The organism is Yersinia sp. J1 (assembly GCF_050586585.1).
Taxonomy (GTDB): Bacteria; Pseudomonadota; Gammaproteobacteria; order Enterobacterales; family Enterobacteriaceae; genus Yersinia; species Yersinia entomophaga.
On record NZ_JBOBDP010000008.1, the window covers coordinates 57,672 to 139,472 of the forward strand.

Below are 81,801 nucleotides of genomic sequence, written 5' to 3' on the forward strand. Positions count from 1 at the left end.
CTGGAACTGACGTGCCAGTTTACCGATAGTGGTTGTTTTACCTACGCCGTTCACCCCAACCATCAGAATTACGTACGGGTTCTTACCGCTGACATCCAAAGGTTTGTCGACTTTAGCCAGAATTTCGGACATTTCCTCCTTCATCTTGCCGTAGAGTGCTTCGGCGTCTTTCAACTGCTTACGACTGGCGTGAGCGGTTAAGGATTCGATGATTTTACGCGTAGTTTCGACGCCAACGTCGGCGATCAGGAGCTGTTCTTCCAATTCTTCAAACAGATCGTCGTCGATTTTCTTACCGCTGAATAACCCCATAAAACCAGAACCCAGGTTTTGTTTGGTTTTCAGCAAGCTACGTTTTAAGCGAGCAAAGAAGCCTTCTTTCGTTGGCCTTTCCTGTTCTTGAGCCACAGGTGCCACTACAGGTTCAAGCTCGATTTCGTCCACCAATTCAGACTCAGCAAGCGCAGTAGTCACTTCTGGCTCTGGCTCTGGCTCTGGCTCTGGCTCTGGCTCTGGCTCTGGCTCTGGCTCTGGCTCTGGCTCTGGCTCTGGCAGAATAACTTCAATATCTTCCACCGTTTCGACAGAAATATCAGCCTCTGCTTCAACCAGAGCAGACTCAGGCTCGAATACCTGCGGTTGATGCTGCTCCGTCAAGAACTGAGCCACAGCTTCAGCAACCAGCGGCTCTGCTGCCGGTATCACTTCTTCTGCCAATATCTCTAAGGATTCCGGTTGTTCGGTCACCGCAGCGCTAACCGGTTCGATAACCGCCGTCGTCTCGATCTCGTTGAATTCAGCCGGCTCTACGTATTGAGTGGGAACAATCTCAGGCTCAATTGGCGTTTCTTCCACCAACGGCACTACATCGATAGCCGGGGCTATTTCTGCCGCCGCTTCCGCGTTGATTTCGCTGTCCCATTCCCCCACCTCCGTTGGAACAACGGATTCCGCTGCCGGAGTAGGTTCGTCAGCCGTTACAAGCTCATGCTCAGAAGCCGCGGGCAGGCTTTCATCAACCACTGGCTCAGCGACTGGCTGCTCAATTTTTTGTTCTTCTTTCTGTTCTTCACTCTGACGGCCAAGACCCAGCCAGGAAAAAAACCCACGTTTTTTTTCTTTTGCCATTTGCGACTACACTCCTCGCGGTTAAATCATGGCTTACATAAATAAGATAATAGCTCGCCAGTCTATCACTTTCCCCCGAGCAGCAACACGCGCACGATGCTGCTTTCCGTTGTGAATTCAATCAACAAAGCATTAACGTTTCCCCTCACTGCGCACATCGGTAGAATAGCGGCTATATCTTCTATTCAGCGCCGTCAAAATGGCCACATTTCAAGCAGCGAGCTATGGCAAAAAAACCACAACAACAATCCTTCGGGCAGATTCGTATTATTGGCGGAAAGTGGCGTGGCCGGAAGTTACCGGTTCCCGATAGCCCAGGCTTACGACCAACGACCGATCGAGTGCGGGAAACCCTGTTTAACTGGCTGGCACCGATGATTCAGGGCGCTCGCTGCCTAGATTGTTTTGCCGGCAGCGGCGCTCTTGGTCTGGAAGCGCTGTCTCGCTATGCTGGAGAAACCGTGTTGCTGGAATACGAGCGCAATGTGGCACGCCAGCTCACTAGTAATCTGGCTTTGCTAAACGCAGAAAATGGGCAAGTGGTGAATACCAACGCCCTGCAATGGTTGGCGCAACCGGGTAAACCTTTCGATTTAGTGTTTCTCGATCCGCCGTTCCGTAAAGGTTTGCTGGCAGAAACCGTCAACCTGCTGGAGCAGCAAGGCTGGCTAACCGATGAAGCCTGGATTTACGTAGAGGCCGAAGCGGAAAGCGCGGCCGCAGACGTACCGGCCAATTGGCAATTACACCGTGAAAAGGTCGCGGGGCAAGTCGCCTATCGCCTGTATATTCGTCACCATGCTGCGTCTGACGCAGCGCAGGAGCCAGAGAATGTTGATTAATTTCGGTCGTTTACTGATGCTGGGCGTATGGGCTTTTCTGATCCTGAACCTGATCCAGCCATTCCCTAGTCCGTTGAAATATTTTGTGAATGTCGCGATGATTTTTATGGTGCTGATGCATGGTTTACAGCTCACGCTGCTGAAATCAACTCAGCCTAAGGATCAACCGATTAGCGGCTGGCAGCAGGTCAAAATCTTTATCTTTGGTGTTTTTGAACTGTTGGCGTGGCAGAAAAAACAGCCGCCAATGCCGAAAAAGTAATTTCCATCCCTACGTACTTTTCCAAGCCAAAGCTATTTGGCTGGCTGAACGGCGGTAAAATCAATATAGCGGGTGCCTTGTAAACGCAGGGTGCCCTGCATACCGATATTAATTTGTTGATATTCCTGACGAGGCAAAACAATATTAATTTCACTGCCGCTCAGGAGCGGGCGAAAAGTCACTTCATAGCGTTTATCTTCCGCCACAATTTCTTCCCGCTGACGTGAACGACGATTCGGCGCTAAAACCTCACGTTTATTACTAACCTCAACCTGCAGGCTGCGCATTGGAGCTTTATCATTCTCTGCATCCAGCCGGCGTTTTTGCCAATACTGGCGCGTGGCTAAAATAACAATCAGTGCCACAACCACAATAAAAATCAGCGGTGGTTTGCTCATGAATTACACCTAATAAATAAAGCTGTCGCCGTTATCAGATTCAGGGCTTATTGCCCGGTAAATAAGGGAAGTTCATCACGTTGGCTCCCAAATCAGAGATACGCGCGCTACCTTTTTCGGTCACGACATCAATACGGATGACGGAATGAAGTGGAATATAGCTACGGTTGACGCCAGAAAATTCGGTTTTCAGTTTTTCTGTCGACGGATCAACCAATAACGCCGATTGGCTATCAAATACAAAATCAGCAATCTCGATAAACCCGAACAAAGAGCTGGGCGTTATTTCACGGACATAGAGTTGATAATTCTTACCATTGTTCATGAACTGAATGCGGTAAAGAGTTTGATCGTTCGCCATGGTGTTACCTATCGCTATCCTTCGATAATCAAGCTTTCAGGGGAAGAGAACCGGTTATTAACATACCATGAAGGGCTTAAAGACGCATCCGTGCGGTTAGCGGGTTTATTCTGTCGTTCGACTGTAAATCAGGCTTGCCAGCGATTGCTTAGCCCTCCACCGGTTTACACCATTCACCGTGATCCATCCAATCTTCATCAGAGTCCCCTTTAATCCACACTTCATTGCCATACTGATGAATTAATAACGCCGGCTTATTTTGATCGATATTCTTCAGGTATTTATTATAGACGGGATGGCGGTTATTTAAGATATCGGCTTTGCCGTAATGTATCTTGCCGGGATATTTTCGATTATCGACAAAAGTGACATAGAAATTATCATTGCGCAGCTCAATTATGGCCCGCCCATTCTTGACCAACTTGCAATTATAAGTAAAACCGGGAAATTCCGCACTATAGGCAGCAGAACAGACTGAAAGAGTCATTACCATGATAAGTAACAATTTTTCTTTTTTCATTTTTAATTTCTGGCAAATAGCGTTCATATTAAAGTGGCAGAAATAAACTGACAGCTATGGCAGAGTATTATTATTCTCTACCGCTTATATAAGCTCATAAGCCTGCGCCAATTCTCGTATATTACCGGGTTCAATACTGTTACCCATTAAACACGGGGAATATTAATAGCATCTGCTCAGGCTATTTTCTATACTTTTATTAACGAAAGGTTACTTTGATGTAACAATAAATGCTTTAATTAAGTTAATATATTTATTTAAAATAATTATCACGCTTACTTTAGCGTCTGTTTTTCACACACTCAAGTACGAATTTTGACCTACGAATTCACGCCGTTGCATCACATATAAAATCGCATGCAAAAATCATTAGTAATCGAATAGCCCCTGTTGTTCATCCTGACGATCCCCTACACTGAAAAGAGACATTGGCTGATAATTATCGTTACCGAGCGGCTATTTTTTGCAGAAACTTTAGAGAAGAAGGATAAAAAATGAGTTGGCCATTCCTCGCTGTATTTTTTTCTGGTTGGTTGTTTGTTGATGCCAGCTACCGTGGGCCACGCTGGCAACGGTGGGTCTTCAAACCCGTAACCCTGTTACTGCTGGTTCTACTCGCCTGGCAAGCTCCGGTACTTGGGCCAGCCGGTTATCTGATCGTTCTCGGGCTGCTAGCCACCATGGCTGCCGACGCTTTGCTATTGCTACCCAGTGAGCGCTTACTTTATGCCATTGGCGCATTCTTCCTTTCTCACCTGCTGTATACCATCAGTTTCGCGACACAGATGACAGTCAGTATTTTCTGGCCGCTGCCGTTGGTGCTGATCATCATAGGTGCACTGTTACTGGCAACAATCTGGACCCGGTTGGAAGAAATGCGCTGGCCGATCGCAACCTATGTCGCCATGACGCTATTGATGGTGTGGGTTGCCGGTGAACAATACTTCTTACGGAGCACCGATTTTGGCTTTTCGCTGCTGATCGGCACTTCTTTGCTGCTGTTAGCCAATATTATCTGGCTGATCAATCGCTACCGTTTTTCTTTCAAAGCCGCTGATGCACTGGTCGCAGGCTGCTATTTTGTTGGTCACTTCCTGATTGTCCGCTCGCTCTATCTGTAAATATCTACGCCCCACGGACGGGGCGTACTGGTTTCTTCTTTCTCCTTTCTGCACAAATTCACCCGCGCAGCAAGTCCCAGTGGTTAATAAATCGAACTCTATTTAGCAATAATTCTCATCCTTCTATTGACTCTGGAGTTAGCTCCAAGGTGTAGAGTCCTCTCATCAACGGGGAATTAACTGTTCCGGGGGCACTATGCATTCACATCGCGACCACCAACATTCAGATGAAGTTCATGACCACAACAACGAAGGTCACGCACATATTCATACAGCCGATACACATTGCTGTAGTGCAACAAATACAGCGGTCGAAGAGGTATCTCAAGCTAGTAAACACTCACATTCTTCCAACTGTTGCAGCAGTGCCAAGCCTGATACGTCAGGGAATGATAGCGAATTAGAAGGGCTACCCAGCACGGGCGGTCAGCGTTATAGCTGGCATATAAAGGGGATGGATTGCCCAAGTTGCGCGCGTAAGATTGAAAATGCCGTAGGCGGTATCTCCGGCGTGGAACAAGCCAAGGTGCTGTTTGCTACGGAAAAGCTGGTGGTAGATGCCAAAACTGACGTCAGCCAACAGGTACAAAACGCCGTCGCCAAAGCGGGATTTAGCCTGCTGGACAGCCCCAAATCAGGGCAAAAAATGGCGGCCAATGAAAATAAGTTTCGCGAATATTTACCAATAATCGTACTGACGCTTTTGATGTTAGCCAGTTGGGGAATTTCATTAGTTAGCGAAGAAAGTGGCCGCATCGCCTTTATCGTCACAACCGTGGTGGGATTAATTCCTATCGCCGGTAAGGCACTGAAACTGATTCGTTCCGGCACGCCTTTTGCCATTGAAACCTTGATGAGCGTGGCAGCCATTGGCGCGTTATTTATCGGCGCAACGGCAGAGGCCGCCATGGTATTGCTGTTGTTTATGTTAGGCGAACTATTAGAGTCTTACGCCGCCAATCGTGCACGACGAGGCGTTTCAGCCCTGATGGCGCTAGTACCGGAAGACGCTTTGCTACTCAAAAATGGGCAACGGAGTCTGGTTCCTGTCAGCAGTTTACGGCCAGGAGACGTAATTGAAATCGCGCCAGGAGCGCGTCTGCCAGCCGATGCAGAGCTGGTTACACCTTTTGCCAGCTTTGATGAGAGTGCTTTAACCGGCGAGTCGATTCCGGTTGAACGACAACAAGGTGAAAAAGTGGCGGCAGGCAGCCTTTCCATCGACAGATCCGCCGAAATGCGCGTAATTTCCGAGCCGGGTAATAACGCCATTGACCGCATTTTACAGTTAATTGAAGAAGCGGAAGAACGCCGCGCGCCGATTGAACGCTTTATCGATCGCTTTAGCCGCATTTACACTCCATTAATTATGCTGCTGTCCGTTTTGGTGATTTTGATTCCACCTATGTTCTACGGCCAGCCTTGGGAACCTTGGATTTATCGAGGTCTAACCCTGCTATTAATCGGCTGCCCTTGTGCTTTGGTTATCTCCACGCCTGCGGCCATTACTTCCGCACTGGCGGCGGCAACTCGTCGCGGCGCGTTGATTAAAGGCGGAGCAGCATTGGAGCAACTTGGCATCATTCAAACCGTTGCCTTCGATAAAACCGGCACGCTGACCGAAGGTAAGCCTCAGGTGACCGACGTACTGCCGGTCAATGGCGTGACTGAAAATCGCCTGTTAACGCTAACCGCCGCCGTAGAAGCCGGTTCCCACCATCCTTTAGCTACGGCAATTTTACAGCGCGCCGCGCAGGAATCGACTTCGCTACCTCCCGCAGAGGAACGTCGGGCGTTGGCAGGTATTGGCGTCGAAGGGGTCGTTAACGGCATAAAAATATTGGTGAGTTCTCCGGGCAAACTGGCTCCACAATCGCTAGATAACCACTGGCAAACACAATTGGATCAGTTGGAAAGCAGCGGCAAAACCGCAGTTGCGGTGCTGGAAGAGGGGCGCTTTATTGGTCTGCTGGCGCTGCGGGATACTCTGCGCACAGATGCAAAACAGGCGATTAATGCGTTGAAAAATCTGGGTATTCAGGGCGTGATGCTGACCGGTGACAATCCGAGAGCCGCAGCGGCAATTGCCAATGAACTAGGCATCGACTATCGAGCTGGATTATTACCCGCGGATAAAGTAGAGGCGATCACCGCGCTGAATAAGGCTAAACCCACGGTCATGGTCGGTGATGGCATAAACGACGCGCCCGCGATGAAGGCCGCCAGTATTGGCGTCGCTATGGGGAGCGGAACCGATGTGGCGCTGGAAACCGCCGATGCAGCGTTGACCCACAACCGGCTGACCGGATTAGCGGAAATCATCGTGCTATCACGTGCCGCTCGCGCCAATATTCGGCAAAACATCGCTATTGCGCTGGGATTAAAGGGAATTTTCCTGATTACTACTTTGCTGGGATTAACCGGTCTGTGGCTGGCAGTGTTGGCCGATTCGGGCGCAACGGCTCTCGTTACCGCCAACGCCTTGAGATTACTGAGAAAACGCGAAATTTAACCGGGTAGAATTTTATCCGAATATTGTTCACTCCCAAGGCTCTGCACGAGCCTTGGTTTTTTTCCTGACTAAGCCTTAATGCCCTTACGCACCAGATAACGATAAGGGGCAGTCTCCACTTCCTGTGCCACCAGTTCATGATCCATAAAGCGGCAAAATCCGGGAATATCGCGGGTTGTGGCAGGATCGTCGGCGATAATCAACAAAGTCTGTCCTTCTTCCATATGGCGAACCGTTTTCCGCACCATCATTACCGGTTCCGGGCAACGTAGGCCCAGCGTATCAAGGGTTTTATCCGGATGGGCAAAAAGATCTGTCATTGGTTTTCTCTTATCAGCGATTGAGCAAATTTTAATCTCGGCGGGAAGTGCCCGATGAAGGGCAGCTAGTTTACTCCGCCCATTTTGCGGTGCAAGCTACGCTAACGTTTGCGCTAAAATTAACCATTGCATTCGTTGCGCAAACAAGTATTATGCCGCCGCGCCGTAGAAACTGCGGGCACATTTTGTTTGGGTTCCCTCACCCCAATAACCAAAAAGGTCACATCTATGTTTTCGTTTACGCCCCAACAGCGGATGACCGCTTTGGTATGGCTTTCGCTATTCCATATTGTCATCATCACATCCAGTAACTATCTGGTGCAATTACCGATCGCTATCTTCGGTTTTCACACCACATGGGGAGCTTTTACCTTTCCCTTTATCTTTTTAGCTACCGATCTGACCGTGAGGATTTTTGGTGCGCCTTTAGCTCGCCGCATTATTCTCTCAGTGATGTTACCTGCATTGGTAATTTCCTATCTGGTTTCAGCCCTGTTCTTTCAGGGAAGCTGGCAGGGATTCCCCGCGCTCACTAGCTTTAACGTGATGGTAGCCCGTATCGCCGTAGCCAGCTTTATGGCCTACGTATTAGGGCAGATTCTGGATGTACAGGTATTTAACCGCCTGCGTCAGCGCAGCGCCTGGTGGGTTGCACCTACGGCAGCGATGTTCTTCGGCAATATCAGCGATACGCTGGCCTTCTTCTTTATTGCCTTCTATAAGAGCAGCGATCCCTTTATGGCGGCCAATTGGGTCGAAATCGCCTTGGTAGATTATACCTTTAAGCTACTGATCTGCCTCCTATTCTTTCTTCCTGCCTATGGTGTAATGCTGAATATGCTGCTGAAATATTTCGCCAGTAGAACGGCGTCGCAGCCAGCGGTACAAATCGGCTAATCTACCACCTGCCGGTTAATGGCGGCCCGCCTACGGCCGCCAGATTCTTCTGGAATTCCGTGTAATACCTGCCTACTCACAATTCTTTACCGAGGAGCCTGTTGCTTTTATCCGCTGAATAAGGTGCGATACGGGTCATTCAGTCAAGGTTAAAGACTCTCATCCAGAAGGAATTCCCATGAATAAGATGACCAAACTTTTCGCCGTTGGTTTATTGGTTACCGGGCTAAGCGCCTGCGATGTCAAAAACGACAACAACGTTGGCCAGCCGGTGAGTTTATTGGAGGGTAATATCGCCCTGGTTCTGCCCACCGAATTTACCGATCAAAGCGATAAAATCAGCAGCCCTTCCAGTAATAAACGCGTTTATGCGACCAAAAACGGTGAAAAAGCCGTAGTGATCATTTTGAATGAAAAAGACACCGCCGGTTTGGATGTATTGGCTCAGCGTTTGATCGAACAGCAAAAAGGTCGCGATGCCAATCTGCAAATCGTCACCAATAAAACCATTCAGGTTGACGGCAAGCCGTTGCAGCAACTGGATAGCATTATCACCAGCGGCGGCCAGAAGGCTTATTCATCGGTCGTTATGGGTAACGTCGATAACAACAGCATGACGCTGCAAATTACCGTTCCAGCCGAAAATCAACAGCAGGCGCAGACCGAAACTGAATCCATTATCAGCACCCTGAAGCTGAAATGAATGCAGATAATCCCGCAGCGGAGTTGTAACGCTCCCTGCGGGGTTTTCTCACCAAATTTGAGCGCCACTGCGGCGCTCTGATTGTTTACGCTAACGCGCGAGCCAGTAGCGTAATCGGATGCTCACATTTCTTGCTGGTCGACATTTCAATCTGCCATTTACAGGTTTCACAATCCGTAATCACCAAATCTACCCCGCTCTCCTCAATCTGACGAAATAACGAAGCGCCAATGCCTTGCGAAGTGGCGTAATTCTCAGATTTAAACCCATAAGTACCGGCAATTCCACAGCATTGAGAATCCAGCGTAATCAGTTCGACGCCGGGAATTCGACGCAGCAACGCCAGTGTATAAGCAGTCCAGCCCATTTTCTCCATATGACACGGCGTATGGTAAGCAATGCGCAGCGGCAGGCGTTTCAGCGGTAATTCCCGCCCCTGATCCAGTAAACGGTAAAGATAACGAGTTGCCAGTTCAACGCGATCGCGCACCGGCGTGGTATCCACATCCAATAAATGAGGATATTCATCTCGTAGAGTAAAAGTACAGCTGGAAGAAGTGGCAACCACCGGAATATCCCGCGTGATGACCGCATCTGTCAGCGATTCCAGATTAACTTTAGCCTGCTTTTTAGCCTGATCGATAAAGCCGTTGGCAATCAAAGGGACGCCGCAGCACTTTTCTCGTTTGAGCAACTGCACGCCGATATTCATTGCATTGAAAACGCTGATTAAATCTTTCCCCAGCTGCGGATGATTGTAATTAACAAAGCAGCCGTGGAAAAACGCCACCTGTTCGGCATATTGTTGCTGTTTAGCCGCCTGCTGACGATACCAGCGGCGGAAAGTACCAAAAGAGTATTTAGGCAATTCACGGCGATGATCGATTTTCAGGGCTTTATCCAGCAAGTGACGCACTGGTTTTAATCCAGTGATAGCATTCACTACCGGTGCAAATGGCGTCGACAAAGAGCCCATTAAATCGGTATGGCTTAAAATAGCGTCACGCAGTTTTGGTTTATTACTGCTGTAACTGGCTTTAGCACGTTGAATAATGTCGCCGATTTTAACGTCGGAAGGACAAGCCACTTCACAACGTTTACAGTTGGTACAATATTTCAGCGCTTCGTCATACAGCATCGGATCTTTTAATCGCAGACGTTCGCCATCAGGCCCTGCCTGCTTTGGCCCCGGATAAAGCGGATTGACCTTGGCTACCGGGCAATAAGTGGTGCATACCGTACATTTAATGCAGCTTTCGAAGCTGTTATCCCGCGGCAAACTCATAGTTTAACCTCCGTGGCATCGGTAATCTGCTGAGCAGCGAACAAAGCACTGGTTAATGACACACCGGCACCGCAGCCTTGCTGTAGGGGGTCATAGCCGCCCAACACCGCTCCAATCGCATAAAGATTTTCCAAAGGCTCGCCGCCGCGCATAGCGCGTAACTGCTTATCGGTCTGCACGCCGAACTGTAGGTAAGGCTGAGCATCAAACATGTCGCTGCGACTCCAGTCCGCCCGATTACTCAGAGAAAGCATATCCAGCCCTAAAATGGGTTCGTAAACCCGATCGAATCCGGCAATCAATCCGTTGCTAAAGAAACTGCCGCTCGCCAGTACGACATGAGGCGCTCGTAGCGGAATATCTCCGTGGTTACGGCTATACAAGCCGGTGACACGATTACCCTCGAGTTCAGCTCGTAGTACCGAATCTCCCGGCATGACTAACCCACCAAGATGTTGAAAACGTTGGCGTAATTCCTGGTGCAGACGCATACCCAATAACGATGGAGGCAGAGTCGGCAATAGCATAATCGGCTTGCCGACCGCCAGTCGCAGGGCTTCCAACTGTACCGGATTATCCAGACCGATACAGGCGGGCAATAAAATCGCCTGAGCGTGCGTAGACAAGCGGCTCAATTCTTCAGCCAAGGGAGGCAGGCTTTCCGCCAAATCCAAAACGCGGGCGATATTCACCGCGCGAAATTCACTAGGATTATCACGCAGCCGATCTAATGCCGGCAAATGCATATAGCTGGACGTCGCCGCGACGCCCTGCGCCTGTAAGGAATCCGCCACCATCTGCGGCTGAAAATCGAGGAATCCTTCAATACCGATAACGGCAATTCGCTCCCAAGGTAAAGTTCCGTTCAACGGTGTAGTGGGAATTTCTGCAGGACTGAGCCACGTTGGGCGTTGACTGCCCAGCGGCGTAATGCGCATGTGGTTTTCCGCCGCACTACCGACAAAAGAAAGGTGGCAACGCTCCAGTAATTTCTGCGCTTCATCCACCAGTTCGATGACCACCGCCCCCATTTTGCTGTAAGGATGCTCAGGTGCCTGTGCCGCCAAGGCTTCTAATGCCGTAAGAGGCTGGCGCACTTCGCTGCCATCAGGCAACTGAGCCAAAAGATCGAGAGAACCGGATGAAAAATGCAGCGCACTTTGCCCGGCGCTGACGATGGCGCAAGACTTTCCCTGCTCCGCCAGACGAATACCGCAGGTTAGCCCCGCCAGCCCGCCGCCAATGATAATGGCATCAAATTTCATCGCTTTTCTCCTGCGCCGATGGAATCGCGGCAGTCTGGTGACCCAGCCCGCACAGTCCTTGATATACCCAACTGGTAAATTCACTTTCCCGCAGCGCATCGCCCCAGGCAATTGGACGGACGCCTTTCCAGCGCTCGTTGAGGAATTGGGTCAGTTGCTCGCGAGATTGCTGTGGCGTGGTGACATTAAAACGATTTAGTAAGCCAGCGGCACGACAGGCGCAGAGTTCACCCTGACAGGTTCCCATCCCGACGCGAGTGCGTCTTCGTAAATCCAATAAATTGTTTACCGTGAGCGATTCGACGGCATAACGCACTTCACCTGCGGTCACAGCTTCGCATTCGCATACCAGGCTATTATCCAGCCGATTACCGTCCAATAATTGAGTGGCTCTATCTCCGTGACGATAAACCGCAGAGCCGCGAATACTGGCTGGCAGAGAAACAACCTTACGTAAAGTCTGTTCTGCGGACTGGCGAGAACCGGGCAGCGGCTCTTGTGCCGTGGTGCAACTGGCCTGATGCCCCAGTTTTTCACACACTTTATCCGTCGCCCATTCTGCCATTAACCGGTAAGTCATTAATTTGCCACCAGTAATGGTGATAAAACCCTCCAGCCCATCGCGGCTGGCGTGATCCAGCAAAACAATACCGCGGCTAACGTTACGGCCGCTCGGATCGTCGTCGCTGGCGACCAGAGGACGAACGCCAGCATAGGCGCGTAAAATGCGGGTTGCCGCCAGTTTCGGCGACAGTTTCGATCCTTCCCGAATCAAAATATCCACTTCCTGTGGCGTGACGATCATGTTGTCTATCTGGTCATAATCGATATGCGTTGAGGTCGTACCGATCAGTGAAATAGTGTCTCCCGGCACTAAAATATCGGCGTCGGCCGGTTTGCGGCAACGGTTAATCACCATGTTATTAATGCGGTGCCCCAAAATCAGTAACGCGCCTTTCGCAGGGAACATTCGCACTCGCAGATCGGCATACTCGGCAATGTGTTGCCCCCAAATGCCTGCGGCGTTAACCACGATTCGGGCATGAATTTTATACTGGCGCTGGTTTTTGTGATCGAAAACGCTCACGCCGGTCACTCGGTCACCCTGACGGATAAGACCAATAACTTCATGATATGTCAGTACATTAGCGCCATGTTCGCGAGCGTCCAGCATATTGGCGGCGGTGAGACGGAAAGGGTCAACGGTGCCGTCAGGTACTTTAACTGCACCAATCATGGCCGGATTGGCCGCCGGTTCCATTCGCAGCGCCAACGCCGGATCGATCGCTTCCGCGTCAATACCCGCCAACTGGCAGCGGGTGATAAATTGCTGCTGATATTCGAGAGAATCTTCTGGCAGCGTGATAAACAAGCCATTGGTTGGTTCAATACAGTGGCGGGCAATACGTTTGAGGATACGATTCTCTTCAATACATTCTTTGGCTGATTCGCCGTCGGTTACCGCATAGCGCGCGCCGCTGTGCAGCAAGCCGTGATTCCTGCCAGTCGCACCGGTAGCGATGTCGTGTCGCTCCAGTAAAATACAGCCTAACCCACGGCGGGCGCAGTCTCTAGCTATGCCCGCACCGGTGGCGCCGCCGCCAATGATGATGACATCCGTTTCGCTGTAAGGAGAACTGTTCGTCATGAAAGACCCCACTCTATAGACAACCGCCTGGCGGTCAATTTTACATCTATTGAGACACAATAATTAGGGTCATTGTTTGATAAGGAACAAAAACGAACCAAAAACGAAAACCAAATGATGGATAAAAACCATGATTGTGATCAAAGTCACACAGGAGCACCCACTTTTTATTTCAAATCGTTAACCAATCGCTCAAAATCGCACCCGCTTACATAAAACTGTAACAATTGCGCCATCCCTCACAGATAAACAACGCGTTTTTATCTAGCATTGCGCTCGTTATAGAACATAAACGATAACCAGGTTGGCAGTTCAACCACCCGCTAGACACCAGGCTATGCTGGGATCAAAAAGTACGTATAACGCCATTGGAGGCACTCATGTTGAGTATATTTAAGCCTGCGGCTCACCAAGCCCGGCTGTCAGAAGATCGGATTGATCCGACTTATCGCCGATTACGCTGGCAAATATTTATGGGCATCTTCTTCGGTTACGCTGCCTATTATTTGGTTCGCAAAAACTTTACATTGGCCATGCCGTATTTGATCGAGCAGGGCTTCTCCCGTGGGGATTTGGGTTTTGCCTTATCCGGTATTTCCATTGCTTACGGTTTCTCTAAATTTATCATGGGTTCGGTTTCCGACCGCTCAAACCCACGCGTGTTTCTCTCCGCCGGTTTGATTCTGGCCGCCGCCGTGATGCTGTTTATGGGCTTTGTCCCTTGGGCTACCTCCAGCATTGCCGTGATGTTCGTTCTACTCTTCCTGTGCGGTTGGTTCCAGGGAATGGGCTGGCCTCCGTGCGGTCGAACCATGGTTCACTGGTGGTCGAAGAAAGAGCGTGGCAGCATCGTATCCGTTTGGAACTGCGCCCATAACGTCGGTGGTGGTCTGCCGCCATTGCTGTTCCTGCTGGGAATGGCCTGGTTTAACGACTGGAAAGCCGCGTTATATATGCCTGCTTTCGGTGCCATTTTAGTGGCGTTGATCGTTTTCGGTCTGATGCGCGATACCCCTCAATCCTGCGGTTTACCACCGATTGAAGAGTACAAAAACGACTATCCAGACGATTACTCGAAAGAAGCAGAAGAAGAACTGACGGCTAAACAGATCTTCATGCAATACATTCTGCCGAATAAATTGCTGTGGTATATCGCCATTGCCAACGTATTCGTATACCTGCTGCGTTACGGCATTCTGGACTGGTCACCAACCTACCTGAAAGAAGTGAAACACTTCGCTCTGGATAAATCCTCATGGGCCTATTTCTTGTATGAATATGCCGGGATTCCAGGAACGCTGCTGTGCGGCTGGATGTCCGATAAAGTGTTTAAAGGTAACCGCGGTGCAACCGGCGTGTTCTTTATGATACTGGTCACTATTGCCACCATCATTTACTGGCTGAACCCGGTCGGCAACCCAGGCATTGATATGGCCTGTATGATCACCATCGGCTTCCTGATTTATGGCCCAGTAATGCTGATTGGTCTGCATGCGCTGGAACTGGCACCGAAGAAAGCGGCAGGCACTGCGGCGGGCTTCACCGGTCTGTTCGGTTATCTGGGCGGATCGGTTGCAGCTAGCGCCATCGTTGGTTATACCGTTGACTTCTTCGGTTGGGACGGCGGCTTTATGGTGATGATTGGCGGCAGCATTCTGGCGGTTCTATTACTGATCGTCGTTATGTTCAGCGAGAAAAAACATCACGAAGAGATGGCAAAAAACCGCGCTAACTAAGGCTCGGTAGTCAATCTCAGCGTTTCAGGCCGTGCCGTTATCTTTGGCGACACGGCCTTTTTTGTACCCTAAAACCAAAAGTGGAGTAGGTAAACCATGCAAACTCACGTTAAAGCCTTGGTAGCTGGCATTATTCTGGCCTCATCAATGGCCGGAGTAGCTCAGGCCGCAGAGAAAATTGTCATCGCACATCGCGGTGCCAGCGGCTATTTGCCAGAACATACCTTACCGTCGAAAGCGATGGCTTATGCTCAGGGAGCCGATTACTTAGAACAAGATTTAGTGATGACTAAAGATAATGAGTTGGTGGTTTTACACGACCATTATCTGGATCGAGTTACCGATGTTGCGGAGCGCTTCCCAGATCGGGCGCGTAAAGATGGACGTTACTACGCCATTGATTTTACTCTGCCAGAAATCAAATCCCTGAAATTCACCGAAGGTTTTGATATCAAAGACGGCAAAAAGGTACAAAGCTACCCGGGCCGGTTCCCAATGGGTAAATCCGATTTCCGTGTGCATACCTTCCAGGAAGAGATCGAGTTCATTCAAGGATTGAATCACTCAACCGGTAAGAATATCGGTATCTATCCAGAAATTAAGGCGCCGTGGTTCCACCGTCAGGAAGGAAAAGATATCTCTGCCAAGGTGCTGGACGTGCTAAAAGAGTACGGTTACACCACCAAAGGAGACAAAGTTTATCTGCAATGCTTTGATGCCAATGAACTAAAGCGAATTAAGAACGAGCTGGAACCGCAAAAAGGCATGGATTTGAAACTGATTCAGTTGGTGGCCTATACGGATTGGAATGAAACCTATGAACAACAGCCAAACGGTAAGTGGGTAAATTATAGCTATGATTGGATGTTCAAACCGGGCGCGATGAAGCAGGTCGCACAGTACGCTGACGGTATTGGGCCGGATTATCATATGCTAGTGGCAGCCGAATCTACGCCGGGCAAGATTGTGCTAACTGAGATGGTTAAGGATGCCCACGCCAGCAATATGATGGTGCATCCATACACGATTCGCGCCGATGCGTTGCCGAAATATGCCACCGACGTCAATCAGCTGTACGACATTATCTACAATCAGGCGCAGGTTGACGGTGTGTTTACTGATTTCCCAGATAAAGGCGTTCAGTTCCTGCAAAAGCAGGGGCAGCATAAGTAACCAAAATATCAGGGCGCATTTTTATGCGCCCTGTCCATCAAAAATAAGCCACTTGCTCTTTTGCTTGAAAGATCTGAGCTAAATAGCCCTTAAACTGTTCGGTAATCTGTTCTGCCGCATCATTCATATCTATATAGGTGGTTGCCAGCACTAGCCCATCAGCGACAGAAAATATCACTTTATTGCCGTAGTTATAGGACAAAAGTTGTAGCAAACAATCGTATTGCTGAGGCACTGGAGCAAACGGGCAAATCAATTCTGCGTTATCATCCTCAGTATCAATATAAACAATAAATTCGTCATTTATATTAATATAATTATCTTCTCCATGAGGAGTGGTGGCAAAATATTGAAGTAGTAATTGCGAGCTTTCATCCATGACTGTACCTATTTATTATAAGGAGCTAATCCACGAAGTTGCTTAACCAGGTCTGTATCATCGACCCGTTTTACGGCAACATTTTTGATTTTATCAAAAGCTTTACTCCCTTCGGTATGCATATTAGCGGCTTGAATTTGAAGGTTACTGCTATTTAATGCGACCATTTTATAAAGTGCTTTCCCATCAACCGATAATTCCCTACTAGGAGAGAGCGAATGGTTAAAATGTAATGATGCCAACTCACGCTTAACTTCTATATCAAGTAAAGCCGTGCGATCTTTACCACTTTTACAATTCCAACAAGGCGTCACACCAATAGCATTGGAAAGTAACACTATTCGCCTGACAAATTTATAGGGATCAATTTTATTAGAGTAAGATTTATCATGCCACATTTCCATTAACTGCCTCGACAGTTCTCTAACCAATTTTATATTATTATCATCCGGTTTATTTTTCGTATTAATAAGATAATCGCCCACCCAGCCGCCTGGTTTAGAGATGTCCAGCTCATCACCTAGCATTAATTTTATAGAGGGTTCATTGTATTGATTTGAAACCTCCCAAGACTTATTCTTTGGAATACCAAATCCATTAGGGAATATAGGTAGAAAGGCCATTGAATTAACGCCAAAGTTAAATGCGGCCAACTGTAAATTCATTTTAATTTCTTGTTGCTTCCCACTCGCGTCGCGTATATATAAAACTAATGGCTTGGATTCTGACAATGTTTTCCAAGCGCCCATCTGTATCGTTAACTGAGTCCCTTCCGTGTCCTTCAAAAAATCCTGCGCCGTCAGTAAGCTAGTAGAAGTTAACCGCAAATCAATCGTCTCTCCATTCAGAGCCTTTTGCAGCTTTTCTGGATGCTGGAACAATGCGGCAAGAACGACTTCGCGTCCGCGTTCAAGCGCTATCGATTGACTGTCTTCCTTGCTAATTTTCACGCTATGCGGACCAAGAGAGGCATGTCGAATCCCCTCGAGCAAAATCTCTGGCCGCCCGTTCTTCTGTAACGAAAACTTAGACACCCACAAATTAACTGCGTGCTGAGAATTACCGCTATCAGCAGAACAAACGCCACCATTTTTATAACTAGTGGGGAATATGTCATCCTCTCCCTGCTCAAGTTTCAATTGACCGGCAGGTATTGACTCACTAATAAATTTGCATCCCAAATAGTCAAACTGAGACTTTTGTATATTCCACTCTGCCGTATTCAATAATCTGATACTGGCTTGTTTAAATTCCCGCTTAGCATTCTCTTTGGCTAACTTAGCGTTCATTCCTTGTTCTTTATAAAATTGAGTGAGAACATCCATAACTTCTTTCTTACAGTGTTTAATACTGTCGTATTCAGCATTGCTAATGGGCTGGTTTTCTAATGACGTAGGATTTTTTAAATTATTCTTTTTAAATTCCAAATCCATTGTGGCTTCTAACTTTCCATAAAAACCATTGGAATCATCATCTTTCAAAACATCCAGAGCCACTTTGATATAATCTAATTTTAATTGGCGAGTGTCTTTAGCATAATTCAATATATGATCTGAAAATGAACTTTCTTTTGATTTATCTCTGGCATGTTTTTTTATCGTCATGCTTTTTTGTTCAAATTTATCTATCGCTTTATCTTTCGCCTGTAGGTCACCCTCACCGTTTCTTATATAATGTTGACAAAGAATATCCACAATTTCATTCTCGTGCTGTGTAACACTAATATCATTAGTAATATCAGTCGATAGTTCGAACGATGGTTCTATATCTCCTAATTCTTTTGAAATGGTATTTATCTTTTTGATAAAAGGCATTTTTTCGAGAGAATAGCCAGTGGCGGATTTATCATTATCCGGGATCAACACCTCAAGAGCTATATCCGCATATCTCAACTTTAGCTGTCTGATTGAACTCCTTATTGTATCAACCGACTCTGATTTCTTCTGATGGATATAGCTAACACCAGCAATATTTTCTGGCTTACGCGGAGGTGAAGAACCAAACCCTAATATTTTCTTGTTCTCACTCTTTTCAACTTTATCATATGAATGATTAGATTTAGTTACATTATTATTTATCGCAAAGTCGTTTGACATAGGACCTCCACACATCAATAAATGCAAAACAAACTATATTGCAGTTAATAATGTTTTTTTGGTTCGAGTGGAGGATATAACAAAACAATTTTATAAGTACTGAGAAGGGAAAGAAATTCAGGGCGATAGAACATCGCCCCGTTTGAGCGTTAGGCTAAAAACATTTTACGCAGATAGTGCGGTACTGCGTCGTCAGCGTTTGAACCTATCACTTCCAGATCCGGTAAAATATCTTTCAGACGTTGGTGAGCATCACGCATGATGCAACCCTTACCGGCCATCGACAGCATTTCCAAATCATTCATTCCATCACCAAAAGCGATGCATTCTTTCAGTGAATAACCGATAATTTTGGATACCTGCTCCAATGCATGGCCTTTAGACACACCGCCGCCCATCACTTCCAGACAGGTTGGGAAGGAAAAACTGACGTTCACGCGATCGCCCCAACGAGCATTGATGGCTTCCTCCAAAATCAGCAGCTTATCGTGATCTTCGCAGGTGAAATACACCTTGCACACGCCTTCGGTCGGCAGTAATGCAGGTTCGAATAGCTGATAGGTGAACACCGATTCACGGAAAAACTCTTCCTGCTCCGGACTTTCGCGATTCATATACCAATCGTCGTTTAAATAAACGTTGGTCAGAATATCCGGATTATCGTGCTCCATGCTGTATAGATCGCGGGCGATATCACCATCCAGATTATGGCTAAAAATCAGCTCTCCGGCGGTGTTATGTACGCGCGCACCGTTAGAGGTAATCATAAAGGCACTGATCTCCAGACTATCGCGAATCTGTGACACATCAATATGATGGCGACCTGTAGCAAACACGAAATGCACGTCACGTTCGGTCAGTAGCTTCAATGTCTCTTTAGCGTAAGGAGTCAAAATGTGGTCAGGGGACAGCAGGGTGCCGTCTAAATCGGAAGCGACAACATGATACATAGCGGTATGTTCTAACCTCTGGTGGAGTTGGCGTCAGCGTCGACGCTCAGTTGATGATGTTGCGCAAAAAAACGCAATATGGCGCTTAACGCCTCTACACGCAGCTTGTCCCGCTCGAACAGGATCTCATGGCGTGCTCCTTTGATGACTCTGGGAGCGTCCCCGTCACAGGGATGCCCAGCCTGAGCCATTACTTGACAAAAAGCGTCCTGAGCCGGGTTTGATACCACCCGATCTTCACTGGCCTGCAACAATAATATTGGCGTGGTGATTTTATCTGCCTCGGCGATTATCTGCTCGCTGGCACGCAGGCTTTCCCTCACCCAGTGATAGGTAGGGCCGCCAACGCGTATTTCTGGCGTATCCGCGTAGTGACGTAGGCAGCGGCGATAGCGCTCGCGACTGTGGGTCAGCATATTCACTACATAAGGCAATGGCCGCCACTGACCGGTGCCAATCGCGTAGTAATCCCGCATGTTCTGGCGCTTTTCGGCCCAATCGACAATGCGGTGCGCCAGCCATTTCGGCATAGGTAGATGAATACCCAACATCGGTGCACAAAGCGCCGCAGCATCAAACGCCGTCGGTTCCCGGGCCAGATAGCGTAGCAGAATCGCACTGCCCATCGAGTGAGCCAGCGCAAAACGTTCCAGATAATGGCTATTACTGATTTCCCGCTCGACCCACTGAGCAAAATCTTCCACATAGTCATCAAAATTAACGACGTGGCCACGATTAGGATCTTCTAGCATTCGGCCAGAACGCCCTTGACCACGATGATCCAGCACCATGACGTCATAACCTTGCTGAAACAGATCGTAGGCAACTTCCGGATATTTTACGTAGCTTTCAATGCGACCCGGAACCAACATCACCACTTTGTTGTGGTGAGGGGAACGGAAGCGAACATAGCGGATAGGTACATTATCGACGCCAGAAAACTCGTCTTCTTCCCGCTGCTGCCAGAAATCCAGCAAAGGCCCGTTAGCAAAGGCGGCAAATCGCGCTTCACGGGTTAACCAGTTTTCAGTTTTTTTCTCTAACGGCATAGGGTTGTTAATTGCATCCTTAAACCGGCGTCCTGTGGTTTTTCCGAGCTATAGCAGATCTAAAAACAATAGCGTATTGTGGCATAAATTTACTCATTCAGGGAATTTTGCCGATGACCTTCGACTGGTGGCTAACCTATCTGGTGACAACCTTTATCCTCAGCCTGTCGCCGGGTTCTGGTGCCATTAACACCATGAGCACCACCATCAGCCACGGTAAACGCGGTGTTGTCGCATCCATTGCCGGCTTGCAGCTTGGCCTGGCGCTGCATATCGTTTTGGTCGGCATTGGTCTGGGCGCTCTCATTTCCCAATCCCTGCTGGCTTTCGAAATACTGAAATGGCTGGGAGCGGCCTATCTGATTTGGCTGGGTATTGTACAGTGGCGAGCGGCTGGCGCTGTGGATCTTCATGCGCTTGCCACTAGTCTGCCTCGGAGAAAACTGTTCAAAAGAGCGATTTTCGTCAATCTGACCAACCCGAAGAGCATTGTTTTTCTGGCCGCGCTGTTTCCACAGTTTGTATTGCCTCATCAGCCGCAGGCGGCACAATATCTGATTCTGGGCGCGACTACGTTGATAGTGGATATCATCGTGATGATTGGGTACGCCGCGCTGGCTACGCGAATTGCTGGTTGGATTAAGGCCCCGCACCAGATGAAGTTGCTTAACCGTATTTTCGGCGGTTTATTTATGCTGATAGGCGCATTGTTGGCGACAGCCAAAAAAGTGTAGCCGAGAAGTGAATATCTGGCCGGAATACTAGTGATCCGGCCAGTAAGGGTTATTTCGAAAATATCAGATGCAATCCGAAACCAACAAATAATACGCCCGCCAAACCATCAATCCATTTCGACAAACGCTGGTAACCGCGGCGCATCACCGGCAGGGCAAATACACAGGCAACAACGCTGAACCAGATAAAGGTTTCTGCAACGATCAGGATAAACAATCCCCAACGCGCGCCAGCGCTGACGTCATCTCCGACAAACAGCGAGAATACGCTGCCAAAATAGATCACCGCTTTCGGGTTAGATAAGTTGGTCAGAAAGCCGCGCAGGAAAGTACGGCCGCGGACTGGCAGCGTCATTTCTACCTCGCCTTCCCCCAGCTCGCCTTTGGCCCTGGCTGATTTCAGCAATTGCCAGCCCATCCAGCACAGATAAAGCCCACCGCCGACCATAATAACCTGATGCAGCCACGCCATTTTTTGCAGAATTAAATGCAGCCCCATCAAGGCCACGCCTGCCCAAACCACAATTCCCAGAGATATTCCTACCACGCCCATCATTGCTTCGCGACGGGAACGGCTGGCGGCAGTTTGAGAAACGAAAAAGAAGTCAGGGCCGGGGCTCATCAAGGCAATAAGGTGAACCAACGCCACGGTAAGAAAAAGCATCAACATGAAGATAATCCGACAGGAAATGAGAGAAGAAAAACCACTGTATCACGAGGACGGCAGCCCAACCAGACTGCCGTTTATGCTTTATATTCAACGCTGGCAGGCGCTATTCATCGTTATCCACATGATCGCGAATCATCGCCATAAATGGCGCGCCGAAACGTTCCAGTTTACGCTGCCCTACGCCGTTGACGCTGAGCAATTCGCTGGCCTTAATCGGCATCTGCTCCGCCATTTCCAGCAGCGTCGCATCGTTAAAGACGACATAAGGCGGAATGTTTTCTTCGTCAGCAATGGACTTACGCAGTTTGCGCAATTTGGCAAACAGTTTGCGATCGTAATTGCCACCGTAGGACTTCTGATTAGCGCTGCTGCGCGGTTTCAGGCTTTGAATGCGCGGCACCGCCAGTTGCAGCGGAATTTCGGCACGCAAAATAGGTCTGGCGGCCTCGGTTAATTGCAGGGCGGAAAACTGCGCGATATTCTGGCTGAGTAAGCCTAAATGGATTAACTGGCGCAGAACGCTCACCCAATGCTCATGGGTTTGATCCCGGCCAATGCCGTACACCGAAAGTTTATCGTGCCCCATTTCGCGAATACGCTGATTATTCGCTCCACGCAGCACTTCCACGATATAGCCCAAACCAAAGCGTTGCCCAACGCGATACACGCAGGATAAGGCTTTTTGAGCGTCACCCAGCGCGTCATAACGTTTCGGCGGGTCAAGGCAGATATCACAGTTGCCGCAGGCCTGTTGTTTCCCTTCGCCAAAATAATTTAGCAATACCAAACGGCGGCAGGTTTGCGCTTCGGCAAAAGCCCCCATGGCATTCAGTTTATGACGTTCGACGTCCTGCTGAGCACCGGCAGGCTTTTCTTCCAGACAGCGGCGCAACCACGCCATATCCGCCGGATCATAAAGTAAAATCGCTTCCGCAGGCAGGCCATCACGCCCGGCGCGCCCCGTTTCCTGATAATAAGATTCGATAGTCCGCGGAATATCAAAATGCACCACAAAACGGACGTTTGGCTTGTTGATACCCATCCCAAAAGCCACGGTGGCAACCACCACCTGTAAATCATCGCGCTGAAACGCTTCCTGAACCTGGGCCCGTCGTTCGTTATCCAGACCGGCGTGATACGCGGCCACGCTCAGGCCGCGGCTTTGTAGACGCGCAGTGGTATCTTCAACTTTAGCCCGACTATTGCAGTAAATAATGCCGCTTTTACCACGTTGATCCTGCACAAAGCGCCAGAGCTGATCCAGCGGCTTGAACTTCTCAACCAAGGTATAGCGAATATTGGGCCGATCGAAACTGCTGACCTGAATCAGCGGCTGATTAAGATCCAGCAACCGAACAATATCGCCGCGCGTGGCTTCATCCGCCGTGGCGGTGAGAGCAATAACTGGCAACGCGGGAAAACGACGTTTGAGCTGACCCAGAGCGCGATATTCCGGGCGGAAATCGTGTCCCCATTGGGAAATACAGTGAGCCTCATCAACCGCCAGCAGCGCCGGACGCCAATGCTCAAGCTGTTCGAGGAAGTTTTCCATCACTAAGCGCTCGGGAGCGATATACAGCAGTTTAATCTGACCACTGCGGCAACCTTCCATCACGGCCAGTTGCTGCTCGCGAGTTTGTGATGAATTGAGACAACCCGCGGCGACGCCGTAGGCCTGAAGTTGGTCAACCTGATCTTTCATCAGTGAAATCAGCGGAGAAACCACCAGCGTCAAGCCATCCATCACCAGCGCCGGGATCTGATAACACAAGGATTTTCCGCCGCCCGTCGGCATCACCACCAGACAGTCCTGCCCGGCGAGCGTTGCATTGATGATTTCTTGTTGCCCTGGTCGGAATTGTTGGTAGCCGAAAGTCTCTCGCAAGACCTGCGCTGCCAGCTGTTCCTTATTTATCACTGCCGCGGTAGACACTCGTTTCCCCAACTCTTGGATCTGAACAGGCCGGTTAACCGGCCTGTATGTGATTCTGCACTCACGCCAAACGGCGTTACATGACGTCGTTCAACATGATACCCACACCGACACGGGTTTGCCTAAAGTTATAGTCAATCATTGACTCACCGTAGCCGCTGAACACCTGTGTGTAGAAGCGAACATGCTTGGTGATGGGGTAACTCCAGCCCATTTCAGCCGCGCCGTAGCCGGAATTCCAGTTATAGCGCCCTTCCATGCTAAATACACTATCGCCCCAGGCATAACCGACTTTCAGGCGGTAGTAACCCAAATATTTAGTGATATCTGGATTATCATCTTTTGCATCATTTTCCGAGAAGCGATACCAAGGTTTCAGATCTATCTCCCAATCTCCGCGCTGCGCCATCACGCGCGCATAGGCGCGATCCCAGCTACGAGAAGTTGGGTCTGCTTTACCGTTAGATTGGTGGTTCAAACCCACTTCTATTTCGCGGAAAGTCCAGCCCGCAAAGTCATAATCCGTTGCCCAGGCCAGGAATACCTGCGGCTCATAGTTAGTTTCGCGGAATGGCGAAGATTCCCCGCTGTTCGAAGCCTGCCACCACGAACGCTGAGTGTAGGATGCGCCCAACAGAGAGTTTTCCCCGGCAATGCCACGCCAGATAGGGAACCCTAAGCTCAGTTGGAATTTAATCTCATCTTTACGGGCATTTTCGGCCCAATCATAGGAACTAATGGCTTCTTTATTGATATTGCTGGAGTAGGTATAAAGCAGGTAATTGGTTTCGTACGGATATAGCAGGAAAGGATTATCGTGGTCTTGCAGCATGGCGGCAATAATACTTCCACGAATCGCAGGCGCATCATGAATCTTTTCTACCTTGGCTTCCTCAGCCTGTGCTAAAACCGGCACAAATAACAATACCATCAATATTCGCCAAAAGTGTCCCATCATTACTCTCATCGCCTCATAGATTATTCGTAATTTTAATGAAAAGCAGCTCATTCTACACACAAATGGCAGTCTGGCTTAGCGTTGTTTATTTTTATGAATCCGTCACTAGCGCGCAACAAGTTATGGGCATAAAATAAACATTTAGTTAACAGCCGCCGTATTATTATCGGCTACGAAAGTGAGAATCAAGCCACATGTCTGGAACCATATTAACCCTTGAAGAAGCGCGCCGCTTGATTGGCGAAGTTTTTGTCTACCACATGCCGTTTAATCGTGAGCTAGGTCTGGAATTACGCCGCTTTGAACAAGATTATGCAGAGTTAGCCTTTAGTCATCAGGATAGATTAGTCGGAAATATCGCTCAGCGCATCCTGCATGGCGGTGTTATTGCTTCCGTACTGGACGTCGCCGCCGGTCTGGTCTGCGTTGGTAACAGCCTGACACGTTACGAACCCTTGATTAAAGAGCAGTTACAGCAACAGCTATCTAAAATGGGCACCATCGATTTGCGCGTGGATTATTTGCGCCCCGGCCGCGGCGAGCATTTCACCGCCAGCAGCAGCATTCTGCGCAGCGGTAATAAAGTCGCTGTCGCTCGCGTTGAATTACATAATCAGGATGCGGTTCATATCGCCAGCGCCACTGCGACTTATTTAGTCGGGTAATTGTCTTTTTTCAGTGAGTAAACGCCAATGATGCTTAGCTGCAACAAGTTAAGTACACTCACCGTATCCCTTTTTTGTTCAGAGCTATTCCATGGATAAGCAACAAACGCGTCAGGGCATTTTCTTTGCTCTGGCGGCCTATTTTATTTGGGGTCTTGCCCCGGCCTATTTCAAATTAATCCAGCAGGTTCCGGCAGATGAAATTCTGACCCATAGGATTATCTGGTCATTCTTTTTTATGCTGATTCTGCTCACGCTGAGTCGCAATTGGCCACAGGTACGCCAAGCCTGTCGGAATAAAAAACGCCTGTTATTACTGGCGTTCACTGCACTGCTGATTGCCAGCAACTGGCTGCTGTTTATTTGGGCGGTCAACAACCACCACATGCTGGAAGCCAGCCTGGGCTACTTCATTAACCCCTTGGTTAACGTATTGTTCGGTATGCTATTTCTAGGCGAGCGTTTTCGACGGATGCAATGGGTCGCGGTCGCGCTGGCGTTTGGCGGCGTGCTTATTCAACTGTGGCAGTTTGGCTCGTTACCGGTGATTGGGCTGGGGCTGGCGATAAGCTTCGCGCTTTACGGCTTATTACGTAAGAAAATGGGCATAGACGCGCAGACCGGCATGCTGGTAGAAACGCTGTGGCTGTTACCTATTGCCGCAGTATATTTATTCTTCTTTGCCGATAGCCCAACCAGTCATTTGAGCGCTAACGCCTGGTCGCTCAATCTGCTGCTGGCCGCTGCCGGTGTGATTACCACCATTCCGTTGCTGCTGTTTACCGCCGCTGCCGGCCGGTTGCGCCTCTCTACGCTGGGCTTTTTCCAATACCTCGGCCCAACGCTGATGTTTGTCCTAGCCGTCACTTTCTACGGTGAAACCATCAGTAACGACAAGATGGTGACCTTCGGGTTTATCTGGGCGGCGCTGCTAATATTCACGCTGGATGCGCTCTATACCCAACGTAAGTTACGCAAATAGGCTGCGACGCCCGATGTAGCCTCATCGGGCGCTCACACAGTTTGGGCCTTACAGCCAGTTTTTACGTTTGAAGTACAGATAAGGGGCTAAACCGGCGACGATCATCAGACCAATAGCCCCCGGATAGCCGAATGACCAACGCAGTTCCGGCATAAATTCAAAGTTCATACCGTAGCTCGAAGCCACCAGCGTCGGCGGCAGGAAGACCACGGAGACCACCGAGAAGATTTTGATAATCCGGTTTTGTTCGATGTTGATAAAGCCCATCGCCGCCTGCATCAGGAAGTTAACCTTTTGGAACAGGGATTCGTTGTGCGGCAGCAGGGATTCGATATCTCGCAGCACTTCCCGCGCCTGCTCTAGCTGACCAGTAGGCAAACGCGCTTTACGCACCAGGAAATTCAGGGCGCGCTGAGTATCCATCAGACACAAACGCACCTTCCAGCCGATATCTTCCTGCTCCGCCAACGTGGACAGCGCGGCATCGTACTCATCTCCCTGATGCCCTTCCATAATCACGCGGCTAAGCGCTTCCAGATCGCTGTAAATATTCTCTATTTCGTCAGCCAACTGCTCGATTTTGGTTTCAAACAAGTCCAGCAGCAGCTCATAGGCGTTGCCGTCGACCAACGTCTGGTTGCGGGCGCGCATCCGATACAGGCGGAAAGCGGGTAACTCGCGCTCACGCAGGGTATACAGGCGGCCATCCCGAATGGTAAATGCGACGGTGGAGTTACCAGCGTGATCTTCGGCGTCTTCAAAATAGAAGAATGAGTGAATGTGCAAACCGTCTTCGTCTTCAAAGAAACGAGCGGAAGCCTCGATATCATCCAGTTCTGGCCGGGTCGCCAAACTCTGCCCTAACTCACATTGAACACGCTCACGCTCACCTTCTTCTGGCTCCACCAGATCCACCCACAGCGAGGTAGTCAGATCTTCGGATTCATCCAGCTCCAGACGGGATAAGCGATTGTTCTCTAATTTAAATGCGCTCAGCATGTGCCATAACTCCCTTGGGGAATGGATAGAGATTACGCATTGAAGCACAGAAACAAGGGGATGTCGTTACATCAGCAAGTTTCAGACCATAAGGAGATCTGACTCACAGCGACGGTCAAACGAGGTCGCTGACAACCACGAAGGCTATCAGCAAAAGAGGATAGCCTTAGAAGTTGCACCATATGAACAGGTTATTGAGCCAGCATCTACTGGGTGTGTCCAAGGCGAATGTCCTCATTAAGAATAGTGCGCGCATGTTACGCTGAGAAGAAAAAGGCTGTCAACCGCTACGCCGCAGTTAGTCGCAGCCTGAAATTCATCCTATTTCCTGGCAAATATTGTTGTCAGCGTAAACAGATGATAAACGGCAGACTTAGGCTAATCACTCTGGCTTATATCTGCCTTCCGCTTCGGCTACATTGGGCGCTACGCCTCAACTGGAATAACGGTAAATGAAACAAATCACTCGACCTATGCTGGCACAAATGAGCGAACAGGCTAGACAACTCAGCCGTTTGCGCACTCATCATAATTTTCACCCGGAACTGAGCGATTCCGTCCAGCGTCTGGCAATAGCCATGGAGCCACTAACCTACGTGCGCCCACATCGTCATCCACATACCTGGGAAGTACTAACTGCCCTTTCCGGACATTTTGTGGTGCTGTTATTCAACGATAATGGCGAAGTGACAGAGCGGGTAGTACTGGGAAAAGAAGCGACCATTCTGGAGATTCCTGCCAATACTTGGCACGCGGTGCTGTCGATGGAAGAAAATGCAGTGATTTTTGAGGTGAAACTCGGCCCCTATCAGCCAGTCAACGCGGAAGATTTCGCGCCTTGGTCACCGGCAGAGAGTGAACCAGAAGTCGCCAATATGCTGGCATGGTATCAAACGACTACGGTCGGCGAGCGTTATTCCGCTTAACTATTTGATTTAAAAATGATGAAAAAAACCGGAGTTATCATTAGCTCCGGTTTTTTTATGCTGCAACGGCGAATGATGGCTTATACCGCTTCCAGTCTCGCATAGGCTGCAACCAGCCATTTAATCCCTTCGCCTGGAAAAGCAATTTGCAGGCGGCTGTGCTCGCCGCTGCCTTCCAGATTCACCACCGTACCTTCACCGAATTTAGGATGACGAACTCGCTGACCCAGAGTGAAACCGCTGTCGTTTTCATTCATTGGCGTCCCCATACGGCGATGATTTACCGGACGAGAAACGCTGGCGCGTAGTCTGACTTCTTCGATACACTCCTGCGGCAGCTCACCGATAAAGCGGGATGGGCGATGATTGACTTCTTTACCGTACAGTCTGCGGCTTTCCGCATAGCATAAGGTCAGTTTTTGCATCGCACGGGTTAAGCCTACGTAGGCCAGCCGCCGCTCTTCTTCTAAGCGTCCACCTTCATCCAGCGACATTTGGCTCGGGAACATGCCCTCTTCCATACCTACTATGAATACCTGCGGGAATTCCAACCCTTTAGCTGAATGTAGCGTCATTAACTGTACCGCATCCTGATAGGCGTCCGCCTGCCCTTCCCCAGCTTCCAGCGCGGCGTGGGACAAGAACGCCTGCAACGGCATCAGATCTTCATCCTCGTCCTGATAACTGTACTGACGCGTGGCGTTGACCAGTTCCTCAAGGTTTTCGATACGAGCCTGACCTTTTTCGCCTTTTTCCTGCTCATACAGGGTCCACAGGCCGGAATCGCGAATCACGCGGTCGGTTTGCACGTGCAGCGGCATATCTGCTGTTTCGTGAGCCAGTGAATCCACCAGTTCCACAAAACGCTGTAAAGCAGAGGCAGCGCGCCCCGCCAGCACTTTTTCCTGCAATAACGCTCGAGTAGATTGCCACAGCGTAAGCTGGCGATCCCGCGCAGTCTGGCGCACTACATCTAGAGTACGATCGCCGATACCACGGGTTGGCGTATTGACCACTCGCTCAAAGGCCGCGTCATCGTTACGATTGGAAATTAAGCGCAGATAAGCCAATGAGTCTTTGATTTCCTGACGTTCGAAGAAGCGCTGACCACCATAAATGCGGTACGGCATCGCCGTTTGCAGTAAAGCCTCTTCCAATACGCGAGATTGGGCGTTGCTACGGTACAAAATAGCGCAGTCGTTTAACGCACCGCCGTTGTCTTGCCAGGCTTTAATCCGGTTCACCACAAAGCGCGCTTCGTCTAATTCGTTGAAAGCGCAATAGATCGAAATCGGATCGCCTTCCACGCCGTCGGTCCACAGGTTTTTCCCCATTCGGCCATCATTGTTGGCAATCAGGGTATTCGCCGCTTTCAGAATATTACTGGTAGAACGGTAATTCTGCTCCAGACGGATGGTTTCCGCGCCGGGGAAATCCTTCAGGAAGCGTTGAATATTCTCAACCTGCGCACCACGCCAGCCGTATATCGATTGATCGTCATCGCCGACGATCATTACGTTGGAACGATCGCCCGCCAGCAGGCGAATCCATGCATATTGGATGCTGTTGGTGTCCTGAAACTCATCCACCAGAATATTGGTAAAACGTTCACGATAATGATTCAGAATATGCGGTTTATTCAGCCACAGTTCATGAGCACGCAGTAATAACTCGGCAAAATCGACCAGACCGGCGCGATCACAGGCTTCCTGATAGGCCTGATAAATACGCAGCCAGGTGGCTTCTACCGGATTACCGTAGCTTTCTACGTGCTGCGGCCGTAAACCTTCGTCTTTCTTACCGTTGATGTACCACATTGCCTGACGCGGCGGCCACTGTTTTTCGTCTAAATTCAATGCCTTAACAATGCGTTTCAGTAGCCGATGCTGATCGTCGCTGTCGAGGATCTGAAAGTCCTGCGGCAGATTGGCGTCCAAATGGTGTGCCCGCAATAAACGGTGCGCCAACCCGTGGAAAGTCCCAATCCACATACCGCCCTGGCTGGTACCAATCAAATGTTCGATACGGTGACGCATCTCCGCCGCCGCTTTATTGGTAAAGGTCACGGCAATAATGGAATAGGGTGAAGCATTCTCAACGGAGAGCAGCCAGGCAATTCGATGCACCAGCACCCGGGTTTTACCACTGCCCGCACCGGCCAGTACCAACAGGTTGCAGCGCGGCGCGGCCACGGCTTCACGTTGTTTTTCATTCAGGCTGTCGAGCAGATCAGAAACGTCCATAGGCACCGTTTATCGGGTAAGGGAAAACCGCGCTGTCGCCCGGTTTGACCGGACGACCATCAGCATTCCACTGGGAATTTATACAGAGTAATTGATAGGATTATAACAATGCTGTGAGAGATGCCAACTGCGAAATCTCAATATGTGGCAGTAAACGGGCATCATTGACCGCCATGATATTTTTCTGCCGATCGTTAATCCAGCAGGCCTGCATGCCGCAACGCAAGGAACCAGCGACGTCGGTGGTGAGATCGTCACCCACGTGCAAAATGCTTTCCAGCGGCAAATCCAGCTTATTGGCCGCCTTTTGGTACATATCACGATAAGGTTTGGCACGGCCATTGGGGCCAGAGCGCAGCACAAACTGGAAATAGCGGCTTAAACCGCAGGCGGCAGGATCGGCGTTACCGTTTGTGATAGCCACCAGCGGGAAGCGTTCTGACAAGGTCTCCAGCGTATCGTGAGTCGCCGCAGGCACATGAATACGGCTACGCCACAGGGCGAAATTCTCCATCGCCGCGTCAGCACCTTTACGGGCTTCATCTTTGGTCAGGCCGTGGCGAATAAGACCTAACTCCAACGCCTGCCAACGCCACTGGGTAACATCGTGATAAATATCCGGATCGCTGGCCAGCAGTTCAATGCGAAAACGATGAAAATCCGCCACCTCAAGCTGGCGTAAATTCGGATGATACTGTTGCAGAAACGCCACCGATTCCTGTTCGGTACGGGAAATCACCGGGCGGTTGTCGTACAGAGTATCGTCCAAATCGAAGGTTATAGCCGCAATCGGCTGTAATGGTCGGTAAAAATGCATCAGGATTTGCCTCGTTTGGCTCGCGGATGGGCGGCATCATACACCGTTGCCAAATGTTGAAAGTCGAGATGGGTATAAATTTGTGTGGTCGTTAGATTGGCGTGGCCGAGTAATTCCTGCACCGCACGCAGATCGCCGCTGGATTCCAGCATATGAGTGGCGAAAGAGTGGCGCAGTTTATGGGGATGAATATGGCTGCTAACGCCTTGTTTTATACCCCATTCGGCAAAGCGTTTTTGCACATTGCGCGCAGAAATACGCTTACCGGTATTGGCGAGGAAAATGGCGTCATCGGCGGGTTCAAACAACTCCCGTAGCGCTAGCCAATGCTGTAACCAAGTCACCGCCGTAGCGCCCATCGGTACTTTACGTTCTTTGCTGCCCTTGCCCATCACCCAGATTTCGCCACTGGCCAAATCCACATGTTTGCAATCCATTCCCACCAGTTCGGCTAAACGTAAACCCGCGCCGTACATGACTTCCAGCATCGCCCGATCCCGCACCGCCAAAGGATCGTTAAGATCGATGTCCAACAGTCGACTGACTTCATCCACATCAATATTTTTTGGCAGATGGCGCCCCGTCCTCGGCGTACTGACGCCTTTGGCCGGATTGGCGTGTAACACGCCCTGGCTGACCAACCAATCGAGAAAACTGCGTAATGCCGACAGGCGCAGCGCCAGGCTAGAAGACTGTAATCCAGCACGCTTGCTGCGGGAAACCAGCGAACGTACCTGCGCCGCATCCAAACTCTCCCACTGGCTCAGCCCCATTTGACCCGCCAGTTCCATCACCGCCTGTAGCTGTCGAGAATAACTGGTTATGGTTAAGGGACTCAGTTGCCGTTCAACCTTCAGATAACGCAAAAAGGCTTCAACGGACGGAGAGAGCGTAGCGGGGATTTCACTCATACTCGTTCGATCCAGCGCTCCAACAAGGTAGGCAACATCAGCGCTAACTGATGCAGCATCACCGTACCCATACCCTGCTGATAATGTTGTGTATCACGGCTACTAAAGATAACCACGCCCAAATCGCCATTCGCGCCCATCAGGGACATCGCAACCGAGCCGACCTGTTTAGCCTGAGGCAACAGCAACAAAAGCTCTGGCCCATTTAGGCTGCCGAGGTAATGACGCTCATCCCCCAAACGCTGAATGCGCATCGGTTCAAAAGCGTGGCGTGCTAAACCCAGATGAGTGAAATCGGAAGGCGCGCCAATATGCCAGCGGTCGTTAAACAGGCGCACATTGGCTCCTGCCAATCCAAAATCCCGCGCCCAGCGCTGTAGGCGATTCAGCATATCTTGCAGGCTTTCGGCGGAGGTCAGATTAGTTTGTAACTGTAACAGACGGTTAAACAGCAGCTCATTCAGACCGGCCTGCTCCATCAACAGGGTAATTTCTTCTTCCAGTTGATGAATCTGATTACGTTGACGAGCCAGTTGCCACTCGACCAGAGACACGCTGCCTCTGACCGGATGGGGAATTTGCATCTGTTCAACCAAACGGGCATTACGGATAAAGAAGTCGGGATTTTGCAATAAATACTGCATGACAGCGTCGTCGTCTAACTCAATGCCAGCCAGCGCCTGTTCCTCATAATTCTTCATTCTTCAACACCCATCATAAATGAATAAAACCGTCGTAGACGTGGGTCGCAGGCCCGGTCATATACAACGGGTGACCCGGTCCTTTCCAGCTGATATCCAGGCTGCCACCCGGTAGCTCGACGTGAACCTCTTCACTCAGCAATGCCTGCTGAATACCGACTGCCACAGCCGCACAGGCTCCGCTGCCGCAGGCTTGTGTTTCTCCTGCGCCGCGTTCGTAGACCCGTAAACGAATGTGTTCCCGACTGACAACCTGCATAAAGCCAATGTTGGCGCGCTCAGGAAAACGCTCATGATTTTCCAATACTGGACCCAGCAACTCAACGTTGGCAACCGAAACATCGTCCACTTGCAGTACACAATGGGGATTTCCCATCGAAACCACCCCGCACAGCACCGTGTGCTCTGCCGCGCGCAAAATGTAGGTTTTTTCAGCTTTTATCGCTTTAAACGGAATCGCCTGCGGCTCAAAATTAGGTTCACCCATATTGACGCACACCAGCTCATCCTCCGTCACGCTAAGCACCATACGCCCAGTTTGCGTACTGACGCGAATATCACGCTTGTTGGTCAGCCCCTTAATCCGCACGAAACGAGCGAAACAGCGGGCACCGTTACCACATTGAGAGACTTCGCTGCCATCCGCATTAAAAATGCGATAGTGGAAATCCAGCTCAGGATCGTAAGGCGGTTCAACCACCAGCATCTGATCAAAGCCCACGCCAGTGTGCCGGTCAGCCAGTCGTCGGATAAGCTCCGGCGAAAAATAAACATTCTGTGTGACGGCATCGACAACCATAAAGTCGTTGCCAAGACCGTGCATTTTGGAGAACTGCATATCATGCTCCACTGACTACTGGCTAAATCCGGACGCGATAAAGCGATTTATCGCAGTAAGCATCTGGCCTCCAACAGCAGGAGGCCAACGTCAAACTGCGGGGAGAATCTGGGTTACTGTAAGCCGCCGATAGACTGAGTCTGCTGCGAGCCAACATTATCTTCTTGGTTTTTCTGCACTTTGCCTGAATCTGGCGGTACAGTTTCTGTCTTTGAATTTTCCGCAGGAGGGAAATAAAGTGGCCCTTTTAAGCCACATCCGGATAGCCCCACCAACATCATGGCGACCAGCGGCCAGCGTAGTTCTCTTTTCATTGCATTAATGCCTGTAATTCATGCGTCCAAGGTCTCTATAATCGCAGGTGGATCATGAAAAGCAATAGGAATTGAATATGAACGACAGCGAGTTCCACCAGTTAGCCGATCAATTGATGTCAAACATTGAAAATGCAGTGGATAATTTTGATGGCGACAGCGATATAGACTGTGAAACTAACGGGGGCGTTTTGACCCTGACTTTCGAGAACGGCAGCAAAATTGTGATTAACCGCCAGGAACCCTTTCATCAGGTTTGGCTGGCAACCAAAACCGGTGGTTACCATTTTAACTATCGGGAAAATGAATGGCACTGCGACCGCAGCGGGAAAACTTTCTATACGCTGCTTTCTGAAGCCGCCACGGCTCAAGCCGGTGAAGAGGTTAGCTTCGACTAACCTTTATTCCAGCGCCGGCCAGTAAGAATCGGTAAAAGGACACAAAACAGCGTGTCCTGATTTCCGGTTTACCAATGACGTTTAACGATAACTAGTGCAGCTGAAACTGTTGCGGCGGCGTGGAAGACTCTTTTTCCGTCGCGTTATGACACAGATGAGAAAGCGTAGTGCTGCGGAACGGAATCACCTGAGTGCGCCCGTCTAACTGCACAATCTGATAGAACTGCGGCAGGTTAAAGTTAATAAAGCTGGAGCCATAGGTGAAACGATCGTGAGACGATGAGTAGAAGCGGCTGACATCGCGCACCAACTCTTCTTTACTGCCTTCGCAATGATGGTAAACCTCAACTCTATTGCTCTCGTCGAGAATGTAGATATTGAAGCCTTTCCCATCGCTAGTGCCTTCAAAGAAGAACTGAATAATTCCTTCACTAGCGAATCCGTCGACAACCGGCGGTAAATGAATCTGATCGGTTTCTACCTGAATCGACAGACCATGCAGCTTGTTATTGGAAATGGCACCGTAGAATTCCACCGCATTTTCCAGTTTCTGCACCGATACACTAAGACGCTCGAAGAACAGCCCCCAGGTCTGCCCGGCGACTCGAACCGCTTTAAAGCGACCCGGTTCTTGACGAGTGCTGGAAAGGCGCAGCTCGATGCATTCGGATACCAATTGTTGAATGCGGGTGCGAATCAGCCCGCGTAAATGCTGGCTGTAGCAGAATACATCAACGGATTCCGGCGGCGCGGCGTCCTGATGCATTTTGCCTAAAATGGTTTTCAATGCCTCCAATACCGCCTGTTCGCCGCTGAAATGCAGGGTTCGCACTTCGTTCCACGAGTTGCGATACAGTAAATCGATACTGCCCACCAGACACTGCTGTTGCTCACCGAAACTGAATACGTCCAGTTTTCGGAAATCAAAATGCACAATCTGGTTGCGGAAAGCGGCCGTCGGATCGTTTTCCAGATTGACGATGATCGCCAGATGGCGGATTTCGCACGGGCTGTACAGCGCTTTCGGCGTCGGCGCAGGCAAACGCAATGGGAAATGGTGAGAAACATCCGTCACCAGTTCTTGCAATTTTACCGTATCGCACAAATTGGCGCTTTTAATATGTAAATGCGTTTTTGACGTCAGTAAGCCGTTGAAATAAGCCCAAGCCACCAGTTTGTTCAGATAGCGGTTATATTCCAGCGGCTGATGGCTCACTATGGCATCCATAGACGGAGCCTGATTATACAAATACCAACCGGGCCGGTTAGCGCGTCCTGCCGGTACGTGAATAAAGGTCAAATGTTCTTCGGACAGATCCGGCGAGATTTGTGGGTTAACTAAAGTAACTTTACCCGGTAGCGCCTCAAAGGCCGCATAGAGTTTACGGGTCAATACCCCGATATCCTGCGGACTGGCACTAACGCTCAGATTATTACGACGCGCGAAACGGATCAGATTGCGATAACTCTGCATCATCGCATCCAACAGCTCGTTATGCGCTTCACGCACCCGCTCAATTTTCCAGTTGGCGCGATTGTCCAGCATTTCCAGACGCTCTTCGCTCCAGCCCCACTCACTAACCAGTTGGCTCAGTATCTCCCGACGCCAACCGCTGCTGGCCGGCGTTTTAGACAGTTTTTCGCAAACTTTCAGATAGAAACAGCGGCGGACTAAATCCAGACGAGTAGTATCTTCGATTTGCGTCAGATAACGCGTGACGCGATCCAGCATCATGCAGTAGCCATCCAGACCGAATGACACAATCTCGCCTTTATGCAGACGCTGCTTGATTTCCATCGCCAGCAGCTGAGAATTCGGGTATTCCCACGAATACGCTTCCAACAGCAGCGTTTTCAAGACGGCTTTGTAGGGTGAATCAATACTCTTATAGAGCTGCCACAGGCTGGCTCCGAAATACTCTTCAGCCGATAGGGTACTCAAGCCACCGAGATCCAGCCATTCATTTGGCGTCAGCGCACCTTGGGCATATAAAGAAAGCACGTAATCGTCGTAATGGCCTTCTTCTTCTATCGGCACCATATTCCACAGAATACGTTTCCCCGCCAGGCGCACTGCGCTGCGGTAGAACTCGTCTAATAACAGAATATGTTGCGTAGAACCGCAGTCTTCACCGCCCAAACTGCCGCTGGCATTGTGGCGGAAACGGTTTTCGTCGATCAGGAAAAAGCTGACTTCGACGCCCATAGAGGCCGCCCATTTCTCCAATTGGCTGCATTTTTGTTGTAGCTGATTGCGTTCTTCGTTATCCAGCCAGGCTTGGTGGCACACCCAAATGTCCAGATCCGAAGTGCTGCTTTGCCCAATAGAAGAGGTACTGCCCATGGTGTAAACGCCGGTGATCGGCAGTTCGCCTTCCCGCGCTAATTGCAGCGGTTCACCCCATTTGCTTTCAACTTCAGTAATATACTGTTGTTGGGTTTCCGTAGGCGTGAAGAAACAGACGCCGTGGGGAACGTTACCATCAAGGTAACCTGGCATCAGTGGGTGATGATAATGTAATAAGGTTGGCAGCAGACTGTAGACCTTTTGGAAGGCTGGCCCCATGGCCGCCAAGGCGCGATCGACTCGTAATTGGTTGATCGCATCCAGTCGCTGTTTCAGTGTCTCGATGTAGAGGTACAAGACGTCTCGCCTGATTGTTCCAGTGCCTAGAAAAAAACCCGTGTTCCCGATTCGCCTTTAGTTTAGAAGAATATTTAACGAATTATTGCTGGAAACGTGATCAATCTAACACCTTGCCGATTGACCGTAAAGAAAGTAAAGCTATATGCGCCATTCTAATACTTACCCAGCCACCCTATCCAGCCGTCCATTTGTTACCATAGCGTCTTTCTTGCACGGTTATCCGCCTGAATCCTGTGGCTTCTACACTGACAGTTTTCCCTTCTCGGTGTTAGGATGGTTAGCTAAATATAAAAACGGTAATGAGCATGTTAGACAAAATTATTCGAATTGCCACGCGACAAAGCCCATTGGCATTGTGGCAAGCACATTATGTACAGCAGCTGCTGCAAGCCTGTCATCCGGGGCTACAGGTGGAGCTGGTTCCGATGGTGACCCGCGGAGACATTATCCTTGATACGCCTTTGGCCAAAGTGGGTGGCAAAGGCCTGTTTGTAAAAGAGCTGGAGCTGGCGTTGCTGGAAGGCCGAGCCGATGTCGCCGTGCATTCTATGAAAGACGTGCCGATCGCCTTCCCCGAAGGATTGGGGCTGGTCACTATTTGTGAACGTGACGATCCGCGAGATGCTTTTGTTTCGAATAATTACCAGCATATGGATGAATTACCGGCGGGCAGCGTGGTGGGTACTTCTAGCCTGCGCCGTCAGTGTCAGCTACGCCAACGCCGCCCGGATCTGATCGTCAAAGATTTGCGCGGCAACGTAGGCACTCGTTTGTCGAAACTGGATCAGGGCGACTACGATGCCATTATTCTGGCCGTCGCCGGTTTAAACCGCCTTGGTTTGAAAGAACGTATCCGCTACGCCATGAGTCCGGAAGAATCCTTGCCAGCAGTCGGCCAGGGCGCTGTCGGTATCGAATGCCGTCTGGATGATACTCTCACCCGCGAACTGCTTGCGCCACTCAATCACCGCCAGACTGAGCTGCGCGTGTGCGCCGAACGCGCCATGAATACCCGCCTTGAAGGCGGCTGTCAGGTGCCAATTGGTAGCTACGCGGTGCTAGAAGATGACACTCTGTGGCTGCGCGCGTTGGTCGGCGCGCCGGACGGTAGCCAAATGATCTGCGGTGAACGCCGCGGCCCATCTGCCAATGCAGAACAAATGGGCATCGAGCTGGCCGATGAGCTGCTCTCTCGCGGTGCCAAAGAAATTCTGGCGCTGGTTTATCAGGATAATCCGCCACTATGACTATTCTGGTCACTCGCCCTTCTCCTGCCGGTGAACAGTTAGTCAGCCGCCTACTAGCACTAGGTCGGGTTGCCTATCATGCGCCTTTAATCGATTTCTCTCCGGGCCGAGATTTACCTCGTCTACCGGAAATGTTGGCAGAAATGCAGGCAGGCGATCTGGTTTTTGCGCTGTCGCAGAACGCCATTCGCTATGCCAACCCGCTGTTAAACAGAAATAAACTGTTCTGGCCTGCCGAGCTATCTTATTATGCTATAGGTCGCTCGACGGCATTGGCGCTGCACACGGTGAGTCGCCTACCGGTCACTTTTCCGCCGATGGGTGAAACCAGCGAAATGCTGCTCTTACTGCCTGACTTGCAGGAATTACAGGGTAAAAAAGCCCTGTTGCTGCGTGGTAACGGTGGTCGGGAGCTATTAGGTGAAAGCCTCGCAGCACGCGGCGCCGAGGTCACATTTTGCGAATGTTATCAACGTAGCCCGATCTATTACGATGGCAGTGAGCAAAGCGCCCACTGGCAGCGAGCCGGCGTTGATATCCTGGTGGTAACCAGCGGCGAAATGTTACAGCAGATCTATACTTTAATTCCTGATTACTATCGTTCTTCCTGGCTGCTGCGCTGCCGCCTGATAGTGGTGAGCGATCGTTTGGCCGCCCTTGCCAGTCAACTAGGCTGGAATGACATTCGAGTGGCTGAGAATGCCGATAATGACGCGCTGATCCGCGCGCTACAATAAACCTGACTATGGGATGCCCAATATGACGGAACACACTACCCCATCCGCCCCAGTGGAAGAGACAACCACAGCGGTTGAGCGGCCCCAACAGCCAGAGGCTGAAACACCAAAAGACAAGCGTAGCGGGCCCATTCTCGGCGCTGTTGCTATCGCCATTGCAATTATTCTGAGTGCCGGCCTTTATTATCAGGGCCATCAACAGAAACAACAGTTGGTCGCCGCCAATCAAGCGTTACAAGACCAACTAGCTGCGTTAAAAACCAGCCAAACGCAGGAAAAACAGCGGCTTGAAGCTTTGTTACAGCAACAAGGTAAAGCGCTAGACACCGCTGACCGCCAGCAAGCGTCTTTGGCTCGCCAACTCAATGAACTGCAAGGGAAAGTCGCCACCATTTCCGGCAGTGATGCTAAAGCCTGGCTGCTGGCTCAGGCTGATTTTCTGGTGAAAATGGCAGGACGTAAACTGTGGAGCGATCAGGATGTCCTCAGCGCCGCAACCTTATTAAAAAGCGCCGATGCGAGTCTGGCGGATATGAATGATCCGAGCCTGATTGAGGTACGCCGCGCCATTACCGAAGATATCAGCGCACTGTCTGCCCTAAGCCAAATCGATTTTGACGGGATCATTCTCAAGCTAAATCAGCTTTCTAATCAGGTCGATAATCTGCGCATGGCGGATAACGTGACTGATGATGCGCCGATGGATGAAGACAGCACCGAACTGTCCAGCTCCCTTTCCGATTGGAAACAGAATTTATCCAAAAGCTGGCACAGTTTCCTCTCCGATTTCGTGACTATTCGCCGCCGCGATAGCAGCGCCGAGCCGCTGTTAGCACCGAATCAGGATATTTATCTACGGGAAAATATTCGTTCTCGCCTGTTGGTAGCCGCTCAGGCGGTTCCGCGCCATCAGGACGAAGTGTACAAACAGTCGCTGGAAACCATTTCAACATGGGTTCGGGCTTATTTCGACGTTAACGACCCGAGCACCAAGGCTTTCCTCGATGAACTGGAAAGCCTGAGCCAACAATCGATCTCAATGGACGTGCCGGATCAGCTAAAAAGCCAGCCGCTACTGGAAAAGTTGATGCAAACTCGTGTCCGTAACCTGCTGGCGCAAACGCCTGTGGTCAATCAGGAGGGATAAGTATGATTCGAGTCTTACTGCTATTTCTGCTGCTGATCGCCGGGATCATTCTTGGCCCGATGCTCGCCGGTCATCAAGGCTATGTATTGATTCAAACTGATGATTACAATATTGAAACCAGCATCACTAAATTGACCATTATGCTGGTTGGATTGATTTTCGTGCTGTATCTCATCGAATCTGTATTACGTCGAATGTTCCGCACCGGGGCTCGCACCAGAGGCTGGTTTATCGGTCGCAAACGCAGCCGCGCTCGCAAGCAAACCAAAGCCGCGCTGATCAAACTGGCCGAAGGCGATTTTAAGCAGGTTGAACATTTGCTTACCCGCAACGCCGAGCACGCCGAACAGCCAATGGTTAACTATTTGCTGGCAGCCGAGGCGGCTCAGCAATGCGGCGACGAGTTCCGAACCAATCAATATCTGGAGCGAGCTGCCGAAGTGGCAGATACCGACCAATTACCGGTAGATATCACTCGGGTACGTATTCAACTGGCTCAGGGGCAGATCCACGCCGCTCGCCACGGGGTTGATCGCCTGCTGGAACTGGCGCCGCGTCACCCGGAAGTATTAAGGCTGGCGGAGCAGGCTTATCTACGCACCGGGGCTTTCAGCTCATTGCTGGAAATTTTACCGGCGATGCAGAAAATACAGTTGCATACCGCGGCTGAAATCAGCGCGCTGGAACAGCAAGCTTATATTGGCATCATGAATCAGTGCATGGCCGAAGAAGGCAGCGATGGATTGAAGCGCTGGTGGCACGATCAAAACCGCAAAATCCGCCATAATGTGGCGCTGCAGGTAGCTCTAGCTGAACACCTGATTGAGTGTAACGATCACGAAGTGGCGCAACAGGTGATTCTAGATGGGCTAAAACGTCAATATGACGAAAGACTGATCTTACTGATCCCGCGCCTTAAATCAGGTAATCCCGATCCTTTGGAAAAAGCATTACGTCAGCAAATCAAGCAGCACGGCGCGACGCCATTGCTAAATAGTACGCTGGGGCAATTGATGCTGAAGCACGGCGAGTGGGAACAGGCTAGCGAAGCCTTCCGCGCTGCGCTGCAACAGCGTCCCGACGGCTACGATTACGCCTGGCTGGCCGATGCTTATGACAAACTGCACCGTCCAGAAGATGCGGCTCAGGTACGTCGTGAAGGGTTAATGCTAACGCTGAAACAAAACGGCGAGTAAAATCTTTTACTGTGATTGAGACAGGCTCCTGCGGGAGCCTTTCTTTTATCTGCCGAACCGCAAACTTTCCTACCGGCAAAAAAAAACACTTGCCGATTAAGCAAGTGTCATAAAATATCAGGTCTACAGTCAACAGATTGGTGCCTCACTCAACGTTACGCCCGGTATGTGATGAAGGAGGGGATTGGTTACCGCTCAACATCGTTTACGTGGACAATAGGCACCCTAAAATTGGCTCTGCATCATCCCTGGGTTTATGAAGACTAAGCTGTCATAAGAAGTGGGATGAGCATCTACAAGATAGATATTGCACTTCCCGTGCCAACTTATTTAATCTCTTGAACGTTACTGTAAATAAAGCCAAAAAAGTGACTTAACATTATGAAATAAATCAATTTTTAATATTTTTAGACCAAGACCGATTTATTCCTCTTCAGGCTCTGAGTTTCATCACGTTTGGATTTGATCTGTCGCTACAAAACGACGTAAAAACCGATTCCTATTTTTATTCATATTTATCATTATGTTATATGTCTCCATTGAGAGACATTACCGATATCTAGTGTCGCAAAAACCCAACACCGATAAATCGCAATAGCTTTGGCTTTGGCTTTGGCTTTGGCTTTGGCTTTGGCTTTGGCTTTGGCTTTGGCTTTGGCTTTGGCTTTGGCTTTGGCTTTGGCAGGGGAACTGAATCCATTTAGCTGAGAAAACGCTACCTGATGAATCCTTTAATTGAAGTATTGCTCTTTGAATGATGCACAAGAGAATTAAAGCAGCGGAATATTGATAAAGCAGAATGCCAGCGGCATCCTCTTCTCAGCGATAAGCAGAAAGGGTTAACGCTGAGAGACAAATTCAAGACGAAAAAAAACCCCGCATTGCGGGGTTTTCTTCGGAATGTGGTCGGCGAGAGAGGATTCGAACCTCCGACCCACTGGTCCCAAACCAGTTGCGCTACCAAGCTGCGCTACTCGCCGATTTCTTACTGCCTACTCTACATAGTCTTTCGACTTATGTCTATGTAAATATTAATAAAATCTACATAGTTTGTGTGGTGCGAAGGGAGGGACTTGAACCCTCACGTCCGTAAGGACACTAACACCTGAAGCTAGCGCGTCTACCAATTCCGCCACCATCGCATGTTCCACAAAAATTTGGGGTGGCTAATGGGACTCGAACCCACGACAACTGGAATCACAATCCAGGGCTCTACCAACTGAGCTATAGCCACCATAACTTCTTTACTGCTCACAACCGTCGTACGCGGCAATATTACCACCGCAGCTCTTGCACACAAAATTAATGGTGCGCCCGACAGGATTCGAACCTGAGACCTCTGCCTCCGGAGGGCAGCGCTCTATCCAGCTGAGCTACGGGCGCTTAGCGCCGTTGCGGGTGAGGATACTACGGTTTTAATGCCTAACTGTCTAGTGCTTTTTTAGAAGAAATAGTGCGTTTGATTACGCTTTGCTCTCTCTGCCGCAAAAGACAGCTATTTAGTCCCCTCACCCTACCTTTATCGCTGGTTTTATAGACGTTTCGTCATCACACGCGTTTCTTATGCATCCCTAAGGCGAAATAGCACAGTGACACTAACGCCAGGAAAATCGCTCCCACTAATAAAGATAAGCGCGTATCCGGATTAATCCCCATACCAACCAGCACACAAATCAGGAAGGCGATGGTCAGATAGTTCACATAGGGGAACATAATGGATTTAAACGGATGTTGCTTAATCGCTTCTTTATGTACCTGACGGAAACGCAGCTGGCTAATCAGCACCACAAACCACGGTACCATACCTGGCAACACGCTGGCGCTGTAGACATACACAAACACCTGCTGAGGATTAGGAATGATGTAGTTGAGGCTGGAACCGATCAGCAAACACAGAATAGTGACTGCGATACAGTAAACCGGCACGCCGCTGGCAGAGACTTTCGTCAAAATAGCGGGCAACTGGCGATTCATCGCCAAGGCATACAACATACGCCCGCCGCTGTACATACCGCTGTTACAGCCGGACAGCGCAGCGGTCAGCACCACAAAGTTGATAATCCCAGCCGCTGCGGTAATACCAATCTTGGCAAATGTCAGTACGAACGGGCTACCGGTAGAACCAATTTCATTCCACGGGAAGATAGTGACGATCACGAAAATCGCACCGACGTAGAAAATCAGAATCCGCCACAGAATATTGTTAATCGCGCGTTTTAAGGTGACTTGGGGGTTTTTCGCTTCACCGGCGGTGATACCAACCAGTTCCACACCCTGATAGGACGCTACGACAATACACAGTGCAAACAGGAAACCTTTCCAACCACCAGCAAAGAAGCCACCGTGCTGCGTCAGGTTATCGAAACCAATCGCCTGGCCCTGATTGCCGAAACCAAAGAAGATCACGCCGATACCAACCACTATCATCACAATAATAGTGGTGACTTTGATCATCGCGAACCAAAATTCCATTTCACCGTACAGCCGCACCGCTGCGAGATTCGCCAACGCGACAATGACTACGCCGGCGATCGCCGGTATCCACTGTGGCAATTCGGGGAACCAGAAGCTGACGTATAGGCCAATGGCGGTTATCTCCGATATACCCACGGCTATCCACATAAACCAATAGCCCCAGGCCGTCAGATAGCCAAAATACGGGCTGAGATACTTATGGGCGTAAACCGCAAAAGAACCGGCCACCGGCTCCAGATAGAGCATTTCGCCCATGGCACGCATAATGAAAAATACGAACAACCCGGCAATGATGTATGCCAGTAACACTGATGGCCCTGCCCATTTCAGCGTACTGGCTGCGCCCATAAATAACCCGACGCCAATGGTGCCACCTAGCGCTATCAGTTCGATATGCCGGGCTTCCAGCCCACGGTGTAATCCTTTTTTATCTTCGTTGTCTGCCATAAATCCTCTGTAGACTTAATTTTGTTGTGTTCAATCCCCCGGATAACCCCGGTTGTTATAATTATCAGGAAAAGAGAAAAGCGACTGAGTTCACGCCGAACACCTGCGAAAGGAAGCGCTAAAACTGCTGGTCTGCTGCAATCAGGTTAGAAAAATGCATGCCGAGCTAACTTAAAAAAACTGTCGTACTCGTCACGGAAATTAACCGGCCAATATCGTTCCGTATCTGAATCATATAAGCAAACAACAAATTAAAACCTTATGGAATATAAAAATGAATTTTTATTCCTTAAAGGGATATTGCTGGGATGTATTTTTGCGAGGAATAGCTCAGGAGGAAATACTGGCAGGGCTGGATTCACCAACCCTGCGACAGACGCAGTTAAAGACGTCCGGTATAGTAATAACCTACAAATTTAAGCAATTTAAGCTGACGACGAATACGGCTCGGCTGCGACAGCAGGCGATACAGCCATTCTAACCCTAGATTCTGCCAAACCTTAGGCGCTCGCTTTACATGGCCAGTAAACACGTCATAAGTACCACCTACGCCCATATACAGCGCATTAGGGTGAACCTGACGGCAATCGCGCATAAAGATTTCCTGCTTTGGCGAACCCATAGCCACCGTCACAATCGCTGCGCCGCTGGCAGCAATGCGGGTGAACAAGGCGTCCCGCTGTTCTGGAGTAAAGTAGCCGTCCTGTGAGCCGACGATATTCACATTCCACTGCGCCCGCAGTTTTTCTTCTGTTTCTGCCAGGATTTCCGGCTTACCACCGACCAGAAACACCGGTGTCCCCTGCTGACCAGCACGCTGCATCAAGGCTTCCCACAGGTCTGCCCCTGCAACGCGCGACACTTCAGCACCGGCATACTTACGGCGAATCGCACGTACCATGCTGATGCCGTCGGCGTAGAGATACTCCGCATCGTTCAACTGGGTTCGCAATGCGGCGTCATCTTCTGCCTTCAGCAGCTTTTCTGCGTTCATCGCCACCAAAGTACCGGTTTTTACTTGTTCATTTCCCAGCAGATAATCCAGCACCTGGGCCATATCGCGGAACCCCCAGATATTGAAGCCACGCAGGTTGTACTTAGGAATTGCTGTTTTTTGTTCCATTTCTACACTTAAACCTTACAGTTGACTCGTCGTGTCGGCAGAAGAAGCATTGTTCGCCCCAGTATAGCTGCGACGAATACGTTGCGTTATTAGTCCGCTGACGTCGAATAACCAATACAGCAGTTTCGCTACCACCAGACAGGCGCCGAAAATAATGCAAAAGAAGACCACTCGAGAAACAAACGAATCCAGCCCTTCACGCGCCAATACGATCATATTAAATACGGCTCCGAAGCAGAAGCTTTGCAGAATCGCCGCCTTGTAGCGGTTAGTTTCCGCTTTACCTTGCTCGTATAGCCAGTCAAACCACTTAATAATCAGCCCGACAATAATCGCACCGATAGGGATAAACAGCGCGCCGCCCATAACCACCAGAGAACCAATCAGCGTAGGGGAAATCGCCAGCCCGGAATGGTTATCCAATACGTCCCAGGTGAAGTAGTTCGCGGTATTCAGCACCAAATCAGGACGCCCCGGCCAGAGCCAGCTTGGGATAAACACGTAGAAATCTCGAACTATTGGTGCCAGTCCCTGGAAATCTATCTTGTCGTAATTTTGCAGCAACAGCCCCAGATTTTCCCACGGCGAGAAGGTGTCTCGCGTTAGGTACAGGAAGGTATAGAACGCCTCCGCGCCGCTGACATCCAGGCTATAGCGTTTCAGCGCCAGCCAGAACATACCGACAATACCGAATACGCCAGCTGCCACCAGCATCCACAGCGTAATCCAACCGCGCACAATGCCGATAAACAGGAACAATGCAAAAGCGATAATGATATTGGCGCGGGTTCCCCCCACGATAACATAGGTCAGAATGCCGAAGGCTACGGTGCTGGCGAGGAAAAAGAACCATGCCCGCATATCCTGTTTAAGGAAATACACCACCAACATCGCCGGAATGAAGAAGTAGAAGAAACGCTTCAGAGCCACGCCGGAAACATCACTGGAGAATATCTGGCTATAAGAATTCAGCTTAAATAACAGGAAGCCGTTCTGTAGGAAGAAAATACCTACGGTGCCAATCGCCACCAGCGCCAATAAGATCCAGGTCAGGTTGGTTTCAACCCGATTCATCGTAAATATCGGCCGCCGTGGCTGAGTTCGTGGCTTCCGCAGACGCGTTTTATAGGTGACATAGTAAATGGCGTAAAACGCCGTGGCGGACAGTATGGCGTACAGCAAATAGTCCGCCGGAACTACTGCGACATCAAACTGAAATACCAACATGCAGGTCAGCGGAAAACCGAAGTAAAACGTCAGTAAATACAGCATGGAAAAGAAGACGTTAAAGTTGAAGCGAACCCGCCTGAACTCCTGATAGGTCAACGTGAGGATAAAAATCACTGCGATCAAATAGACGCTCAGCAAGCCGCCAAATTGCCCCAACGTCATGGGTTTTCTCCCGCCGCCAGCGCTAATGCCTGCTGCCAACCATCGATATAATTAGGGTTAAAGAAAGCGATGGATTGCTTATCCAGACCGGCCAATTGCCGTTGTGCTTCACGTATCAAAGCTTCATCCAGCGTATCACCGTAGAACAACACTGGAATATGTTGCTCAGCCAAATCCTGCCAGAACGGATTCAGACGGCTAAGGACAAAAGGCACGCCAAATTGGGTTAACAGACACAAAGTGCCGATTCCCTGCTGACGATTAAAAATAAAATAGCCTAAATCGCATTCGCGCAGAATATTCAGATAGTCATCGAAGGCAATTTGTTCGGTCAGAATACGTAGATTTTCTGCCGGAAATAACTTCAGCCCAGCGGTTCGCACCTGATCGATATAAGCATCATTGTTCGCGGGATAGCCCATCGGCAAAATCACCCGAACATCGGCGCCAAACTGCTGACGAATGGATTTCAGCGCTTCAATATGTCGGTTAGTGGTATCACCGGAATTACCGACCAAAATCGTCATTGGCCCGACTAAAGGCTTCTCAGCCTGAACGCCGGTCAGCGTCGGGTCCATACGCGTTGGGAAATAAAGCAAAGACGCTGGCACTCGCGGATGACGCTGCTGATAGTGAATCAAATCCCCGCGAGTAGCAAAAACGTGCCCGACACGCCCTTGAGCCAAGCGGCGCAGCAGGTAAAACAGGCGGAATTTCCAGCTTTTTGCATCTTCATACAGATCGGCACCCCAAACGTGCCAGAAAACCTGATATGGCTTAATTTTGCCGCTTAATAAAGCCAACCACAGCGTGGCATTAAACTGTCCATGCCAAAAGAAACGGGTATTACGATCGGCCTGCGCGCGCCCAATAACCGCCTCAGCCAACGCTTTCTTATTGGGCAGAGTTTCAATCTCTAAAGCATCAAAAACAGCAAAGGAGGCACTGTCTTTCGCCGCGACCATAAAATGCCGCACCTGTTCGGCGGGCAGGCGCGCGGCCAGCACATCGTTAAAGAAGCGCAGCACCGTCTGGTTATGATGCGGGATGTCAGATCCCAATACGTGAATCAGGGTTTTCATGTTTTTCTAGGTAACGAAGATCTACGGTAAATGACGAATACGCAGCTACACAGGGCAAAATAAACGATATAAGTTGCCATATAAGCCTGGGCTGCGCCAAGAGAACCATGTAACGGAATCAGCCAATGGGCAAAACCGGTCAACAACAGGAACTGGCTAACTTCCGCTAGAATATAAAATCGCAGGGAGGCTTTTGCGATAACCAAATAGCCGAAGACATAAGACCCTACTTTTAGCACGTCACCCACCAACTGCCAGGCAAATAAATCGCGCATCGCGGTAAACTGCTTAGAGAATAACAGCCAAATCGCAAAATCACGCAGTAACCACACCATCATGCTGGCTGCGGCAACCACCGGCAGTACAAACTTCAGCGAGCGTAAAATCTCGCGGGAAATATCCGCTTTATCCTTTAAACGCGACAGCGTCGGCAACAAATAAACGGTAAAAGAGGCGGTAATAAACTGCAGGTAGGCATCTGAAATACTGCTTACCCCTTGCCAAATACCAACTTCATCCCAGCCATACTGTTTTGCCAGAAGATTACGCATCATCACGTAAGCGACAGGAAGCGTTACTGAGGTAATCAGCGCCATTATGGTGAACTTACCCAAATGGCTGGCCAGCGCCTTATCCCAACTTAGTTTAAGGTAGCTGAAGGGAATAGTCTTGCGACGCACCAGAATAAAAGTCGCTGGCACGACGACCAACGCAGGAACCAATGCTAAACCCACTAACGCGCCAAAATAGCCGCCTAATCGGAAGCAAAGATAATAAGCCACTACGCCAATCAGACTACCGCCGATAATCGCCAGCGCGTTGCCCATCGCATCGCGATAACCTTTAAGAATAGCCAGAAACAGGTTCGCGTAGGCGATACCCATTTGAATAAAGGCGACGGCACGCACCACGTTCTCATAATCAGCACGGCCAAATAGCGCCACGCTCACCGGTTTTGCCGCAAATAAAAACAGCAAAGCCAATAAGGTAGAGAAACCCAACACTATCGCCGACGAGGTGCCTAATACCGCACGTAGCCGCTCCGGTTGCTGATGATATTCTGCGACATATTTGGTAACGCCGTTAAAAATACCGGCTCCTGATAATACGCCTAATACCGTAATTAACTGGCGGAAGTTACCCGCCTGTCCTACGCCGCTGGGGCCAAAAGTGACCGCCAGCAGTTTAACTACCAGCAAACCTACGCCGATCTTAATCAGCGTAGAGCCTGCGGTCCAAATAGATGCTTTTGCCAATGACATATCAGGCGAAGAAACTCAGTACGCGGTTAATAATGATTTTCTGGTTGGCCTCGGTCAGCATATAGAAGATCGGTAGACGCACCAGACGCTCACTCTCTTTGGTGGTAAAGCAATCCTCACCGGATAAACGGCCAAATTCGGCACCCGCCGGGCAGGCATGCAACGGAATATAATGGAAGACCGTCAAAATATCGGCTTCTTTCATATAGCTGATAAAGGCCGAACGCTCTTCAATATCACGAAGTTTGATATAAAACATATGAGCATTCTGTTCAACATCAGCAGGGACTATTGGTAAATCGATACGGCCTGCGTCAGCAAGAGGCTTGAATGCAGCGTAGTAATTTTGCCACAGAGACAGTCGACGTTGATTAATCTGTTCAGCAGCTTCCAACTGCCCCCATAGATAGGCAGCCTGTAAATCAGCCATCAGATAGCTAGAACCGATATCACGCCAGGTATATTTATCCACCTGACCGCGGAAGAACTGGCTGCGGTTGGTGCCTTTTTCACGGATGATTTCGGCGCGATCGATCAGAGATGGATCATTAATCAGCGTTGCGCCGCCTTCTCCACCCGCCGTGTAGTTTTTGGTTTCATGGAAGCTAAAGCAACCAATATGGCCAATAGTACCCAGCGCTTTGCCTTTGTAAGTCGACATCACGCCCTGAGCGGCATCTTCAACCACAAACAGATCGTATTTTTTTGCCAGCGCCATGATGGTATCCATCTCGCAGGCAACGCCAGCATAGTGAACGGGCACAATCACTTTAGTTTTATCGGTAATCGCCGCTTCAATTTTGGTTTCATCGATATTCATGGTGTCGGGACGAATATCGACAAATACCATTGTTGCACCGCGCAATACAAAGGCATTAGCGGTGGAAACAAAGGTAAAACTCGGCATGATCACTTCATCGCCGGGCTTAATGTTCAGCAACAAAGCCGCCATTTCCAACGATGCGGTGCAAGAAGGGGTCAGCAAGACTTTCGGGCAGTTAAAACGCTGCTCCATCCACTGCTGGCAACGATGGGTAAAACCGCCATCTCCGCAAAGCTTCCCGCTGTTAATTGCATCTTGCATATAACCCAGTTCGGAGCCAACAACCGGTGGTGTGTTAAATGGAATCATTTCATCCCCTGCATAACCAATAAGCGGTGCTCTCAATAGATGCCCCGCTACGAATATAGAGACGCAAAGCTGCGATGTTACTCATCTGAGTGGCGACATATAGCCGCTGTAACCCGTGATGCTGACACCACTGCTTTGCCGCCGACATAAGTTTTGTACCAATACCTTGCCCTGCGGCTCCCGGAAACGCCGCCAACAAACCAATTCGAGCCGAGCCATCCTGCAAATTACGCAAAGTGACAAACCCGATAGCCTGATTATGGCTATCGACCACCAGCAAACATTGGTGGTCGAAAGTTCCCAGTACCGCTTTTTCGGCCCATAGCGCGTAGAAACGCCCGCTATCCTGCGACTCATACCAAGGCGCACGGAAACGACTAAGAGCAAAAGCGCGGGCTGCGGCGCTGCGCAACTGAGGAATATCCAATTCAGTTGCGATCCGAACTGAGCCTGCAGCCAGCATATCGGAAAAGGCGGAACTCGCCGTCGTTCCCGAATGGTCAGCGACAGAAGCAGTTTCCGTGCCAATTGGCAGTGAAAGATCGATTTCACTTTCAACCAGACGAAAACCCAGCAGATTAAGGGCATCAACCCAATCCAGACGGTGCGCAGGGATTTTAGCCTGAACCAAAGCATAGGCATCCAATTCTGCCGGGTTCAGCAACGGGGCAGAATCAGATAAATTCAGTTTTGCGCTGTGTCTCTGGAAAAATTCACTTTCCCAGTTCAGCGGTTCAATATTGGCGCGGACGAGCATGCAATAAATCCAGCAGATATTTACCGTAACCCGTTTTTGCCAGAGCGGTGGCAGCGCGTTTTACGCCATCATCATCCAGCCAGCCATTACGCCAGGAAATTTCTTCCAGACAGGCGATTTTAAAGCCCTGACGCTTCTCTACCGTTTGTACGAAGGTACTGGCTTCAATCAGGCTATCGTGGGTACCGGTATCTAACCAGGCAAAGCCACGACCTAGTAGCTCAACCGTTAACTCACCGCGCTCCAGATACATCTGGTTGATGGTGGTAATTTCCAGTTCACCGCGGGAAGAAGGTTTAACCTGCTTGGCAAAATCAACCACTTGATTATCGTAGAAATAAAGCCCGGTTACTGCCCAATTGGATTTAGGCACGCTTGGCTTTTCTTCGATGGAAAGCGCTCGGAAATTATCGTCGAACTCCACCACGCCAAAACGCTCTGGATCCATCACCTGATAACCGAAAACGGTCGCGCCTTTCTGTCGGGCAACGACACTTTTCAGTTTAGGGCTAAACCCTTGACCAAAGTAGATATTATCCCCAAGAACCAGACAGCAGGATTCACCGTTAATGAACTCTTCGCCGATCAAGAAAGCCTGCGCCAAGCCTTCTGGCTTCGGCTGCTCGGCATAACTTAGGTTAATACCAAACTCAGAACCATCACCCAGCAAACGCCGGAAGGAAGGCAAATCTTCAGGAGTGGAAATAATCAGAATATCGCGAATGCCGGCCAGCATTAAGACTGACAACGGATAATAAATCATCGGCTTATCGTAAACCGGAAGCAGCTGTTTAGAGACGCCGCGAGTAATAGGGTGTAAACGGGTACCGGAACCGCCCGCCAGAACTATGCCTTTCATAGAAACTCCTGATTTGACCTGTAACAACGCGCTGTTCAAATGAAGCAGCGCGTTAGATGGCCGTACAGTGACTTTTAGACGTGCTGGCGAAATTTAATCGCTCAGACCCAAACGTTCGCCGGCATAAGAGCCGTCCTGTACGCGTTGCCACCAGGATCTGTTGCCAAGATACCAATTGACGGTCTTACGAATACCGCTCTCAAAGGTTTCCTGCGGACGCCAGCCCAGCTCTCGCTCAATCTTCCCGGCATCAATGGCATAGCGCATATCGTGGCCTGGGCGATCTTTGACGTAAGTGATCAAATCACTGTAGTGGGCGATTCCCGCGGGTTTGTTGGGCACCAGTTCGTCTAGCAAAGTGCAAATGGTTTCTACCACTTCGATATTTTTGCGCTCGTTGTGCCCGCCGATATTGTAGGTTTCGCCTACTACGCCCTCGGTCACTACCTGATATAGCGCGCGCGCGTGGTCTTCTACATATAACCAGTCGCGAACCTGAGCGCCGTTGCCATAAACAGGCAAAGACTTACCGGCCAGCGCGTTTAAAATCACCAGCGGAATCAGCTTTTCAGGGAAATGGTATGGGCCATAGTTATTGGAACAGTTAGTGACCAACGTCGGCAGGCCATAAGTACGCAACCAGGCTCTAACCAAATGGTCGCTGGAAGCTTTTGACGCAGAATACGGGCTGCTTGGGGCGTAAGGCGTGGTTTCGGTAAAGAGACAGTCCGTGCCGTGCAGATCGCCATACACTTCATCGGTAGAGATATGATGGAAACGAAATGCCTGCTTTTTCTCTGCTGCCAGCGCCTGCCAGTAGTGCCGAGCAGCTTCCAACAGCGTGTAAGTACCCACAATATTGGTTTCTATAAAAGCGGCTGGGCCATCAATGGATCGATCCACGTGGCTTTCAGCGGCCAGATGCATCACTGCATCTGGCTGATACTGCGCAAAGATACGATCCAGCGCGGCGCGGTCGCAAATATCAACCTGCTCAAACGCATAGCGATCGCTGTCTGCCACGACGGTCAGAGATTCCCTATTCCCTGCATAGGTGAGTTTATCAACCACCACAACGCTGTCGGCCGTGTCATTGATGATATGTCTCACCACGGCGGAGCCGATAAAACCGGCGCCACCAGTGACCAGAATACGTCTCAACGCCATACTCCTTTGGTATCAACAATCCACTGTTGCTTCACTTCTTCAGGTTTAATTGCCTTAAACTGGCTGTGATCGACCAGCATCACCAGCACATCTGCTTGCTGCAGCGCTTCCGCCGTGTTTTTCAGCGTAACGTTACCTGCTAATGATTTCGGCAATTGCTCTACGTTCGGCTCAACCACCAAGGTTTCACCCGCATGCCATTCTGCAATCAGGTGTGCGATTTCTACCGCCGGGCTTTCACGTAGGTCATCAATGTTTGGCTTAAACGCCAGACCGAAGCAGGCAATTTTTACTTCTGATGCACGCTTGTCGCTGTTCGCCAGACAATCAGCCACCGCCGCTTTCACGCGGTCGACAACCCATAAAGGTTTGCCATCATTGACCAGACGTGCGGTATGGATCAGACGCGCCTGCTGCGGATTTTGCGAAACGATAAACCATGGATCGACGGCGATACAGTGGCCGCCAACGCCCGGACCAGGTTGCAGAATATTGACGCGCGGATGGCGGTTCGCCAAACGAATCAGTTCCCACACGTTAATGCCCTGGTCGGCACAAATCAGCGACAGTTCGTTAGCAAAAGCAATGTTGACATCGCGGAAGCTGTTTTCAGTCAGTTTGCACATTTCAGCGGTGCGGGCATTGGTCACCACACATTCGCCTTCCAAGAAAATCTTGTACAGCTCACTGGCGCGGGCAGAACATTTTGGCGTCATACCGCCAATCACCCGATCATTCTGAATCAGTTCAACCATCACCTGGCCCGGCAGTACGCGCTCTGGGCAATAGGCGATATTAATGTCTGCTGCTTCTCCAGCCTGCTGTGGGAAGCTCAGGTCTGGGCGGAATTCAGCCAACCACTGAGCCATTTGTTCTGTAGCGCCAACCGGCGAAGTCGACTCCAGAATCACCAGATCGCCTTTCTTCAGCACCGGTGCAATAGATTTAGCCGCAGACTCTACGTACACCATGTCGGGTTCGTGATCGCCTTTAAACGGCGTTGGCACGGCAATCAGGAAAGCATCGGCAGCCAATGGCTTGGTGAACGCCTGCAAATAGCCGCCTTCAACGGCAATTTTGACAACTTTATCCAAATCCGGCTCGACGATATGAATCGCACCGCGATTAATGGTCTCGACCGCATGAGCGTTAACATCGACGCCAATCACCTTTTTCTTGCGCGAGGCAAAAGCGGCTGCGGTAGGTAAACCGATATATCCAAGACCGATAACAGAAATAGTTTCAAAACTCATAGCGTCACCTGATGATTCTTTAATGCTTCTAGGATGCGTTGACAGGCGTGCCCGTCACCGTAAGGATTATGTGCCCGACTCATTTGGTGATATGCATTTTCATCCACCAGCAAATGGGTTACAGCATCTACAATTTTTTTAACGTCGGTGCCCACCAGCAGAACGGTGCCTGAATCTACCGCTTCTGGGCGCTCGGTAGTGTCACGCATAACCAGCACCGGCTTGCCTAGCGATGGCGCTTCTTCCTGAATTCCGCCCGAGTCTGTCAGAATCATATAAGCATGGTTCATCAGGTAGACAAATGGCAGGTAATCCTGCGGATCGATCAGAATGATGTTGTCGACACCGTGCAGGATACGGTTAACCGGCTCGCTGACGTTGGGATTAAGGTGAACTGGGTATACAACCTGCACGTCCGGGTGATTACGGGCAATTTCAGCCAGTGCGCTGCAAATGCGTTCAAACCCGCCGCCAAAGCTCTCGCGACGATGGCCTGTCACCAGAATCATTTTTTTATTGGCATCGAGGAAAGGATAGCGAGCGTCCAGATCCTTACGCAGTTTCTCGTCTTTCAACACCCGATCGCGCACCCAAAACAGCGCGTCAATCACGGTATTTCCAGTCACAAAAATACGATTATCCGGCAGCAACTCACGCAACAGGTTCTGACGCGAATTTTCCGTTGGCGCAAAATGGTACATGGCCAAATGGCCTGTAAGCTTACGGTTGGCTTCTTCTGGCCACGGAGAATAAAGGTCTCCGGTACGCAGGCCCGCTTCAACGTGGCCTACTGGAATTCGCTGATAAAACGCGGCCAAGCTGGTTGCCAAAGTCGTGGTGGTATCACCGTGGACTAAAATGACATCCGGTTTAAATTCGGCCAGAACGGGCTTTAAACCTTCCAAAATACGGCAGGTTATTTCAGTCAGTCCCTGTCCCGGCTTCATGATATTCAAATCATAATCGGGCTCAATTTCAAACAATCTTAGGACCTGATCCAACATCTCTCGGTGTTGAGCAGTGACGCAGACTTTTGATTCAAAGGCTTCATCCTGAGCCAAGGCATGCACCAGAGGAGCCATTTTGATGGCTTCAGGACGGGTGCCAAAAACAGTCAACACTTTCACAGTGAATCTCTTTTAGGTCAGTTAGCCGCAGACAACGCCTGCAAGTTGGGCGCTTACGCGCCCATTAGCAATTTAGTGCTTTACGCCGGGACGACGGGCCAATGCCACGCCAGCTCCGACTAGTGCGCCAATCGCTCCCCACATAATCATCAGGAAAGCGCGACGCGGGCTATCGCGAGTTACCGGATCTTCCGGAGTACGCAGGTAACGGTAGGTCTGGAATTTCTCTTCCAGAGTCGGCCCAACGTTTAATGTTGCCAGCATAGCGCGGTTTTGATCGTAATCGATATCAAAGCTTGGGCCTGATGCTGCCAGAGTTTCTAAACGCGCCTGAAGCATAGGTTTGCCCAGCAGGAACATTTTGGAATCCGGCAGTTGCTCCGCAGGCGTATCCGTTTGGTTACGGCTAATACCCTGTTTTTCGGCCACTTTCAGCGCTTGCTTAACCGCATTCAGCTCACGATCGTAAACCGCCTGCGCTACGGCTTCCTGCCGCTTAACCTGTGCTTTCATTGACTGAGTTCGCGCGGCCCATGCCCCTTGAATTTCATCATTTAAGTGACTGGCAGCACGCTGGCTAGCAAAATCGACATACTCACGTAGCAATTTGTTCGAGTCAGTAGCGGTTTCCGCGGTCAGTTTCACGCTGTCATTCAGCACTTTTTTGTCATCGTGCGGCGTGAATTGAATATTATTGACCAGCTCATCCAGCAAAGCTGCATCCGCTTTGGCATCCCCTTCCTGACGTTGCTTGTAGTAATCACTCTTCAGCCAGAAGTCACGACGGGTATCGTAAGCCGCTAGTTGAATAATGAACTCATTATAAGCTTCGTCAGAAATACTCGGCTGCTCGCTAGCCGAACCTGAAACTAAACGGGAATCCAGGTTACGCAAAAACTGCTGTTGGGAATAATAGCCGCCCAGATTATTAACTGTTGGCTTATCGGTAATCGCAGTGGCGCTCCACTGCTGCTTCACTAAGTAGGACACGCTTAGGGCAATGACGGCAAACAGAACCGCCATACCGATAATCCAGGCTTTACCACGCCACAGCGTGCAGCAAAGGCCGCGGATATCTAACTCGTTATCGACAGCCAGTTCATTGTTAGTAGACGTTTTTTCTGGTTTCATCACTGCCCAAAAGCCTCTGATTAAGATACATGCTTATTATTAGCCCGCCGCATCCGGCGCTTAATACGCTTGATGAAACGCGCCACTCGCCAGGCTCGTTTGATGCAGTAGCCATACAGGAAGAATGCAAGCAAGAATAATGCCAACATTACCCATTCAGGAACAAATACCAGTCGTTCGCCGATAACACCGACGGCCGCCAGCAAGGCCGCAGCCAAGGTAATTAGGACAAATGCCTGTCGGGAAGTGAAGCCTGCACGCATGATGAGATGGTGGATATGCTGGCGGTCAGGCGAGAACGGACTCATACCTTTACGCAAGCGGCGATACATAATGGCAATCATGTCCATTAGCGGAATCGCGATAATCCACAGAGCGGTAACCGGATTGATCGGATGGGTTTTACCCTGAGTGGTCTGCAACAGAATCCAAATGGCGGTAAAACCAATCAGCGTGCTACCCGCATCGCCCATAAAGACTTTATAGCGGCGCCCCAACAAACCGAGATTTAGCAAGATATATGGCGTAATCGCCGCAATCATCGCAAAACACCAAAACGCCAGTGCCATATGCCCGGCCTGATAGAGCAAGATGCCCATCGCACCGAATGACACGCAAGACAGCCCACCCAGCAGCCCGTCAATACCGTCAACCATATTGAATGCATTGATAGCCGCCCACACGGCAAACAGCGTAACCACGTAACCGAACGGGCCGAGAACCATTTCCCACGGGCCAAGAACGTGTCCAAGGCTGTGCAGATAGAGTCCGGCAAACGCCATCATTACTACACCGACTAAAGCCTGAACAAAAGCGCGGATTTTAACGCTAATATCAAAGCGGTCATCCAAAGCACCAACGAACACTAATAAACCGGCGCAAGCCAGATAGAGTGAACCGAAGGGAATTTGCTGGCTGGATATCAGGAAGGCAAAACAGATACCCGCATACACAGAAATACCGCCGACTAAGGGAATCAGCCCCTGATGGCGTTTACGGTAATTGGGTTTATCGACGAGACCGATTCTCTTTGCCACTTTACGGGCGATGAATAAAAAAGCTAAAGAAAACAGCAGGACGATTAGAATCTCTGTACTCATGGTGAGTAATTTCACGTTAAACAGCTCTCTGCAAAAGATAAGGCAGCTTAGCATGTGAGTAAACTTACTCCACGATGCAAAACAACCTTTCAGTCATTTCCTATTAGGGTGACAGCCTATATTGTTTTTACAACAATATCCTCGTTCTATTCACGGAGAACCTAGAGCTAGATACGAAAATGCCATCACCATTAACGGTGTAGATCTACTGATCAAATAAATAAGCGTATTTATCGTATATTCCAAACGTGAAAAACGCCACGACTGAGCGTGGCGTTTTGTTCGTTTTATTTAAATTACGAACGTCTCATCATATCGAAGAAGTCGTCGTTGGTCTTCGTCATAGCTAATTTATTAATGAGGAATTCCATTGCATCAATTTCACCCATTGGATGGATAATTTTGCGCAGAATCCACATTTTTTGTAATTCTTCAGTCGTGGTGAGCAACTCTTCTTTACGAGTACCGGAACGGTTGTAATCGATAGCAGGGAATACACGTTTCTCAGCGATTTTACGCGCCAAGTGCAATTCCATGTTACCAGTACCTTTAAATTCTTCGTAAATCACTTCATCCATCTTCGAACCGGTATCAACCAGAGCGGTTGCGATGATGGTCAGGCTTCCGCCCTCTTCCACATTACGCGCCGCACCGAAGAAACGCTTAGGACGATGTAGGGCGTTAGCATCCACACCACCGGTCAGAACCTTACCTGAGGCAGGCACCACGGTGTTATAGGCGCGAGCCAGACGAGTAATGGAGTCCAGTAGGATGATAACGTCTTTTTTGTGCTCAACCAGACGTTTCGCCTTCTCAATAACCATTTCGGCTACCTGAACGTGGCGAGACGCTGGCTCATCAAAGGTAGAAGCAATAACTTCACCTTTAACCAGACGCTGCATCTCGGTAACTTCTTCCGGACGCTCATCAATCAACAATACCATCAGCACGCAGTCTGGGTGATTGTAGGCAATGCTGGTTGCAATGTTCTGCAACAGCATGGTTTTACCCGCTTTTGGCGGTGCTACGATCAAACCACGTTGTCCGCGGCCAATTGGCGAAGCCAGATCCAACACGCGCGCCGTTAAGTCTTCTGTTGAACCGTTACCGCGTTCCATACGCAAACGTGAATTTGCATGCAGCGGGGTTAAGTTTTCAAACAGAATTTTATTACGGGCGTTTTCCGGTTTGTCATAGTTAACTTCGTTAACTTTTAACAGTGCAAAATAACGCTCGCCTTCTTTTGGCGGACGAATCTTACCGGAAATGGTGTCACCAGTGCGGAGGTTGAAACGGCGAATTTGACTTGGGGATACATAGATGTCGTCGGGACCGGCGAGGTAGGAGCTGTCTGCTGAACGGAGGAAACCAAATCCATCCTGCAATATCTCCAATACGCCGTCACCGAAGATATCTTCTCCACTTTTAGCGTGTTGCTTCAGGATAGAGAATATGATGTCTTGTTTACGCATCCGGGCCAGGTTTTCCAGCCCCATATTTTCGCCAAGTGTAATCAGATCAGAAACCGGCGTATTCTTTAATTCGGTAAGATTCATAATGGTGGGTTCTTAAACTCGGGGTATGTCTCGAACTTTAGTCGTGAATGGGTATGGCAGCGTCATCCGTGCCTGTTTAATGGACATTCAATCTCGGCCTTGTGTGCTGCGCGAGTAATAGCTTGCGCAAAATTCGCACTCAACGACGGCAATAAATTGAAGGTACCTTAGACTGATTTTTTAAAACCGTTAGACTGTCAAAAAACCGATTGAGTTCATATATATTCTCAACGCAAATGTTTCGACATAGAGTAAAACTTTAGATTCAAACTATTTAGGTGCTACAGAATTTTTTAGATGCTACAAACCTAGATTCTACTCACAGGTATGTTCTATACGCAGTGGAATAAACTTAACACGCTTCTTTGCAGGCGTCTAGCGGTCAGTGTGAAAATCACACCCACCGCAGGACACCCGGCTTTTGACACTAATATCGACTACAGATTTTCGTCCAGGAACGCTTTCAGCTGGCTCTTGGACAGGGCACCTACTTTAGTTGCCGCAACCGCACCGTCTTTAAACAGCAACAACGTCGGGATACCACGGATGCCGTATTTTGGCGCGGTGCCCGGGTTCTGATCGATGTTCAATTTAGCGATGGTCAGTTTGCCTTCGTATTCTTCGGCAATCTCATCCAAAATCGGAGCAATCATCTTGCACGGACCACACCATTCAGCCCAGAAATCGACCAACACCAGGCCAGTGGCTTCCAGCACGTCAGTGGCGAAGCTGTCGTCACTCAGGTGAATAATTTTATCGCTCATGTTCTACTCCAAAGGATTGTGTCTACCTAGTTGATGTAGCATTAACCAACATTAGGTTGACTTTATTTCACCGGATACGCTTTCGTAAAGCAATAGTTAGCTGATATTCTACCACACTATGAGCAAAACACACTTGACTGAACAGAAGTTTTCCGACTTCGCCCTGCACCCGCTAGTTGTTGAAGCCCTTGAAAACAAAGGGTTTCAATATTGCACGCCGATTCAGGCGTTAGCATTGCCTCTCACCCTGTCCGGGAGAGATGTAGCAGGTCAGGCGCAAACCGGTACCGGAAAGACGCTAGCATTCCTGGCGTCTACTTTTCATTATTTGCTTTCGCACCCAGCAGAAGAGGGTCGTCAGACTAACCAGCCTCGTGCATTAATTATGGCACCGACGCGGGAACTGGCGGTACAGATTCATTCTGATGCTGAAGCCTTATCCCAGATTACCGGTTTGAAACTGGGTCTGGCCTACGGCGGTGACGGCTACGACAAACAGCTTAAAGTGCTGGAAAGCGGCGTCGATATTCTTATCGGTACCACTGGCCGTTTGATCGACTACGCAAAGCAAAACTACATTAATCTGGGCGCTATTCAGGTAGTGGTACTGGATGAAGCCGATCGTATGTACGATTTGGGCTTTATTAAAGATATCCGCTGGTTGTTCCGCCGCATGCCTGCGGTAGAAAAACGTCTGAATATGCTATTTTCCGCTACGTTGTCCTACCGCGTACGTGAACTGGCGTTTGAACAGATGAATAACGCCGAATACGTGGAAGTGGAGCCGTTACAAAAAACCGGCCACCGCATTAAAGAAGAACTGTTCTACCCTTCAAACGACGAAAAGATGCGCCTGTTACAGACGCTGATTGAAGAAGAATGGCCTGACCGCTGCATCATTTTTGCCAACACCAAGCACCGCTGTGAAGAAATCTGGGGCCATCTGGCTGCCGATGGACACCGCGTTGGCCTGCTGACCGGCGATGTCGCGCAGAAAAAACGTCTGCGAATTCTGGAAGATTTCACCAAAGGCGATTTGGATATTCTGGTAGCAACCGATGTTGCGGCTCGTGGCCTACACATTCCGTTGGTGACTCACGTATTCAACTACGACCTGCCTGACGATTGCGAAGATTACGTTCACCGTATCGGTCGTACCGGTCGTGCTGGCGAAAGCGGCCATTCAATTAGTCTGGCGTGCGAAGAGTATGCATTAAACTTACCGGCTATTGAGACCTATACCGGTCACAGTATTCCTGTCAGCAAATACAATAGCGATGCGCTGTTGACTGATTTACCGGCACCAAAACGTCTGGCACGTACCCGCACCGGGAATGGCCCGCGCCGTAATTCTGCCCCTCGCCGTAACGGCGCGCCGCGGAACAACAACCGTAAACGACCAGGCTGATAACGCGATGCTAAGCTCCACCTCACTTTATGCTGCCATCGATCTTGGCTCCAACAGTTTCCATATGTTGGTGGTACGTGAGGTGGCTGGCAGTATCCAAACGCTGGCCCGAATTAAACGCAAAGTCAGGCTGGCCGCAGGATTAGATGCTAATAACCATCTGTCACATGAAGCAATGGAACGCGGCTGGCAATGTTTGAAGCTGTTTTCCGAACAGTTGCAGGATATTCCGCGGCAACAAATTCGCGTGGTCGCCACGGCAACCTTGCGTTTGGCCTCAAACGCCGACCAATTCCTGCAAACGGCCATTGAAATTCTGGGTTGCCCGATTCAAGTGATTAGCGGTGAGGAAGAAGCGCGGCTGATTTATCACGGCGTCGCTCACACTACTGGCGGGCCAGAAAAGCGTCTGGTGGTCGATATTGGCGGTGGCAGTACCGAGCTGGTAACAGGTTCCGGCGCTCAGGCGTCCATATTGGTCAGTCTGTCGATGGGCTGCGTAACCTGGCTGGAACGTTATTTCAGCGATCGCAATCTGGAACAGGAAAACTTTGACCAAGCCGAATTAGCGGCGCGTGAGATGATCAAACCGGTCGCGGCACGTTTTCGTGAGCACGGTTGGCAAATTTGCGTCGGCGCTTCCGGCACGGTGCAGGCTTTACAGGAAATTATGGTCGCCCAAGGCATGGACGAACTGATTACGCTGCCAAAGCTGCAACAACTGAAACAAAGAGCCATTCACTGTGGCAAGCTGGAAGAACTGGAAATTTCAGGTCTGACGCTGGAAAGAGCCTTGGTATTCCCCAGCGGCCTATCGATTTTGATCGCTATTTTCCAGGAATTGGGTATCGAAAGCATGACGTTGGCTGGCGGCGCACTGCGCGAAGGTCTGGTGTACGGCATGCTGCATTTACCTATTGAGCAAGATATTCGCAGCCGCACTATTCGTAATCTGCAACGCCGCTATTTGCTGGATATTGAGCAAGCCCAGCGCGTCGCGCAGTTAGCGGATAACTTTTTTCTACAGGTTGAGAAACAGTGGAAACTAGAGGGTCGATGTCGGGAATTATTGCAAAATGCCTGTTTGATCCACGAAATCGGCCTTAGCGTTGATTTCAAGCTCGCTCCGCAGCATGCCGCCTACCTGATTAGGTATCTGGATCTGCCTGGATTTACCCCCGCGCAAAAACTGCTTCTCTCCGCTCTCTTGCAAAACCAAAGCGGCACTCTGGATTTATCACTGCTTAGTCAGCAAAACGCGTTACCCGTAGTCATGGCGCAGCGTTTATGTCGCTTGCTACGTCTGGCGATCATTTTCTCCAGCCGTCGTCGGGATGACACCTTACCAGCGGTAAGATTACGCGCCAATGGCGACACTCTGTGCGTGCTATTACCACAAGGCTGGCTGCAGCTGCATCCTTATCGTGCTGAATCACTGGTACAAGAAAGTCACTGGCAAAGCTATGTTCAGTGGCCTCTTACTCTGGAAGCGTTTGGTTAAGCATTATCTCGGGCGGTTATAGATAGCCGCCCATTATTTCTCCCTTTTCTTATTCAGTAACCCTCCCTCACCACTATTTCGTCTAAAAAAACAGTAAGCACTCGATATGTGATCGCCTTCATCTTAAAAATAAAACTATGTGTGTATTTTTATAGAACAGCGTTTCTATTTTAAAATTATCTCCTCCATCAGAAGACAGCGCTGTCTGCGACAACTCTCTCCATTTCAATGAGGAATAAGAATGCGCGTACAGCTTCAACGTCGTCATCCCCTGAATATGCTGTTGATTCTTTCTGGTTTGGCACTTGCCCCTGCCACAGCATTGGCCGAACTGAAAGCACCGCAAAATCTACAGGTTCCCACGCTGGCTTATAACGAAAACAGCTTAGTATTAGTGTGGGAAGCGCCGCATGATAACGGTCAAATCGTCGATTATCAGGTGTATTCCGCAGGGAAACTGCTGGGCCTTGCCAGTGAAAATAATGACCGATACTCTCCGGCCAAACCCTATATCAATCATTTCTACGCAAATGATAAGCAGCAATTTCAGCACAAGATTCTGATACAGAATTTCACCGTACAGGGGCTACAACCTGACACGACTTACTCGTTTAGCGTCAAAGCGCGCTATGCTGACGGTTCACTGTCACCTGACAGTCAGGTGATTACCGCGAAAACAACGGCGTTACCTCAGGTGCTGAATATTCGTGATTTCGGTGCCAAAGACGATGGAAAAACCCTCAATACCCAAGCGATTCAACAGGCGATCAATAGCTGTAAACCTGGTTGCCGCATTGATATTCCCGCTGGGGTGTATAAAACCGGCGCGCTGTGGCTAAAAAGCGATATGACGTTGAATCTTGAGGCTGGCTCGACCTTGCTGGGTTCGGAAAATCCGACGGATTACCCCGCAGGCTATTATCTTTATAGCTATTCCACCGTCCAGCGTCCGGCTTCGCTGATTAATGCCATAAATCCTGATCAGACCGCGCCGGGCACCTTCCGAAATATCCGCATCGTTGGCTTTGGAACTATCGATGGCAATGGCTGGCTCCGCGCGAAAACCGGCGAAATATCAGATGAATTAGGCAATAAGCTGCCGCAATACGCCGCGAGCAAAAATACCAAAGTGCACGAAGACGGCATTCTAGCCAAAAATCAGGTTGAACAGGCTGTTTCCGCAGGAATAGATCTAAAAACGGCTTACGGCCAGAAACGATCCAGTTTGATCACCTTGCGCGGCGTAGAAAATCTGTATCTAGCCGGATTCACCGTTCGTAATCCGGCATTTCACGGCATTATGAATCTGGAAAACCATAACGTGGTGGCTAATGGTTTAATCCATCAAACTTATGATGCTAATAACGGCGACGGTATTGAGTTCGGCAATAGTCAGAATGTCATGGTGTTCAATAACTTCTTCGATACTGGCGATGATTGCATTAACTTTGCCGCAGGCACTGGCGAAATGGCTCAGCAACAGGAACCAATGAAAGGAGCGTGGTTATTTAACAACTATTTCCGCATGGGCCACGGCGCTATCGTCACCGGCAGCCATACTGGCGCATGGATTGAGGATATTCTGGCGGAAAATAACGTGATGTATCTGACGGATATTGGCCTGAGAGCCAAAAGTACCCGCTCAATCGGCGGTGGCGCGCGCAACGTCACTTTCCGCAATAATGCTATGCAAGATATCGCCAAACAGGCTGTCGTCATGACGCTGGACTATGCGGATAGCAATGCCAATCTGGATTATCCTCCGGCGAAAATTCCTGCTCAATTCTATGATTTTACAGTAAGAAATGTGACAGTGAATAACCAGACAGGAAAAAACGCATCCATTGAGATTAAGGGTGACAGTGACAAACAGGCCTGGCACCGTCTGGTGCATTTCGACAATGTGAAATTCGATCGGGTCACGCCAACGGCAATCAGCGATTTACGTGATAGCCAGTTCAATCAGGTTATTTTCACCCAGCTACGTGGCGAAAACCCTTGGCATTTCAGCGCGATACAAAATGTAACCGTAGATGGGAAACCCGTGACACCATAGGGTTCATCAACAGATTTCCCTACCCATTATTTCTTGGCATTTGCCAATTGAGCACGAATACTGGCCAGATGACTCTGGCCTTTTTGCATCCGTTCTTCCGGCGTAATCACTTTACGCTCCGATTCCCAGTCCAAATCATCCTGCGGCAATTCCATCAGAAAACGGCTAGGTTCCGGCCGCATTAATTCACCGTATTGCCGGCGTTCCCGACAGTGTGTGAAGAACAGTTCCCGCTGGGCGCGAGTGATGCCAACGTAGGCCAGACGTCGTTCTTCATCCACATTATCTTCGTCGATACTGCTTTGGTGAGGCAGTAGCCCTTCTTCCATGCCGACTAAAAATACGTAGGGAAATTCCAGACCTTTCGAAGCGTGCAAAGTCATTAGCTGCACCTGATCCAACCCTTCGTCGCTTTCTCCGCGCTCCATCATATCCCGCAGGGTGAAACGCGTGACAACCTGGGTCAAAGTCATTTGCTCGTCCAGTTCCGAGCCTTCCAACATTTCCGTCATCCAGCTAAACAGCATGTTGACGTTTTTCATCCGCATTTCTGCCGCTTTCGGGCTGGGAGAAGTTTCAAACAGCCAACTTTCGTATTCCATTCCGTGAAGCAAATCCCGCACTGCGGCAATAGGTTCACGCTCCACCAGCCGAATAATACTCTCCAGCCAGTGGGTGAAACGCTGTAAAGACTCTAGTCCACGGCCTGTCAGATGCTGGCTCAAACCTAAGTCAAAGCTGGCGTGATACAGGCTCTTGTTTCGGATATTCGCCCATTCGCCTAGTTTCTGAATCGTTGCCGGGCCGATTTCTCGTTTAGGCGTATTCACAATGCGCAGGAAGGCGCTGTCATCGTCCTGATTGGTTAAGACACGTAGATAGGCTAGCAAGTCTTTGATTTCAGGGCGAGAAAAGAAAGAGTCTCCGCCGGAAATGCGGTAAGGAATTCGGTTTTGCACCAACAATTTCTCGAAAAGCCGCGATTGATGGTTACCGCGGTATAAAATAGCGTAATCACCGTACTGAGTTTTCTTAATAAAGTGATGGGCGATCAGTTCTCCCACCACTCTTTCGGCTTCATGATCTTCATTATTGGCGGTAATAACCTTCAGCGGTTCGCCGTAACCTAATTCGGAAAACAGTCGTTTTTCAAAAACGTGCGGGTTATTGGCGATCAAAATATTGGCCGCTTTCAATATCCTCCCAGAAGAACGGTAGTTTTGTTCCAGCTTAATCACCTGCAACTGAGGAAAATCTTGATTCAGCAACACCAGGTTCTGCGGCCGAGCGCCACGCCAGGAGTAAATTGACTGATCGTCATCTCCCACCACGGTAAAGCGCGCCCGATTGCCCACCAGCAACTTAACCATTTGATATTGGCTGGTATTAGTATCCTGATACTCATCTACCAGCAGATAACGCAGTTTGTTCTGCCAACGTTCGCGCACTTCTTCGTTTTTTTGCAGCAGCAGCGTTGGCAGAGAAATTAAATCGTCAAAATCCAGTACGTTGCAGGCTTTTAAGTGATCGTCATATAAGGTATAGCAGTGAGCAAAGATCTTATCGCGTTCCGAACGCGCCTGTGCAGCCGCGGCGGCCGGAGTCATTAGATCGTTTTTCCAATTAGAGATCGTCGAGATCAACTGCTGTAGCTGAGTTTTATCTTCTTCCAACCACTTGCTGGTAAGATCTTTTAGCAACCCCATCTGATCCTGTGCGTCAAACAGCGAGAAGTTAGATTTCATCCCCAGCGCTTTATATTCTTTCTTAATGATTTCCAGCCCCAAAGTATGGAAAGTTGAAATCATTAAACCGCGAGCTTCTTTACGCCCCAGCGTTTGCGCCACGCGTTCTTTCATCTCGCGAGCGGCCTTATTGGTAAAGGTTACAGCGGCGATATGGCTGGGCTTATAGCCACACTGACGGATCAAGTGCGCGATTTTATTAGTAATTACACGGGTTTTACCCGAGCCAGCACCGGCCAGCACTAGGCAGGGTCCGGTGACAAATTCGACGGCTTGTTGTTGGCTGGGATTTAATCGCATAGCGCTCGGTTACTCACGGTTACTCTGTGGGATGGTGGGGAGGAAGAGTGTAGCAGAAAGAAGCGGGTGAAAAAAAACGCCTGTCATTTTGCTTTCCCGCTTTCAAGCCGCCAAAAGCTTCAATCGTCGGCAAAATACGCTACACTGGCGGCCGATTAAAGGCGATATTCATTCAAATTACATTGTGGTGATAAGTATTATGGCGAACAAAGCTTCTGCGTTGCATATTCTGGTCGATGATGAAAAACAGGCAAATGATATTCTGGCGCAGTTGAACAATGGCGCTAATTTCCAGGAATTAGCCAAGAAATACTCTAATTGTCCGTCTAAACGTAACGGCGGCGATCTGGGCGAGTTTAACAAGGGCGATATGGTGCCAGCTTTTGATAAAGCGGTATTTAGCTGTGAATTGCTACAACCTTATGGCCCGGTAAAAACCCAGTTCGGTTATCACATCATTAAAGTGCTGTACCGTAGCTAATATTGCTGAGCTTGAATGTAAAAAAACCGGCACGCATGGCCGGTTTTTTATAGCGAACATCTCGAGCACTGACCCATCTCAAAATGGCCAGCAAGGTAGCTTGATTAGCCCGCAACCGCGATGCGCTTCATATCCTTCATATACCCACGCAGCTTATGCCCTACCGCCTCAATCGGATGGTTACGAATCGCTTCGTTAACATCACGCAACTGAGCGTTATCTACCGCAGTACCCGCTACGCTTTTGCCCAGATCCCCGGCTTGCAGAGAATCCATAAATTTGGCTTTCAGCAGCGGTACCGCTGCATTAGCGAACAGGTAGTTACCGTATTCTGCGGTATCAGAGATAACCACGTTCATTTCATACAAACGCTTACGAGCGATGGTATTGGCGATCAACGGCAGCTCATGCAGCGATTCGTAATAGGCTGATTCTTCGATAATACCTGAATCAACCATGGTTTCGAACGCCAATTCTACCCCGGCTTTTACCATGGCAATCATCAGCACGCCGTGGTCAAAATATTCCTGCTCGGAGATTTTACCTTCGAACTGCGGCGCGTTTTCAAAGGCCGTTTTACCGGTTTCTTCGCGCCACTTCAGCAGTTTCACGTCGTCTTCTGCCCAGTCGGCCATCATGCCGCTGGAGAATGCGCCGGAAATGATGTCATCCATATGTTTTTGGAACAGCGGCGCCATGATTTCTTTCAGTTGCTCTGACAGCGCGTAGGCACGCAGTTTCGCCGGGTTGGACAGACGATCCATCATCAGAGTGATACCGCCCTGTTTCAGCGCTTCGGTGATGGTTTCCCAGCCGAATTGAATCAGTTTTTCAGCGTAGGCTGCATCAGTACCTTCTGCCACCAGTTTGTCGAAGCACAGCAGGGAACCCGCTTGCAACATACCGCACAGAATGGTTTGCTCACCCATCAGGTCGGATTTCACTTCCGCAACAAATGATGATTCCAACACGCCAGCGCGGTGACCACCGGTTGCAGCAGCCCAGGCTTTCGCGATTGCCATGCCTTCGCCCTTAGGATCGTTTTCCGGGTGAACGGCGATAAGCGTTGGTACACCGAAACCGCGCTTGTATTCTTCACGTACTTCGGTGCCCGGACATTTCGGCGCAACCATCACTACGGTAATGTCTTTACGTACTTGCTCGCCAACTTCCACGATATTAAAACCGTGCGAGTACCCCAGCGCCGCCCCGTCTTTCATCAACGGCTGAACGGCCTGAACCACGGCGGAATGCTGTTTGTCTGGCGTCAGGTTGACCACTAAATCAGCCTGCGGAATCAGTTCTTCGTAAGTGCCAACTTTGAAGCCGTTTTCCGTCGCTTTGCGCCATGATGCCCGCTTCTCTGCGATGGCTTCTTTACGCAGCGCGTAGGCTACGTCCAGGCCAGAGTCGCGCATATTCAAACCCTGATTCAGCCCCTGAGCACCACAACCGATGATCACCACTTTTTTACCTTTCAGGTAGTTCGCTTCATCTGCAAACTCTTCACGTCCCATAAAGCGACATTTACCCAATTGCGCCAACTGCTGACGCAGGTTCAATGTGTTGAAATAATTAGCCATAGTGGTACTCCGTTCGATGTTGTGTTGCGTTATTTTCACATCCCCCAATCTGTGTGAGGGATTCTCTTGAATTCACTATATGTCAGGAAATCCGTTGCTGAAATTGATATATTTACAAGGTGTCGTTGCAGATTTTGCAATATAACAATTTCCTCGCCAACGAGAGCCAGCGCTATGGATTTACGTGACCTGAAGCTGTTTTTACATCTGGCTGAGAGCCGCCATTTTGGCCGCTCGGCCAAAGCAATGCATATCAGCCCATCTACCCTTTCCCGCCAGATTCAGCGGTTGGAAGAAACCATAGGGCAGCCGTTGTTTCTGCGGGATAACCGTACCGTGCAACTCACCGATGCCGGCACCCAGTTGAAAGCCTTTGCTCAACAAACCTTATTGCAATATCAGCAATTGCGTCATGCGCTGGGGCAGCACGGGCCGTCACTGAGCGGCGAGCTAAGACTGTTTTGCTCCGTTACCGCCGCCTACAGCCACTTGCCGCCGATTCTGGATCGTTTTCGCGCCGAACACCCACTGGTGGAAATCAAACTGACCACCGGCGACGCCGCCAACGCCGTAGACAAGGTGCAGTCTAACGAAGCCGATTTGGGGATTGCTGGTCGCCCTGAAACCCTGCCTGGCACGGTAGAATTCACCCAAATCGGCGAGATTCCATTAGTACTGATTGCGCCTGCGCTCCCCTGCGCCGTTCGTACTCAGGCTGCTGAAGCTCATCCTGATTGGAACAATATTCCGTTTATCCTGCCGGAACACGGCCCGTCGCGAAAACGCATCGATTTATGGTTCCGCCGCCATCGCATTACTAACCCACTGATTTACGCCACCGTTTCCGGTCATGAGGCGATTGTTTCGATGGTTGCGCTCGGTTGCGGTATTGCCCTGATTCCGGAAGTGGTGGTGGAAAACAGCCCAGAACCCGTGCGAAACCGTATTTCTTTACTCGATAATATTTCGCTGGTTGAACCCTTTGAGTTGGGAGTCTGCGTGCAGAAAAAACGTTTAAACGAACCCTTGATCGAGGCATTTTGGGGGCTGCTGCACAGCCCCGTTTGATGCAAATTAACCGGCGAGGAAGAATCTAAACGCCGGATTATCGGTTTCATCGTGGCAAATGTAGCCCAGCGCAGTCAGGTGCTGTTCAAATTCCGGCTCGATCTCGGATAGCTCGAAGCCCGCCAGCACCCGGCCAAAATCAGTGCCGTGGCTGCGATAATGGAACAACGAGATATTCCAGTGGGTACCGAGCGTATTGAGGAATTTCAACAGCGCGCCCTGTGATTCCGGGAATTCAAAACTGTACAAACGTTCGCGCAGCGGCTTAGGAGGACGACCGCCAACCATATAGCGCACATGCAGTTTGGCCATTTCATCGTCGGACAAATCCACTACCTGATAACCATCCGCCTGTAATTCAGCGATGATTTCAGCCCGTTCGGCGAATCCTCGGGTCAAACGCACCCCGACAAAAATGCAGGCGTTATCCGCGTCCGCGTAGCGATAGTTAAATTCGGTTACCGCCCGACCGCCCAGCAATTGGCAAAAGCGCAGGAAACTGCCTTTTTGCTCAAGGATCGTTACGGCTAACAGCGCTTCTCGCTGCTCACCTAGTTCACAACGCTCTGAAACATAACGTAAACCGTGGAAATTAACGTTAGCGCCAGAAAGTATATGAGCCAGACGTTCACCTTGAATATTATGCTGCTGAACATATTTTTTCAGCCCCGCCAACGCCAGCGCACCGGAAGGTTCCGCAATCGCACGAACGTCTTCAAAAATATCTTTGAGCGCCGCGCAGATGGCGTCGCTATCCACGGTGATAACGTCATCCAGATATTCCTGACACAGGCGGAAAGTCTCGTCACCAATGCGTTTCACTGCCACACCTTCGGCAAACAGCCCGACGCGAGCCAAATCAACCGGAGCTCCCGCCGCTAATGCCGCTTGCAAACAGGCAGAGTCTTCCGCTTCCACGCCGATCACTTTGATTTGCGGCATCAGTTGTTTAATTAATACCGCCACGCCAGCGGCCAGACCACCGCCGCCAACGGGAACAAAAACCCGATCCAAATGGGCGTCCTGTTGCAGTAGTTCCATCGCCAGCGTGCCTTGTCCAGCAATGACCGCCGGATGATCGAAAGGCGGTATAAAGGTGTAACCCTGCTGGCGGGAAATTTCGATGGCTTTAGCTTTGGCCTCATCAAAATTGGCACCAAACAACAGCACTTCGCCACCAAAGCTACGCACCGCATCCACTTTGATGTCTGCGGTGGCAACCGGCATCACAATCAGCGATTTAATGCCCAGTTTACTAGCAGAAAGCGCCACGCCCTGTGCGTGATTACCCGCAGAAGCGGTCACTACGCCGCAGGCTTTCTGTTCTTCATTCAGCCCCGCCAGCATGGCGTAAGCGCCACGCAGCTTAAAACTGTGTACCGGATGGCGATCTTCCCGCTTAACCAAAATGGTGTTACTCAAGCGAGATGAAATTTTCTCCATCACCTGTAATGGCGTGACCTGCGTAACTTCATATACCGGCGCGCGCAGCACCGCTCGCAGGTACTCTGCGCCACTGGGCGCATCGGGTAACGCTTGTGATTCCGCCATAGCCCTTAACCTCCCAGCTTACTTTTATCACGAACAGCGCCTTTATCTGCGCTGGTTGCCAGTGAGGCATAGGCACGCAAAGCGTAGGAAACCTGGCGTACGCGGTTTTTAGGTGTCCAGGCAGCGGAGCCGCGAGCTAATTCGGCTTCATGACGAGCCGCCAGTTCAGCGGCCGGTACATCTAATACCATGCTGCGCTGAGGAATATCGATATTGATCATATCGCCGTCCTGCACTAGGCCAATCAGGCCACCGCTGGCCGCTTCTGGCGAAACGTGGCCAATAGACAAACCGGAAGTCCCACCGGAGAAACGCCCGTCGGTAATCAAAGCGCAGCTTTTGCCTAAGCCCATAGATTTCAGATAGGTCGTTGGGTACAGCATTTCCTGCATGCCCGGCCCGCCTTTCGGCCCCTCGTACCGAATAATCACTACGTCCCCGGCAACCACTTTTCCACCCAGAATCGCCTCTACGGCAGCGTCCTGGCTTTCATAAACTTTGGCTGGGCCACGGAAAGTCAGGCTTTCTTTATCCACACCGGCAGTTTTTACGATACAGCCGTTTTCAGCCATATTGCCGTACAGCACGGCTAAGCCGCCGTCCTGACTGTAGGCATACTCGCGCGTACGAATGCAACCTTCCTGACGGTCGGTATCCAGCGACGGATAGCGGCAATCTTGCGAGAAAGCTTTGGTGGTACGAATACCCGCAGGCCCCGCGGAATACATGCTTTTGACTTTTTCATCGCTGGTCAGCATAACGTCATAGGCTTTCAGGGTTTCCGGCAGACTCAGCCCCAATACGTTTCGGACTTCGCGGTTCAGCAAGCCGGCTCGATCCAACTCCCCCAAGATCCCTACAACACCACCGGCACGGTGCACGTCTTCCATATGGTATTTCTGAGTACTCGGCGCCACTTTGCATAAATGCGGAACTTTACGCGACAGACGATCGATATCCGTCATGCTGAAATCCACTTCACCTTCCTCCGCCGCCGCCAGCAAGTGCAGAACGGTATTGGTAGAACCGCCCATGGCGATATCCAGCGTCATGGCGTTTTCAAACGCAGCCTTGTTGGCGATATTGCGTGGCAGCGCACTGACATCATCTTGCTCGTAATAGCGTTTAGTCAGCTCAACGATATGTTTGCCGGCATCGAGGAATAATTGTTTACGATCGGCGTGAGTCGCCAGCAATGAACCGTTACCTGGGAGCGCTAAACCTAAAGCCTCATTCAGGCAGTTCATCGAGTTGGCGGTAAACATACCGGAGCAGGAACCGCAGGTCGGGCAGGCGGAACGTTCAATTTGCGCGCTATCTTCGTCGCTGACGTTCGGGTTCGCGCCCTGAATCATCGCATCGACCAAATCCAGCTTGATAATTTTGTCTGACAGCTTGGTTTTACCCGCTTCCATTGGGCCACCGGAAACGAAAATAACCGGAATATTCAGACGCAGAGACGCCATCAGCATCCCTGGGGTGATTTTGTCGCAGTTGGAAATACACACCATGGCGTCGGCACAGTGCGCATTAACCATATATTCCACGGAATCCGCGATTAACTCTCGTGAAGGCAGAGAATAGAGCATGCCACCGTGTCCCATGGCGATACCGTCATCCACCGCAATGGTATTGAACTCTTTTGCCACGCCGCCTGACGCTTCGATTTGCTCGGCCACCAGCTTGCCTAAATCGCGCAAATGAACGTGTCCAGGTACGAATTGGGTAAAGGAGTTAACCACCGCAATAATTGGTTTGCCGAAGTCATCATCGGTCATACCCGTAGCGCGCCAAAGTGCTCGGGCACCAGCCATATTGCGGCCATGAGTGGTGGTATGGGAACGGTACTTAGGCATTATCTCTTCACTCCTGTGTCTTTTATAAAGCAGGTGGCGAACGAACCACCCGCGGGTTCTGTCTGTCACTTTTTAGTTATTATTGATTGATAGGATCCAGCCAGCCGTACTTGTCTTCAGTTTCGCCGGTGAACAGGCCAAAGAACGCCTGCTGGATTTTCTCGGTAATTGGGCCACGTTTACCTATACCGACCTGAATACCATCAACGCTGCGTACTGGGGTAATTTCGGCGGCGGTGCCGGACATAAACACTTCGTCAGCCAGATACAGAGATTCGCGAGACAGCACCTGCTCACGCACTTCCAGGCCCATATCTTTAGCCAGCTTGATAATGGCATCGCGGGTAATACCCGGCAGAGCGGATGAGGTAAATGGCGGAGTGAACAATACTCCGTCTTTCACTTCAAACAGGTTCTCGCCCGCACCTTCGGACAAGAAGCCGTGAACGTCCAGCGCAATCCCTTCCTGATAACCATGACGGCGCGCTTCGCTGCCCACCAGTAAGGAAGAAAGGTAGTTACCACCGGCTTTAGCGGCAGTTGGAATGGTATTCGGCGCAACGCGATTCCAAGATGAAACCATTGCGTCAATGCCCTGTGCCAGCGCTTCTTCTCCCAGATAAGCACCCCAAGGGAATGCGGCGATGATAACGTCGGTTTTGTAGCCTTCCGGCGGATTAACGCCCATTCCCACGTCACCGATAAACACCAGAGGACGGATGTAGGCGCTAGTCAGTTTATTTTTGCGCAGCGTCTCGCGACAGGCTTCCATCAACTCATCGACGGATTGTGAAACTGGCATCCGATAGATCTTGGCCGAATCATGCAAACGCTGCATATGTTCGCGATGGCGGAATACAACCGGGCCTTTATGCTTGGTTTCATAGCAACGGACACCTTCAAAGACTGATGTTCCGTAATGTAACGCATGAGACATTACGTGAACTTTGGCTTCTGCCCACGGAACCATTTCGCCGTTAAACCAAATGTAATCAGCTTTCTTAGTCATTCTGTACTTTCCTTCTAGCGCCTCAGGCGCGTATTTGTAATGTATTGGTCTGCTGGATTTCTACACTCGCAACATCCAACAACTTATTCAACTGAGAAGACAGTAAATCTACCGAACGTTGGCTAGCAACGGTCAGCTCGATATTAATATTTTCGTTATTAAGGATAGGCGACATATTCATAGCACAAACCTGAAAGCCGCGGTGGCGCACCACTCGCAATACGCGCTCTAACATTTCAGGGCGGAAGCGGGCTTGGATCGAGAGCTGATGTTGCATCATGAAATTTTCTCCAGCATGGTTTCGTTACCTGCGCCCGGCGGAACTAACGGCCAGACATTTTCGAGTTCGTCGATGGAAACCTGAAGCAGGTACGGGCCGGTACTGTTAAACAGAGCGTCCAATGCGGCATCGACTTGGTCTTTGCGGGTGATACGTTGGCCGGGAATATCAAAAGCGCTGGCCAAAGTGATGAAATCGGGGTTATCGGATAAGTTGGTCTCACTGTAGCGGGCATCAAAGAACAGCTGCTGCCACTGTCGAACCATGCCCAAACGCTGGTTATCCAACAAAACGATCTTCAGCGGCAGCTGTTTGCGCTTTATCGTTCCCAGCTCCTGAACATTCATCATAAAGGAGCCATCGCCGGACACGCAGATAACCATGTCGTCCCGACGAGCCATTTGCGCACCGACGGCCGCCGGAACACCAAAGCCCATCGTGCCCAACCCGCTAGAAGTGATGAAGTTTTCCGGACGGGTAAAACTCATATGCTGTGCAGTCCACATTTGATGCTGACCGACATCGGTAGTGATAACGGTTTCAGGCCCTTTACGATCGGAAATCTGTTTCAGTAACAGCGGCGCATAAATTGCTTGCCCCGGATGGTCATAACGCCAGCTATGCTGCTGCTTCAACGCAATAACTTCATCGCGCCACGGCTGGATGTCCAGAGGTTGCTGCAACGCGGGAAGCAAGGTTTTCAAATCACCCTGCAAAGCAACGTGAGCCTGCCGCAGTTTGTTCAACTCCGTCGGATCGATATCCATATGAATAACTTTGGCTTTCGGCGCGAACGCGTTCAACTTACCGGTCACTCGATCATCGAAACGTGCTCCGACGGCGATCAACAAATCGCACTCCTGCACCGCCAGATTGGCTGCCTTAGTGCCGTGCATACCCAGCATGCCTAAATAGCAAGGATGCTCAGCGTCAGGGGCACCCAAACCCTTCAAAGTCACTACGGCGGGAACCCCGGTTTCAGCGATAAACGCTCGCAAGGCAGGCACCGCCTGTGCCATACCTACGCCACCACCGACATAAACGATCGGTTGTTTGGCCGCACTTAACATGTCATAAGCCTGCTGGCGTTCGGCACTGGAATCCAGATAGTGTTCTTCCACCGACAGCAAATGCGGATGTAACTCTGCGACGGCTAACTGAATATCTTTCGGAATATCAATCAAAACCGGCCCAGGGCGACCGCTACTGGCGATGGCAAAGGCTTCAGCCATAATGCCCGGCAACGCGTCTAAAGACTCAACCAGAAAACTGTGTTTGGTACAGGCCAAAGACAGCCCCAGCACATCAATTTCCTGAAAAGCGTCGGTGCCGATTAAGGCAGAACCCACCTGACCGGTGATAGCGATAATCGGAACAGAATCCAATAACGCATCTGCCAGACCTGTGATCAAGTTAGTGGCTCCGGGGCCTGAAGTGGCGATGCACACCCCGACCTTTCCGGTTGCACGAGCATAACCGATGGCAGCCATTACTGCCCCTTGCTCATGGCGACACAGTAGATGTTCAACGCCACCGTCATACAAGGCATCGTAGACTGGCATAATTGCCCCACCCGGATAGCCGAATACCGTCTCTACCCCTTGCGCACGTAGCGCTTGAACCACCCACTGAGCACCATTCATAGTTATTTCCCCGAACTTTTGCGAGCGACACAGGATTTTATTCTGTTGTGCATTTTACGTTCACCGCGTCTTTTTACCGGCCAATAAAAAACCCCCGGACCTTTCGGTGCGGGGGTTCTCTTGTGATTAAGGCTTGATTTTTATGCCTTTCTTCGTCCAAGTGCAGCCCCGCACGGTGGGATAATAATCACCACCACGCTAATTAGGACTAGGTTAATCACTTGGACGAAAGCTTTCATAATCGGTTGTTCACATGTCTGTTGTCGAACGAATACCTACAGAGTTATCACAGTTATTATCGCTATGACAATATTTTTTTAAAAAGTCATTTTGTGACCCAAGACTACAATTGCAATAATTGTGTTAATTATCAAACGATAAAACCGATATTTCTTTCCCTGATTTTTATACAGAAAATTTACGCTTAACGTCCCCATGCTTAAAAAAATGTCAGAGATACTTTTGCACTGAGCCTGAAATTTCTTCATAACCGAGACGTTTTTACGATAGGCCACGCAAAATTCATGTCTTCCCTCGTAATCAAAACGATAGTTTTCGCGCCTTCTCGCAGGCTAAACACCACCCTAATGACAAAAAAACTCAATTCGGCAAGATACCAAACATCAGAAGGGGGAAAACTATGTCACTGGCCGTCATCCATACCCGCGCTTCCATTGGCGTACAAGCACCTCCAGTCACCGTTGAAGTGCACATTAGCAACGGGTTACCGGGGCTGACATTAGTCGGATTACCCGAAACAACGGTGAAAGAAGCGCGGGATAGGGTACGTAGCGCCTTATTAAACAGTGGATTTACCTTTCCGGCTAAACGGATTACCGTCAGTCTGGCGCCAGCAGACTTACCCAAAGAAGGTGGTCGCTACGATTTGCCAATAGCCTTAGCCATCCTCGCAGCCTCAGAGCAGATCCCCGTAGATAAGCTAGGTCAATATGAGTTTCTTGGTGAACTCGCCCTGTCAGGCGGTTTACGCAGCGTTAGCGGCGCTATTTCAGCCGCTCTGGCCAGTACAGGCGCCTCTCGTCTGTTAATACTGCCCTGCGCCAATGAAATGGAAGTTGGCTTAATCGTCAAAGGAAACAGTTTGGTTGCAGAGCATCTTCTGGCTGTTTGCGGTTTTCTGCGTGGAGAAGGCTCACTTTCCTCCCCAAAACAAGCAAGTGATTGGCAGGAATGGGATAACACACTCGACCTGCAGGATATTATCGGCCAGCAACAGGCTAAACGCGCACTGGAAGTCGCCGCTGCCGGAGGACATAACTTACTGTTACTTGGGCCACCTGGCACCGGGAAAACGATGTTAGCCAGCCGATTAAATGGTTTACTGCCACCCTTAAGCAATCAGGAAGCACTGGAAACTGCCACCGTAGCCAGCTTACTGCAAGGGCATCAGGCTCCCACGCATTGGTGCAAGCGCCCATTTAGATCACCACACCATAGTGCATCAATGGCAGCGTTAATTGGCGGCGGTTCCATACCTCGTCCCGGAGAGATCTCGCTGGCACACAACGGCGTGTTATTTTTGGATGAACTGCCTGAATTCGAGCGCAAGGTACTGGACTCATTACGGGAACCCTTAGAATCTGGCGAAGTGGTTATCTCGCGAGCAACGGCAAAAGTGTGTTTCCCGGCCAAAATACAGCTTATCGCCGCGATGAACCCCAGCCCCAGTGGACATTATCAGGGGCGACACAATCGCGCACAGCCACAGCAAATACTGCGTTACCTTGCCAAATTATCCGGCCCATTCCTCGATAGATTTGATTTATCCATTGAAGTGCCATTGCTACCGAAAGGTTTATTGAGGATGCAAAAAAATAGCGGGGAAGATAGCGCAACCGTCAGGCAGAGAGTATTACAGGCAAGAGAAAAACAATTGCATCGTTCAGGAAAGATAAATGCCCAACTCAACAGCAAAGAGGTTGCTCGATTTTGTGCGGTCACGCCGCAAGACGCACAATTTCTTGAACAAGTGCTGCTGAAGCTCGGTTTATCCGTACGAGCCTGGCATAGAATTTTGAAAGTCGCGCGCACGCTGGCCGATTTGGCACAACAGGATGACATTCAAAAGCCACACATTTCTGAAGCCTTGAGCTATCGTTGTATGGATCGTTTACTGTTACAGCTACACAAAGCGTTGACGTAAAAATGGGGCTTTCGCCCCATTTCTATTAGTCATCGCTATCGACATAGTCTTCCGTTGCATCTGCCTGCGGTTTACCGCCAGACAGCGTATGGAAGCGCTTTGGACGCCGGATTCGGGTGATGTATTTGGACCACACTTTTTCCGCATCGCTAACAGGCTCGCGCTCGCCACGACAAACGGCAACAAACAGTTGCTCTTCTTCGTTTGCTGGCTCACGTTTGCCTAAATCCAGCTCGTTGAAAGCATAGCCATGGCGCTCTAGCAATTGCGCCTCTTTAATGGTGAAATCACCGTGACGCGAGAACCCGCGAGGATAGTGTTTGTTATCAAAAAAACGATTGGTTGTGATGAAGCTATCCGCCATCTGACACGCTCCTAATTCTGTCATGGTCGTGCTGTTTATGGCGCGGAGTATTAGATAGGCTTGACATCGTGTAAAACAAAACATTTAAATCTTAACGACAAAAAAAATTGGAGATAGGTGTGGACACCGAATTACTGAAAACCTTTTTGGAGGTCAGTAGAACCCGCCACTTTGGCCGCGCAGCGGAATCTTTATACTTAACACAGTCAGCAGTGAGTTTTCGAATCCGTCAGTTGGAAAATCAATTAGGTGCAAGTTTATTCACTCGCCACCGGAATAATATTCGTCTGACGCCAGCCGGCGAACGTTTGGTGCCCTACGCAGAAACCTTGATGAATACCTGGCAGTTGGCCAAGAAGGAGGTCATACACTCTCTTCAGCATACTGAGCTATCGATTGGCGCAACGGCATCACTATGGGAAGCCTATCTCACTCCATGGTTACAGACACTCTATCTCCAACGAGAAGGGCTGCGACTCGAAGCTCGTATTGCGTTACGCCAGTCTTTAGTGAAGCAATTGCATGAACGGCAACTCGACCTTTTAATCACTACCGAGCCGCCCAAAATGGACGAATTAGCCAGCCAACTGTTAGGGAATTTTTCATTGCGGCTTTTTTCATCAGGTCAGCAAGATAAAACCGAAGAAATGCCGTATATAAAACTGGAGTGGGGGGCAGATTTTCATCAACAGGAAAATCGCCTGTTAGACCATGAGCAAATGCCAGTTCTGACAACGACTTCTGCCCATTTGACGCGACAACTCTTAGACACGACTGGCGGCTGTGCATTTTTACCTGAGCATTGGCAAAAAGATTACCCGCAGCTTGTTGCTAACCCGGAGATCCCCGCAATAGTGAGGCCTATGTACGCGGTGTGGCTACAAAATAGCGATCAGCAGATATTAATCCGCCAATTATTAAAAACTCCGATGAATAACGCCACTGAAGGGGCCACACGGAGTTAATCGAGAAACGCTTAGCCCATGATTGCGGAATCATATAAAAAGCTCTCATTGCCTTCTGGGCGGCAATAAAGCGCAATGACAGAACGGCAATGGTCATCTTCCCCACCATGAACCGACAGTACCGCGAAAGAGAACATAACCCAGGATTAAGTTCTAAATCAGCACGCTAAACAGCGTGCCAACACCCTAGTTAATTAGGTTGCCATCTATCACCATCGCTGCGAACACATTCTATTCTGCTTCGCTGAGAAACAACGCTTAGCCTATCGAGATGGCAGGAAGTGAAAGTAATTTCAGATAATCTAGCGAGCATTCTGGATAGCATATAGACCTCTGTACTGATGTATTTGTATCCGTACGAATCTCCCCATTCCAGAGCGACTATTTCCATCAATCGCGCAAACGTGGCGCCCAAAATACGGGGAAAAATACCAAAGCCGCGGCTAACAGCATAATCATTGCTAAGGGTGTAAAATAGTTTCTATAGTGAATACAGTGCAACCAAGCTATCCAATCATGGGAATAACGAACTGGGAACCAATGAACGACAGACCAATCTGATTGCACCTAAAGGCAATACTCAACTGACTTGTTGCTGATACCAAACTATCCATAACAGACTGTTTAATATTGTTTTGTGCATTACTATTCGCAATAGACCTGAACAGATATTTCCCGCATAAGTGATTGAATAATAAGAATATTGCCGTTTTAATCCGGCTTCCTCGCCTCGCCATATATCGACAATTGTAAGCGTAATGCCTCGTTTTCTATCATTATGTAAATACTTTCGTTTCCACAAACACCCTGTCTCTTTGAAACCGACGTTAAAAAAATCACGACTGAGAAACAACCTGACCTGCAGTGCATATAGTCGTTACCACACCAGCTGCAAACATTGGTGTCAATTTTCTTATCACAGGGTTCCTTCACGGCACTATCATCTCAAGGTGACAGGTAACATTTCTATATTATTCAAAAAATAAGCAGAGAATTCATAAACAATCTGAGTGGGTCAGAATTGATTCAATCTTTATTGAAGAGAGACAAATGCAGATTATTAATTAATTCTATATACAAGTTATTGTAGTGATAATAAGTAGAATTCCACTATAAATTAACAATGTGCTGTACGAAATTGGCCTTAAAAATGTAATTAATTAACACTGGCTCTTTGAATTTTAAGATTATTTAATATATTTAACGAGAAAATGAGGGCTACTTCGGCGGGATACGAATGAAAATCAGACAATAACAGGAGGTCAGGAGGTCAGGAGGTCAGGAGGTCAGGAGGTCAGGAGGTCAGGAGGTCAGGAGGTCAGGGTAATGGATAATAACTGCAAAAGTGTAGCTTTTATTTGTTTGATCCAAATAAAAAACCCCTCGCTTTCGCGAAGGGTTATTTATTTGGCAGGGGCGGAGAGACTCGAACTCCCAACACCCGGTTTTGGAGACCGGTGCTCTACCAATTGAACTACGCCCCTAAAAGAGG

At 49.7% G+C, this 81,801-nt stretch carries 72 protein-coding genes and 5 tRNA genes (1 of these 77 cut by a window edge); 25 read left to right on the plus strand and 52 right to left on the minus strand.

Annotation, left to right across the window (positions count from 1 at the left end; genetic code table 11):
• Nucleotides 1-1,128: the 5' portion of a signal recognition particle-docking protein FtsY gene (gene ftsY / locus ACQ4OC_RS12820; protein WP_430971223.1), read on the minus strand. It extends 540 nt beyond the left edge of the window; only the first 1,128 of its 1,668 coding nucleotides appear in the window; it begins with the start codon at nt 1,126-1,128; the stop codon falls past the left edge of the window.
• Between the two features lie 224 nt (nt 1,129-1,352).
• Here ftsY and rsmD point away from each other — a divergent pair, with 224 nt between their 5' ends.
• Nucleotides 1,353-1,970, plus strand: a complete 618-nt coding sequence (gene rsmD / locus ACQ4OC_RS12825) for a 16S rRNA (guanine(966)-N(2))-methyltransferase (RefSeq protein WP_064514356.1) — start codon at nt 1,353-1,355, stop codon at nt 1,968-1,970.
• Nucleotides 1,960-2,232 carry a DUF1145 family protein gene (locus ACQ4OC_RS12830; RefSeq protein WP_064514358.1) on the plus strand — a complete coding sequence of 91 codons (273 nt, stop codon included), beginning with the start codon at nt 1,960-1,962 and terminating at the stop codon, nt 2,230-2,232. The genes rsmD and ACQ4OC_RS12830 overlap by 11 nt, the downstream gene beginning before the upstream one ends.
• A gap of 32 nt (nt 2,233-2,264) precedes the next feature.
• On the opposite strand, the gene ACQ4OC_RS12835 is transcribed toward ACQ4OC_RS12830, so the two are convergent.
• The 3 genes from ACQ4OC_RS12835 to ACQ4OC_RS12845 form a co-directional block, all read right to left on the minus strand.
• Entirely contained in the window at nt 2,265-2,630 is a 366-nt protein-coding gene (locus tag ACQ4OC_RS12835) for a DUF2500 domain-containing protein (RefSeq protein WP_064514360.1), read from the minus strand.
• A 40-nt stretch (nt 2,631-2,670) separates the two neighbouring features.
• On the minus strand, nt 2,671-2,991 hold the full coding sequence (locus ACQ4OC_RS12840) for a DUF1820 family protein (RefSeq protein ID WP_064514362.1): 321 nt from the start codon (nt 2,989-2,991) through the stop codon (nt 2,671-2,673).
• Between the two features lie 148 nt (nt 2,992-3,139).
• Nucleotides 3,140-3,511, minus strand: coding sequence for a hypothetical protein (locus ACQ4OC_RS12845; protein WP_064514364.1), 372 nt, complete (start codon nt 3,509-3,511; stop codon nt 3,140-3,142).
• Between the two features lie 494 nt (nt 3,512-4,005).
• Here ACQ4OC_RS12845 and ACQ4OC_RS12850 point away from each other — a divergent pair, with 494 nt between their 5' ends.
• Both ACQ4OC_RS12850 and ACQ4OC_RS12855 read left to right on the plus strand, forming a co-directional pair.
• Nucleotides 4,006-4,632 carry a lysoplasmalogenase gene (locus ACQ4OC_RS12850; protein ID WP_064514366.1) on the plus strand — a complete coding sequence of 209 codons (627 nt, stop codon included), beginning with the start codon at nt 4,006-4,008 and terminating at the stop codon, nt 4,630-4,632.
• A 196-nt stretch (nt 4,633-4,828) separates the two neighbouring features.
• Nucleotides 4,829-7,144, plus strand: coding sequence for a zinc/cadmium/mercury/lead-transporting ATPase (locus tag ACQ4OC_RS12855; protein WP_064514368.1), 2,316 nt, complete (start codon nt 4,829-4,831; stop codon nt 7,142-7,144).
• 68 nt (nt 7,145-7,212) lie between these two features.
• Here ACQ4OC_RS12855 and tusA read toward each other — a convergent pair whose 3' ends face one another.
• Nucleotides 7,213-7,464, minus strand: a complete 252-nt coding sequence (tusA, locus tag ACQ4OC_RS12860) for a sulfurtransferase TusA (RefSeq protein ID WP_064514370.1) — start codon at nt 7,462-7,464, stop codon at nt 7,213-7,215.
• 228 nt (nt 7,465-7,692) lie between these two features.
• Here tusA and ACQ4OC_RS12865 point away from each other — a divergent pair, with 228 nt between their 5' ends.
• Complete coding sequence (locus ACQ4OC_RS12865) at nt 7,693-8,361, plus strand: 7-cyano-7-deazaguanine/7-aminomethyl-7-deazaguanine transporter (protein ID WP_064514372.1); 669 nt, start codon at nt 7,693-7,695, stop codon at nt 8,359-8,361.
• Between the two features lie 178 nt (nt 8,362-8,539).
• A complete protein-coding gene (locus ACQ4OC_RS12870; RefSeq protein WP_064514374.1) occupies nt 8,540-9,064 on the plus strand; it encodes a DcrB family lipoprotein in 525 nt (174 codons plus the stop codon).
• Between the two features lie 85 nt (nt 9,065-9,149).
• On the opposite strand, the gene glpC is transcribed toward ACQ4OC_RS12870, so the two are convergent.
• Genes glpC through glpA form a run of 3 tightly spaced genes read right to left on the minus strand, consistent with a single transcriptional unit; the run spans nt 9,150 to nt 13,262 of the window.
• Nucleotides 9,150-10,349 carry an anaerobic glycerol-3-phosphate dehydrogenase subunit GlpC gene (gene glpC / locus ACQ4OC_RS12875; RefSeq protein WP_064514376.1) on the minus strand — a complete coding sequence of 400 codons (1,200 nt, stop codon included), beginning with the start codon at nt 10,347-10,349 and terminating at the stop codon, nt 9,150-9,152.
• Nucleotides 10,346-11,614, minus strand: a complete 1,269-nt coding sequence (glpB, locus tag ACQ4OC_RS12880; RefSeq protein ID WP_064514377.1) for a glycerol-3-phosphate dehydrogenase subunit GlpB — start codon at nt 11,612-11,614, stop codon at nt 10,346-10,348. The genes glpC and glpB overlap by 4 nt, the downstream gene beginning before the upstream one ends.
• On the minus strand, nt 11,604-13,262 hold the full coding sequence (gene glpA / locus ACQ4OC_RS12885) for an anaerobic glycerol-3-phosphate dehydrogenase subunit A (protein ID WP_064514379.1): 1,659 nt from the start codon (nt 13,260-13,262) through the stop codon (nt 11,604-11,606). The genes glpB and glpA overlap by 11 nt, the downstream gene beginning before the upstream one ends.
• A gap of 380 nt (nt 13,263-13,642) precedes the next feature.
• Here glpA and glpT point away from each other — a divergent pair, with 380 nt between their 5' ends.
• Nucleotides 13,643-14,998 carry a glycerol-3-phosphate transporter gene (glpT, locus tag ACQ4OC_RS12890; RefSeq protein WP_064514381.1) on the plus strand — a complete coding sequence of 452 codons (1,356 nt, stop codon included), beginning with the start codon at nt 13,643-13,645 and terminating at the stop codon, nt 14,996-14,998.
• Between the two features lie 96 nt (nt 14,999-15,094).
• On the plus strand, nt 15,095-16,171 hold the full coding sequence (glpQ, locus tag ACQ4OC_RS12895; protein WP_064514383.1) for a glycerophosphodiester phosphodiesterase: 1,077 nt from the start codon (nt 15,095-15,097) through the stop codon (nt 16,169-16,171).
• 37 nt (nt 16,172-16,208) lie between these two features.
• Here the strand turns inward: glpQ and ACQ4OC_RS12900 are convergent, their stop codons facing one another.
• The 4 genes from ACQ4OC_RS12900 to pldB all read right to left on the minus strand — a co-directional run bounded on the left by ACQ4OC_RS12900 (nt 16,209) and on the right by pldB (nt 20,645).
• The gene (locus tag ACQ4OC_RS12900) at nt 16,209-16,550 is read right to left on the minus strand and encodes a hypothetical protein (protein ID WP_064514386.1); all 342 of its coding nucleotides are present in this window, start codon (nt 16,548-16,550) and stop codon (nt 16,209-16,211) included.
• An 8-nt stretch (nt 16,551-16,558) separates the two neighbouring features.
• Nucleotides 16,559-18,646, minus strand: coding sequence for an inositol phosphate phosphatase SopB (locus tag ACQ4OC_RS12905; RefSeq protein WP_064514388.1), 2,088 nt, complete (start codon nt 18,644-18,646; stop codon nt 16,559-16,561).
• A gap of 149 nt (nt 18,647-18,795) precedes the next feature.
• On the minus strand, nt 18,796-19,596 hold the full coding sequence (gene yigL / locus ACQ4OC_RS12910; RefSeq protein WP_064514390.1) for a sugar/pyridoxal phosphate phosphatase YigL: 801 nt from the start codon (nt 19,594-19,596) through the stop codon (nt 18,796-18,798).
• Between the two features lie 11 nt (nt 19,597-19,607).
• The gene (gene pldB / locus ACQ4OC_RS12915) at nt 19,608-20,645 is read right to left on the minus strand and encodes a lysophospholipase L2 (protein WP_430971224.1); all 1,038 of its coding nucleotides are present in this window, start codon (nt 20,643-20,645) and stop codon (nt 19,608-19,610) included.
• A gap of 113 nt (nt 20,646-20,758) precedes the next feature.
• Here pldB and rhtB point away from each other — a divergent pair, with 113 nt between their 5' ends.
• Nucleotides 20,759-21,379 carry a homoserine/homoserine lactone efflux protein gene (rhtB, locus tag ACQ4OC_RS12920; protein ID WP_064514395.1) on the plus strand — a complete coding sequence of 207 codons (621 nt, stop codon included), beginning with the start codon at nt 20,759-20,761 and terminating at the stop codon, nt 21,377-21,379.
• A gap of 49 nt (nt 21,380-21,428) precedes the next feature.
• Here rhtB and rhtC read toward each other — a convergent pair whose 3' ends face one another.
• The 3 genes from rhtC to pldA all read right to left on the minus strand — a co-directional run bounded on the left by rhtC (nt 21,429) and on the right by pldA (nt 24,937).
• Nucleotides 21,429-22,049, minus strand: a complete 621-nt coding sequence (rhtC, locus tag ACQ4OC_RS12925) for a threonine export protein RhtC (RefSeq protein ID WP_064514397.1) — start codon at nt 22,047-22,049, stop codon at nt 21,429-21,431.
• A gap of 103 nt (nt 22,050-22,152) precedes the next feature.
• Nucleotides 22,153-23,982, minus strand: coding sequence for an ATP-dependent DNA helicase RecQ (recQ, locus tag ACQ4OC_RS12930; RefSeq protein WP_064514399.1), 1,830 nt, complete (start codon nt 23,980-23,982; stop codon nt 22,153-22,155).
• A gap of 76 nt (nt 23,983-24,058) precedes the next feature.
• Nucleotides 24,059-24,937, minus strand: a complete 879-nt coding sequence (pldA, locus tag ACQ4OC_RS12935) for a phospholipase A (protein ID WP_071889780.1) — start codon at nt 24,935-24,937, stop codon at nt 24,059-24,061.
• Between the two features lie 197 nt (nt 24,938-25,134).
• On the opposite strand from pldA, the gene ACQ4OC_RS12940 reads away from it, so the two are divergent.
• Together ACQ4OC_RS12940 and rarD are read left to right on the plus strand one after the other, a co-directional pair.
• The gene (locus ACQ4OC_RS12940; protein WP_064514403.1) at nt 25,135-25,605 is read left to right on the plus strand and encodes a thioesterase family protein; all 471 of its coding nucleotides are present in this window, start codon (nt 25,135-25,137) and stop codon (nt 25,603-25,605) included.
• Nucleotides 25,606-25,696: 91 nt separating this feature from the next.
• Nucleotides 25,697-26,587, plus strand: a complete 891-nt coding sequence (gene rarD, locus ACQ4OC_RS12945; protein WP_120806469.1) for an EamA family transporter RarD — start codon at nt 25,697-25,699, stop codon at nt 26,585-26,587.
• 48 nt (nt 26,588-26,635) lie between these two features.
• Here rarD and corA read toward each other — a convergent pair whose 3' ends face one another.
• Nucleotides 26,636-27,586 carry a magnesium/cobalt transporter CorA gene (gene corA / locus ACQ4OC_RS12950; RefSeq protein ID WP_064514406.1) on the minus strand — a complete coding sequence of 317 codons (951 nt, stop codon included), beginning with the start codon at nt 27,584-27,586 and terminating at the stop codon, nt 26,636-26,638.
• A gap of 452 nt (nt 27,587-28,038) precedes the next feature.
• On the opposite strand from corA, the gene ACQ4OC_RS12955 reads away from it, so the two are divergent.
• The gene (locus ACQ4OC_RS12955; protein WP_064514408.1) at nt 28,039-28,512 is read left to right on the plus strand and encodes a WbuC family cupin fold metalloprotein; all 474 of its coding nucleotides are present in this window, start codon (nt 28,039-28,041) and stop codon (nt 28,510-28,512) included.
• Between the two features lie 80 nt (nt 28,513-28,592).
• Here ACQ4OC_RS12955 and uvrD read toward each other — a convergent pair whose 3' ends face one another.
• The 6 genes from uvrD to lptM all read right to left on the minus strand — a co-directional run bounded on the left by uvrD (nt 28,593) and on the right by lptM (nt 34,336).
• The gene (gene uvrD / locus ACQ4OC_RS12960) at nt 28,593-30,755 is read right to left on the minus strand and encodes a DNA helicase II (protein WP_064514410.1); all 2,163 of its coding nucleotides are present in this window, start codon (nt 30,753-30,755) and stop codon (nt 28,593-28,595) included.
• Between the two features lie 100 nt (nt 30,756-30,855).
• Complete coding sequence (gene yigB / locus ACQ4OC_RS12965) at nt 30,856-31,572, minus strand: 5-amino-6-(5-phospho-D-ribitylamino)uracil phosphatase YigB (RefSeq protein ID WP_064514411.1); 717 nt, start codon at nt 31,570-31,572, stop codon at nt 30,856-30,858.
• Nucleotides 31,572-32,483, minus strand: coding sequence for a tyrosine recombinase XerC (gene xerC / locus ACQ4OC_RS12970; RefSeq protein WP_064514413.1), 912 nt, complete (start codon nt 32,481-32,483; stop codon nt 31,572-31,574). The genes yigB and xerC overlap by 1 nt, the downstream gene beginning before the upstream one ends.
• A complete protein-coding gene (locus ACQ4OC_RS12975; RefSeq protein ID WP_064514415.1) occupies nt 32,480-33,184 on the minus strand; it encodes a DUF484 domain-containing protein in 705 nt (234 codons plus the stop codon). Before ACQ4OC_RS12975 ends, xerC begins: the two co-directional genes overlap by 4 nt.
• Before the next feature lie 13 nt (nt 33,185-33,197).
• Complete coding sequence (dapF, locus tag ACQ4OC_RS12980; RefSeq protein ID WP_049600810.1) at nt 33,198-34,022, minus strand: diaminopimelate epimerase; 825 nt, start codon at nt 34,020-34,022, stop codon at nt 33,198-33,200.
• 113 nt (nt 34,023-34,135) lie between these two features.
• Entirely contained in the window at nt 34,136-34,336 is a 201-nt protein-coding gene (gene lptM, locus ACQ4OC_RS12985; RefSeq protein WP_064514417.1) for an LPS translocon maturation chaperone LptM, read from the minus strand.
• A gap of 77 nt (nt 34,337-34,413) precedes the next feature.
• On the opposite strand from lptM, the gene cyaY reads away from it, so the two are divergent.
• Complete coding sequence (gene cyaY / locus ACQ4OC_RS12990) at nt 34,414-34,734, plus strand: iron donor protein CyaY (protein WP_064514419.1); 321 nt, start codon at nt 34,414-34,416, stop codon at nt 34,732-34,734.
• 91 nt (nt 34,735-34,825) lie between these two features.
• Here the strand turns inward: cyaY and ACQ4OC_RS12995 are convergent, their stop codons facing one another.
• On the minus strand, nt 34,826-37,378 hold the full coding sequence (locus ACQ4OC_RS12995; protein ID WP_064514421.1) for a class I adenylate cyclase: 2,553 nt from the start codon (nt 37,376-37,378) through the stop codon (nt 34,826-34,828).
• Nucleotides 37,379-37,392: 14 nt separating this feature from the next.
• Between ACQ4OC_RS12995 and ACQ4OC_RS13000 the strand changes: the two genes are divergently transcribed.
• The 5 genes from ACQ4OC_RS13000 (at nt 37,393) to hemY (ending at nt 41,708) form a co-directional block, all read left to right on the plus strand.
• A complete protein-coding gene (locus ACQ4OC_RS13000; RefSeq protein WP_071889783.1) occupies nt 37,393-37,581 on the plus strand; it encodes a hypothetical protein in 189 nt (62 codons plus the stop codon).
• Nucleotides 37,582-37,686: 105 nt separating this feature from the next.
• On the plus strand, nt 37,687-38,628 hold the full coding sequence (gene hemC / locus ACQ4OC_RS13005; RefSeq protein WP_064514423.1) for a hydroxymethylbilane synthase: 942 nt from the start codon (nt 37,687-37,689) through the stop codon (nt 38,626-38,628).
• Entirely contained in the window at nt 38,625-39,365 is a 741-nt protein-coding gene (hemD, locus tag ACQ4OC_RS13010) for a uroporphyrinogen-III synthase (protein WP_430971225.1), read from the plus strand. Before hemC ends, hemD begins: the two co-directional genes overlap by 4 nt.
• 22 nt (nt 39,366-39,387) lie before the next feature.
• Nucleotides 39,388-40,512 (plus strand): uroporphyrinogen-III C-methyltransferase, encoded by a 1,125-nt coding sequence (hemX, locus tag ACQ4OC_RS13015; RefSeq protein ID WP_064514427.1) that lies wholly within the window; start codon nt 39,388-39,390, stop codon nt 40,510-40,512.
• A 2-nt stretch (nt 40,513-40,514) separates the two neighbouring features.
• Nucleotides 40,515-41,708, plus strand: coding sequence for a protoheme IX biogenesis protein HemY (gene hemY, locus ACQ4OC_RS13020; protein ID WP_064514430.1), 1,194 nt, complete (start codon nt 40,515-40,517; stop codon nt 41,706-41,708).
• Nucleotides 41,709-42,611: 903 nt separating this feature from the next.
• On the opposite strand, the gene ACQ4OC_RS13025 is transcribed toward hemY, so the two are convergent.
• From ACQ4OC_RS13025 to trxA, 19 genes are all read right to left on the minus strand, one after another.
• Nucleotides 42,612-42,688 (minus strand) — tRNA-Pro (locus ACQ4OC_RS13025).
• A 75-nt stretch (nt 42,689-42,763) separates the two neighbouring features.
• Nucleotides 42,764-42,850: transfer RNA gene (locus tag ACQ4OC_RS13030), tRNA-Leu, on the minus strand.
• Between the two features lie 16 nt (nt 42,851-42,866).
• Nucleotides 42,867-42,942: transfer RNA gene (locus ACQ4OC_RS13035), tRNA-His, on the minus strand.
• 72 nt (nt 42,943-43,014) lie between these two features.
• Nucleotides 43,015-43,091, minus strand: a tRNA-Arg gene (locus ACQ4OC_RS13040).
• A 165-nt stretch (nt 43,092-43,256) separates the two neighbouring features.
• A complete protein-coding gene (thrP, locus tag ACQ4OC_RS13045; RefSeq protein ID WP_064514433.1) occupies nt 43,257-44,630 on the minus strand; it encodes a bifunctional threonine/serine APC transporter ThrP in 1,374 nt (457 codons plus the stop codon).
• A 382-nt stretch (nt 44,631-45,012) separates the two neighbouring features.
• Entirely contained in the window at nt 45,013-45,753 is a 741-nt protein-coding gene (gene wecG, locus ACQ4OC_RS13050; protein ID WP_064514436.1) for a lipopolysaccharide N-acetylmannosaminouronosyltransferase, read from the minus strand.
• Nucleotides 45,754-45,768: 15 nt separating this feature from the next.
• Nucleotides 45,769-47,145: an ECA oligosaccharide polymerase gene (wzyE, locus tag ACQ4OC_RS13055; RefSeq protein ID WP_064514439.1), complete on the minus strand. Its 1,377-nt coding sequence runs from the start codon at nt 47,143-47,145 to the stop codon at nt 45,769-45,771.
• Complete coding sequence (locus ACQ4OC_RS13060) at nt 47,142-48,227, minus strand: TDP-N-acetylfucosamine:lipid II N-acetylfucosaminyltransferase (protein ID WP_064514443.1); 1,086 nt, start codon at nt 48,225-48,227, stop codon at nt 47,142-47,144. Before ACQ4OC_RS13060 ends, wzyE begins: the two co-directional genes overlap by 4 nt.
• The gene (gene wzxE, locus ACQ4OC_RS13065) at nt 48,224-49,489 is read right to left on the minus strand and encodes a lipid III flippase WzxE (RefSeq protein WP_064514446.1); all 1,266 of its coding nucleotides are present in this window, start codon (nt 49,487-49,489) and stop codon (nt 48,224-48,226) included. The genes ACQ4OC_RS13060 and wzxE overlap by 4 nt, the downstream gene beginning before the upstream one ends.
• Nucleotide 49,490: 1 nt before the next feature.
• Entirely contained in the window at nt 49,491-50,621 is a 1,131-nt protein-coding gene (gene rffA, locus ACQ4OC_RS13070) for a dTDP-4-amino-4,6-dideoxygalactose transaminase (protein ID WP_064514449.1), read from the minus strand.
• Between the two features lies 1 nt (nt 50,622).
• Entirely contained in the window at nt 50,623-51,378 is a 756-nt protein-coding gene (gene rffC, locus ACQ4OC_RS13075; protein ID WP_064514452.1) for a dTDP-4-amino-4,6-dideoxy-D-galactose acyltransferase, read from the minus strand.
• Entirely contained in the window at nt 51,356-52,237 is an 882-nt protein-coding gene (gene rfbA, locus ACQ4OC_RS13080; protein ID WP_064514455.1) for a glucose-1-phosphate thymidylyltransferase RfbA, read from the minus strand. The genes rffC and rfbA overlap by 23 nt, the downstream gene beginning before the upstream one ends.
• Nucleotides 52,238-52,330: 93 nt before the next feature.
• The gene (gene rffG / locus ACQ4OC_RS13085; protein ID WP_179207962.1) at nt 52,331-53,404 is read right to left on the minus strand and encodes a dTDP-glucose 4,6-dehydratase; all 1,074 of its coding nucleotides are present in this window, start codon (nt 53,402-53,404) and stop codon (nt 52,331-52,333) included.
• Complete coding sequence (gene wecC, locus ACQ4OC_RS13090) at nt 53,395-54,657, minus strand: UDP-N-acetyl-D-mannosamine dehydrogenase (RefSeq protein WP_064514458.1); 1,263 nt, start codon at nt 54,655-54,657, stop codon at nt 53,395-53,397. The genes rffG and wecC overlap by 10 nt, the downstream gene beginning before the upstream one ends.
• Nucleotides 54,654-55,784: a non-hydrolyzing UDP-N-acetylglucosamine 2-epimerase gene (gene wecB / locus ACQ4OC_RS13095; RefSeq protein ID WP_064514461.1), complete on the minus strand. Its 1,131-nt coding sequence runs from the start codon at nt 55,782-55,784 to the stop codon at nt 54,654-54,656. Before wecB ends, wecC begins: the two co-directional genes overlap by 4 nt.
• A 72-nt stretch (nt 55,785-55,856) precedes the next feature.
• Nucleotides 55,857-56,915: an ECA polysaccharide chain length modulation protein gene (gene wzzE, locus ACQ4OC_RS13100; RefSeq protein WP_064514463.1), complete on the minus strand. Its 1,059-nt coding sequence runs from the start codon at nt 56,913-56,915 to the stop codon at nt 55,857-55,859.
• 20 nt (nt 56,916-56,935) lie between these two features.
• Nucleotides 56,936-58,030, minus strand: coding sequence for a UDP-N-acetylglucosamine--undecaprenyl-phosphate N-acetylglucosaminephosphotransferase (gene wecA / locus ACQ4OC_RS13105; protein ID WP_120806496.1), 1,095 nt, complete (start codon nt 58,028-58,030; stop codon nt 56,936-56,938).
• 281 nt (nt 58,031-58,311) lie between these two features.
• Nucleotides 58,312-59,571 (minus strand): transcription termination factor Rho, encoded by a 1,260-nt coding sequence (rho, locus tag ACQ4OC_RS13110; protein ID WP_049600753.1) that lies wholly within the window; start codon nt 59,569-59,571, stop codon nt 58,312-58,314.
• A gap of 437 nt (nt 59,572-60,008) precedes the next feature.
• A complete protein-coding gene (trxA, locus tag ACQ4OC_RS13115; RefSeq protein ID WP_049600750.1) occupies nt 60,009-60,335 on the minus strand; it encodes a thioredoxin TrxA in 327 nt (108 codons plus the stop codon).
• A gap of 118 nt (nt 60,336-60,453) precedes the next feature.
• On the opposite strand from trxA, the gene rhlB reads away from it, so the two are divergent.
• The 3 genes from rhlB (at nt 60,454) to ACQ4OC_RS13130 (ending at nt 65,300) form a co-directional block, all read left to right on the plus strand.
• Complete coding sequence (rhlB, locus tag ACQ4OC_RS13120) at nt 60,454-61,743, plus strand: ATP-dependent RNA helicase RhlB (RefSeq protein WP_064514466.1); 1,290 nt, start codon at nt 60,454-60,456, stop codon at nt 61,741-61,743.
• Between the two features lie 7 nt (nt 61,744-61,750).
• Entirely contained in the window at nt 61,751-63,244 is a 1,494-nt protein-coding gene (gene gppA, locus ACQ4OC_RS13125; RefSeq protein WP_430971226.1) for a guanosine-5'-triphosphate,3'-diphosphate diphosphatase, read from the plus strand.
• Nucleotides 63,245-63,521: 277 nt separating this feature from the next.
• Nucleotides 63,522-65,300 carry a glycosyl hydrolase family 28 protein gene (locus ACQ4OC_RS13130; RefSeq protein WP_415843086.1) on the plus strand — a complete coding sequence of 593 codons (1,779 nt, stop codon included), beginning with the start codon at nt 63,522-63,524 and terminating at the stop codon, nt 65,298-65,300.
• A gap of 26 nt (nt 65,301-65,326) precedes the next feature.
• Here ACQ4OC_RS13130 and rep read toward each other — a convergent pair whose 3' ends face one another.
• Complete coding sequence (gene rep / locus ACQ4OC_RS13135; protein ID WP_430971227.1) at nt 65,327-67,345, minus strand: DNA helicase Rep; 2,019 nt, start codon at nt 67,343-67,345, stop codon at nt 65,327-65,329.
• A 199-nt stretch (nt 67,346-67,544) separates the two neighbouring features.
• Between rep and ppiC the strand changes: the two genes are divergently transcribed.
• A complete protein-coding gene (ppiC, locus tag ACQ4OC_RS13140; RefSeq protein WP_042526483.1) occupies nt 67,545-67,826 on the plus strand; it encodes a peptidylprolyl isomerase PpiC in 282 nt (93 codons plus the stop codon).
• Between the two features lie 104 nt (nt 67,827-67,930).
• On the opposite strand, the gene ilvC is transcribed toward ppiC, so the two are convergent.
• The gene (ilvC, locus tag ACQ4OC_RS13145) at nt 67,931-69,409 is read right to left on the minus strand and encodes a ketol-acid reductoisomerase (protein ID WP_064514474.1); all 1,479 of its coding nucleotides are present in this window, start codon (nt 69,407-69,409) and stop codon (nt 67,931-67,933) included.
• A 174-nt stretch (nt 69,410-69,583) separates the two neighbouring features.
• Between ilvC and ilvY the strand changes: the two genes are divergently transcribed.
• A complete protein-coding gene (gene ilvY / locus ACQ4OC_RS13150) occupies nt 69,584-70,477 on the plus strand; it encodes an HTH-type transcriptional activator IlvY (RefSeq protein WP_064514476.1) in 894 nt (297 codons plus the stop codon).
• A 6-nt stretch (nt 70,478-70,483) separates the two neighbouring features.
• Here the strand turns inward: ilvY and ilvA are convergent, their stop codons facing one another.
• The 6 genes from ilvA to ilvL all read right to left on the minus strand — a co-directional run bounded on the left by ilvA (nt 70,484) and on the right by ilvL (nt 77,055).
• The gene (gene ilvA, locus ACQ4OC_RS13155) at nt 70,484-72,028 is read right to left on the minus strand and encodes a threonine ammonia-lyase, biosynthetic (RefSeq protein WP_064514477.1); all 1,545 of its coding nucleotides are present in this window, start codon (nt 72,026-72,028) and stop codon (nt 70,484-70,486) included.
• A 5-nt stretch (nt 72,029-72,033) separates the two neighbouring features.
• Complete coding sequence (gene ilvD / locus ACQ4OC_RS13160) at nt 72,034-73,884, minus strand: dihydroxy-acid dehydratase (RefSeq protein ID WP_064514479.1); 1,851 nt, start codon at nt 73,882-73,884, stop codon at nt 72,034-72,036.
• 79 nt (nt 73,885-73,963) lie between these two features.
• Nucleotides 73,964-74,893 (minus strand): branched-chain amino acid transaminase, encoded by a 930-nt coding sequence (locus tag ACQ4OC_RS13165; protein WP_064514481.1) that lies wholly within the window; start codon nt 74,891-74,893, stop codon nt 73,964-73,966.
• A gap of 22 nt (nt 74,894-74,915) precedes the next feature.
• A complete protein-coding gene (ilvM, locus tag ACQ4OC_RS13170) occupies nt 74,916-75,173 on the minus strand; it encodes an acetolactate synthase 2 small subunit (RefSeq protein WP_064514483.1) in 258 nt (85 codons plus the stop codon).
• A complete protein-coding gene (gene ilvG, locus ACQ4OC_RS13175) occupies nt 75,170-76,816 on the minus strand; it encodes an acetolactate synthase 2 catalytic subunit (protein ID WP_064514485.1) in 1,647 nt (548 codons plus the stop codon). Before ilvG ends, ilvM begins: the two co-directional genes overlap by 4 nt.
• Before the next feature lie 140 nt (nt 76,817-76,956).
• Nucleotides 76,957-77,055 carry an ilv operon leader peptide gene (gene ilvL / locus ACQ4OC_RS13180; protein ID WP_071889786.1) on the minus strand — a complete coding sequence of 33 codons (99 nt, stop codon included), beginning with the start codon at nt 77,053-77,055 and terminating at the stop codon, nt 76,957-76,959.
• 401 nt (nt 77,056-77,456) lie between these two features.
• On the opposite strand from ilvL, the gene ACQ4OC_RS13185 reads away from it, so the two are divergent.
• Nucleotides 77,457-78,980: a YifB family Mg chelatase-like AAA ATPase gene (locus ACQ4OC_RS13185; protein ID WP_064514489.1), complete on the plus strand. Its 1,524-nt coding sequence runs from the start codon at nt 77,457-77,459 to the stop codon at nt 78,978-78,980.
• A gap of 25 nt (nt 78,981-79,005) precedes the next feature.
• Here ACQ4OC_RS13185 and ACQ4OC_RS13190 read toward each other — a convergent pair whose 3' ends face one another.
• The gene (locus tag ACQ4OC_RS13190) at nt 79,006-79,344 is read right to left on the minus strand and encodes a DUF413 domain-containing protein (protein ID WP_064514491.1); all 339 of its coding nucleotides are present in this window, start codon (nt 79,342-79,344) and stop codon (nt 79,006-79,008) included.
• A 119-nt stretch (nt 79,345-79,463) separates the two neighbouring features.
• On the opposite strand from ACQ4OC_RS13190, the gene hdfR reads away from it, so the two are divergent.
• Nucleotides 79,464-80,309, plus strand: a complete 846-nt coding sequence (gene hdfR / locus ACQ4OC_RS13195; protein WP_064514494.1) for an HTH-type transcriptional regulator HdfR — start codon at nt 79,464-79,466, stop codon at nt 80,307-80,309.
• A gap of 1,408 nt (nt 80,310-81,717) precedes the next feature.
• Here the strand turns inward: hdfR and ACQ4OC_RS13200 are convergent.
• Nucleotides 81,718-81,793: transfer RNA gene (locus ACQ4OC_RS13200), tRNA-Trp, on the minus strand.
• Nucleotides 81,794-81,801: the final 8 nt, after the last annotated feature.

What these genes read in the sequence shown, in the direction of transcription:
- wzyE (WP_064514439.1), bottom strand. Translation starts at nt 47,145, where the DNA reads ATGACGTTGGGGCAATTTGGCGGCTTGCTGAGCGTCTATTTGATCGCA.
- wecC (WP_064514458.1), bottom strand. Translation starts at nt 54,657, where the DNA reads ATGAGTTTTGAAACTATTTCTGTTATCGGTCTTGGATATATCGGTTTA.
- wecG (WP_064514436.1), bottom strand. Translation starts at nt 45,753, where the DNA reads ATGGAACAAAAAACAGCAATTCCTAAGTACAACCTGCGTGGCTTCAAT.
- ilvY (WP_064514476.1), top strand. Translation starts at nt 69,584, where the DNA reads ATGGATTTACGTGACCTGAAGCTGTTTTTACATCTGGCTGAGAGCCGC.
- glpB (WP_064514377.1), bottom strand. Translation starts at nt 11,614, where the DNA reads ATGAAATTTGATGCCATTATCATTGGCGGCGGGCTGGCGGGGCTAACC.
- ACQ4OC_RS13130 (WP_415843086.1), top strand. Translation starts at nt 63,522, where the DNA reads ATGCTGTTGATTCTTTCTGGTTTGGCACTTGCCCCTGCCACAGCATTG.
- ACQ4OC_RS12900 (WP_064514386.1), bottom strand. Translation starts at nt 16,550, where the DNA reads ATGGATGAAAGCTCGCAATTACTACTTCAATATTTTGCCACCACTCCT.
- pldB (WP_430971224.1), bottom strand. Translation starts at nt 20,645, where the DNA reads ATGCCGTTAGAGAAAAAAACTGAAAACTGGTTAACCCGTGAAGCGCGA.
- rffG (WP_179207962.1), bottom strand. Translation starts at nt 53,404, where the DNA reads ATGGCGTTGAGACGTATTCTGGTCACTGGTGGCGCCGGTTTTATCGGC.
- wzzE (WP_064514463.1), bottom strand. Translation starts at nt 56,915, where the DNA reads ATGAAACCAGAAAAAACGTCTACTAACAATGAACTGGCTGTCGATAAC.
- ACQ4OC_RS12870 (WP_064514374.1), top strand. Translation starts at nt 8,540, where the DNA reads ATGAATAAGATGACCAAACTTTTCGCCGTTGGTTTATTGGTTACCGGG.
- ACQ4OC_RS13185 (WP_064514489.1), top strand. Translation starts at nt 77,457, where the DNA reads ATGTCACTGGCCGTCATCCATACCCGCGCTTCCATTGGCGTACAAGCA.
- thrP (WP_064514433.1), bottom strand. Translation starts at nt 44,630, where the DNA reads ATGGCAGACAACGAAGATAAAAAAGGATTACACCGTGGGCTGGAAGCC.
- ACQ4OC_RS12845 (WP_064514364.1), bottom strand. Translation starts at nt 3,511, where the DNA reads ATGAAAAAAGAAAAATTGTTACTTATCATGGTAATGACTCTTTCAGTC.
- pldA (WP_071889780.1), bottom strand. Translation starts at nt 24,937, where the DNA reads ATGGGACACTTTTGGCGAATATTGATGGTATTGTTATTTGTGCCGGTT.
- yigL (WP_064514390.1), bottom strand. Translation starts at nt 19,596, where the DNA reads ATGTATCATGTTGTCGCTTCCGATTTAGACGGCACCCTGCTGTCCCCT.
- rhtB (WP_064514395.1), top strand. Translation starts at nt 20,759, where the DNA reads ATGACCTTCGACTGGTGGCTAACCTATCTGGTGACAACCTTTATCCTC.
- hemX (WP_064514427.1), top strand. Translation starts at nt 39,388, where the DNA reads ATGACGGAACACACTACCCCATCCGCCCCAGTGGAAGAGACAACCACA.
- rarD (WP_120806469.1), top strand. Translation starts at nt 25,697, where the DNA reads ATGGATAAGCAACAAACGCGTCAGGGCATTTTCTTTGCTCTGGCGGCC.
- ACQ4OC_RS13060 (WP_064514443.1), bottom strand. Translation starts at nt 48,227, where the DNA reads ATGAAAACCCTGATTCACGTATTGGGATCTGACATCCCGCATCATAAC.
- hemY (WP_064514430.1), top strand. Translation starts at nt 40,515, where the DNA reads ATGATTCGAGTCTTACTGCTATTTCTGCTGCTGATCGCCGGGATCATT.
- ilvG (WP_064514485.1), bottom strand. Translation starts at nt 76,816, where the DNA reads ATGAATGGTGCTCAGTGGGTGGTTCAAGCGCTACGTGCGCAAGGGGTA.
- ACQ4OC_RS12865 (WP_064514372.1), top strand. Translation starts at nt 7,693, where the DNA reads ATGTTTTCGTTTACGCCCCAACAGCGGATGACCGCTTTGGTATGGCTT.
- glpQ (WP_064514383.1), top strand. Translation starts at nt 15,095, where the DNA reads ATGCAAACTCACGTTAAAGCCTTGGTAGCTGGCATTATTCTGGCCTCA.
- ilvL (WP_071889786.1), bottom strand. Translation starts at nt 77,055, where the DNA reads ATGAAAGCTTTCGTCCAAGTGATTAACCTAGTCCTAATTAGCGTGGTG.
- ACQ4OC_RS12850 (WP_064514366.1), top strand. Translation starts at nt 4,006, where the DNA reads ATGAGTTGGCCATTCCTCGCTGTATTTTTTTCTGGTTGGTTGTTTGTT.
- trxA (WP_049600750.1), bottom strand. Translation starts at nt 60,335, where the DNA reads ATGAGCGATAAAATTATTCACCTGAGTGACGACAGCTTCGCCACTGAC.
- lptM (WP_064514417.1), bottom strand. Translation starts at nt 34,336, where the DNA reads ATGAAAAGAGAACTACGCTGGCCGCTGGTCGCCATGATGTTGGTGGGG.
- gppA (WP_430971226.1), top strand. Translation starts at nt 61,751, where the DNA reads ATGCTAAGCTCCACCTCACTTTATGCTGCCATCGATCTTGGCTCCAAC.
- ACQ4OC_RS12940 (WP_064514403.1), top strand. Translation starts at nt 25,135, where the DNA reads ATGTCTGGAACCATATTAACCCTTGAAGAAGCGCGCCGCTTGATTGGC.
- rho (WP_049600753.1), bottom strand. Translation starts at nt 59,571, where the DNA reads ATGAATCTTACCGAATTAAAGAATACGCCGGTTTCTGATCTGATTACA.
- glpT (WP_064514381.1), top strand. Translation starts at nt 13,643, where the DNA reads ATGTTGAGTATATTTAAGCCTGCGGCTCACCAAGCCCGGCTGTCAGAA.
- corA (WP_064514406.1), bottom strand. Translation starts at nt 27,586, where the DNA reads ATGCTGAGCGCATTTAAATTAGAGAACAATCGCTTATCCCGTCTGGAG.
- ilvM (WP_064514483.1), bottom strand. Translation starts at nt 75,173, where the DNA reads ATGATGCAACATCAGCTCTCGATCCAAGCCCGCTTCCGCCCTGAAATG.
- ilvA (WP_064514477.1), bottom strand. Translation starts at nt 72,028, where the DNA reads ATGGCGGAATCACAAGCGTTACCCGATGCGCCCAGTGGCGCAGAGTAC.
- cyaY (WP_064514419.1), top strand. Translation starts at nt 34,414, where the DNA reads ATGAACGACAGCGAGTTCCACCAGTTAGCCGATCAATTGATGTCAAAC.
- ACQ4OC_RS12855 (WP_064514368.1), top strand. Translation starts at nt 4,829, where the DNA reads ATGCATTCACATCGCGACCACCAACATTCAGATGAAGTTCATGACCAC.
- xerC (WP_064514413.1), bottom strand. Translation starts at nt 32,483, where the DNA reads ATGAGTGAAATCCCCGCTACGCTCTCTCCGTCCGTTGAAGCCTTTTTG.
- glpC (WP_064514376.1), bottom strand. Translation starts at nt 10,349, where the DNA reads ATGAGTTTGCCGCGGGATAACAGCTTCGAAAGCTGCATTAAATGTACG.
- ACQ4OC_RS12975 (WP_064514415.1), bottom strand. Translation starts at nt 33,184, where the DNA reads ATGAAGAATTATGAGGAACAGGCGCTGGCTGGCATTGAGTTAGACGAC.
- rsmD (WP_064514356.1), top strand. Translation starts at nt 1,353, where the DNA reads ATGGCAAAAAAACCACAACAACAATCCTTCGGGCAGATTCGTATTATT.
- yigB (WP_064514411.1), bottom strand. Translation starts at nt 31,572, where the DNA reads ATGCATTTTTACCGACCATTACAGCCGATTGCGGCTATAACCTTCGAT.
- wzxE (WP_064514446.1), bottom strand. Translation starts at nt 49,489, where the DNA reads ATGTCATTGGCAAAAGCATCTATTTGGACCGCAGGCTCTACGCTGATT.
- ACQ4OC_RS12905 (WP_064514388.1), bottom strand. Translation starts at nt 18,646, where the DNA reads ATGTCAAACGACTTTGCGATAAATAATAATGTAACTAAATCTAATCAT.
- rhlB (WP_064514466.1), top strand. Translation starts at nt 60,454, where the DNA reads ATGAGCAAAACACACTTGACTGAACAGAAGTTTTCCGACTTCGCCCTG.
- uvrD (WP_064514410.1), bottom strand. Translation starts at nt 30,755, where the DNA reads ATGGACGTTTCTGATCTGCTCGACAGCCTGAATGAAAAACAACGTGAA.
- ACQ4OC_RS13165 (WP_064514481.1), bottom strand. Translation starts at nt 74,893, where the DNA reads ATGACTAAGAAAGCTGATTACATTTGGTTTAACGGCGAAATGGTTCCG.
- ppiC (WP_042526483.1), top strand. Translation starts at nt 67,545, where the DNA reads ATGGCGAACAAAGCTTCTGCGTTGCATATTCTGGTCGATGATGAAAAA.
- ACQ4OC_RS13190 (WP_064514491.1), bottom strand. Translation starts at nt 79,344, where the DNA reads ATGGCGGATAGCTTCATCACAACCAATCGTTTTTTTGATAACAAACAC.
- ACQ4OC_RS12955 (WP_064514408.1), top strand. Translation starts at nt 28,039, where the DNA reads ATGAAACAAATCACTCGACCTATGCTGGCACAAATGAGCGAACAGGCT.
- ilvC (WP_064514474.1), bottom strand. Translation starts at nt 69,409, where the DNA reads ATGGCTAATTATTTCAACACATTGAACCTGCGTCAGCAGTTGGCGCAA.
- hemD (WP_430971225.1), top strand. Translation starts at nt 38,625, where the DNA reads ATGACTATTCTGGTCACTCGCCCTTCTCCTGCCGGTGAACAGTTAGTC.
- rhtC (WP_064514397.1), bottom strand. Translation starts at nt 22,049, where the DNA reads ATGTTGATGCTTTTTCTTACCGTGGCGTTGGTTCACCTTATTGCCTTG.
- hemC (WP_064514423.1), top strand. Translation starts at nt 37,687, where the DNA reads ATGTTAGACAAAATTATTCGAATTGCCACGCGACAAAGCCCATTGGCA.
- ilvD (WP_064514479.1), bottom strand. Translation starts at nt 73,884, where the DNA reads ATGCCTAAGTACCGTTCCCATACCACCACTCATGGCCGCAATATGGCT.
- rffC (WP_064514452.1), bottom strand. Translation starts at nt 51,378, where the DNA reads ATGCTCGTCCGCGCCAATATTGAACCGCTGAACTGGGAAAGTGAATTT.
- ACQ4OC_RS12835 (WP_064514360.1), bottom strand. Translation starts at nt 2,630, where the DNA reads ATGAGCAAACCACCGCTGATTTTTATTGTGGTTGTGGCACTGATTGTT.
- rep (WP_430971227.1), bottom strand. Translation starts at nt 67,345, where the DNA reads ATGCGATTAAATCCCAGCCAACAACAAGCCGTCGAATTTGTCACCGGA.
- glpA (WP_064514379.1), bottom strand. Translation starts at nt 13,262, where the DNA reads ATGACGAACAGTTCTCCTTACAGCGAAACGGATGTCATCATCATTGGC.
- rffA (WP_064514449.1), bottom strand. Translation starts at nt 50,621, where the DNA reads ATGATTCCATTTAACACACCACCGGTTGTTGGCTCCGAACTGGGTTAT.
- dapF (WP_049600810.1), bottom strand. Translation starts at nt 34,022, where the DNA reads ATGCAGTTCTCCAAAATGCACGGTCTTGGCAACGACTTTATGGTTGTC.
- ACQ4OC_RS12830 (WP_064514358.1), top strand. Translation starts at nt 1,960, where the DNA reads ATGTTGATTAATTTCGGTCGTTTACTGATGCTGGGCGTATGGGCTTTT.
- ACQ4OC_RS12840 (WP_064514362.1), bottom strand. Translation starts at nt 2,991, where the DNA reads ATGGCGAACGATCAAACTCTTTACCGCATTCAGTTCATGAACAATGGT.
- tusA (WP_064514370.1), bottom strand. Translation starts at nt 7,464, where the DNA reads ATGACAGATCTTTTTGCCCATCCGGATAAAACCCTTGATACGCTGGGC.
- rfbA (WP_064514455.1), bottom strand. Translation starts at nt 52,237, where the DNA reads ATGAAAGGCATAGTTCTGGCGGGCGGTTCCGGTACCCGTTTACACCCT.